This is a genomic window from Acidobacteriota bacterium, from assembly GCA_022340665.1.
Taxonomy (GTDB): Bacteria; Acidobacteriota; Thermoanaerobaculia; order Thermoanaerobaculales; family Sulfomarinibacteraceae; genus Sulfomarinibacter.
Genome location: JAJDNM010000141.1, coordinates 1 through 101739 on the forward strand (window position 1 = coordinate 1; position 101739 = coordinate 101739).

Genomic DNA, 101739 nt, shown 5'->3' on the forward strand with positions numbered 1-101739 from the left:
GCAGCCGAGCCCGACCGCTGACACTTCGAGGCCATCCCGGCCCAGGGTGCGTGATTGCATATCTGCCTCCTCATGGAGAATTTGGTGTCTATTCTGCAACAGTGCGGATGGGGCAGGTATTCTGACTGGATCACCACCGGCGTTTTCGGAAACGGGAACCCGAAGGGGAACGCATCCGCCTTTCGGCTCCGCCGGGACCAATAGGCGGGACGAGAAAAACCCGCGCTCCGGAGAGCGCGGGTGATGGATTGAGGGGAAATAACGGTTACTTTCGCGGGTGATTGATCTGCGCCTGGGCGGCGGCGAGGCGAGCGATCGGCACCCGGAAGGGCGAGCAGCTCACGTAGTCCATGCCAACGAGATGGCAAAACTCCACACTGTTCGGTTCGCCGCCGTGCTCACCGCAGATCCCGACCTTGAGGTTGGGACGGGTCTCGCGACCCCTGTCGATGCCGGTCTTGACCAGCTCACCCACCGAATCACGATCGAGGACCTGGAAGGGATCGACAGCGAGGATCTTCTTGTCCAGGTATTCGGGCAGGAAGCCACCGATGTCGTCACGCGAGAAGCCGAAGGTCATCTGCGTCAAGTCGTTGGTGCCGAAGCTGAAGAACTCGCAGGTCTTCGCGATCTCGTTTGCGGTCAGGGCCGCGCGCGGGATCTCGATCATCGTGCCGTAGAGATGCTCCACCTCGTCGACGCCATACTTTTCGCAGACCTCGGCGTGGATCTTCTTGGCCGATGCGAGTTGTTCGTCGAGCTCCTCCTTGGCGCAGGTCACGGGGACCATGATCTCGGGGAAGCAGGTTCTTCCGTCCTGACGGATCTCGGCCGCCGACTCGAGGATGGCACGGAACTGCATCTCCGAGATCTCGGGGAATGTGATGCCGAGACGCACGCCGCGGTGACCCATCATCGGGTTGAGCTCGTGCAGCTCGTCGGCCCTGCGGTCGAGCACCTCCGCCGTGATGTCGAGGGCCTCGGCGAGCTCCTTGCGCTCCGCCTCGTTCTGGGGCACGAATTCGTGCAGCGGCGGGTCGAGCAGGCGGAAGGTCACCGGCCGCTCACCCATGACCTCGAGAGTGCGCTTCATATCGCGCTTGACGTAGGGGTAGAGCTCATCGAGGATCTCGCGCCGCTCCGCCTCGGAGCCGGACATGATCATTTTGCGCAGGATGAAGAGCGGCTCCTCGGAGCCCTTGCCATAGAACATGTGCTCGGTACGGAAGAGGCCGATGCCCTCGGCGCCAAATTCGATCGCAAGACCGGCGTCTTCAGGGGTTTCGGCGTTGGTTCGGACCTTCATTACGCGAATCTTGTCCGCGAGCTTCATGAAATCCACGAAGCGCGGGTTCTCGGTGGCGTCGATCATCGGCATCTCACCAGCGTAGACCAGGCCTCTGGTGCCGTTCAGAGTGAATACATCACCTTCGTTGAAGACCCGGCCGTCGGCCTTGATTGTCTTGCCGACGACGTCGATGTCGAGGGTGCCGGCGCCGACGATGCAGCACTTGCCCCAACCTCGTGCGACCAGCGCCGCGTGCGACGTCATGCCGCCGCGACCGGTCAGGATGCCGACCGCAGCACGCATGCCCTCGACGTCCTCGGGGTTGGTTTCCTCCCGAACCAGAAGCACAGTCTTGCCCTGCTTCACCCACTCCACCGCATCGTCCGCGGAAAACACGATCTGACCGTAGGCACCGCCGGGACCGGCGGGCAGGCCCTTGGCGATCGGGTCGGCGTCCCGCTCGGCGGATGGGTCAACGATCGGGTGAAGAAGCTCGTCGAGCTGGTCGGGCCGGACCCGCAGCACAGCTGTCTTCTCGTCGATGAGACCCTCAGAGAGCATGTCCATGGCCATGTTGAGGGCTGCGGTTCCGGTTCGCTTGCCGACCCGCGTCTGGAGCATCCACAGCCGTCCATCCTGGATCGTGAACTCGATGTCCTGCATGTCGCGGTAATGCTGCTCGAGCTGGTTGCGGATAGCGAAGAGCTGCTCGTAGACTTCGGGCATCGCCACCTGCAGGGATGGCAGATGCTCGTTCTGCTCGTTCTTGGTGTCCTCGTTGAGTGGGTTGGGGGTACGAGTCCCCGCCACCACATCCTCGCCCTGGGCGTTGACCAGCCACTCGCCGTAGAACTTGTTCTCGCCGGTCGCCGGGTTGCGGGTGAAAGCAACGCCGGTCGCCGAGTCATCGCCCATATTTCCGAAGACCATCGCCTGCACGTTGACCGCGGTGCCCCAGTCGTCCGGGATGCCCTCGATGCGTCGGTAGGAGACGGCGCGCTTGCCATTCCACGACGAGAAGACGGCGCCGATGCCGCCCCACAGCTGTTCCATGGGATCGTCCGGGAAGTCCTCGCCGAGAACTTCCTTGACCTTCGCCTTGAAGCGCTCGCAGAGCTCCTCGAGATCCTCGGCCGAGATGTCGGCGTCGGTCTTGTAGCCGCCCTTTTCTTTGACCTCTTCGAGCATGCGGTCGAGCTGCTGGCGGATGCCCTGGCCCTCCTCGGGCTCGATGCCGGCCGCCTTCTCCATCACCACGTCCGAGTACATCATGATGAGACGCCGGTAGGCGTCATATACGAATCGCGGATTACCGGTCTTCTCGATGAGCCCGGGAATTGTCGCCGAACAGAGACCGCAGTTGAGCACGGTCTCCATCATCCCGGGCATCGAGGAACGGGCGCCCGAACGCACCGAGACCAGAAGAGGATCCTTCGGATCGCCGAACTTCGTACCCATGATCTCCTCGACCTTGGCCATTGCCGCGTCAACCTCGGCCTCGATCGTCGACGGGTAGGTCTGGTCGTGGTCGTAGTAATACGTACAGACGTCGGTCGTTAGGGTGAAGCCAGCCGGGACCGGGATTCCGAGATTGGCCATTTCGGCCAGGTTGGCACCCTTGCCGCCGAGGAGATTCTTCATTTCGGCCGTCCCGTCAGCGGTCCCACCGCCGAACGAGTACACGTACTTCGTTTCGCTCACTATTCGCCTCCTTCGACTTGCAGCTTCGATAGGTCAGCAAGTTTCATGAAATGTCGTCCAAGTTCCATCAAGAGCGCGATCCGGTTGTCCCGAACGCGCTCGTCCTCACACATGACGAGTACCTCGACGAAGAAACGCTCGAGGATATCTGTTATCGGTTCCATCGCGGCGAAGGCCTGCTCAACTTCCCCCTTTGGTACGTACCGCTGCAGGGTGTTCGCAAACTCGACGGCTGCGTCGTACAGCTCGCGCTCCTCATCCATTTCGAAGAGCCCCGGATCGACACCCCGATCAGGCTGCTCCTCGGTGATGTTGCGCACCCGCTTGAAGGCGAGCGCAAGCTGGCGGAAGTTCTCCGAGGTGCGCACCTTTTCGAGGGCTTGCGCACGGACGATCGCCGCTGGCAGGTTCGACCAGTCGGCCGCCATCACCGCATCCGCGGTATCAAAAGAGACGCCGACAGTGTCGATCAGCCATCTCCGCACCCGATCCTCCAGGAAAGCCGTTACCGCCGCGGAGACCGCCTCGGTCCCTTCCTCCGAATAATTCGCAACGTTATCGACGGCATTGCCGATCACCGTATCGAGATCGATCTCCCAGCCGGCCTCGGCAACGATCTTGATCGCGCCCTGGGCGGCACGCCGGAGCCCGAACGGGTCCTTCGAGCCGGTCGGGTTTTCACCCACCGCAAAGAGTCCGGCCACGGTGTCGAGCCGATCCGCAACCGCGAGCAACTTCCCGGCGACCGATTCCGGCACTTTGCCCTCGAAACCGACCGGCAGGTAGTGATCGCGAACCGCGGTCCAGAGATCCTCGTCGGCACCCTCGAGGCGCAGGTAGTGTCCGCCCATGATGCCCTGCAACGAGGGAAACTCGGCCACCATATGGGACAGCAGGTCTGCCTTGGCCAGGCCGGCAGACGCCCGAAGCCGGTCGGGATCGATCTCCGATTGCAGCAGGTTCGCGATGTTTACGGCCAAGTCGCCCACCCTGAGTGCTTTGTCGCCCAACGAACCCAGGACACGGTGGAACTCGAGCCGTCCGAGGTTCGGAACAAGGTCGTGCAGCGACCTCTTGCGGTCCTCGGAGAAGAAGAACCGGGCATCGGCCAGTCTGGCTCCGATCACCCACTCGTTGCCCTGGCGAATCAGCCCTTCAGGATCGTCCTTGCGGTCGATGACCCCGATGAAGGCATTTTGCAGACCGCCATTGTCGGTGTTTTCGAGAATCAGGCATTTCTGGTGGTGACGGAGGGTGGTGACGACCACCTCCGGCGGCAGCTCGAGGAACCGCTCTTCGAAGCTGCCGGAGATCAGCCCGGGCCATTCAACCAGCTCGACATGCTCGGCCATCAATTGCGGATCCGGATGCACCCGAGCGCCGGCCTCGGAGGCGAGCCGTGCAGAGAGCTCTGCGAGCCGTTTCTGGCGCGCCGCGGAGTCCACCACGACGCTACGTTCCATCAGTGCATCGACGTAGCCATCGGCGGTTTCGAGCTCGAAGGACTCCGGCGAATGGACGCGGTGGCCGACGGTGGATCTCCCCGCCGTAACACCGAAGATCTCGCACGCCACCACATCGCAATCCAGGAGTGCGACGATCCCGTGGACCGGACGCACGAACACGTTCGTACCGTCGCCCCATCGCATCATCTTCGGAAAACGAAGAGCGCCGACCACGGCTGGCACGATTTCGGCGAGGATCTCGGCAGTCGGCCGGCCCTCGTGGACCACGGTCGCAGTGAGGTACTCACCCTTCGCGGTTTCGATCCGCCCGACCTCGTCGAACGGCAATCCCACCTTGCGGGCGAATCCCTCGCCCGCCGGAGTCGGCTTGCCTTCGGCATCGACCGCTACCTTCGCAGGCGGTCCGGTCACTTCCTCCGTTCGCTCAGCCTGGCGACCGGGTAGGTTCTCGACCACAACCGCAAGTCGACGAGAGGTGGAAAGCGCCGCAATTTCGAAATCTGAGTATCCGGCTTCGGTGAGCTGGGCGGCAAACAGCTCATCGAGCTGTCGCCGCGCGCCGGGAAGAGCGGCCGCAGGGATCTCTTCAGTTCGGATTTCGAGCAGGAACGTCGCCATCAGTCGACCTCCCGCGCGAGTGGAAAGCCGAGGGCTTCGCGCTGCTCGAGATGAGCGCGCGCCGCCGCCACCGAGTTCCGTCGCACACGGGCGATGAGCCCCACCCGCTCGGTGACGGAGATCGCACCTCGTGCGTCGAGAAGATTGAACAGGTGGGAGGTTTTGAGGGCCGCCTCGACGGCCGGAATGACGAGCGGAGGATCATGCTCGAGGCAGCGTTGCGCTTCCGCCTCCCAGTCTTCGAAGTGACGCCGGAGCATCTCGACGTTGGCGAGCTCGAAGCCGTAGACCGAGGCCTCACGCTCGTCTTCCAGCCGAACGGCGCCGTAGGTAATGCCTCCACCCCACTCGATGTCGTATATCGAGTCCTTGCGCTGGAGAAACATCGCAATGCGTTCGAGCCCGTAGGTGAGCTCGGCCGAGATCGGCGCCAAATCGATGCCTCCGGACTGCTGGAAGTAGGTGAACTGTGTGATCTCCATCCCGTCGAGCAGCACCTGCCATCCGACACCCCACGCGCCGAGGGTCGGCGACTCCCAGTTGTCCTCCTCGAAGCGGATGTCGTGCACCGCCGGATCGATGCCGAGCGCACTGAGGGATTTCAGATAGAGCTCCTGAACGTCGTCCGGCGATGGTTTGAGGACCACCTGCAGTTGGAGGTGACGCCCGAGACGGAAGGGATTCTCGCCGTAACGGGCGTCCGCAGGACGCCGTGACGGCTGCACGTAGGCGACCCGGTAAGGCTCCGGCCCCAATACCCTCAAAAAGGTCTCCGGATGCATCGTCCCCGCGCCAATTTCGACATCGTACGGCTGCTGAATGATGCATCCGCAGTCGGCCCAGTAGCGTTGGAGATCAAGGATCAGGGTTTGCAGGTCCAGGAGCGCCTCCGAGGCGTGTCGCACGAGCCGGAAATATACCACGACGGCGGGATTGAGGGGTGATTTTCTGAAAACGGCAGATATAAACACACCCTATGAAAAGGATACTCGTTTTCTGACACCGCAAAAATCAGGCGATCAAACCAATGGTTCAAACGAAGGGATCATCGTTGCGTCGGTTGGTCGTCAGTGTTCGCCGGAAATCGCATCCAGACTCCGCTGGTGCCGTCTTCAAAATCCTCGATGGTGATCGGCACCTGATCGGAAGCGGGTATCTGTGAATTTTCGCCTGAATTCAGACTTCGAGAAGACCAGAGCACAAAACCTCGCACCGGACAGCCATCAGTCGCCGGCTGATAATTCAGGCGAATCCACGCGTTGATCCTGCTATCCACCTTTCGCAAGTCGTTCGTTCGAACCAGGACCATCCCGGGTGGGTTTTCCGTCAGCTCGGCAATCACTCGTCCCGCAAGCCGATTTCGTACCGGCGATCTCGGAAGCAACGGGTAGTCATAAATCACTCCACTGGCTGGCACGGTTTCGGTGAGCAGGTAAATCCCCGGCTGCGGCCCGAGCTGCCAGAAGCAATCTCCCGGCTTGACGTACGCACTCACGCAACCGGCCAGTCGCCGTTCGTCGAGGAACTCGTCGCCGTACTTTCGTCGCGACCACTCGTCTGGTGGCAACCGCAGATAATGAACATGAATGAGGCCAAGAGCCGCCAACACAGTGATTGCTGCAAAGCGAAGAACGCCGGGACGGATCAGGAATTTTTGGAAACCGACCGCTGACGCGAGAACCAATGGCGGAAGGAACAGCTGGTAGTAGTGAGGGTGAAATCTGCCCGGGGCTGCAACAGCGACGGCCGAACCCAGGATCACAGCGAGAATCCGTCGACGTCCCGGTGAGTCCAGTCGCGTCAGACCCGCAACGCCGGCGAGCGATAGAAGCCCTATGACTGCGATGGAGCTCGTTGGGAGGTGGTTGCCAACCCGAAGGAACTCCTGGAGGCTCGAAAGCATGGTGCTCTGTCTGTAAGCCAGATTGTAGCGAACAAGCGCATCCCAGACCGCCTCGCCCCCGGCACTGAAAACACACCACGCCATGACTGGAACCACGCCGCACATCACGGCGAAGCCCCACCGTACGAGGAATGCGGCGGTATTTCTTGGTCCTTTTCGCCTCCAAATTTCAGCCACGTCGACCGCGGCCAGGAAACCGAGCGGCGCGGCCACGACCATTTTGAGGAGAAGTCCGCCGGCGGTCAGCCCACCTGTCGTCAACGCAATTGTTCCGGCCAGCCGCGAGCGCCAGCTGAGAGAGGCCGCCATCGCCCAGGCCACGCACGCGTTCATCGGGAGTTCGACATTCGGCTGGTTTGCCTGGAGGCCAAGATCTGCGCCGACAAAAACCCAAAGAGAACCGGCGAGGATTGCCCCGGATTTGCCGGCTACCCGGTGTCCGGCAACCATCAGCCCCACCAATGTCAATACGGAAAAAGCCACGTTGACCAGCAACACGGCTGGCACACCAGGACCAACCAGGACCGTCGCACCAGCAAAGATCAGGTGGATTCCCGGAGGCTTGTGGTCCCAAAGGTCCGAGTAGAGCGGTCGGTCATTCAAGATTTCCCGGCCAACGACGGCGTAGGCCGAGATATCTCGATCTAGAGGTTCGTTTCGCAACATCCAGCGAGTCCCGACGATCCATACAACCAGCACGACCACCGCAACCCACAGGGCATGACTCCGTAAGAAATGCTTCAACGCGGATGCCGGGACCGAATCCATTCGTTCGCTATCTCCTGTCCAGCATTCCTTTCGAGAGGTCGGGGGCGGCTTGTCGTTTCCGCAACCGGGGGCCAAATCCATTTTAGGTCCGAACCAGGCACGCGAGTAACACTGAAAACCGGGCACATGGGTAAATTGTTGTGCAGCGGTATGGATGGACCATGATGTGAGCCGACGGGCCCTTGCGGGCGGATCTTCAAAAGAAGACGCGTACTCGGATAAACAACAGGCGGGCCAATGGCCCGCCTTAAGATCGATGTCGATTTCTATCAGCTAGAGCGCCTTGATCGCCTCCACCATCGGCGGAATGACCTCGAAGAGATCACCGACGACGCCGTAGTCGGCGACCTTGAAGATCGGCGCGTCGGGGTCCTTGTTGATGGCCACGATGACCTTCGACGACGACATGCCGGCAAGGTGCTGGATTGCACCGGAGATGCCCGCCGCGATGTACAGCGATGGGCTCACCACCTTGCCGGTCTGGCCGACCTGGTGCGAGTGCTCGATCCAGCCCGCATCGACCGCCGCGCGGGAGGCGCCGACCGCGCCACCCAGAGCGTCGGCCAGCTCCTTTATGAGAGCGAAGTTCTCGGGATCCTTGATGCCGCGCCCGCCGGAGACGATGACGTCCGCTTCGGCCACGTCCAGCTCGCCGCCTGCGGTCTCGACCAGCTCCTTGACGATGGCGCGAATAGAGAGTGCGAGACCGTCGAGCGGCACCACCTCACCGGCTCCAGCCGATTCCTCGGCCGCGAAGACGTTAGGCCGCAGGCTGATGACCTGGGGCGAGTTTCCGGAGGTATCAGCGGTCGCGAAGGCCTTGCCCGAGTAGACCGGCCGCCGGACCTTGAAGGTCTCGCCGTCGAGGGTCAGACCGACCGCGTCAGGAATCGCGCCGACGCCAAGGCGTGCGGCGACCCGGGGCGCGAGATCACGCCCCATGGCGGTGCCGGCAAAGAAAATGGCGCCGGGTTGGGCCTGTTCGACCGCTTTGACCACGGCCTCGGCATAGCCTTCGGCCGAATAAAGATCGAGATTCGCGTCGTCCGCGACGTAGATCTTGTCCGCACCCCAGGCGCCGAGGCCGGAAGCCGCATCACCGATTCCGGAACCGGCAATGACAGCACTGACGTCTCCGCCCTGCCTCTTGGCTTCGGACAATGCCTGTAGGGATGCCTTCCGGATCTCTCCGCCGCGTTGCTCCACAAAAACGAGAATTCCAGCCATCATCGCCTCCCTAGATCGCCTTCGCTTCTTCGCGAAGGAGTTTGACGAGCTCGGCCGCGGCAGCCGCCGGGTCGTCCTCGCCCTGGATGATGGTTCCCGCAGCCTTTGCGGGCGGCAGCTCGAACTGCTCGACCCGGTAGAAGCCGCCGGCGCTCTCATCGACCCCGAGGCTCGCGACCTCGACCTTTTCAACCGGCTTCTTCTTGGCCGCCATGATCCCCTTGAGAGCTGCATAGCGGGGCTCGTTGAGGCCCTTCTGACAGGTCACCAGGGCCGGCAGCGGGCTCTCGACCTTCTCCTTGCCGCCTTCGACGTCGCGCCCCGCGGTCAGCGATCCGTCGGCCACCTCGAGCTCGGTAATGCTGGCAACGTGCGGCAAATCGAGCAGCTCGGCGAGCATCTGGCCAACCTGGGCACAGTCGGTGCCGACACCCTTGATGCCGCAGAGCACGAGGTCATACTCGCGGTCCTTGATGGCCGCCGCCAAGACCTTGGCAATCGTGAGGCTGTCCCCGAGAGTCGCCTCGCCGCCGAGAACATGCACCGCCTGGTGCGCGCCCCGGGCGAGACAGTCTCGCAGGGCCGCCTCTGCGTGATCCGGACCGTAGGTCATGACCGTGACCTCGCCACCTTTCGCCTCGGTGATCTGAAGCGCCTCTTCGAGGGCGTATTCGTCGTAGGGAGAGACGATCCACTTGATGGCGGATTCGTCGATACCCTTGCCGTCTCCTCCGATCTTGATGACCGACGCCGTATCCGGCACGCTGGCCATGCACACAATACAGTTCACAACTTGCCTCCTTCGCTGAATTGTTGGAAAAATGAATGGTCATTCACAGCCGGTAGTTTAACACCACCTCCTCCCCTCGCGTTTCTCTCATCGACGGCTCTTGTGAGGTGCGCATGCCGCGTCGCCCCGGTGAGAAGCGCTGCTCACAGGAGTTGTTGATGCGGCACGCCCGTCTCACGGGAGTATTCCGCGAGGCAAGGGCTTCTCAGTCCGCGTGCTCTTCGCGCAGGCGCCGGATCTCGTTGTCGTAGGCTTCCATGACTTGATGGTGGCGGAGGAGCCCGATCACAGGCGACGGCGGAGCACCATCGAGGACCGGCAGGATTTCACGCTGGAGGGCCGTGAATCGCTGGACCGCGGTGTGGAGATCGTCGTCCGGCACCAGGTAGGCCATGCCCCTGGCTGTCACCCCGAGGTCAGAAGCGACCAGAAGCGGCCACACTTCGGGCGTTGCCATGACGCGGCGCACGTCATTGATGCTGAACATCCCCTCCACCTCGCCGTCGGCATCGACCACCGGGAACGCGTACTGGTCGGTATCGGCGACCATCTCGAGCACGGTCTCGAATCGGGTGCCCGTCGGAACGGAAATCACCGCTTGGTCCGGATCCATAACCTCGGCGACCGTCAGGCGCTCGAGAACATCGATCTGGAATTCGCCGAGGTGGGCCGGCGAATCGATTCGGCCCGGCACCTGCGCCTCGTAGATGCTCGTCCCACGCGTCAGCAAATAGGCAACAGAGGACACCAGCATCATCGGGACCAGCAGTCCGTACGACCCGCTCATCTCCGCTACCATGATCAGGGAGGCTATCGGGACCTTGGCGACACCGGCGAAGAACCCGCCCATCCCGACCAGCACGCAGGCCGCCGTCGGCGGAGCGAGCTGGGGGGCGACCCGCGACACGAGGTCGGCAAAAATTGCGCCGGTTACGCCACCGATCACCAGCGATGGCGCGAAGACTCCACCCGACCCTCCGGACGAGATGGTGAACGAGGTAGCGAGGATCTTGGCCGGCAGCAAGAGGATCAGGATCTTGAGCGGCAGATGGTGGTCCATGGTGAGCTGCAGCCACCCGTAACCGCCACCCAACACCTGAGGCACCGCAATCGCCAACACGGCAAGCAAAAGACCGCCCACCGCCGGTTTGGTCCACTTCGGGATCGGCATCGGAGCGAAGACCTTGTCTCGCATCCCGTAGAAAACCTTGACATAGATATAGCCAACCATGGCCACGATCATGCCGAGGACGAGGTAGGCCAGGAGTTCGTGGGGCCGCACGAAGCGTATGTCGGCGGTGCGAAAGATGGCGTCCCACCCGGTCAGCGAGGCCACCACCACGTAGGATACGATCGACGAGATGATGGCCGGAATGAGGGCTTCGGACTCGAAGTCCGGGTCGGAGTAGAGCACCTCGACCGCGAAGAGAGCGGCGCCCAGCGGTGCCCTGAACATGCCGCCGATACCTGCGGCCATGCCTGACACCACCAGAACTCTGCGATCGTGATAACCGAGGCGCAGCACATCTGCGAGGTACGAGCCGAAGCCGGCGCCGACCTGTGCCACCGGACCCTCTCGACCGGCCGAGCCTCCCGAACCAATGGTCAACAGCGAGGCTAGGAGCTTCACCGGTACGATCCGCTTACGGAGTACGGCTCTTTCACGGTGGTAGGCGTTGATCACCGCATCGGTGCCGTGTCCCTCTGCCTCAGGCGCGAAGGTTTGCACCAGCCATCCGACCACCAGCCCGGCCAGCGGAAGCACGACCAACAGGAGCCACGGCCGATCGGGCATGCTCCATGTGACGGTGGCCGACTCCCCATGGCCGGGGACATGGAAACCGACGACGTTACCGAGCAGGAGCGAGCCTAGCCCGTCGATGCCCCAGGTCAACAGAGCACCGCCGAGTCCCGCGACCACTCCGACCATTATCGCCAGAACCAGCCAACGACCGAAATTGTAGAGATCGACGCGGCTCGCAAAACGTGCGATCTCTCTGATCCAGGTCTGTCCCAGCCGGGTCATCTCTCCGTCCAATCAGTCGATCGATTGACTTCTGCACCCGGTAGGACGATCCGCTGTGGTCATCGTCACTCGAAGAGACCCACGGCCAGGCACGCGTTGGTGCCACCAAAGCCGAAGGAGTTTGTCAGGGCGATTTTGATGTCGGCATCGCGAGCGGTGTGCGCAACGTAGTCGAGGTCATTTTCGGGATCCGGATTGTCGAGGTTGATGGTCGGCGGCACGACACCGTTGATCAACGACAGCACCGATATCCCGAACTCGAGACCGCCCGCGGCACCCAGAAGATGTCCGGTCATCGACTTGGTCGACGAGACCATCAGCTTGTGCGCATGGTCCCCGAAGACACCCTTGACCGCGATTGTTTCGACGATGTCGCCGGCCGGTGTCGAGGTCCCGTGAGCGTTGATGTAGTCGACGTCCTCGGGGTTGAGGGATGCATCGTCGAGGGCCGCCTGTATCGCCCTGATGGCTCCGTCCCCATCCTCGGACGGGGCCGATATATGGAAGGCGTCAGAACTCATACCGAAACCGAGCACTTCACACAGGATCGACGCGCCCCGCCGCTTTGCATGTTCGAGCTCTTCGAGGATAACGATTCCCGAACCCTCGCCCATGACGAAACCGTCGCGGTCCCTGTCCCACGGCCGAGACGCCTTTTCCGGCTCGTCGTTGCGGGTCGAAAGAGCCCTCATTGACGAGAACCCGGCAAGAGGCATCTTCGAGGTCACCGCCTCGGATCCACCAGCGATGATCGCGTCAGCGTAACCATGGCGAATGTAAAGCAGAGCGTCACCGATGGCGTGGGCCGAGGTCGAACACGCTGTGCAGGTCGCCATGTTCGGACCCTTGGCGCCGGTACGGATGCTCACCAAACCAGAACACATGTTGATGATCGCGCCGGGGATGAAGAATGGGCTTACCCTCTTCGGACCCCGCTCGAGAAGAATCTCGTGCTGTCGCTCGATGAGGGGGAACCCGCCGATACCGGATCCGATGACGACACCAACGCGGTTCGCATTTTCTTCGGTGATCTCGAGACCTGCGTCCTCGAGCGCCATCTGGGTCGCAGCGAGGGCAAAGTGGACAAAGAGGTCGAATCTCCTGGCCTCCTTCGGCTCGATCCACCTCTCGGACTCGAAACCCCGCACCTCGGCGCCGATGTGAACCGGGTAATCTGATGTGTCGATTCGCGTGATGGTCGACACACCGCTTGTGCCGGACATCAGGCCGGCCCACGTCGGCTCGGTCCCGATCCCGAGGGGCGAGACGAGCCCGACCCCGGTGACCACCACGCGACGTGGCATCAGCCAGCCTGGCTCTTCAGGAACTCGTTTGCATCCTTGACGGTCGCGATCTTTTCGGCGGCTTCGTCCGGGATCTCGACCCCGAACTCCTCCTCGAACGCCATCACCAGCTCCACCACGTCGAGCGAGTCCGCACCGAGGTCATCCACGAACGACGCCTCGGGCGTGACCTTCTCCCCATCCACTCCGAGCTGTTGCACGATGATTTCTTTGACTTTCGCTTCTACGTCCATATTCCCCTCCCGAGGGTTGTCTTTCGGCTCGGCCGGACTCTTCCCCGTACCGTGCCGCGAAATACTCCAGCCGACCGCGCCGGACATAACCGGTAACGAGCCCGCTACGCCCATCGCAGATTCAATCACGGTCGCGACTGAGACCAATCGAGCCCTCGTCGCGATTCGAACGCGTTACGTGATAGCACACAGCCATTCCCCACGCAAGGGCCCAAATTCACTTGACATTGTTTTGAAAAAGGAGTATTCAGCCATTTGATGCCGCATTCAGTCGGCAGGGGGAGGTCCCATGGAGTCGTATCTGACCGCCAAGGAAGCCGCAGAGTATCTCAAACTGGCAGAACGGACACTTGTGCGGTTGGCCCACGAGGGCAAGATCCCAGGGGTCAAGATAGGCGGACAGTGGCGATTTCGACGTGCGCTCCTTGACGAGTACCTCGACACGCTCGCTTCGGAATCAGTCACGACTTCCGGGGCGTCGCCGAACCAGGTCATCGATGCTCCGATGGAGGAGATCTTCACCGTCGACCAGATCATCCCCGACCTCGAGGCCGCAAACCGGCCGGAGGTGATTCACGCCATGGCTGAGCACGTCACCGGTCTCGGTTTGGTGGAGGATCAGGCGTGGCTGGAGGCAGCCCTCGCGGCACGTGAACGCCTGGTTCCAACAGCTGTTCCGGAAGGAGTCGCCTTCCTCCATGCTCGCCGGCGAGCCGCGGACAAGTTCCCGAAGCAATTCATCGCCATGGGCCGTTCTCCCGACGGAGTGGTTTTCGGCTCTCCCGACATGGGAAAAACGAATATCTTCTTCCTCCTCGCGCTCAGAAACGACGCCTTGCACCTGAGGTGGCTCTCGCGCCTCGCATGGATCGTCCGCAGCCCCTCCCGCCTGGCGCGGCTGTTGGACGCCGATTCAGCGGAGACGATCCATGCGGCGATGCTCGAAGCTGCCGGCAGCCTCCCGGGCGCGTTGCGCCCGACCGGTGCACCGGCCGGTCGCTGAGACCAAGACAAACCGCCCCGACGGGTTGTACCAACCATCCTGCTTCGCCTTCAACCACGCCGGGACAAACCCACCCACAGCTGAGCGGCGTATAGTGACAACATGGCCAATCCCGGTTTTCAAGGCTCAGTCCTAGAGCCGTGAGGCCGATTCGCCGTATGGCCCCCCAGACGAATCCCGTCTAGAATATTTCGGATATGAAAATCGCACTCATCGGCAGCCACGGGGTCGGCAAGACCACCCTGTGCTTCGAGTTGGCCGCACGTCTCAAGCGGCGTAACGCCGATGTCGAAATGGTGCGCGAGGTGGCGCGTCGGTGCCCGCTGCCCATTAATCAAGAAACAACGGTGGCAGCTCAGGAATGGATTCTCCACACCCAGATCGCGTGGGAAATCGAGGCAGCAGTCGACAACGAGGTCGTGCTCTGTGATCGGTCGGTGCTCGACAACTATTGCTACCTGGTGCATGCCGCAGGGTCCGTGCGAGCCTGGGAGACTTTCATCGATTACTGGATGCCGACCTACGACGTGCTCGTCCATGTGCCGATTTCCGAGAGCCCGGCGTACGATGGCGTTCGCGCGGTGGATCCAGCGTTTCAACAGCTCATCGACGTGCTCCTCGAGGGTATGATCGCCGCCCGCGGGCTGACTCCGCTGCGCCTGACCCCCCCGGACAGAGCGACGTGGTGTGACACGATCATCGACTCCCTCCTGCCGAAACTGGAACCGACTCTTCCGCTCTTCGACGGAGAACCGAAGCCTTGACCGAGCAGCGGAAAACCCGGTTGGGAACCACCCATGGTGCTGTCGACGAAGCCGCAGCGGACCTGGTTCAGGTGATTGACGGATCTGTGGAGCAGCTCTGGGAAACCATCGAATCACTTGAGAGATTGCAGCCTCGGAATCTCGAGCGCTTCCGAGTTTCAATCTTCGGGTCGGCTAGAATCGAAGCCTCTGACCCGCTCTACGCGGAGGCACGAGGACTCGCCCAGCGGCTCACGGAAGCCGGTTGCGACATCGTCACCGGCGGCGGTGGCGGATTGATGCAGGCGGTCGATCAGGGTGCCTCACGCGGCAAATTGAATGAACCCGCAGTGGGTGACCTGCCCGTTCGGCTCGTAGCCGACCTCGAAAACACGCCGTTTGTGGAGCGGGTCTATCGACACCGCACGTTCTTCTCCCGCCTCCATCATTTTGTGCGGCTGTCCTCCGCGTTCATCGTCTTTCCAGGTGGCATCGGATCCACTCTTGAAGCGATGATGGTGTGGCAGCTTCTGCAGGCGAAACACCTTCCGCCAACGCCATTCCTACTCTTCGGGGAGCATTGGCGCGGGCTCCTGAATTGGATCGAGGATGAAGCGCTCGCCCATGGGTATGTCGACGAAGGTGATGTGCATCTTCCGGTCCAGGTGCGCACAGTCGACGAGGCAACAGAGATCATTCTGCACACGCTTCACGAGTTCCACGCGCGAGCCAACGAGCTCCACCGGGCGGATCCGTGACCAACGGATCTGGCACGCGAGAGCTGATCGTCAGCGGTGGAATGCTCGTGCCGATGGCCTCTGACGGAGAGTATTTCGAGGGTGACCTCGCTACCAAAAACGGTCTCATCACGAAAGTGGCCCGCATTTCGATTGACACCAGAGATGACGAACTGATTCTCGACGCCCGTGGCGCCGCGGTGCTGCCGGGATTCATCCAGGGCCACGTACATGTGGTGCAATCGCTTCTACGACACCAGGCTGACGGGCTTTCACTCCTCGACTGGCTGCGGTTCCGGACCTGGCCATACGAGGCGGCACTGGACGGCGACGGTGTCGAGGTGGCGGCCGAGCTCGGAATTGCGGAGCTCCTGTGCGGCGGAACGACAACGGCTCTTGATTTCGGCACCACGCACGACCACGGCCGCGTGTTTCAGGCCGCCAAACGGCTCGGGATCCGGCTCGTATCGGGCAAGACGCACATGGATATCGGAAACGCAGCACCTGCGAGCCTGCTCGAAGATCGAGAAAAGTCGATTGCGGATGCAGCAGCGCTCGGAGAGCAATGGCACGGATCGGAGAACGGCAGGCTGCGGTACGCGGTGGCGCCTCGCTTTGCTCTTTCGTGCTCGCCAACACTTTTGCGGGGGTGCGCGGAGCTTGCTCGCGACAACGGCTGGCTCCTGCAAAGTCATGCTGCCGAGAATCGTGACGAGGTCGAACAGGTTCGGTCCCTGAGCGGTCGCGGCAACGTCGACTACCTCGACGACCACGGCCTCCTCGGAGGTGATGTGGTGTTAGCTCACGGCGTCCACCTCGCGGCGGACGAGATCCGGCGCCTCGCGGAGACCCGGACCACGATCTGCCATTGCCCGGGTGCGAACTTGAAGCTCGGCTCCGGCATCGCCGATGTGCCCGGCCTTCTGGCAGCAGGAGTCCCTGTCGTGCTGGGATCGGACGGGCCGCCATGCAACAACCGGCTATCGATCTTCCACGAGATGAGTCTTGCTGCCACTCTCCACAATCTGCACTACGGACCGGCTGCTCTCGACCCGTGGCGAGTTCTGGCAATGGCGACGCGGGACGGTGCGGCAGCACTTCATCTGGAACGGGAAATCGGGACTCTCGAACAGGGTAAAGCCGGAGACGTGGTGGTGATCGATCTCGAGGATTGGTCGACCCTGCCGGGAGGAGATCCCGCATCGCGGATCGTTTTCGGCGCCGGAACACATGCCGTGCGGCATGTCGTGGTCGCCGGACAGCCGGTTGTGATTGACGGGAGACTGGTGACCACGGACACCGATGATTTACGCAATCGCATCAATACGGCATGGACGGCGACTCGTAGAAGGATGGAGGAGATGCAATTCGAATGAGCGTTCGCCCGATTCTCGTCTACGGTGACCCGCGGCTCGAGATTCCGAGCGAGCCGGTCACGACGTTCGATGCAGAGCTGCATTCGCTGGTGGAAGATCTTTTCGAAAGCGGGTGGAAGGCGCCCGGCCTGGGCCTCGCCGCACCACAGATCGGAGTCAATTTACGGCTCGCTACGATCGACCTTTCAGTGGGCAAAGACCCTGACGCCAAGATCGTCTTAGCGAACCCGACGATTGTCCGCCGCGAGGGCAAAGCCAGCCTCGAAGAGGGCTGCCTGTCGTTTCCGGGCCTTTTCACGGTCCTCGAACGGCCCACCGCCCTGACTGTCCGCACCCAGGACGAGCACGGTGAATGGCGGGAAATCGAGGCGGATGGTCTGCTTGCTCAGGCCGTTTGCCACGAGATCGACCACCTCGACGGAATCCTCCTGGTGCACCATCTGCGGGGGATGAAGAAGCGGCTATTCATGCGTCGAGTGGAGAAGATGAGACGCCTTGGGGTGTGGACGCAATCCACCGCGTGACAAATTCTGAATTCGGAGTTCGGAATTCGGAATGGCCCAGACCCACCCATTTCGTGGTCAAACTAGTGCCAAGCAGGAGTTCAGAATTGCGACTTCAGAATTCCGAACTCTAAAGGCCGGTTGGCAGGCCCTGGCGCGGGTTTGACTGGTAAAGCTCGGAGACGCTGCGCGCCATATCTTCACCAGCCGGGGACACGACCTTCGGCACGACAATCTGAATCGTGTACAGGTGGTCACCGTAGGCCCGCGTTTTGGTGTTTTTGACGCCCTTGCCTCGAAGCCGGAATGTGCGACCCGAGTCCGTACCAGGTGGCACCTTGGCACGTACCGGTCCGTGAACGGTTCCGATTTCGATCTCGCCACCCTTGTAGGCCTCTGAGAAGGTCACCGGAACTGTGGTGTGAATGTTGTCGCCGTCGCGCTCGAAGAACGCGTGAGGAGTGACCCGAACTCGCACGAAGAGATCTCCCGGTTTCCCGTCCAAGCGTCCCTCGGCCCCCTTACCCGCCACCCGTACGCGCTGGCCCGGCGCAACCCCTTCCGGGATCTTCACGCGGAGTCGTTCGGTCGAAATCAATACGCCCGATCCGTGACAACTCGGACACGGCCGACCTTCTGCCGCACCGCTTCCGTTACAACTCGAACACGTCACCTGACGCTGGACTGGAATGGTGACCGTCGTGCCGCGCACTGCATCGGCAAAAGAGATTTCGATTTCGATTTCCTGATCTGCACCTCGCTGGGGCTGTCTTCGCGCTCTCGAGGTTCTCCCGCGACCAAAAAGCTCGCCAAAAATGTCGCCGAGATCTTGAAAACCACCGCCGGCCCGTTCGAAATCGCCATACTCCACTCGCACGCCCCCCGCATCACGCCACGTTGAACTGGCTCTGCGGAACGGATCGAAACCCATGTCAGGAATGCCATCGACCTGTCCATAGGTGTCGTACTGCTTTCGTTTGTCCTTATCCGACAAGACTGCGTATGCTTCCTGAATCTCCTTGAACTTCTGCTCGGCTTCTGCGTTGTCGGGATTGACATCAGGATGGTATTTCCTTGCCAGCTTGCGATACGCCTTCTTGATCTCGGACGCGCTCGCGGAGCGATCAACACCGAGCACTTTGTAATAGTCTGCAGCCACGATTCCTCCCGACGCCTTGCGCTCAGTGAAATATGAGCGAGTTCCCATAAAATATCAACTGAACCCAAGCTTCGCGCGCCGGTGCCGTAAAATAAATGGGTGGAAGCGTTCGTTGCCTTACCGTTGCTTCTGGTCGCCGGCCCGAGAACGCGTGCCCGCCGAGCGGTCGTCGCGCTCTTCGTCGCTCTCTCGACCGCGGCCGTCATCAACCTGCCGTGGCTGGCCGAACAATTGAATATCTCCTTCGAATCAGAAAGCTCGATCCTGCACGTGCTTTCGAACCCGGGCGTGATGATGGCCACGAATCTCGTGTGCAGCGCTCTCATAGTCTGGGCTCTGGTCCAGCTTCTGCTTGGCGGCGGTCCGCAGCAGCGTTTGGAGCGAACCCTGATGAGCCGCGGGGATTTCGTCGGCGCGGCGCAGATGAGGGCCCAGAAAGGCGACAAGAGAGGCGCTTTCGAGCTCTATCGCAAGGGCAAGGAATGGAACGAGGCGGCCCGGATTGCGCTCGAGCTCGGGCGTGAATCCGACGCCGCCGAGATGTTGAAAAGGGCGGGTGGCCATCATCTGGCGGAAGCGGCACGTCTCTTCCGGCGCGCGGGTGATATCGCCGCAGCCCAACGCTGCGATCGAGGCCTCGCAGAATGGCTCACCAGTCGCGGGAGATTCGATGAAGCGGTAGAGGCGTGGACCCGGGCGGGAGAACCGAAACGCGCCGCGACTGCAGCCGTTCTCGCTCTCGACGAGGGGCGATTTTCTTCGTCCCACACGGCCCTCCCGGCAGCGCGGAGGGCGGTCGAGCAGGTCGGGGATCAACGCACCCTGGCGCGCCTGCACGAGCTGGAAGGGAACTGGCAGGCTGCCGCCCATGCATGGCGGTCGGCGGGCGAGCACGGCTTGGCAGCCGAGATATTCCGCAAGGCCGGCCTGATGCACGAGGCAGCGGTTTGCGAGGCTGCGGCGGGGCACCATCGCGAGGCGGCCGAACTTCGGCTTCGACAGCTCGACAAGCTGCGTGAAAAGCTCGCGGTCGCCGAGGCACATGGGAGGCTCGAAAAGGAACAGGTCGAGAATCTTCGTGACCAGATCAAACATGAGGAAGACCTGCTTGTCCCGTTGCTGACTGAGCTCGGTATGCGTCGGGAGATGCTTGATTTGATCAGCGCCTCCGGCGGCGTGGAAGAAGCGGTCAAGACGATGCTCGAACAGGGAGAGGAGACCGAGGCCGCGGAGTTTGCTGCCAATTCCCAACGGTGGGATATCGCTGCACCGCTGATGGAGAAGCTGAATCGCTGGAGTGAGGCGAGCGACCTCTATGAACTCGCAGAGGATGTCGAGGCAGCAGCCCGGTGCGCCGAAAAGGCTGGAGAGGATGAGCGAGCGCTGCATCTCTACCGGGGACTCGGCGTTCCGGTCGGCATCGCCAACTGCATGGCGCGACTCGGCTACCTCCAGGATGCTCTGGTCGAGCTCCACCGTGGAAATTTCTTGCCCGAGGCCTGTCAGGTGCTGCAAGACCATCCTGGGCCGGTACCGGACATACCTCACGTCATACTCGATATGGCGAAATGGGCCCGCGAGCACCTCTCAGCCGAGGCGTCGATCGCCTGTCTCCAACGGGCAGTTATCGGCGTTGCGCTGCAGCCGGGCAGGCTCGGACCGGCGGTGGCTCTCGCCCACGAGCTCTATCAGGCCGGCGAAAGGGCTCCGGCTCTCGCCCAACTCGAGCGCGTGCTCGCCTTCGACTACTCCTGCGAACCGGCGCGAAAGCTCCGCGCTCTGATCGAGGCCGACGGCCGACCGGCAGCATCAGGAACCGATCAAGCGAAGGCGGCGGCTCGAGATGCAAAGAAGGCGGAGCTCGACGTACAACAACGATACGAAATTCTGAACAAGCTCGGCCGGGGTGGAATGGGCGTCGTGTACAAGGCCCGCGACACTCGCCTCGAGCGCGACGTCGCGATCAAGGTCTTGCGAACGACCTCTGCCGAGGAGGCGGCTCGGCTCGGCCAGGAAGCGAAAGCGGCGGCGACCCTCAACCATCCCGGAATCGTGACGATCCACGATTTCGAGGCCGGGTTCGACGGGTATTTCATCGCCATGGAGTTCGTCCCTGGGGAAATCATGGAGGATCTCTTAAAGTCCGCACCCGAAATGATCAGAAGCCAGCTGGAGCGTTTGCTTCTGTTGGTTGCGCAAGCCGTCGAGTACGCCCATAGCCAGCACGTCATTCATCGCGATCTCAAGCCCGGGAATATTCTCGTCACCCCAGATCACGAGGTGAAGATCCTCGATTTCGGAATTGCCGCCCGTCTCGATCGGGGAGACGGCGAAAATGTCTCCATTTCGGGCACTCCCTTCTATATGGCGCCCGAGCAAATCCAAGGGCAACCGCCGACACCGGCGACCGATATTTACGCCTTCGGGGCGACCGCGTTCCATCTTGCCACCGGCCGGCCGCCGTTTCACACCGGGAACGTGATCGACGCCCACCTGAACACACCGCCGCCAGATCCCCTGGACCTCGAACCGGATCTCAATCCCGATCTCGCGCGCATCATCCTGCGATGCCTCGAGAAAAGCCCCGAAGACAGATATGCAAACACCGCCGAGCTCTGTGCTGACCTGCAGGCGTTGATTGTGTGAGATCCTCTGCCCTTCAGGAGGATCTCCCCGCGAGTTCCAATACCTAGACACGTTCTACAGGCAGCCGAATTCAGCGCACGCTGCTGTCATACCAGCCCTTCTCTCGCAACCTCGAGGACGCACCCACGACGGATTCTGTTGATATGGAAATGTCCGGGTGCGCCTGTGTCGACCCAATTTCCTCAAGCGATTCGTCCGACACACCGCATTCATGCGGACCAGAGGCTCAGCTGACCACCTCTGATCACTCGATGCGGAAGCTCGCCATAGATGGTCGTGCACACCCTCATCCCGACTCACTTTTCATTGGCTGTGCAGAAAGACGGGATCAGCGTTTGCTCCGCCGCAGCGACCGATAATCGGGAATCCTGTATTCCTTGATCTTCGCTATCAACGCGCCACGAGAGAGGTTGAGCTCCCGGGCCGCCTTGCTCTGATTCCCGAGGGATCGTCGCAGAACACGGTCGATCAACAGTCTTTCGACCGCCGGGATCACCACCTTGAGGTCGTCCTCGCCGAGAACCGTTGCGGTGTCGATGCCTGTGCCCGGATCTCCCGCCGATCCGTCCGCCTGCATCACCCTCCGCTGTATCGAACCGCTTACCAGCTCGCCCTCGGGGGTGGCCGATACGAGTCGGCGGATCTCGGTGAGAAGTTCGGCTGTCTGCCCGTCAAAGGTGGTGCCGAGCAGAGAGTCGAGCGTCTCGAGGGCGATACCCCGGATTTCTTTCCCTTGCTCTTCTCCGACCGTCTCCAGCATGCGCACGATCACCAGGGGAAGATCCTCTCGGCGCTCAGCCAGCGTCGGCACGCGAATCACGTTGCTCGCCACCTGGCGAGAGAGCTCGTCAGCGATCATTCCCTGGTCTGCGAGCACCGCAAAATCTTCAGCCGCTGTGAGAATCCACCGGACCTTGGACCCATAGCCAGAGCCCAGGTCCTTGGCGATGACTGCAGCAAGCTCGCCTTGGATTTCTCTCGAAAGTTGTTCGATTGAACGGACCACGACGACCCCGCCACCCGCACGAGCTGCAAGCTCCCGCGCACCGATCGCCCTGCCTGAACCGAAGAGTTCGTTTCGGAAAGACGACTCGTCCCCACCACGGGCTTGCAGGACGCGGATCCACGGCCTTCCGGTTGGTCGCAGGGAGGCGATCAACGAAGCGAGATAGGTTCGGCCCGAGCCGGCGAGCCCAGCGATGAGTACCGGATCCGCAGACCGAGAGGCAGCCAGCACCTGTTCACGGAGCTTCTGAACTGCCTGCGACGTGCCCGGGAGCTTTTTCGCGAGCGTTTTCCTCGAATTCGCTTCCCACTCTCCCAGGAGCTCGCTGGCCCCGGCGACCCTGCGCCAGTGTACGGAAATCATTGCTGCGAGCTCGGCGAGCAGCGTCCGATCCTCATCGCAGTGTTCGTCACTGGTTTCCGCGAGTAGAAAGACCCGAGATACCGCTTCTCCAACAACCAACGGGTAGATCAACACCTCGCCGCCGCCGCTACGAAGCACCGCTACGCGATCGCCGTTGTCCAGCTCGGCAAAGGTCCTGGGCGGAAGCTGTGGTAGGGCTCCCGACCAGTTCGAGACGATCGGCTGCAATTCACCCTGCTGGTCGAGCCATGCCAACACGGCGCGACGCTTTTTGAACACCGTCTCGAAAAACACCTGAAGGGCGGCTACAAGATCCGAGTGGAGGCCATTTCGAAAGACATCCAACAGCTGACGGCGCGCCAGGGCCAATCGCGGTGGTTCGTTGTACAGCACCACCTCTGATCGTGATCTGGGTTCCTCCTCAGTCGCGGCCCGCGAGTCGGCGGCCTCTTCTGTCTTCGGCTCTTCTGCGGTACCGACCTCCACAGATTCGAATGGACTCACATCGGCCGCCAGGATCAGGAGAGTGGCCGTACCGATTCGAAGCCTGTCCCCTTCGTTCAGTACCCCTCGCGAACGTCGTGTTCCGTTCAGCAGCACGATCTGGCGGGGCTGTCCAAAAAAGGTGTAGGAATCTCCGCTTCGGCGGATCACGATGTGGACTGGGGCAACTCCCGGGCTCCTCAAAACCACGTCATTGCTGCTCGAGGCGCCAATCGACACGACTTCCTTGGCAAGGTCGTAACGGAGATCGGAACCGTCTCCCGAGTCGATCGCCATCGTCAACATGAGCCCTCCGGTCTCATCAGAGCCACGCTCTTGCCAGCTCCCAGAGATTTCCGTGAAAGCTGAACTCGCACATTCGCCCGCACAACTCTCTATCCGGCTAGCCGACAATGAGACTCACGGAAAGCTTAAGCTGCGGACCCGAATGTGTCAATCGAAAGCACAGTTTTTGTGCCATTACGAAATCTGGACACCCATCCGTTGTCCCGGTCAGACTGAACGTGCCGGATGGCCTGGACACACTCGTCTTGTGAGAGGATCAGTCTCCAACCATCATCCCGAACCATTGGACCAACCGGATTAGGTCTGTCAGATCGGGAAGTTCATCTCCACTGCAGTCCGCCACCAGGACACCCGCGACGGCTCCTTCTCTTCCAAGGGGAATGATGGCCGTTTTGGGGGATAGCTCAGGGACACCGAGAGCACTGGCGAGCTGACCTGCTCCAATGCCGCCGGGCTCGATTTCGGTCAGAGCCTTGCCTGACCGGATCACGCCCTCGACCAAACTGATCCCGCGTGGAAGGTCGGTTTTCGATTTCCTCAACCGATAACCGAACCCCGCGCGTCTGCGAATCGATTGCTCCTCGGCGACCAATATCGCAACCCGCGAAAAATACGCGGCGGCAAGCTGTAGCAAGGCGCTGACGCCGTGTTCAGGGCCACCATCAGAGAGCAGAGTTTCGACCAGCTCCGAGACACCCGGTGGCAGCCCGGGGTCTCGTTCCTGCTGGCGTAACCGAAGTTGCCGGTCCACGACCGATGACAGTGATTCGGCAATATTCGAGGCGGCGACGTTGATGTCGCCGGTTGGCGCTGGTAGGAGAAAGGAGGTCCCTGCATCAATCAACTCCTGAACCCATGCCGGATCTTCGAGCGGCCCTACGTACACGAGAGGCACCGGCGGATCGACCTTGGACACGCGACGCACGAGAGAAAGCAACTGTTGCTCCGACCCGATCTCCGTACCGGTCCGCTGGTGGTGCACGACGACGAGATCCAAGCCGTCGAGGTCCTCGTCATCCGACCCCGTCAACGGCTGCAAACGCCACCCCTGCCGGCGCCAATCCAGTTCGAGATTTCCCCACCACCATCTCGGATTCGGCGTCAGTACACCGATTTCGGTGAATAACATGTCCTCTGGAGCATCTGCCTCCAAATCCAGCACCAGATCGTCGAGCGGATTCTGGGGAGCTTGATCCGGAAGATCGTTGACGGGCGATGTCTGTGATACCGCCATCGCATCGGAGGGCTCTTCCTCCAGCAGCAACTCCACCTCGAAATCCGTTGAAGCGGCGCCTGCCGCTTCGACGTATGTCGTCAGATTCACCATATCGCCGACCAGTCTTTCAACCCGCCTCGGCGTGAATCGAAAATCCCCGTAACGGGATCCGAGGATCTTGCCCGCCCTTTCCAGATCGCTCCTGGTCGGCGCCCTGACCCGCCCTTTCTCCATCTCGAGACGAAGGGACCCCTCAGGTGTGTCGATCTCGAGCACTCCGTTCGGCGAGGTGGCCGACACCAGCCGAAGTAAATCGGTTGCTGCCAGGTGCTCAAGGCTTCCCGACAGAGGCCGTCTCATCGTTCCACCTCCCGAGGTGGATCTTCAACTTCGGAATTTGCTACGTAGCTCATGAAGTCACCAGATTTTAACTCGAACCGCCGCCTGTGAACGACATGCTCACCCGAAACCACCTCGAGCTGCCACACTCCCGGGAGCAGATTGGAGAATCGGGCCAGCGGGTCGAACCGTGCGCGTCGAATATCGCTGCCGCTCCGGAGAATGGCAATCGTGTCGGAGTGATTCGTAGGCGGCACCAACCGGCAAACGAGGTTCGCACCATGGTTTGGCCGCACGATCCGGCCGCCAAACCTGGGTAATCGGTCGAGACCATCATCGGAAACAGCGAGGACCTGCACCTCCGGACTTCTCGTCACGGTGTCAGGAAAGACCAGGTGTCGGGGGGTGACCGTCCAGAGACCGAGTGTCGGGTCACTGGCAACCCAACCGGCGCCAGGCAAGCGGCATTCGATCCAGCGATGGGGAATCGGCTGTCGATCACCGACCAACAATCCGCTCACAGTGCGAGCCTCGTATCCTGCCGCCCGCAGCAGCGCGACAACGGCGTTGGCGAGCCCGGAGCAACGTCCTCTGCCACGCTCGAGGACAGATGTAGCATCCTGCGAACCGAGATCTTCGATGTCGACAACTACTCTGTCCGCCGCCCAGTCAAGAATCAGAGTTGCGCCCTCCCAGGCATCAAGGTCCGGACTCAGCTTCTCTTGCAGGTCACCTGGTAGAGAGAAGCCATCTGGCACCTCGGGCCGATTGCCGGCGATCACATCTTCGTAGGTGCCCGTGGAACCTATCGGTGAAAGGCTCGTTGCGACCCGGACCTCTGCTCGCCCATCTTCCCCCGGATAGACGACCTGTGAATAGCCGTTACTGGCGGTTGTGACCGGGAGGTCGTCACCGCTGACCAGATAGCGTGCCTCTTCTCCTACCGCTAGTGAAGCTACGAATATGACGACTGTCGCGAGCCTGCCAAACATTCTTCAGCCGGCGGCAGACCGTCTCTTTACAAAGCCGTCGAGAACACCATTGACGAACCGACCCGAATCCTTGGTGCCGTATTTCTTGGCGATCTCGATTGCCTCATCGATGACCACCGCATGAGGTGTACCGGTCTCGCAAATGAGCTCGTACATCGCCAGTCTAAGAATGTTCCGATCGACCGCGGCCAGCCGTTCGAGTCGCCAGTGGGTCGTCTGCCGGCTGAGCTCTTCATCGAGCTCGTCAATCCGGGAAAGCGTTCCGCGGAGAAGCGTGTCGGCAAATTCCCGGACTTCATCGCTCGCGTTGCGCCACTCTTCGAATCCCGCCTGCATCTCTTCAGGTGAGGCATTGGTGAGTTCGAACTGATACAGAAGCTGCAGGGCGAGCTCTCGGGCGCGCCGACGGGTACCCATCTATGTCGCCTTCCGATCAATCGTTGCGAGACGACTCACTCATCCCCTCCGGTCGAGCCTTTCACTCAGCCGTGCCATCTCGATGGCCGCCAGGGCAGCCTCCCACCCCTTGTTGCCCATCTTCGTGCCGGCCCGTTCGACCGCCTGCTCCAGGGTATCTGCAGTGATGACACCAAAGGTCATCGGAACGCCAGAGTTCATCGCAGCCTGCGCAACCCCCTTGGCGACCTCCGCGGCAAGAAGATCGAAATGAGCGGTTCCACCGCGTACGAGTGCGCCGATGCTGATGACCGCGTCGAATTCTGTGCTCGCCGCAAGCTTGGCCGCCACCAACGGAATTTCCCAGGCTCCAGGCACGCGAACGATGGTGATGTGGTCGTTCTCCGCTCCGTGGCGCTGGAGGCAATCCACCGCACCCGATTCAAGTCGTGTCGTCAACGCCTCGTTGAAGCGACTCACCACAATCGCGAATCGCAGTCCCTGTGCATCAAGATGTCCTTCGAGTACCTTCATGGACCCTCCCGACCCGGTTGGTAAACCGGCCCGTTCGTCATTGTAGCGCGTTTGCACGCAACCGCTCACCCAGTAATCAGTTATCAGTAGTGAGTTTGGAGATTCCGCTGATGACTCATCACTGATGACTGGTCTTTCGCTCCACTGCAGGCTCGCCGATCACCGCAACCTCAGCCAGGGTTTTCCCTTCCGCAGTGGCATGCAATATTTCACCGGCCCGGGTGACGAGCTCTCTGGCTTCAGCCTCGCGCACGACCTGTCGGATTCGAGACTCACTCCATTGCAGGTGGCGATGCAGGCTCGGTACACGGCATTCCTCGGCTTCGGAGGCGGTCGACTGGTGGTGAAGCAGGTGGACCAGAAGCATGCGAACACCGAGATCGAGCTTCTGAGAGCTGCGCCGTCTGGCCTGGGCCACCAAACCCCGTCGCGGCGCGAGCAGAAGGGCCGCGGCAAACAGTGTCCCGCAGATCGACGCCATCGATCCGGCGATCGATACGTCGAGTGCGAATGCGACCGCGCAACCGAGGCCCGCACATACCGCGGCCACAGCGGCGCCAACGCACAGCATCGGGCAAAACCGGTCGACCAGAAGATACGCTGTGGCCGGTGGTGCAATCATCAGCGCCACGACGAGAATCGAGCCCACGGCATCGAAGGCACCGACCGCTGTGATCGACACCAAAGCCATTAGCGAATAGTGGAGTGCGACCGGGGAAAAGCCGAGGAGCGCCGCCAGTTCTGGATCGACGGTCGCGAGCTTGAGTTCTTTCCACGCGAGGCCAATTGCCACCAGGTTGAGGGCCAGAATCCCACCCATGGTCCACAGGGCTCGTGGCCCCAACTCCATGCCTCCAACGATCATTTGGTCGAACGGCACCCAGGCTATTTCACCCAGCAGCACGGAGTCGGTGTCGAGATGAATATCGCCCGCAAAGCGGGAGATCAGAATCACACCCACAGAGAAAAGTGCCGGGAAGACCAGGCCGATCGCCGCGTCCTCGGGGACGAGGTGCGAACGAAGCAGGGTCTCGATAAGGAAGACTGTCAGAACGCCGGTGGACGCCGCGGCAATCAGTAACAGAGGCGAATTGAGGTCACGCGTCAGAAAAAAGGCGATCACGATGCCTGGCAGGATTGCGTGGGATATGGCGTCCGATACCAGCGCCGTCCGGCGCAACACGAGATAGGTCCCCGGCAGGGCCGCAGCGACGGCGGTGACGACGGCGGTCAGGAGGATTTGCAACTCCGGGCTCATCGGCCATCTTCCCTCGTCTCGCGGTCGAGGATTCGCTGTGCCTCGCGGCGGCCAACGGCGGTTGGTGCCCATCCACCATCTACCGTTCGTTGCGCCAGGCCGCGATCGGCAAGACGCTCGAGCGCCGCATCCACCTTCGCATCCGGAGGGCTCATGGTTCGAATTACCGCCACCGAGTGCCCGTGTTCCGGGTCACCCGGGTGTTGGTGTGACAGTGCGAAGAGGTGCATCAGCACGGGATCGAGATCGGGCGCAGCGCGCAGGTTGCCGATCCGAAAATAGCGCCACAAGAGCCCGCGGCGAGGAGCCATGAAGAGGGACACCACAACGATCAGGCTGAGAATGAGAACAATCGTCGGCCCGGTCGGCATGCGCGGCATCGATGAACTGATGACGGAACCGGAGACGCCCGATACGACCCCGATAGCGGCGGCGATCAGGACCATAGGAGCCAGCCGCCTGCTCCACTGACGAGCGGCGGCTCCGGGCGCCACGATCATGGCGCTCATTAACACCACACCCACGGTCTGCAGTCCGATGATGATCGCCACCACCAACAGGAAGGTGAGGAGTCCGTCCAGTCGGCGAACCGGCAACCCGAGACTGGCACCGAAATCGGAATCGAAACTCAGAAGTTTGAACTCTTTCCACAGCAGAATCAAAAGCACCAGCGCAACCGCACCGAGCACTGCCATTGCGACGACATCACGCTTCAGCAACGAGGCCGCCTGGCCGAAAAGAAAGGACTCGAGTCCTGCCTGAGCCGTGTCCGCACGTCGTTGGACAAGGGTCATAAGCACGAGGCCGAAGCCGAAAAACACCGCAAGCACGATCCCGAGAGCGCTGTCGTAGGGCACCCGCGATCGCCTCACGATCACCTGGACCCCCAGAGTGGCAATCCACCCGGCCACGCCTGCGCCCAACATCAGAACCAGTGGCACCTTGGATCCCGTCAACATGAAGGCCAACACGATCCCGGGCAGGGCTGCGTGGCTCACGGCATCGCCGAGCAGACTCTGACGGCGAAGATAGGCAAATGAGCCAAGAGCCCCGCTGGTTGCGCCCAGCACCGCTGATCCAGCAGCGACCAGACGCAGCGTGTAGTCGCCGAAGAATTCCATCACACCTTGTCCACTCCGGTGGCGGCGAGCACACCGACTCGTCCGCCGAATGTGAGACGGAGGTTCTCCTCGGTAAACACCTCCGTCACCGGCCCGGAGTCGATCGCTCGGACGTTGAGTAGAAGAACATGGTCGAAGTACTCGGGAACCGTCTGGAGGTCATGATGGACGACGATAATGGTCTTGCCGATACGCGCGAGGTCGTCCAGCACATCGATGATTGCACGTTCAGTCGGTGCGTCCACACCCTGAAACGGTTCATCGAGGATGTAGATGGGAGCATCCTGGACGAGAGCCCGGGCCAGGAGGACCCGCTGCTGCTGGCCTCCTGACAGTTCAGCGATCGGGCGACGGGCGAACTCGGTCATACCGACTTGCTCGAGGGCCGCTTCCGCGTCATCCCTTTCCTTTGTTCCAACCCGACGCAACCAGCCCACCCGGCCATAGGTGCCCATGGTTACGACGTCGATCACATCGGTCGGGAAGTCCCAGGACAAAGTGGCCCGTTGAGGAACATAAGCGATGGTGCCTTCGGCCCGATCGCGGGCACGCCCGAATATCCGCACCTCTCCGGCCACCGGTTTGACCAGGCCCATCGCAGCTTTGACCAGAGTGCTCTTGCCGGCTCCGTTGGGGCCTATGATCGCCATCTTCACGCCCTGAGTGACCTGCAGGTCGATATCCCACAGAACCGGCTGGTCCGCATAGGCAACGGTCAGATCTTCGACCTCGAGCGCCCAATCGTGTTTGGCGTTTTCCATTCTCACCTTCCCAGGCGCCACGAGATGCCGGCGCCCACAAGGAAATCGACCCCCCGATCCGTCAGGCGGCGCAATACCCGCATATCGGCCTGAAGATCGGGGTTCAATAGATGCGTGAGACCGGTGTAGAACGTGACCGTGCTCATGCTTTCGGAGAAATCGGGGCGGTCGGTCGCCAGCAGTGCTTCGGCCCAAGTCGACGAGCTCGGCGTCATGGCCGCCAGGCAAGCGCCAGACTTCAACGGGTTGGTGGTCCTACGCACCTTCGACCTCCTATTGGATGGTCCCGGGAGGACTCATGAGCGCGTTCACGATCGTGTTGACGTTGGCGCGCACCGTACCTTCGTAGCTGCCCTCTAGAGTGCCCGGATTCCCGAGCGAGTCAGAGTAGAGGCTACCCCCGATCTCAACCGCGAATCCACGAGCGCGAACCGCTTCACGGAGGGCCTGCACGTACCGCGGCGGCACCGAGGTCTCGACGAAGATGGCGGGAATCCTCCGTTCCGCGATGAACGCGGCGAGCTCCTGGACGTCAGAGGTGCCGGCCTCTGAAGCGGTGCTGACCCCCAGCAGGCCGCGGACCTCGAAACCGTACGCACGACCAAAGTAGCCGAAAGCGTCATGTGCGGTCACCAGAACCCGCTGCTCGGGTCTCAGAACACCGACCCGCTCGCGAACCCAGCTATCGAGCGCCCCGAGCTCTGCAACCGCGTCAGCCGCCCGCTGTCGAAACACCGCCTCGCGCTCAGGATCGACCTCGGCCAGCGACTCGGCCACACAGTCCGCCGAGCGAGACCACAGCGCGACGTCGAACCACACGTGCGGGTCGTGCAGGCCGGAGAATCCGGCCGACTCGATGAGTCCGTCCTCTGGCAAGCACTCCGCCACCGCCACCGTTCGCACTCCGCGTTCACCCAGTCGCTCCAGCACCTCGCTCATCTTCCCTTCGAGGTGTAATCCACTGAAGAAGATGACCTCTGCCGAACTCATGCGCCGCACGTCACCGGCCGATGCCTTGTAGAGGTGCGGGTCAATGCCGGCGCCCATCAGAGCTTCAACTTCGATTTCTTCACCACCGATGCCCTGTACGAGATCAGCGACGATGTTGGTCGTCGCTACCACCCGAATTTTGCCACCCTCGGCAGGGGTCTCACTCCCGCCCCCACAGGCGGCCACAGCGATCAACGCGGCACTCGTCGCGAGCCGCAGCATTATCTTCATGACTCCGCTCCTTCCATCCACAACAGCTCTGCGAGGTGAGCCGGCACCAACACACCGTCGCCTCCTACCCGAATGCGAACACCTCTCTTGTGACCCGAAATCACCTCGACGACGCTGCCCGGTGACAGACCGAGACCTTCGAGGAGCTCCAGGCTTTCCGGGTCTTGCACAACGACCCTGACAACGGTACCCGTTGACCCGGCGGGCAGCTCCTGAAGCGGAACCGACGTATCCTCAGGGGGAACACTCAGGTCGGGCGTCGGTATGGGATCACCGTGCGGATCGCGGGTCGGATGCCCCATCACCTCGGCGATTCGAGCTTCGAAACGCTCCGAGATGACGTGTTCGAGACGTTCCGCCTCGTCGTGCACCTCATCCCACGTGTAGCCGAGGTGCTCCACCAAATACGTTTCGAGCAATCTGTGATGGCGGACCATTTCGAGTGCCACCCGTTTCCCACCCTCGGTGAGGCGCACGCCACGGTACGGTGCATGCTCAACGAGGCCGAGTTGGGCGAGTCGGCTGACCATCTCGGTCACTGACGCAGGCTTGACCCTCAGGCGTCGAGCGAGGGCCTGGGTACTCACGCGACCCCCCTCTTCGCCAAGCAGGAATATCTGTTTGAGATAGTCCTCCTGCGACTCCGAAAGCCCGGGCCTGGAGGTCCTATCGAGAGGCGAGTGCACTGCCTTTTTCACAAATTTAGGTTAACCTAAATTTCATCCGTGTTCAAGAGGCGGCACTTCGGTATCATGGCCTCGGAGGTTCTACCATGTGTGACAACGAGCTGCTCATGATGACCTGCCGGCCTCTCGAATCAGGTACCCCGCCCCTTTCGGGCCACGACCTCGAGCACCGGCTGGGCCACGCCGAAGGCTGGGAGATCGAGGATGGGTCACTGACCAAGACCTTTCAGTTCGAGGACCACTACCAGACGATGGCGTTCGTCAATGCCGTCGCCTGGATATCCCATCGCGAAGATCACCACCCTGAGATGACCGTCGGTTACAACACCTGTGCTCTGCGTTACGTCACCCATTCGATCGGAGGCATCTCTGAAAACGACTTCATTTGTTCAGCCAAGGTGGATCATCTCGTCGGAGACTGAGTTCATCCGTTCACCGAAGGAGGCATCAATGAACAGCACTCGTCTCGCGTACGCAGTCTTTGCCGTCGGCACCATTGCCATTGTTCTCGCCGCCTGCGGCGCAGCCGGGCCGAAACCGGGAACTGCGGAAGCGCTCTACATCGATCTCGGCTGCGCGAAATGTCACGGTCCAGATCGCCAGGGACAACGTTCGGGGCCGCCGCTCATCAAGATCATCGATCACTGGAACGAGGAATCGCTCCTCCAGTACCTCAGGGACCCGAAAACCTTCGTCGAGTCCAATCCAAGACTCTCGTACCTCGACGAGCAGTACCCGATTGCGATGCCAGCCTATGCCGACACCAACGACGAGGATCTGCGAAAGCTGGCGCAATTCATTCTCAACAGTTGATGGCCTCTATCGAGCAACCAGTCATCAGTATCCAGTGACAAGTTCGCAGAATTCCACCCCCACTGGTCACTGGTCACCGGATCCTGATTGTTGGCTACTGGGCGGGCGTGGGGCCACGCAGCACGCGTGAGGGCAGCAGCAGGATCGAATGCAGGAACTTGAACACCGCGTCGACGGTGATGCCAATGAAACGGAACGGCAAAAGTATCAGCCACACGATCGGGTACAGCACCAACGCGAGCAAAGCCAAAGGCCAACAGACCACCAATAGGATTAACCACAGGAAAAAGGTCCACATTTTCATCTCCACACTCCAATACGCAGTTCAGCCGAGCTTTGTTCCATTTTTCGGGAAAGCCGCGGGTAGCTGAAAATCCGTCTCCTCGCCGACTCAGATCTTAGATACTCGATGCTCGATGCTCGATGCTCGATCCGCCCATCCGCCCATCCGCCCGCGAATCTCACAGATGACACAGGTGAAAAACACGCTCTCATGGAAGAACCCACCTACGTGTTCTGTGGGCCGATTGGCTGGCCTCTAGAATCGAGTATCGAGAAACGAGTATCGAGCGGATGGGCGGAGGCCCTTCGTGTTATCGTGTCGCAGATGGAGATGTTCGCATGAAAGGCATCGTTCTCGCAGGGGGTTCCGGCACCCGTCTTCACCCTGTCACCCAGGTCATCAGCAAACAGCTTCTACCCGTGTACGACAAGCCGATGATCTTCTATCCGCTGAGCCTGCTGATGCGGGCCACCATCCGCGAGGTCCTGATCATCTCGACGCCCCGTGACCTGCCATCGTTCCGAGACCTCCTAGGTGACGGCAGTCGCTTCGGGATGGATTTCACGTATCTCGAGCAGCCCAGGCCCGAGGGACTCGCACAGGCTTTTCTCATCGGACGAGACTTCCTCGACGGCTCGCCGGCCTGTCTCGTGCTCGGTGACAACATCTTGCACGGAACCGGCTTGTCCGACAGCCTGACGAATTGTGCAGCCCTAGAAGACGGGGCGCACATCTTTGGCTACCGGGTGCGCGACCCCGAGCGCTACGGCGTGGTTGAAATCGACGACAACGGACGCGCCCTTTCGATCGAGGAGAAACCAGATCGCCCGCGCAGCCGGCTCGCGGTACCCGGCCTGTACTTCTACGGGCCAGATGTCTGTGATCTGGCCGACGGGCTTGAACCGAGCGCGCGTGGCGAGCTGGAAATCACCGACCTCAACAAGTGTTACCTCGAACAGAATCGTCTCAGAGTAACGGTCCTGGATCGCGGATACGCCTGGTTGGACGCCGGCACCCACCGAAGCCTCAGCGAGGCGTCAAACTACATAGAAGCAATTGAAGAACGTCAGGGCCTCAAAATAGGCTGTCTTCAGGAAATCGCCTGGAGGAACGGCTGGATCGACCGCGAAGACTTTCGGCGCGAAGCAGAGGCAGCCGCTGGATCGAGCTATGGCGACTACCTAGCCGAGGTGTTGGAGAGGGCGGAGAACGAAGTTGCGTTTAGTTGACGAACCCATGACTGGCGTCAAGCTCCTCGCGCCGAAAGTCATCAGAGACGATCGCGGCTTCTTCATGGAAGCTTACAACCGCCGAGACCTCGCTCGTCTCGATATCTCGCACGTTTTCGTGCAGGACAACCACTCACATTCGACCCGCGGCGTCCTACGAGGGCTCCACTACCAACTCGCCTGCGCCCAGGCCAAGCTGGTGCGCGTCACCCGTGGCCGCGTTTTCGATGTAGTCGTCGACATCCGCCGGGGCAGCCCGAACTTTGGCAGGTGGTTTGGCGCCGAGCTGAGTGAAGAAAATCATCTGTGCCTCTTTGCCCCCGAGGGATTCGCACACGGCTTCCTCGTTCTGTCCGAGGTTGCTGACTTTCAGTACAAGTGTTCCGATTTCTTCAGCGCCGACGATGAGCGGGGCCTACCGTGGAATGATCCCGAGATCGCGATAGATTGGCCTCTGGATGGAAGAGAGCCCCTTTTGTCGGAACGCGACCGCGGATGGACATCGCTGGCTGATTCATCTGCTGAAGATCTCCCGGCGCACATGCCATGAGTGAAGCAGAACATCACCCACGCTCGATGCTCGTCACAGGCGGCGCCGGGTTCATCGGCAGCAACTTTGTGCGCTTTGCCCTCGCGGCCGAGCCGCGGCTGCGTATTGTCAACGTCGACGCCCTCACGTATGCCGGGCACCTGGCCAATCTCAAAGGAGTCGAGGAAGCGAACCGCTCGCGCTATACCTTTGTCGAGGCTGACATTCGAAACGTCGACTCGACTCGTCGCCTCATCGCCGAGCATCAGATCGACACGGTGGTCCACCTCGCGGCCGAAAGTCATGTCGACCGCTCAATCGACGGACCGATGGACTTCATCGACACCAACATCCGCGGCACCGCAAATCTTCTGGAAGCGGCACGTTCGGCGTGGCGGCAGCGCGAGGACGTTCGCTTTCACCACGTCAGCACCGACGAGGTCTTCGGTTCTCTAGGCACTACTGGGTTGTTCTCCGAGTCGACGCCGTACGATCCGTCGAGCCCCTACTCGGCCTCCAAGGCCGCCGCCGATCATCTGGTTCGCGCCTGGCACCGGACGTTCGGCCTCCCGGTGACACTCTCCAACTGCTCCAACAACTACGGCCCTTACCAGTTTCCCGAAAAGCTCATCCCGTTGATGATTCGCAACGCCATCGCCCGCAAGCCGCTCCCGGTGTACGGCGACGGTGCCAACGTTCGCGACTGGCTTCATGTCGAGGACCATTGTCGAGCGCTCGATCTCGTCGTGCGAACGGGCCAGCCGGGCCGCACCTACAACGTCGGCGGCCACGGCGAACGAACGAACCTCGAGGTGGTGAACAGTCTGTGCGACATCCTAGACGAGCTACGGCCACGCGCCGATGGAGGAAGCCACAAAGACCTCATCGAGTTCGTGGCCGATCGCCCGGGCCATGACCTTCGGTATGCGATCGACGCCGATCGCATCACGGACGAGCTCGGCTGGGCGCCGACCTACGACTTCGACTCAGGCCTGCGGGCGACCGTCGAGTGGTACCTCGATCACCTGGACTGGTGCGACGAGGTCACTCGCGATCAGTACGACGGTGAAAGGTTGGGGCTCGACACGTGAAATTCGGATTTCGGCATTCCCGCCCCAACCCCCGAAGCGAATCTCCATTCCGAATTCCGACTTCAGAATTCAGAATTCAAAAGACGAGCTGCACCATTGTGCGAACGCGGTAGTCGACCTGGGCAGGAGCCTTCGCGATCGGCGTCGGAACACCGTTGACCACAGCGTCCGGGTCAGCCGCAAAAGTCCGAACAAGGCGCGAGACATCAAGCGCTACTTTGTTGCGCCAGCCGAACAGTCGGTAACTCACCGCCGCCGAGGTCTCCGAGATCTCGGCTTCGATCGCGGGTACCCACTCTACTCCGTCGGTCACCTGCGGGGTGCCGAGACCCGACTCATTCGCCGCGCGGTAGGTCGGATCCTTCAGGCGAGTGATTGCAGCTCGCCGGATCCGTACCTCGAGCTTGTTCGGCACAACATACCAACCGGCGGCGACCCGCCAGCCTTCGCGTTCGAAGTCGTCCGCGAAAGCGGCGAAATCGTAGATTTCGGTCCCCCACTCTGCGTCGATCGACCATCCCCGGAAACGGGCGACAGCGGCGAGGTTGTAGCCACGCTCGTCGAACTCGGTAACCGTCTCGCTGGTGTTCGTGTACATCGACCCAATCACACCGAGCTTGAAATCGGGAGTCTCGGACACGTCTCCGACAACGCGCCAATCAACGAATCCCCAGGGGTGATAACCAACGCGGAGCGCGAGCAAGTGTCCACCACCTCCGTTTGAGAGGCTGGTCGTGCTCCGACCTTGCCACAGCCCGATCTGGTACTCGAAGGTGGGGGTGGAGTCAGATCCCCTGTGCCCCCTGAGCTGCACTCCCTGCGAGCGGTACAGGGTCATTCCTCCAGTTGCGAATCCGGTGTGTGCATATGAGCTGAGGGCAAAGCGGTCGGTACCTCCGCCCGGGTAGCGGGGCCCTTCCTTGGAAACCGAACCGAGATCGATATCGGTCTCGCCGTACATCAGCGACCGCTCGACCATGCCGAGAGCGGAGCCGGAGTTCATGAACTCGAGCCCGTAACTGATCTTCATGCGACCGCCGCCCAACTGGACGAGATCCGAGAACTTGTACTCGACCCAGAGGTCGTTGGCATTGATGCCCTGGGTGGGTTCGAGCTGAATGTGGATGAAATAGGTGAAGCGCGGGCTTCCGGCTTGGCCGCTGAAGTAGAGCCTTGCACGCCGTACAAAAAAGTTGGAGTAGTCCTCGTGGTTGAATCGGACCTTCGGATCGTAGTCGACGAACGAGTAGCGCATTTGGAGCAGACCGTTGAGGCGGAGCGAGAAGGCACCGTCCGTGGAGGCGAGACGAAATCCCTGATCGTAAAATACGCGGAGTGGCTTCTGCGTGTTTTCGGCGGCTTCATTTGCCGCGACCGGCGAGCTGAGAGAACCCAGCACCACCATCAGTACGACCGCCGTCCGCAGGACCCTCATCCGCCTTCCCCCGTCACCAAAACAGGCACAGTATAGCCCCTATATGTGGGGCTTTTCACAAGCAGAAAAGCTCTGCTGGATTTGATCTGTCCTCTTTTCCAATTCTCGGGTCCGTCTTCACGTCCCACGCTTATTTCTGTCGCGGATCTGGCCATTCAGTCGTGCAGCCGGGCCCGAGAATTGGGAATATGGATCGACTCAATCTACTGAGATCTCGAGGTGTTTAATCTTCTCCCAAAGCGTCTTCCGACTGATGCCTAGCAGCTCGGCCGCGTCCGCGCGCCGCCCCTGGGTCGCGCTGAGGGCCGCTCGAATGGCCTCGGCCTCGGCCCTCTCGACGGCCGTTTGCATTGGCACCACCAGCGGCGTTTCCCCGGCCACTGCAGCGGGCACACCGCCACTGATGTTTGGCGGAAGCTCGTCGACGGTGATCGTCGTGTCCCGGCAAAAGAGCACGGCGCGCTCGATCACATTTCGCAGTTCACGCACGTTGCCGGGCCAGGGGTACATTTCGAGGTGATCGATGACCTCGTCGCTGAACCCCTCGATATCGCGCCGCCGATCAGCGGCAAACTCCCGCAGAAACGACTCTGCAAGTAGGGGGATGTCTTCGCGGCGCTCCCGCAGCGGCGGCAAATCGATTGCCACCGTGTTGACTCTGAAATACAGATCTTCGCGGAACCTCCCCTGGCGGATCTCTTCCTCGAGGGATCGGACCGACGCCGACACGATTCGCACATCGACATCGATCGGACGGTTGGATCCGAGCCGCTCGATCTGGCGTTCTTGGAGCACTCGCAAAAGTTTGACCTGGAAGGTCAAAGGGAGTTCGCCAATCTCGTCGAGAAAAAGCGTTCCTCCACTGGCCGCCTCGAAGCGGCCGATGCGGCGCTCGCTGGCACCGGTGAACGCTCCTTTCTCGTAACCGAAAAGCTCGGACTCGATCAGCGATTCGGGAAGCGAGGCACAGCTGACCCGAACGTAAGGCCTTGCGCGGCGGGCCGAGTTGAAGTGGATGGCCGAAGCCACCATCTCCTTCCCGGTACCACTCTCGCCGTGAACAATCACCGAAGCGTCGGAATCGGCGACCAAACGGATGAGCTCGAAGACCTCCTGCATCACCTCAGACTTGCCGATGATGTTGGAGAATGAATGGCGCTGCTCGAGTTGGGCCTGAAGGCGCACGTTCTGTTCTCGCAAGACACGAACCGAACACACATTGCTCAGGCGGACGACGAGCTGTGCCATCGAAAACGGCTTGGCGATGAAATCAGCGGCACCCTCACGCATCGCCTCGACCGCACGATCGACGGTTCCGTGCGCGGTGATGATGACGACCGTCGTGTCTGGATTCAGCGCCTTGATGCGTTTGAGGAGCTCAATGCCACCGAGGCGCGGCATAACCAGGTCGGACAGAACCAGGTCGTGCTGATGCTGTTCGAAGAGTGCTGCACCCTTGACGCCGTCTTCGGCAACATCCACCGCCCAGCCTTCTTTCCGCAGAGCATCTGCCATGGTGATTCGAAGCAGCGGTTCGTCCTCGACGATCAGCAACCGGTGTCCGCAGATCTTCATCCAGAATCTCCCTCGCCGCTCTCTTCAGCCGAGGCCGTCATGATGATACGGAAGGTCGTGCCCCGGCCCACCGAGGTCTCGAGCTCGATACGACCGCCGTGGGCGGCGACGATGCTGCCGCTCACCGCCAACCCGAGGCCGGTCCCCTCTCCAACTTCACGGGTGGTAAAAAATGGATCGAAGATCCGGTTGCGGACCTCTGGTGGAATCCCGTGCCCAGTGTCCCGGACCTCAGCAATTACCTTGCCGCCACGAACCCGCGTGCGGAGAGTCAGTCTACCGCCATCGCGCATCGCATCGAGGGCGTTGAGCATCAGGTTGAGAAAAAGCTGTTCCATCTGGAAGTGATCCGCCTCGACCATCGCCGGATCCGAGTCGAGGTCGAGCTCGACCTCGACCCCAGCGGCGCGGAATTGATACCCGACCAGCTCTACCACATGGCGGATATTGTGGTTGATCGACGTGCGCTCGAGCTTGATCTCACGCGGACGCGCGAAGTTGAGCAGGTTCGCCACGGTGCGCTCGATGCGTTTCAATCCGTCGGCGATCAGATTGAGGTAGCGCTCCCGCATCTCCTCGTCTTCCGGGTTGTCGCGCATGTTTTCGATACTCGCCAGAACGCCCGAGAGCGGATTGTTCACCTCGTGCGCAACGCCCGCGGCAAGGGTTCCGACCGCCGCCATCTTTTCGGTATGTGCGAGCTGTGCCCGTTGCAGTTTCTCCCTCTCACGGGACCTCTCGAGCTCGGCCATCATCCTGTTGAAGACGTCTGCCAGCTCGGCAACCTCATCCCCGTGGCGGGTGGCCGCTCGAACAGTCAAATCACCCTCTCCAGCCTTTTTCATCGTCTGGTTGAGGTTGATGATGGGCCGGATCAGCGTCTCGACGTATAAAGCCGTCATGATGGAATTGCCGAGCATCAGAATGAGCGCCACCAATGCCACCTTCCCCGCCATATCGCGCACCTGCCGCTCGATCGGTTCAAGCGAGAACCCCACCGCGAGGGTGCCGAGAAAATCTCCCTCATCGACCAGGGCGGAACGGACTTCGAGCACTTCCTGGCCGCTCAAATCCAACTGTTCGTCTGCCCGCGATCCGCCGTCATCCTCGCTGGGCGGCAGGGCACGCGCGAAGAGGTCTCCGATATTCTCGGGATGGCTCGAATGGGTCACCGTGCCTGAGGCATCAGTCACCACCACGTAACGAATCACGTCCTTGTTTCTCGCCATCACCTCGGCTACATAGCTCTCGATCAGTCCGCGATCACCGTCGCCGACCTCTCTGCGACCCTCGACATAGGTGATCGGAACCACCATCGACTCGACGATGCCGCGGCCGCGACCGATGATGGCGTCGAAGAGAATTCGGCGTTGATACATAGCTCCGAGCACCGCCACGAGGATCATCGTCACCACAATCAACGTGTTGGAGTAAAGGAAGAAGCGGATGCGAAGACCGAGCTTGATCACCGGTTGGGGTTCCTCGGCAAATCAATCCGAAGCTGTTCCATCAACCCGATGTCGTCGACGTCTTCAGCAAGCGGGCGCAAGTCCGGCCAGTTCAGTTCCTGCGCCCGATTCGCCGCTTCCGGACCAACGCACCAGGCGACGACAGTGTCGCCCCAACCCTGCTCCCGCCGTTCGGTGTCGAGCAAATCGACGTCTGCCGCGGTACCCACCACGCAGCCGGTCAACGGCAGGGCACCAACGGCGACTCGTGCCGCCGGCGTCAACGGCAGTGGTGTCAACAAGACTTCGGCTCCATACTCCTCGAGGAATTTGCCGAGACGCAACTGCGCAATCGGAACAAGCAGTCGATGACCGGCGAGAGGCAAATTCGAGATCCAGTCGAGCGTCTCGGCGTGTTCCACCGTAGGCCCGATTGCAAACAGCGCCGGTGGCTCGAGTCCGGCTGCTTCGATTGCCGACGGCAACCCGGAGAGGGTCGAGAGGACACGCCGCTGAGCTGAGGTCGTCCCCTGCTCTACCATGACTGCCGGGGTCTCAGGATCCATCCCGTGCCGGAGGAGATTTTCGACCACATAGGGCAGCGAACTCACTCCCATGTACCCGATCAAGGTCGCGTGAGAGTCTTGCGCGAGCAGGTCCCAACGAACCTGTGGGCCGTCAGCCTTGGCCGTCTCGTGTGCCGTAAAGAACGTCACCCGAACCGCTTCCCTTCGATGGGTCGCCGGCACCCCGGCCCACGCCAACGCTGCGATGCCTGAGGTCACGCCCGGAACGACCTCGAACCGGATGCCTTTCAATGCGAGAACTTCTGCCTCTTCGCCGCCTCGGCCGAAGACGTACGGGTCTCCTCCCTTGAGGCGCACCACCCGTTTACCTTCGCGCGCCAGCCGCACAAGGAGTTCGTTGATCTCATGCTGCGGCACGGGATGATGACCGGCCACCTTTCCCACCGGATAGAGATCGACGTCGGCTTGGAGATCGGGTGGAAATGCCGCTTCCGCCAGCCGATCGAAGACCACCGCGTCCGCCTCGAGCAGGCGGCGTCGGCCACGAACCGTGAGAAGTCCGGGGCAGCCCGGACCGGCGCCGACCAGACTTACCAGTCCCTCTCGCTCGTCGCGCGAGTCCCCTTGCATCGGTGCGTCGTCGGGGGCCGTATCGTTATCCGCCATTCCAAACCACTCCGCTTGCTCGGCTGCGCTCGGCGCGAAAGCAGTCAAGTGATCGGGATCGACCGTTGCCTCGAAGAATCTATCGAAGAGCGCCTCTTCCCGATCCCGCGCGACCCCCAACTCCCGAACAGCCAGTCGAAAACGGGCCGCCGCGGCGACCCACTCTTCCCAGGTCGGCCCGAGCTTCTGGTCGAAGAGCTGGCGCAGACGTCTCACGACGAACGGGGCGTCACCGGCCGATCCGATGGCGATCTGGAGGCTGCCTCGGCGCACACGAGCCGGTAGATGGAAGGAGCACAGCTCCGGGTCGTCCGCCACGTTACACCACACGCCGGCCTCTTCCGCATCGCGAAAGACCCGAGCGTTGGTTTCACGATCATCGGTCGCCGCGAAGACCAGGCTCCAGCTCTGGTCCGCATCGCCGCGATACTCCCGTGTCCACAGCTCGACTTCCCCACGCTCCGCCATCTCGGACAGCTCGTCGACGACCTCGGGTGCCACCACTGTGACCCGTGCTCCTTCGTCGACCAGGCCCTGAACCTTGCGCAGCGCAACACCGCCGCCTCCGACGACCAGGCAGTAGCGATTCTTGACGTCCAGCGTCACTGGATACATGCAAATACCTTGAAAATCGCAGCTGTCACGGCAATTTCGACCACAGTTCCGGGATTGTAACACTGAATATCCGTTCAACTCCAGCGTTACGCCCATGAAACAGAGACTGCACTGGAAGACCATGGCCTCGATGCGGAGAAACCGCAGATCACGCAGATGAAAGCAGATATGTTTCTCCTATCTGCGGTCTGCAGCGATTGGCGCGGGCAGATTACTCCGTTCGCTCGGCTCTGACCCGCCACGAGACCCCGCCACCGAGGTAACGAGCAGGGATGCCACGGTAGTTCAGCCACCGTACGACTTCGGCCGAGCGCGTGCCGTGGGCGCAAGCGACCAGCAGCGGTCCAGCCGGGATCTCATCGGCACGATCGCGGAGTTCGCTCACCTCGATCTCGTGCAGATCGCCGGCCGCCAGCGGCCTCTCATCACGCTCCTCCGGCACCCTCACGTCAAGCACCGTCTCCTGCGAGAGATCGGTTACAGGTGCGACAGATTCGATGCCCTCGATCTGATTGGCTGCGGCCATCGCCAGCACCGCCAGAGGATCCAGCGCCGGCGCGTAGGGAGGAGCGTAGCCGTGTTCCAGCTTCGTGAACTCGTCGACTCCGGCGTGACGGAGCATGAGTTGAGCGGCGACGTCAATCCTCTTGGCTACCTCTCCCTCTTCTCCGGCGCCCTGAATTCCGAGAACACGCCTCGTCGCAGGGTCGTAGACCATGCCGAGTAGGATGAGCTTTGCCTCCGGCCAGTAGTGGGCGCGGTCCTCGGTACTCACCCAAACCTGGCGAACACCCAGTCCGTCGCCGCCGAGGCGAGAGGCCGTGCAGCCGACAGCCGCCACGTTGAGGTCGAAGACCTTGACGGCGGCGGCTCCGGCGACCGGGCCGAAAGCGCCCTCCCGTCCAGCCAGAATGTCCGCCAGAACCCTGCCCTGCCGATTGGCGAGCGAGCCGAGAGGCAGGTATGCGGGTCCCCCGGTGACAACGTGCCGGCACTCAACGCAATCTCCGGCCGCCCAGACGTGGGGAGCCGTTGTCTGTAGGTGCTCGTCCACACGGATCGCTCTGGTCGGTCCGAGTTCGACCCCGGCTGACTTCGCCAGCTCGACTCTCGGGTGGACACCCACCGCAATCACCACCGCATCTGCCCGAACTGAGTCGCCGCCTGCCTGCACGGAGACCCCTTCGTCGTCCGCCGTCATCTCTGCCACCGCAGATCGCGTCAACACCTGGACACCATTCGCCTCCAAGTGACGCGCGACGACCTCGCCGAGCTCGGGATCTAGAATCTCCGGCAACGGCGTCGCGGCACCTTCGATGAGCGTCACATCTGCACCCCACAGGCTATGGAATGCTTCCGCGACCTCGACCCCGACGAGCCCGGCACCAACCACCGCCACATGGTCGATTTCGCCCCGCATGAGACCGATCTTGAGCGGCTTGACATCGTCCCACACGTGGAAGGTGTGAACGCGCGGGTGTTCGGGTTGGCCGGGGAGTCTGCGCGGCGAGGCGCCTGTGGCGATGACGAGTTCGTCCCACTCCAGACAGTGCTTTTCCCCCCCACTCTCGATGTCCAAGGTCCGCTGGTCGATATCGATAGCAGTCGCCCGCCACGGTGCGAGCACGGCGACATCTTTGACGGCGCTGAAGTAATCAGCATCACGCTCAACGCCATAGACGGTCCGTCGCAGTGCCGGCAGCTCGTCGATGTCTCCAGAGAGCACGTACGGCAGCCCACATGCGGCATATGAGAATGCCTCACTGGCATCAACCACCGTAATCGACCATTCCGGCTGGAGACGCCGCAGCCGGCATGCGCAACGCAGGCCAGCCGCCGATGCACCAACGATCACGACCTTTTTACCGGCTTCAGTCACCAGGTTCCTCCCGTGTCCGTCTCCGTTCCCGATCTCCGCATTGGCCCCTCGGGGAAGGGTATGGGAACGAAAGAACCCCCGCCCCCGGCACGAACCGGGCAGGCGGGGGCAATTCCTAATTCCTAATTCCTAATTCCTAATTCCTAATTAGCCTTCAGCTGCCCCCTCACCTCGAGTGCGATCTTGTAAAGGCCGGTCAGCACCAGGGCACCGATCGCATAGATTGCGAGACTGATCATGAGCTCCGGTGCGGTCGGCGCGTAATGAACGACCTTGCCAAGCGGATTCGGCACGAAGCCGGCGATGACCATACCGAGACCCTTGTCGATCCACAGCGAAACTACAACCGCCACGCAGCCAATCTTCAGCCAGCCATAATTCCCGCGGGTCTTCGGATTGATGAGAATGATCAGGGAAATAATCGCCAGAATCGACGACAGCAACATCCACGGCGCCAACATATTCTCGCCCTCGAGACCCGTATACAGGAACTGGAAGTGACTCACGTGCTCGGGAATATCACTGTACAGGGCGGTGAAGATCTCCATGAGCACGAAGAACACGTTGATCGTCATCGCATACGCTACGATCTTCGCCAAGGTGTCGATCGCCTGTTTGCCCGGGTCGAATGTCGAGATCCTACGAACGAAGAAGGCCAACAGGAGCAGGATCGCAGGACCCGCGGCGAAGGCCGAGGCCAGAAATCGTGGCGCCAGGATCGCAGTCAACCAGAACGGCCGCCCCGCCAAGCCCGAGTACAAGAATGCGGTCACCGTGTGGATCGAGACTGCCCACGGTATCGATAGGAGAATGATCGGCTTGAGCCACTTCGGTGGCGGCTCTTCACGCCGTTCGGACGACAACGTCCAGTGGCTGATGATGATGTTGAGGACGAGGTAGCCACCCAGGGCTACGGTGTCCCAGAACATCATCGAGTGCGGCGACGGGTAGAGAAAAACGTTGAGGATGCGGTTCGGCATACCCATATCAACGAAGATGAAGGTCATGCACATGATGACTGCGGGTATGGCGAGGAACTCGCCCAAGATGGTCATCTTGCCGAACGCCTTGTAGTCATGGAGGTAGTAGGGTAGGACCACCATGACTGCCGACGCGGCGACTCCCACCAGGAAGGTGAACTGCGCGATATAGAAGCCCCACACGACGTCGCGGCTGAGGCCGGTGATGGTCAGACCTTCGCTGAACTGCCAGAACCAGCACGCCACGCCGCCGCCGATGACCAGCAAGAGGGCAAAGATCCAGGACCAGTAGGCCTTGGTACCAGTGAGTGCCTTCTCAAGCATGACCGCCCTCCTCTTCGAAGACCTCTGCCGCTGGAGCGAACTCCTGCAGGGTCCTCGGATCCTCGACGATGTAGTAGATCTCCGGCTGAGTCCCGAGGCCCGGCTTCCGCCGAATTGTCAGATGCTCGGTGAGCAATTGCCTGACCTCGGAATGCGGATCGTTGAGATCGCCAAAGACCATTTCACTGTTTTCGCAAACCTCGACACAGGCCGGCTGCTCTCCACGCGCGAGCCGCTCGTCGCAGAACGTGCACTTCTCGACCACACCTCGCATCCGCGTCGGATAGGTATTGTCGATGTGAGACAGGTTCGGCGCTTTCCGTGGGTCCTTCCAGTTGAAGCTCCGCGATCCGTATGGGCAGGCAACCACACAATATCGGCAGCCAATACAGCGGTGCCAGTCCATCATGACGACGCCGTCTGACGCGCGCTTCCACGTCGCCTCGGTCGGGCAAACGCGAGTGCAGGGCGGATTGTCACAGTGGTTGCACAGGAGCAGGGTCGGCTTCTCCTTGAGATCTTCCCGGATGTAGTGGAACTCCTGCTCATGAAAGGCGGTCTCGAAGTGCTCGGTCCAGATCCACTTGACCTCGTTCTTCGGGTCGTCCGCGAAATCGGGCACGTTGTGTGCCTCGTGGCACGCGGTAATGATCTTGTCGAGCAGTTTGTCGTCCTTGGAGAACTTGCGAAGGTCGACGACCAATGCCAGGCGCTTGCCTTCGGTCGCCGGAGGTTCATGATCCTGGAAAGCCCTCGTCTTCGTGGCCACGGCGGTGGATCCCGCGGCGCCAACCGCCGACAGGCCGGCAAATTTCAGGAATCCTCGTCTGCTGCTCTTCATCACTGGCCCCCCCCTGGAATCACGTGGCAGTCCCAGCAGTAGGGGTCGACCGCCGAATAAGTGTGGCAGGCATCGCAAAACTGTTCCTTGTTGGAGTGGCAGTCGAGGCAGGTATCAGTCAGACTCATCGTGTAGTCCTTGCCCGCCTCCGAGGTGTAGGTGCGGACATCCTCACGAACCACCGTATCCCGCCATTGATCCAGGAGATGCATGTGGTTCGCCCGCATGTAGTCGGTGGCTTCGACGCACTCGGTTGAGCCGTTGGTCGGTTGCTGGAGTTCGGGCCTGTCCGGCTGGGCTGCGCTCAGGGCGTTGTACCACAGGGGTGAGGTCGCGAGAATCACGAAGATCGCGAGGCCCGCGACGATCTTGCCGGCGTCATACATCGTCCTGCTCCTCCCTCTCCGGATTCAGCGGTTCACCCCGGAGATTATTCTTGCGCTCGCCTTCGCCTTCCATGATCAGAGCGTTGCCTACCAGCTCGTGGATGCCACTCACGTCAACGCCCGGAGCCCAGTACTCGCAGAGCGGCGGGAGTGTGGCGCGGTCGATGGCGCATATGCAGGCGAGGCGATTGACGTCGTAGTGATCTCGTGTCCAGGCCACGGCGTTGCCCCGTGGTAATCCACCACGCATCCGCATCTCCATGTTCTCGTCATTGCCGAGGCCTGCACCGCCAGCACAACAGAAGGTGTGCTCACGGATCGTGTTTTCCGGCATTTCGAAGAAGTTGTTGCAGACGTTCTTGATCACGTAACGCGGCTCTTCGAAGAGACCCATAGCGCGCGCCGGATTGCACGAATCGTGGAACGTCACCCGGACGGCGTCATTGCGGTTCGGGTCGAGCTTGAGCTTGTTGTGGCGAATCAGATCGGCGGTGAACTCGCAGATATGGACCATCTTGGTGGACGCCCCGTTTTCGAAAACCGTACCGGTGAACGGAGATTTCGGTACCTCGAGGAAGTCGGCCGGGCCATTCATGGTGCTCATGTACTGGTGCATAACCCGCCACATGTGGCCGCACTCACCGCCAAGGATCCACTTCACGCCCAGTCTCTTGGCCTCGTGGTAAATTTTCCAATTGAGCTTCTTCAGATTCTCTGCCGTGTTGAAGAGTCCGAAGTTCCCGCCGTCCGAGGCGTACGAGCTCAAGGTGTAGTCGAGCCCGATGTGCTTGAAGAGCATGAGGTACCCGACGAAGGTGTAGGTCCCGGGGTCGGCGAAATAATCCGCCGAGGGGATCACGAAGAGGACCTCAGCTCCCTTGCGGTTAATCGGCGGATCGAGGGAAACCCCGATCGCATCTTCGAGCTCCTCGCACAGAAAGTCGACGTTGTCCTTGTACGTGTGGGGCTGGATGCCGAGATGGTTGCCGGTGCGTTGGCAATTGGCAACCGGCTCCATGATCCAGTTGATGTTGAGCCCGACGAGGTTCATCAGCTCGCGGGCCATCATCGTGACCTCGGCGGTGTCGATGCCGTACGGGCAGTAGACGCTGCAGCGCCGGCACTCGGTGCACTGGAAGAAGTAGTAGTACCACTCCTTCAGCACCTCTTCGGTGAGTTCTCTGCCTCCGGCCAGTGATCCGAGGAGCTTGCCGGCGGTCGTAAAATCCTGCCGGTAGATGGAGCGCAGGAGCTCCGCACGCAACACCGGCATGTTCTTCGGATCGCCCGAACCGATGAAGAAGTGACACTTGTCAGCACAGGCGCCACAGCGAACGCAGACATCCATGAAGATCTTGAGCGAGCGGTACTTCTTCAACAGGTCCTTGAAGCCCTCGTGGATGATCTGCTTCCAGTTTTCGGGCAGCTTCCAGTCTGCATCCGTCGGCGACCACTCGCGGGGATTCGGCATGCCGAGATACTTGAGGTTCTTCACCGCGGCCGGATAGGACCAGGTGCCGCGCCGTGCCTCGAAGTCGACGGCCGGATTCATCCATCTCTTCGGCGGCGGAGTGAGATCGATCTGGATCAGTTCCTGGGGTGCTTTCTCCGCCATGGCTCACTCCTTCTCCAACGCATAACCGGACGCCTTCAACTTGTCGCGGAACTCGTCCTCCCACTCGGCATAGGAGTGGCCTTGAACATCCGGGTTCCACGGATTGATGTGGCGAGCGGTACGGTTGGTGTTGGCGAGGTTGCGGGTCGGGCTTAGGAACACACCCGGTGCGTGCATCAGCTTCGAAAACGGGAAGTAGATGAGCAACACGCTGACCAGCGCGACGTGCACGAAGTACCACGGGCCGACTCCGACCGGTGAAACCGGCTGGAAGGAGGCCCACCCGGCGATAGCCGCCTTGACCTGAACGACATCGATCTTCTCCACATGCCGCATGAGGATTCCGGTCAGAGCGATTCCGATCAGAAGGTAGAGAGCGAAATAGTCGCTCGGCAGCGAGATGTAGCGAACCTTGTCGTCGTAGATCCTCCGCGCCAGCAGGTAGGCCAGGCCAGCTACCATCAGGAAGGTCGTGATGTAGTACACGGGCAAGCCGACCTGAAAGAAGCCGTCCACACTCTGCAGCATCTCGACCCACGCCGGCACCGGTTCGATGAAGAACCGGAAATGTCGGAGGACGACGATGAACATCGCCCAGTGGAAGGCGAGGGCCGCGGCCCACAGCGCCTTGTCGGCGATGTAGTTCACCTTTTCCTTTTCGGGCAAGATTTCGACCCGGGTATTCCTGAACAGCGAACGGAATGCGAGCACCTCCAGGGCCATGCGACCGATCACGCCGGGCAGCCCGCTCGGATTCTCGAGCTCACTGTTTTTGATCCACGGCAGGGATTTTTCCTGGCCCGTTGTGGTCGGGATCCTGAATGGCACTGGAGATTTCGCCCAGTGCACCACCCGGTAGATGATTCCGACCAGAAACACCGCAAAGGCAATTCCCGGGATGATCACCCCGAGCACGAATCGCAGGCCGTCGCCGGCACTCGCACCCACGGCGGCGAGCACACCCACACCGACGACCGCGACAAGAGATATCAACGCTCCCATGCGTCCGATCCCTCCTTCCTCTCAGCCCCGCAGGGCTGGGAGATGCACCGCCTCAGTCCTGCGGCGCCTTCTCCGAATTCTCCTCGCGACGCTCTCGCCATTCCGCGACACGCTCCATGATTCCGACCGATTGGTTGCGGATCTCCCGCGCTCGAATTGCCCACATCTGCTCGCGACACGTCATATAGACGTCGAACGCGTGCATGCCCAGCCGCTCGATTCGCGCATCGAGAACGGCCAGAGACCTCGCGCCTTCAACCCCCGTCTCTCCGATGACATCCCTGGCGAGTTGCTTGAGAGCGAAAACAAAGCCGAGCGAAGCTGACGGTGAATACTCTTGGACCGCCCGTACCCTGATCACTCGATCCAGAGCCGGAGTGAGTTCCGAGGGCTCCACGCCCTCGAAGAGGCCGTCCAGCAACTCCGCCAGGCTTTCACGAATGCGGGCGCCAACCGGGTTGGCGAATGGATCCGCCTTCGACCGAAGGAACTTTGCCGTCTCCTCCGGATAGGCGTCGATGACAATCGCGATCCAACGCTCAAGAATCTTGTCCCGGTGATCTACGAGCACACGGTCGAGCATTCCCCCCCCTCAGCGTGTCGAGGCCGCCAGACCGCCCCCGTCGATGACGGGGGCGGCGACGGATTCAGGTTGAATTACACGCAGCCCGTGGGTTTCGGCAGGCCAGCAACCTTACAGGCGCCCTTGGCGGGGCCGGACGGAAAGAGCTCGTAGATCTCCTTGAGCTGGAAGCCCGTCTGCTTACAGAGCTTGCGGATCATCGGCGCCACGCCGAACTGCAGATAGTAGTCCCGCAGGTAGTTGACAACCTTCCAGTGGTCATCGGTGAGATTGTCCACACCCTCGGTGGAACCGAGGGCGGCAGCGACGTCCTCGTTCCACTTTTCCGGCTCCTGCATGAAACCGTCCTCGTCCACCTCGATGGAAACATCTCCATGCTCGAATATGGCCATTTCAGTCCTCCTTTGTTTTTTCCGGGGCCTCGGCCCCGCTGATTTCAATCAGTGAAATCCGTTGGGATCGTTGTTTCTTGAGGTTTGCCTTTTCCATAGCTTTCATGAAGTCTTGCGTTGGCCGATGGCCGAGCTCAAGGGCCCGTCCCAGGTGACGCTCGGCAGCCCCGAGGTTGTTCATCGCCAAATGGCCCACCGCCGCGTAGTAGTGAGCGGCTGCGTGATCGCGCTCGAGCGCGATCACCCTCTCGTTGCACCGAACCAGATTTTCTGGATCGTTGAGATACAAATACGCCTGGCCCATGTTGTAGTGCACGATCGGGAGATCATCGCGAAGCTTTGCCGCGGCCTGGTTGGCTTCGAGGCAGCCCTGGAACTCCCAACGCATCAGACGTACTCCACCGAGGTTGACCCACGCCTGGACCATCGTCGGGTCGATGTCGAGAGCCTTCAGATACGCTTCCTCGGCCTGCTTGACGCGACCCGACACCGTGTAGGCGAGCCCGAGATTGTAATGCGAGGACGCCCTGTCCGGGTGATCCTCCACGTCTTGCTGGCAACGCTCCAGACGGTGGCGTTGACTCTCATTCTCCATCCACACACTCCCTGTTCACGGTGAGCAGGTAGTCGAGACATTCCTGCTCTCCGGTATCGTCAGCTTTGATCGCCAACAGGCGGTCACGGACCTCTTCGATCAGCTCGGGGGCGGCCTCGGCAATCCTGCACAGCGCGTTCAGAATTCCGGACTTGAGACCCTCGTCCCACAAGTAGGCGGTCATGGGGCCAACAAACGGCTCCACCAGATCCGGCGATCGCCGTCCGATTTCACCGACTGCCGCCAACATGGGACCGCCGTTGGTCGCCGATTCGTCGTTGATCGCCCACAGAGCCCGCCGCAGCACCTCACGACCGAGATCGGGATGAACGGCAGCAGCGGCGCCAAGAGCGACCGCCGCACGTTGTTGAATCTCGGGATCGGAGTCCCACAGCCGGCCCTGGAGGAAACGAGCAGCCGAGGGGTTCTCGCCCACCAGCTCTTCAAGCCCTCGAGAGTTGCCGTGGCGTAACAGCTCCATCACCCGCTCCTTCAACCGCATACGGCCGTCGACCCGCCCCGCTCCGCCGCAAACCGAGCGGCCAGGGCGAGAAAGCCGTCTGCCCACCCGGGGGTGGCCCCGGCGTGGAGATGAAGATACGAGGCGAATACCCGTCCCTTCGAAATGCCGTCGCGATCGTCTCCGATCCCGGTGCCGCGCTCGAGCCGGAGCACACCGTTCTGGCGATCCGATCCTCCCGTCAGACGCGAGTAGTGAAACTCGTGACCTACGAGCCGGGTACCGGCCGGGAAGAACGGATTGTCACGATCGACGACCGCCACCTCGTAACCGTGGCCTTGAGGAGTCGCACATTGCTCGACAGCCAGGTCAAGAACCCCGGCCATCGGATGCGGCACACCGTCCACCACGAGCTCGCGAGCCAGATACATCAGTCCCGCGCACTCGGCGAAAACCGGCATCCCAACGTCTACACGGGCCCGGATGCTGGCCGTGAAATCTGTGTTGGATCCCAGGCGTGCCGCGTGCACTTCCGGGAAACCGCCACCGATATACAGGCCGTCGACTTCCGGGAGCTCGCTGGCGCTTTCCGGATCGACCGGCACGAGCTGTACGCCGGCCAATCTCATTCGCTCCAGGTTCTCCGCGTAGTAGAAGCTGAAGGCCTTCCCTTCGAGGTAGCCGATGGTCACCGGCACCTGCTCGACCACGGACTCAGCTGGCATCAGCTCCAGCTCGGGCGCCCACTGGGCGACCGCCAGCAGACGGTCAATGTCCACGCCGTCAGCCACTGCCTTGGTGGCGCGTTGGATGGACTCCTCGGGCGCTGGGTGCTCGGCTGCCGTCACCAAACCGAGGTGTCGGCCGGGAAGTGGATCATCGCCCTTGATCCGGCGGATCGCACCGAGTACCGGGGTCCCGGCGATGCCGGCTACCGCTTCTCGGACGATGTTCTCGTGGCGTCCACAGCCAACCCGGTTGAGTATCACCCCTGCCAGATCGACCTCGGGATCGAGGGCCCGACAGCCCATGACCATCGCCGCCGCCGTGCGAGTCATTTTGGTGCAATCGAGCACCAGAACGACAGGCGCCGCCAGCCGTCGGGCCAACATGGCTGTCGAATGGCTCCCCTCGACGTCGACGCCGTCGAAAAGGCCACGGTTGCCTTCCACCAGGATGAGGTCTGCGTCGTTTGCGGCGGTGGCAAGCGAACGGGCCATGGCCTCGTCTTTCATGAGAAAGGTGTCGAGGTTGCGGCAGGTCGAGCGGGCGGCGACACCGAGCCACGCAGTGTCGATGTAGTCCGGCCCCTTTTTGAACGGCCGCACTTTCACGCCCCGGTCGGCCAGCGCACGCGCAATCCCCAGGCTCACCAGGGTCTTGCCGCTGTCACCGGAAAGACCGGCGACCACCAGCCGTGGGACATTAACCCTCATCGCGATACCGCCCGACCCAGCCCTCACTCACCCACGATGTAACCGCAAGGGCATTCTTCCCAGCACTTCTTGCAGCCGTCGCATTTCTCAATGTTCTTGATAATGAAAAAGTGTCCAGGGGACACCTGCGGTTCCTTGCCAAAGACGTTGTTCTGGCAGTACATCCAGCAGTTCTCGCAGCCGAAGCATTTGCCGCAACTGAAGCAGCGGGAAAGCTCCACCAGAGCATCTTCCGCGGTCAAACCGAGATCGACCTCATCGAACGGGTTCGCGAGACGATCTTCGGGTGCCTTGACCTGACGTTTCGTGCGATCGATCGGTTCGTACCAGTCGATCTTGAGCTTGTCGGCTCGGATCATCTCACCGTTCGATTCTTTCGGCAGCTCGGTGCCTTGAAGGTGGGAGTGGATGGCCAGGGCTGCCTTGCGCGCCTGTCCGATCGAGGTCGTGGCGATGCCGAGGTTGATGTTGTCGCCCCCGGTCCACACTCCGTCGACGCCAGTGAAGCCCCAATCGTCACCGTTGAGCCAGCCGTCTCCGAGTTCGTCGGAGTTCATCGCGCCGAGGTCCGGTTTCTGGCTGACGGCGGTGATCATGGTCTCCAGCGGCAGCTCGTAGGTGTCGCCTTCGATAGGCACCGGGCGTCGGCGGCCCGAATCGTCGGGCTCGCCGAGCTCCATGCGTTGCACGATCATCGCCTTGAGAGCGCCTTCTTCGTCGCGCATGATCTCGATCGGCGCCGCGAGATATTCGATCTTGATGTCTTCCTCGAGGGCCTCCTCGATCTCGCGCTCGATGGCCGGCATTTCGGCGCGGGTGCGACGATAGAGGATCGTCACCTCGGCGCCCAGCTTCGACGCCATTGCCGCCGAATCGGCGATCAGACGCTTCGAGACACGAGCCGCGTCAATGGCTGTGTCGCCGCCGCCAATCACCACCACGTTGGTGCCGATGTCGACCTTCTTGCCGGAATTGGCATGGTTGAGGAACTCGGTGCCGGTCCAAATGCCGGGTCCGTCTTCACCGGGGATCCCCATGTTCTTACCCTGGTGGGCGCCAATGGCGACGTAGACCGCTGAGTACTCCTTGCGGATCTCTTCCCAGGTCACGTCCTTGCCGATCTTGGTGTCGCACTTGAGTTCCACCCCGAGGTCGACGATGCGTTGAATCTCGGCGTCGAGCACCTCGCGCGGCAACCGGTAGACCGGGATTCCGTAGCGGAGCATGCCGCCAGCTTTGGGCAGGCTCTCGAAGACCGTCACGTTGTAGCCCCGACGGGCGAGCTGATAGGCACAGGACAGACCCGATGGGCCGGCCCCGACGACCGCGATCTTCTGGTCCTTGGGACCCTCGCCTTCGATCGGCTCCATCTTGAGCCCTTTGTCGAGGGCGTAATCGCCGATGTACCGCTCGACCGAGTTGATGCCGACTGGCCCGTCTTTCTGGCCTCGGTTGCACCCCGTTTCGCAGGGATGGGGACACACTCTCCCCATCACCGATGGGAAGGGATTGGTCTCCATCTCGATGCGCCAAGCCTGTTCACAGGCCTCGTCGAGGCTCAGACCGAGCTTTTCGCGCAAACTGATAACCGTCAGCCAGCCGCGGATGTCGTTGCCGCTCGGGCAGTTGCCGGTACACGGCGGCAGGCTCTCGACGTAGCGCGGGCGCAAGGACGAAATCTGCGATCCGGCCCCACCCCCGCTGGAAAGCCGGGCCTTCATCTTGCTCGACTTGTCCTTGTCCTTCTTCTTTAATAGACCCATATCTCACGCCTCCTCACTGGCAGCCGGGCCCGTTTCACGCGAGCTTCGACATGTGCGCCTTGAGCTTCTCCAGCTCGCCGAGGATGCCGTCGTGCTTTTCCTCGTCGGTCAGCAGGTAGTTGAGCAGGATTTTGTGTACCGGCTCGGTGGTTTCTTCGAGGAGCTCTTTCGCCAGCTCGATGGTCTGCCGCTCGAGCTCATCGTGCGCCTCGATCTGACCCCAGACCTCGGCCAGGTCTTCGGGTGACAGCTTGACCGGCGCCCTGGTGATCATGTCGATCATGAACTGCTGCACGCGGTGGTGCTGCACCGAGTCGTTGCGGATGATCTCCATGATCTGACGGATCAGCAGGTTGTCGGTCTTTTCCATGATTTGGGCGGTCGTCTCGATCGCATCGCGCTCGATGCCCTGCCACTGGCGCAGCACATCGACGGTCTTCGCCGCCCGCTCCGGCCCAGAGAGTTTGTCTCGTGCCATAGCGTCCTCCGTGTGTTCTCTCAGCGCCCAAACACCCCCCCCGGGCACACGCCCAAGGGGGAGATTGGCGCTCATTCTTTTGGTGGAAGCGTCACGTAGCTGCCGCCCGCGTACTTGTAGACGCAGCGGCCGGAGTCGATGAGCTGGCGCAGGGCTTTCTTGCACATGCGCTTGTCGACATTGTCCTCACCGAACTGTTCAATCATCGCCTTTGAGACGTCCATCGGCTTCAGATCTTTCTTGCCGTAGGTCGATTTCACGAGCTCGAACATGGCGTCTTCGATCTGATCAATCGTGACTTCAGGCATGATGCCTCCTAGTGGCGCAGTTGCGCCGTCCGCTTAAAGGTCTCGCCCGCGTGGGTGAAATCGTCGATGTGATATTTCGTGAAGTCCTGACCGATGAGCTCGAAGAACTTCGGCCAGCCGATGCGATCGATCCATTCACCCATGCGTTCGTGTTTGCGTGCGTTGGCGGCGTAGGTCTCGACGATGTTCTTGACCGCCTCGACGACCTCCGGCCAGCGCGGCGGATTGTTGGGTAGGTACGGGACCGCCAGCTTCGAGAACTTCGGAGCCACGCGCGAGTTCGATACCTTGCCGCCGACCCAGATCGAGATCCCATCGGTATCGGCGTTGTTGATGGTGCAGGCCGGGCAGACCGTATAGCAGTTGCCGCAGTACATGCACTGCTCTTCGACGATCTCCACCGACTGCTTTCCGTCGACCGTCGTCGGACGGATGGCACCCGTCGGGCAGGATGCGATGAGGTTCGGAATCTCACACATTTTCGGCAGGTCGTCATGGTTGATGACCGGCGCGCGGGTGTGTACACCGAGGATGGCGATATCGGAGCAGTGGACAGCACCGCACATGTTGAGGCAGCAGGCGTAGGCAATGCGCGTCTTCGCCGGCAGGCGTTTTTCGCCCGAGAAGTAAGGGAAGAGCTCGTCCATGACGCATTTCACGACACCAGAAGCGTCCGATGCCGACGAGTGGCAGTGGACCCAGCCCTGGGTGTGGACGATGTTGGAGAGCTCGGCGCCGAGGCCGCCGACCGGGAAGCCGTACTCCTCGATCTCCTTGATCAGAGGTTCGATCTTGGCCTCGTCGGTGAGCAGGAATTCGACGTTGTTGCGGCTCGTCCAACGGAGGTGGCCGTCGCAGTACTTGTCAGCGATGTCGCAGAACTTGCGAATCGATGTGATCGCGAGCAGCCGCGGCGAGGCGCAGCGGACGGTGAAAAGCTTGTCGCCCGACTCGGCCACGTGGACCATGACACCGGGTTTGATGATTTCGTGATAGTCCCACTTCCCGTAGTTCTTCTTGATGACCTCGGGCAGGAACTGCTCGTAATGTGGGGGTCCGATATCGGTTTGACGTTCGAATTCAGGCATGAGTTCCTCCTTCCTCAGTCTTCGAAGATTTCGTCGTCGAAGAAGATGTACGGGTTCGTGCGCGGGTGCATCACCATCTCGGGCACCGGGTCGAGCCCGATCTCCTCGAGGAAGTTGGAGAGGCCAACGCGCTGGATGAACTCACCCGTACGCTCGCGGTTCTTGCCGTGCTCACCCCAGAGGTCCCAGATCGCCTCGGTGAGCTCCTTGAGATCCTCGTAATCCGACTCGGGATCCATTTCGAGGAACGGCACGAAAACCGATGACAGCAGTGCGCCACCGATGATCGGCGCCTTCGCGCCGATGAGGATCGTCGCACCACGTTCCTTGCCGGGCTTGAGCGCCTTCGGCATCAGGTTGATGCAGTGCATGCACTTGACGCAGTTGGAGTTGTCGATATCTAGAGTCTTGCCATCCCACTCCATGCACTTGGTCGGGCAGAGATCGCAGACCTCGGCCTGGACATCAGTACCGTTCTTGTCGTACTCGGCCACCTTGGCGTTGTCGACCTGGATGTCGTCCTTCCAGACACCGATCACCGAGCAGTCCGAACGCGCGATCGAGGCCACGCAGTCGTTCGGGCAACCGGCGAACTTGAACTTGTACTTGTAGGGGAAGAACGGCCGGTGCAGCTCGTCCTGGAAGGTCTGGGTGATGTTGTAGCAGGCATCCAGGGTGTCGTAGCAGGCCCACTCGCAGCGCGCGGGGCCGACACAGCAGCTCGGCGTACGCATGTTGGAGCCGGAGCCGCCGAGGTCGAAGCTCGGATGGTCTTCCTTTTCGGCGCTGAGCTCGGCGAAACAGGGCTCGAGGCTCTCGGTGCTGCCGCCAAGAAAGACGATGTCACCGGTCGAGCCGTGCATGTTGGTCAGGCCCGAACCGTGCTTCTCCCAGATGTCGCACAGGTGGCGCAACGCCTTGGTGGTGTAGAACCAAGCCGACGGTTGATTGACACGGTAGGTATGGAACTCCCGGACGTTGGGGAATTCTTCCGGGAGATCGCAGTAGCGACCGATCACGCCACCGCCGTAGCTCATCACACCGACGATTCCACCGTGTTTCCAGTGGCTGATGTGCTCCTCGTAGGAGCGTTCGAGGATCCCGAGCACGTCATTCGACATCGGGTTGTGCTCGGCCTCCTTCTTGATTTCCTTGACGAAGCTCGGCCACGGCCCCTTTTCGAGCTCGTCAAGCAGCGGCGTTTTCCTCTTTTCTGTCATGGCCACTCCTTTCTCAATCACATAATTGGTTGCTGGGGCAAAACGAAATCCACTTCAAGGTTCAGCCTCACATCAGGGCACTGATGTTCGACCAGAACCTGGAGAACACCACAGTTGACAGGAAATATCCGAGCGGGACGTTGACCATGACACCGATGGTGAACGCCCAGAACGGCTTGAGACCAAAGGTCAGAAGATCGGCGAATCGCGTCGACAGGCCGATACACAGGAAGCACAGCACAAACGCCCATGAGCGCAAATTCTTGATCGGAGTGATCACTTTCTTTCGAAGGTCACTTTCGAACCAGTTCGACGAAAACCGCAGCTGTTTGAACGCGCCCAATTTGTCGTTGCGATCGGGATCGCCTGGCGGGATTGCGGCCTTGAGTGATTCGTACTCCTGGAGCGTCATTGACTCGCCGCCGTTTGCGTATTCAAGACCCTCCGCAGTGATCGTCACCCGGTCGGCGAGCTCGGGCGGCACCGTGTAGTTCGAGAAGTCCGCGTCGTACACGATCTTCTCGGCCGAGCTTTTGTATGTGCCTTCGAATGAAGCAGTTCCAACCCAATCGGCAGGTGGCGTCGAGCTGACAATGGTCATGATGATCGAGGCGAGGAAGAAACCGATCACGAACTTGGGAAATCGCTCCCAGATGATGCCAGCGCCAACCGCCTGGTCAGAGGCTTCCCCCTTCTCCCAGAAAACCACCGATACCACCGCCAGGATCAGGCACCAGATGCCGATCCAGATGTCGCGGCCGATGACCTTCATGAGGGTGAAGGTATTGATCGGATCGTCGGGGTTGAGCATCTCGCCATTCACGCCGCGGATGGCGCCCGACTCGATGACGTCGGCGAGTTCGGCCACGACCGCAAAGCCGGCAGCATCGGCGAATTCCGATGTTCCGGTCCACGCTCCCGCTTCTCCCGGAGATATCGGAACCGGAACCATCCACTTCACAATCATGCTGAGCGCCAGGATCATGACGATCGCCCAGACCGAGACGATGGCGATCGAGATCGCGATGTGGTCCTTCTTGGCCTTGACAGCACCGCCTACGGCAATCGAGGCCGAGACGCCACACACCGCCCCGCCAGCGCCGAGGACGGCACCGAACTGTTTGTCGAGACCGAAGAGCCTGGTCGCCGCGAGGAAGATCGTGAGCCAGGTGCAGACCGAGACAATGGTTGCCTGCAAAAACGCGATCGGGCCAGCGTTGAAAATCAACGTCAGGGGAAGGGTCGCGCCGAGCAGGACGATGCCGGTCTTGATGTAGTACTCGGTCAGCAGGCAGGTCTGGAACCACTCGGGCAGCTGGAAGAGATTGCCGATGATCAGGCCGATGATCAGGGCCAACAACGGTGCACCCAGATGAAGCGTCGCCTTCACGAAGGTGTTGGACGAGAGGTAGAAGATCGCGGTCGAGCCGAGGAAGAGAATCACGAATCCCGGAACGAACTGACGGACATTGCGCCCCATCACTGCCATCGAGATGGTGAAAACCGTCCCGAAGAGGGTGAAGATGATCAGGTAGTCCGGCAGGTGTTTCGTGAAATCGGAAATCAGGCCATCAATTGTCGACCAGCTTCCCGGTTTGACCGCCCACCCGGCAATCGTTCCACCGGTGAAATAGGCTGCTAACGCGAGGAGCACGATGCCGAGGCCGAGCCATACCGCCCAGTAATCCTCGGTCTTCCAGAGTTTTTGGAGCCCCTCGTGCACCTGTTCGCCTCCCACACGCCGCACACCCAACCCGACGTCAACGGTGCAACCCCTGTGCCAGAGCGAGCCCTCGTGAAGGATCCCTCAAACTGTTGACGAGAGATGACTTTGATAGAAGAGGAGTGAACCGGAAGGGCGCCCGGAGGGACCGGTGTTACGGAAGCGTAACAACGCTCGGGAGGCACCATCGACATCGCTTTCACAGCGGACCCGAATTCCGAATTCGGAATTCGGACCCCGTCGGCGGCAGCGACGTGCGGCCGCTGGCCGAAAAGGAAGGGCGGACGGTGGTCGGCCACCCGGCCGCTCGCTGGTGACGGTGCGACGCGACGGCCGAAGGCCGTCAGCAATTCGGAATGCCACCACCCCACCCATTTCGAAACCGAAAACCCAGAGAAGCCAAGGGATTCCTAGGTATTTGGAATTCGGCTGCGAGACGATCAGACGCAGCCGCTTCTGACGGGGCAGAACCTTTCGACGAGCGAGGAAGATTCAGGAAAAACCCTGGTGTCTTGGCGGTGAAGATGACTGGTGCGGAAGCGGTCAGGTCTTTCGAGTACGGCCGTCCGATTGCGGTGTCTCGATGTCGAGGTCCTTGATCTTGCGGAAGAGCGTGCTCGGGTGGATCCCGAGCTCCTCTGCCGCCACCTTCCGGTTGCCGGCATTGCGGCGCAGGGCATCGGTGATGTGGACGGACTCGAGTTCACGGAGAGTCATCCCTGTTGAGGCGCTTCCCGGTGTCCTTTCCGAATCTTGTCCCAGCTCGGGCGGTAGGTGTCGGGATTCGATCATGCCCCCCCGGCAGAGCACGAAGGCGCGTTCGATGATGTTCTCGAGCTCCCGGGCATTACCCGGATAATCATGCTTCATCAGCAGAGCCAGCACCCCGTCCGAGACCCCGATCACGTCTTTCCCTTGCAGCCGATTGAAGCGGCCGATGAAATGATCGATCAGGAGGGGAATGTCCTCACGCCGCTCTCGAAGGGTCGGCAGCTCGAGCCGTATGACGTTGATACGGTAGAAGAGATCTTCGCGAAAGGACCCATCTTCGACGAGCTTGTTGAGGTCGCGATGGGTCGCGACCACGACGCGCACGTCGGCCTCGACCGACTCGACACTACCCAACGGCTCGTACACCCTCTCCTGCAGGACTCGCAACAGACGCACCTGCATGGCCGGCGAAATATCGCCGATCTCATCGAGGAAGATCGTCCCCCCCTCGGCGAGAGCAAATCGACCGGGTTTGTCGCTCTTTGCGTCGGTGAAGGCACCGGCCTTGTGGCCGAAGAGTTCTGATTCGAGCAGAGTGTCGGGGAGGGCGCCGCAATTGATGGCCACGAATGGCTTTCCCTGGCGTGGCGAGAGATCGTGAATGGCGCGGGCGAAGAGCTCTTTTCCGGTGCCGCTGGCGCCGTGAATCACCACCGTGCTGTCGCTTTCAGCCACCGCCGGCAACAACCCGAACAACTCCCGCATGACGCGGCTGCGGCCGATGATATCGCCGAGCGAGAACCTGCCCTCGAGCTCTTTCTTGAGCTCTTCCACCTGGCTGAGATCGCGGAAGGTCTCGACGCCGCCCACGACCCGGCCGCTCTGATCGCGCAGCACGGCGGTTGAAATCCGCACCGGCACCTTACGGCCCCTGGCGTCGAGAATCATGATCGCCCGATTGACGACCGGCTCACCCGAGCTCAATGTGTAATTCAGTACACAACCGGAGCCGCAGATACTGGCCCTGAAGACGTCGCAACAACGGACACCGATGGCCTGGTCCCGCCGAATTCCGGTGATGCGCTCGGCCGCCCGATTGAAAGACGTGATCCGCCACTCGCGATCGACGGTGAACACACCGTCGGCGACGCTATCGAGAACGGTTTGCGCGACAATCGGCTCGTCGGTAGACATCGTGCACTCTCTTCACACGGTACTACTTCGGCAACGCCCACGCCAACGTTCACCTTTCACAATCATCCGCTTCACACTCACTGTCTATTCGAGATATGGCATACTCTGTATCCGGGACTCCCTTCTCGAGGCGGGGGAAGACAGGCGGATGACGCAGACCGGAAGGGCAAACTCACAACGGACGACCACGATCAGGCTCGGAATCTGGGTGCTGGCGTCCCTCGTCACAGCCACATCGGTCGCCCTTTTCGCCGGCCATGTCCCTCCCGTGGCACTGGGTTGCGGTCTCGCAGTCGTCCTCGTGGCCCTGGGTCTCCCGCTCCTCCGACAACCTCCCGCTGCCCCAAACTCGAACAACGTCGCCAGCTTGGAAAGAGAGCTCGATCGGACACGGCGCGGCTATGAGCGCCTCTTCACGTCGGTTCCGTGTTTCATCTGCGTCCTCGACCGGGAACATCAGATCCTGGAGGCCAATCAACTCTACCGCGAGGAATTCGGTGCCACCGACCGATCTCGATGTTACGAAATCTGCAAGGGCCGCACCTCGAAATGCCCGGACTGTCTGGTCGACCAGACCTTCGAAGACGGCGAGGTCTTCTCGAGCGAAGAGACTCTCGTGACCCGCGATGGCCGTCGGATCAGTGCCGTCGTCTACACGCGACCGATCTACGACGACGACGGCGAGATCACGTCCGTCATGGAGGTCTTCACGGACATTACCGAGATCAAAAAACTGCAGGGCCGGCTGGCGCTCATGGGTCGCGCAGTGGCTGGCATGGCGCACCGCGTGAAGAACATCCTGATGGGCCTGGAAGGCGGTATATTCGTCGTCAACGAGGGCCTCGAATCCGGCGACCAGGAGGGAATTTCCGAAGGCTGGGAGATGGTCGAACGCAACGTCGAGCTGGTCTCGAGAATCGTCAAGGACCTCCTGTATTGTGCCAAGGAACGGACTCCGGACTTCAACCATAACGTCAGTCCGGAACGAATTGTCCTCGACGTACAGCGACTTTTTGCCGACCGACTGGCGGCCGAAAACATCATGCTCGAGACCGATATCGAGGAACCGTTTCACACCGGTTCGTTCGACGCCGACGGCCTCCACAACCTGCTCTGCAATCTGGTCGCCAACGCGGTTGACGCGTGCCGTTTCGACCACGCCGACGACAAGGATGGTCATACCATCACGATGAGGTGTCGCACGAACGGGGACGGTTCGACCATCCTCCAGGTAGCCGACGATGGGCCCGGAATCTCAGAAGACGTCAACGCGCGGGTTTTTGAGGACTTTTTCTCGACCAAGGGCTCCGAAGGGACCGGCATCGGCCTGCTGGTGGCACAGAAGGTTGCCGAGGATCACGGCGGCAAGGTGACGTTTTCGTCAAAACCGGGCTCCGGCACGACCTTTACCGTGACGATTCCAGCTGCAGCCAGCCGAACCGAGTTGCCCGTCGTCACCAGCTCAATTGAGGGCTAATCTTGGGCTATCAGGATTCTCCGACCAGGCGCTCCACTTCCTTGACAAACGCATCACGATCGATCGGCTTTTCGACCAGCGCATCGGGCTGAGGAAGCTCACCAAGGTCTCCGAAGAAATCGTCAAGGCGGGCGAGGCCGGTCAAGACGATGATCGGAATATTCTTTGTTGCCTCTGACGACCTGAGCCCACGGTACGCCTTGATGCCTGACTTCTTTGGCATCAGAACGTCGAGTGTGATGAGGTCGGGCCGATTGGCCTCGGCGAGCCACAGGCCCTCCTCGCCGTTTTCAGCAGTCGCGGTCTCGAATCCTGCCTTGCGGAAGAGCGCCACGAGGTAGACGCGCATGTCCTTCTCGTCATCGATGATTAACACCTTCTTGGCCATGGTCTGTCTCCCTGCGTCGTTCTAGTTGTTCGAGAAGTACTCGGACACTGCGGCCCGAGCCTCCGGCGTATCGATATCCTGGAGTACGCGGTGGATCGGCTTACGCAGGTCCGGTTTGTCGAGCGCCCTGATGATGCAGTCGACCAGGTCCGGATCTTTCAGAGCCTGGAGCTCCTCGGTGGCGCATTCGACGAGCTTCGGGTTGGCACTGGCGAGTGCCGAACACAGGTATTCGATCGCCAACCCGCCGGTTTCGCCCCCCTTGCGGGCAATCGTGCCGAGTGCCCGAAGCGCTTTTTCACTTCTGCGGAACCTCCCGATGGCCCGTACCCCGCGCAGACCACCACCGTACGCCTCGACAAACGCGTCGACCGCTTCCTCGGTCTTGCGCTGAGGCTTTTCCTCGGAGGCCGCAGCGGCCTCTGAAAGGTACGACTCGTCGGCGAAGTATTCGACAGCCATACGCCGCACCGTCGGGCTGTAATCCGGATCTTGGGCGATCGATTCGATGATCCGGCGATCGGTGATGCGCGAAAAACACATCCCGATAAGCTCCACATCTTCCGGCACCTTGAGCAGATCCGCGATGATCCCCTGCGAGAAGATGCGCTCGATCGCGACCAGACGAACATCCAGCGATTCCGCGTTCCGAGCAACCTTCTCCAGGTGGAGGTCGTCAGTGAGGCGAGAGACCGCAGTCAGCCGGACTCGCGGCGATTCATCGTGGCATGCCACCTCGACGACCACCTCCGGATCATCGAGCTTCTCCAAAGCCGCCAGGCGGACCTTCGGGTTCGTATGCGTGTGGTCCTTTTTCTCGAGAACACTCATCACAGCCCTCCTTTCTCGTGGGGGCGCGGCCGCCCAACGATCCGTTCCCCGACCCAATGCCGATGGAATGCGGTTGGCGGCTTCTCAGTCATTTGATACTCCCAGAGCTCGTTCCACCGTCGCTATGAACTCCTCAGGGTCGATAGGTTTGTCGAAGACGGCATATGGACGACTGACCGCGAGATGGCGCCCGGCGAGACCGCTCACAACGATAATAGGGATTCCCCGCAGCGCCTCGTTTTTTAGCAGCCGCCTGTAGAAGTCCGTTCCGGTCTGTTCCGGCATTTGAAGGTCGAGCACGATCAGGTCTGGGCGCTCCCTTTCCACTTCTTCGAATGCTTGCTTCCCGTCTTCAGCTGCGACCACTCCGTAACCGTATTTCTCGAGCACTGCGGTGATGAACTTCCGAACATCTGCCTCGTCGTCGACGACCAGAATTCTGTGACTCATCACTGCCTCCCATCTCGTTCTCGTTCGGTCAGGAATCTCCAGAAGGGTATTGTGGAAACCAGGAGCAGACCAGCCACTATGTAGCCGAGCGCCTTGGTGTGAGTCAGAAAATCGAAGAGTGTATACATCGTCATCTCCTCAGTGATAACCCTTCCAATCAGGGTGCTCGTACATGACCGGCATCCGGTTTGCGATCCACCGGAAGACCACGACCGCAAAAGTTATGAACGCCACCGTCACCCAGATTTCCATCCACGACGGAATGTAATGCTCACCTGCCGGCAGGTTCCAGTTGAACGCAACGAAGACTGCATTGAAGCGATTGAGCATGATCCCCAGCACGGTGATGATGGCCGCCGTCCTGACGATCACGAGGTTTCGTTCACGATACGCAACCGCAAACAAAACGCACGGCAGAAGAAAGAAGCCTATGAGTTCGAGCAGGAACCAGGCGCCCCACCCGGTTGCCAGAAGGTGCCACTCGGCCTCGATGGTCAGAGCTACGACCTTGATCGCGACGTAGATCCCGAGGGTCACCGACGCCGCTTTGGCGAGACCGAAATTGATGTTCTCGAAATGCTCGCGCGAGATCTCCACCTGGTGGTGGAAAGCACGATGCGAGAACATCCCTTCTACGATCACCATCGCCAGCCCGGCCGCGACGGCGCTCACGAAATAGTGCACCGGGATATGGGCCGAGTACCAGAGGGGATGGAGCTTCGTCGGTGTCGCCATGAACATCGCGCCGAGCGTCGACTGATGCATTGTCGACAGGATCAATCCAAAGATCGTGAGGCCGAGAGTCAAGCTGCCTACGACCTTCCGCCAACGCTTGAGGCCGAGCCATTCGAGCGCCGCCGGCGTTGACTCGATGAAAAGAACGGTCAGGTAGAGAGCCACGCAGAGAGAAACCTCGAACAGAGGAGACGTGGGCCCAGCCGATTTGATGAATGCGTACGGAAGTCGCCACGGACGTCCGAGATCGGCAAGAAGACCGAGAACTACCAGGAAGTATCCGAGAAAGCCGGTCAGGATCGCTGGGCGGACAACCGGTTTGTACTCCTTCATCCCAAAGATGTAGACGGCGGTCGAAGTGACAAAGCCGCCTGCGGCGAGGGCAACACCGCTCATCACGTCAAATCCGATCCACAGGCCCCATGGGTAGTTGTGGCTGAGATTCGTCGTCGCCGACAGCCCTTGGGTGAAGCGGATGCCAAGGATCACCGCGCCTCCGGCGAGAATGATGCCGGTGATGATGTTGAACGGTGTCAGGATCCCGCCCCCACCGGCGTCAGGCAGACTGGTGTCGACGGTGACCTCACTCATGACTCACCCCCGTCCTGAGCCTCGGCCAGTGCCTTTTTTACCGCAGCTTCGATCGCCCGCTCTTTGTCTTTCTTGGCTCGCTCGGCAGCTGCGGCAAGCTTCTTATTGGACTCTTCTTCGGCGGCCTCCCGTGTCAGGGCGACAGCCTCTTCCCGCTCTTTCTTCGCAACCGCCTCTTGGCGCTTCGAGAAGGCGTGCATCCCGAGCAAGAGACCGGGGTAGATGGTGACGACCAGCGGCACTACTCCCAGGTAGCTGGTGGCGATTGCCGGCAGCGGTTCGTAAGTCAGCCCCTCTTCGAGGTCGAGTTTTCCGAACTCCACCCCGGACAGGAGCAACCAACTCGTGCCACCGAACTCGTGCTCACCGAAGATGTGATTGATATAGCGGTCGGGATACTTGCGAATTCGCTCACGCGCTACCTCGATCAACTCGTCGCGCCTGCCAAACGTGATCGCACCCATCGGACAGGCCTCCGCGCACCCGGGCATTTGGCCGTCCTTGATCCTGTCGTAGCACATCGTGCAACGCATGACCCTCGGAGTCAGGGGCTCGCCGTATTCGTAAGCCAGCGCGTTGTACGGGCACGCCATCACACAGTAGCGGCAACCCATGCACAGCTCCGGGTGGTACAGGACGGGCCCCTCGGGCGTCTTCTCGAAGGCGTGGACCAGGCACACCGTGGCGCAACACGGCTCGTTGCAGTGCATGCACTGCAGCTTGCGGTAAACCGCCTGTTGGTCGCCCTCCGCCTCGAGATACCGATTGACGACCGTCAAGGAGGTGTCGCTTGTTCGGCGTGTCTTGTCGAAGACCTCTTGATCCCCGATCGGTTTCTCCACCGGCGGGAGACCGTTGACCTCCTTGCAGGCGACTTCGCACGAGCGGCAGCCGACGCAGAGTGTTGTGTCGTGCAGCAAGCCGTACCGACCGGGATAGCCCTCGAATTTCTTGACTGTGCCGGCTTCCGACGTTCCCGCGGTCAGTGCAGCCCCGACCGCTCCACCGATGAAGCCTCGTCGTGAAATGCTCATGATTCGACCTCCTCGGACCTTTCAGCATGACAGTCGGTGCAACCCTGCTGCTTCAGATCCATCTTGATGTGGCAGCCCATACACTGTCGGTGGTAGGCAACCTTGAGGCCCGGGCGGTCCCTGGTCGGGTCGGCCGCTGCTGCGTGACAGGCACGACATGGTGGCGGACGCGTGCCGACCGTACTGTGGTGATGGCAACCGGCACACAGGGTCTGGTTATCGCCATGAAAACGAGCCGCCAGCTTGCTCTCGCGAACAAGTTCATCGAGCTTCGTCACGATTTTCAGGTGCGGTAGCTTCGACGCCTCGTAGTCGTCCATCAGGCTTTCAATGACGACTTCCTCCGGGAACTCGTCTGACGTCACCGGAAGGGCGTCGAGACGAACCTCGGTAAGCATCGGCGCCACCTCCAGCTCCGGCGAACCCGCAGGCGGGCCGTTGTGGCAGACAACGCAGGTGTTTTCCCCGGGCAACTGACTCATGGATTGATGGCACCCCGCACACCCCCGCTCGGCTGTGTGCCGAGCATGGCATCCGACGCAACTATGCTCAGATTCTGACCGATGATAGGCCTGGCTCATGGTGACGCCGGAGCCTTCCGGCAAACCCTCCAGAGAGTGGCATTCGTCGCACGGTTTGAGGGTCTGGTGGTGGCAGGTCGAACAGGTACTGGTGACCGGCTCATGGCCGAGATGATCAAAGGGCACGGTCGCCGACTTCGCGTCAATGCTATAGATCCAGGCCGTGTCCGGCTGACCTCGCATCAGCCGCGGCACTTCGTCGAGCTTCTTGATGGCATCGCGCACTTCGGGGTCGTGGCAGCCGACACACAGCGTGGGGCCAGTCTCGAGCTCCGCCTCGGCCCTTTTCAGGTGGCACGAGACACACGCGCGATGGGAGGCGTTGGCGAGCGAGTAATTGCGCCCGTCGTCGACCTCGCCATGACACGACCGGCAGCCCTCTTCCTTGCCCTTCTCGTACTTCAGCTTCTTTGCGACCTCGTCATAGACGTGGTGGCAGTTCTCACACTTGTCCTCGAAGGCCTGAGAGTGTCGACCATGGAGCGAGTAGTCGAACGCCATCTCTGCCCTCGTCGATGTGCCGGGCTTCTGCTTGATATGGCACTCGCCGCAGGTAACGGGGCCGGCCTTGAGTTTTTCGTCCGCACGCTCGCGGTGGCATCCGATACAGGAATCGTGGTAGGCATCGATGAGATCATCACGATCCTCGACTTCGAGTACCACCGCCAGCCGCGGAATCAGCACTCCCTTGTCGTCAATGCGATGGCAGGTCTCGCAACCCTCTTTTTCGAGGGCATCGGTGTGGGCCTTGTGATCGAACTCGACGGCCGGCCGCTGCATATCGCCAAGATCTGCCGGAAACTGGATTGTGACCGTCGACGCAGGAACCTGGCGCGAAGGCTGCTCGGCGATCGACGCATTGCCGAGTGTAGCGACCATGAGGAGAACCAGGAGAAGCGGTGCGTTTCGGCTCATGTTCATCCCCCTCACGCTTCCGGCATTTCGATGGTCTTGACAAGCATCTCGCTGATGAACGAAACGTGGCAGCCGAGCTTGTAGTAACCGATGATGTCCTCGATGCCCGAGTGGCAGTTATGGCACGGCGTGATCACGGTGTGGGCCCCGGTCTCTGCGATCTGCTCAGCCTTGACCTTGTTGCTCTTCATGCGTGACAGCTTCCAGGGCGGGCCACAGTTGATCAGACCACCCCCCGCCTGGCAGCAGTAGTTGTGCTCATAGCGCGGCTCCATGTCCCGAAAGTCCTCGCAAATCGCGTTCACCACATATCGAAGCTTGTCGTGCAGGCCGCGGCCGCGGACGATGTTGCACGGGTCCTGGACCGTTACCGGCTCCTCGATCTTGCGCGCAATCTTGATGCGGCCGCTTTTGATCAGCTCGTAGTAGTACTCCACTGCGTGCACCATAGGGATGGGTGGTTTGGTCCAGCCCAGCCATCGCGGTCCGTCGTAGACCGCACCGCGGTAGGCGTGGCCACACTCTCCCATCACCACCCGTTTGACCTTGAGCTGCATCGCCCGCTCCCAGTGCAGGCGCTCGACCCGGCCCATGGTTTCGAAGTCGCCCGAGTACATCGCCATGTTGGAGTTGTCCCAACCGTCGGTCGACGGCATCGTCCAGTCGGCGCCGGCAACCTTGAAGATGATGGCCATGTTGGCAATCAGCTGAGCGAGGATCTTGGGTTCTGGCCCGATCACCGAGTACATGATCTCCGCTCCGGTCTTGTCGAGCGGGATGCGAGTACCTGCGAGCTCCGCCTGTGCGTCCTCTTCCTGCCATATCAGGGTGTCGATCCAGTCATCCTGCTGCACCCACATCTGGTTCATGGTCACAGCGTGACTGTTGGTTGTGTCCTGGAGGTACTGGGGAACAACCCCGAGAAGGTTGAGGATCCGGCGGACGGTCATGATCAGATAGGAGATATCGATACCGAACGGGCAGTACATGCTGCAGCGGCGGCACGCTCCACAATCAATGTAGGCGATGCGCGCCGCGTTATGGAGAAACTCGCCATCCACCTTGCCCTTGCGTTTGACCATCTCCCACAAGGTGTCCTTGACCTTGGCCACAGGCGCGTAGTCGGGGTCGCCGTTGCGCGAGACATAGCTCTGGCAGGCCTCTGCGCACAGCCCGCAGTGAACGCAGGTTTCGAGGTAGACCTGCAGCCTGGCGCCGCACTCCTCGGTCAAAACCTTGTTGATGGTGTGTTCGATCCTCTCCGGGGTCAGCTTCGCGATGTTCTCGTCGACTCCCGGGTCGATGACCTGTATGTCCTGCAGATCAGCCATGCCGTTGTGCTCCAGTCCCTTTCGGTCGAATTCGCCAACTCATCACCAGTCCCTCGCGTGACGTACGGATCCGAACTCCGAACCCATGAAGGCGCGGGTGAAGGCGAACCACAGCAGGTGGACCAGCCGCGTCCATGGGATCAACAGCAGACACAGGGCGCCGGACAGCCCGTGGACAATCAGCATTGGTCGGTACGGCAGCCACTGCTGGTGGGCGATATATCCGGTGGCGAACGGCATCAGCACCAGACCGGCCAGGAAGAAGTCCGAGGGATAGGTCACGTTGCGGACTTCCGGCAGCAGAAGGCGCCTGAGGATGAAGAACACGCAGGCGGCAATCACCACCAACGTCATCCCGTCCGCCCATTCTTCCGGCAGCGTCCACCATCTGAATCCCCACGACTGCTCGAAGAGCAGGACATGGCCTGCGACCAGCAGTGGTGTGAGCAGGAGACAGATATGAAATCCGAAGGAGATGATCGTGTACAGGGGTTTGAGACGCATCTTGCGTCCGGCAAACGGGATCAGCCAGTGGAGCAGCGATCGTGCTCCGTACTTGGCGTCGAGTGTCGGGTAGACGACCCTTTCTCGGTGCGCCAGCTTGGCCATCGTCACAAGCCGATAGGCGAGCCCGCCGAACAAGCCGGCGAAGGCGATCCACACGAGCGGGCCGCTGACGAATTCCCACATGCTGCCTCCCATCATCAGCTCATCTCGTTCAGCTGCATCACGTGACGTGTGTAGACACCCTGATCGACCGCCCGAACCAACAACCGCTGGCCATCGCTGCTGATCACCGGCTCCCACATCCCCTCGTACCACTGACCGCGGACCACACCGTCGATCGCGACGGCAAAACGTCCTTCGCGCTCGACCTTGGCCAGCACACGGTCGCCATCGGGCGTGAAGACGGGATCCCACACCATGTCGTAGGTCTCGGGCCACGGAGCTCCATCGACCGCGACGTTCCACGCTGCGTCGTGGCGGACACCGGCCGCAACCCGACGGCCGTCCGGTGAAAAGACCGGCGGCAGAACGAGGTCATTAAACGATGTCGACCAAGCCCGTCCGTCGACCGCGACCGTCCACGACCCGAAGCTGTCAGCTACAACGGCAGCAATACGGGTCCCGTCGGCACTCAGCCGCTGATTCCACAGCTGCATGAAACGGCTTTGCCAGATCAGGCTGCCGTTCTCGGCGATGGTCCAAGACCCTTTCGAACGGACCGGCGCCACCAACCCTCGTCCATTCGGCCGATAGACGGGTTCCCAGACACATCCGAAGCGGCTGTCCCAGGTTTCCGAATTTTGGGCCAGGGTGTACTCGCAGATATCGAGCCGGACCTCCACCGCCACGTTTTCACCGTCGGCGCTGATGACCGGTCCGTACACATTGATGAATTTCTGTTTCCAGGGCTCCCCATCCACCGCCACACTCCACGTCCCCTCCATGAAGCCGAAAATGTCTGCCTCGGCAAGTGGCTCGACCTGGACCACAGCGGCCACGCGGTTGCCTTCCCTACTGACAGCGAGACCTCTCGATGAGTGGAATCGCTGCTCCCATGCGCGGCCGTTGACCGCGACCGTGTACTCCATGTTGTCCTTGATCTGGACCGCGATGACGCTGCCGTCGCGGTTGAAGACGGGATTCCAGGCGAACTCCCAGCGTTCTTCCCAGGGGACTCCGTCGATGGCCACGGTCCACTCGTCGTCAATGCGGACCAGCGCCGTCAGCCTTCCATCGGGAGCGAACACGAGGTGCCAGGCCTTTTCGAACTCGCCATCCCACAGCTCACCGTTGACCGAGACCCGAAACACGTCTGGAGCTGTCACGACCGGAGCTGCAATGCATTCCCCGTCGGGGCTCACTATCCACTCGTGAACCTGGTCAAACCGGTTCTCAACCTCGCGGAGATCACAAACGAGCTTCTTCCCCGTATTCCAGTTCCATTGTTCGCGATCGACCATTGCGGCGCTCCCTTCGCGTCGAGGCCCACGCTGCGACCGGGCGTTCGCCCGTTATTGGGCGCCAGCCGCTGCAACCGCCGTGCCATAGCCATGACGCGTCAACAAAATTGAATCAAATCAATTGTTTGGAAGAGTTAGCCGAAAGATAGGTTGGCGGGGGTCTGCTCCTAAGATTGCATAATGCGATTCTTTTGAATCAGCACTATCGCAATTTGCAATAATATGAGGGAGCCGCGGTTTCATTCTGCGCACTCCCGACTGGTATCGGAGTGCCGGCCGGCGCGCGGGCCGATCGTCCCCGACGGCGCCTGTCACGCCACTCGTCGTCCGCATTCTCGCGCGGTTCTCGAAAACAACCATTACGGCAAGGGTAAATTCGCTGTATCGGCCGGACGTTTCTGCAAATCTCCACGAGATACGCGCGATCCCATCGAATCATCAAGGTGGCAACAGAGCGCCAATCGATGGCCGCATCGGGAATTGTTGGCACGGACCATGCAGAACAAGAGGCCACAACCAACTGATGCGAACAGAAAGGAGGTTCGGATGAAGCTCGAAAGGCTCGAAGGACAAGGGGTGTTCCAGTATCTGCGCCCCGAACAATTGAGGGCGATCAGTGACGTCGCCGAAGTCATGGAGTACCAGGCCGGTGAGGCCATCTACCAGCGGGGTACGAAGGCTGACCACTTTTTCGTTGTTCTCGAGGGTCAGGTCTCACTGCGACTGCCGGGTCAATCCGGGGTGAGTATCCAGATCGACGAACTCACCAAGGGAGCGATCTTCGGTTCTTGTGTGTGCTTTCAGTTTGTGGATTACTCGCTCGACGCGCAATGTACGCGCGACTCCAAGCTCCTGAAAATCGAATCGGCGACACTCAAGGAACTCATGGACCAGGACCTCTTGATGGGCTACACCATCCAGACACAGATCTCGCGGATCTACTTCAACCGCTACATCGACACCATGAAGAAGCTGCAGTCGATCGTCATGAATCTGCCGCTCGAGAGCGTTCAGACCCAGCCAGCGAGGACCGCCGTCCCAGCCTGATGAACTGACTTCACTGAGCTGCGGGCAAGGCTCTGTTCGAGAGCCCGTGATCAGTGAAGTACTTGTTCCAGGAATCTCTCATCGGCCTGGGCGACCTCGCCCATCGAGCTGCCGACAACACCGCCCATCATTTTCGACATCATCGAGATGTTCATATGCGAAACCCACACCGATCCGTCAGCCAGCTCGTAAACCGACCACGAGCACGGCATGATTGCCGAGAGCTTCGGCTCGGCCCCGAGGACCACCTTGGCCACCTTCGGATTGCACAAGAAGTAGAGGCGGATCCGCTGCACGTTGTCGGGAAGTCCGCCCTTGGCCTTCAGCTTTGTCGCCATGTCGAAGCTCTCCATCGGGAAGCTCCAACCTTCGGCTGCAGGCACCACCTCCTCCACGGCCTCGCAGGTCGCCTGGAAGGATTTGGAGCTTCGCTCCGGCACCACCATTTTCGAACGCATGGTCAAGACGGTCGCGAGAATCGAAATCAGGATCCCGACAATGACGCCAACCACCAGAGCTATCGATGCAGTCATCTCTCCTCCTCCCCCACGAACATCTTCGCAAATTTGCATAACTATATCAAGATATTAGAAGATGCTTAAATTTGACCATTCGGACACAGTAAGATCCTGCCGCCGAATTGGATTCGACGATTCCACCGGCAACAGCGATAATCATCGCTGTTGGCTTCTGCAAGCCAAGCATGCAGAACCCTGTAAACCAACGCAGGACTGTCGGTACGGGTGACCAGCAAGGGATTGACTCAGGATGTACTACGAAAACCCGGAAGCGGCGCAGACCATCCTCGACAGTGTGAACGACGGGGTTTTCACCGTCGACACAGAGTGGCGCATCACGTCGTTCAATAAAGCCGCGGAGCGGATCACTGGAGTTTCTCACGACGAGGCACTCGGTGCGCGGTGCTGCGACGTGTTTCGGGCCAGCATTTGCGAGACCGAGTGTGCCCTCCGGCAGACGATCCAGAATCGGCAGCCAATCGTCAACAAGGCTATCTACATCATCGACGCTGAGGGACGGCAGATCCCCATCAGCATTTCCACGGCAATCCTTCGGGACGCCGATGGCGAGATAGTGGGCGGTGTCGAGACCTTTCGCGACCTCAGCCTGGTGGAAGATCTCCGCAAGGAGCTCGAGGGCCGCTACACCTTCAGCGACATCATCGGCAGGAGTCCGGCAATGCAGTCGCTCTTCGACCTCTTGCCGGTGGTAGCGGACAGCGACAGCACAGTCCTGATTCGTGGCGCCAGCGGCACAGGAAAGGAGCTGGTCGCTCGAGCCATCCACAATCTCTCGCCGAGAAGCAAAGGGCGATTCGTCGCCATCAACTGCGGTGCCCTGCCGGACACTCTGCTGGAATCGGAGCTTTTTGGCCACAAGGCGGGCGCCTTCACCGACGCCCGACGGGACAAACCCGGGCGGTTTGCGATCGCGGATGGAGGCACCATTCTGCTGGATGAGATTGGTGACATTTCGCCAGCGATGCAAGTTCGGCTGCTGCGGGTGCTGCAAGAGCGCGTATACGAACCGTTGGGTTCGGTCGATCCCATCGACGTCAACGTTCGGGTCATTACAGCCACCCACCGTGATCTCGCAACGCTCGTCCAAAAGGGAGTTTTCCGAGAAGATCTCTACTACAGGATCAATGTCTTCAGGGTCGACCTTCCACCTCTTCGCGACCGGCGAGAGGACATTCCTCTCCTCACAAACCACTTCATCTCCAGGTTCAACGCGATCCAGAACAAAGACGTGGCAGGAGTGTCGGACGAGGTTCTGAACGTGCTCATGCGTTGGGATTTCCCTGGCAACGCCAGGGAGCTGGAGAACGCGATCGAGCACGCATTCGTCTTGTGCCGAAGTGGTTTGATCGAGCTCAGGCACCTGCCTCAGGAGATCCTTGAAGGAGCCGGATTGGCGACTGCGGAGGTTCGTCCCGGGGCAACCCTGAAGTCGATTGAAGCCCTCCACATTGCCGATGCGCTCCGACGTCACGACGGCAGCCGCAAGGCGGCAGCGGCCGAGCTCGGCATTCACCCGACAACGTTGCGCAGGAAGATCAGGGATCTCGACATTGACGCACCCGCCCGGGACGGCCGGAGTCACAGGAAATAGAGAATGCTTAGCGCCAATTTCGGCCGGCACTCGATTGCCGGCGAATGTCCACAATCAGAATCAAAACTGGGCGGAATGCACTATTTCGAGTTTGGCTTCAGCCGCGTTTCGCATCTGGCACTCGCGTCCTTCTCCAAGGAAACGCAGTGCTGGCCCTGATCCGACTCTAATTTCTAAACATTAATTGCGCGACGAGGCCTGGCATCGAGGTTGCAGACAACTCAGATGCTATGAGAATCGCGATTCCCGTCTGGAATAACCGAGTCTCGCCCGTGTTCGACGTTTCGACGTCGATTCGCATAGCAGACATCAGCGCCGGAACGATCACGCACGAGGAGAGCTTCGTCCTCGAGAACGATTGGCGTCCCTCGAAACTGGCCAAGCTCGGCATCGACCTCCTGATCTGCGCGGCCATCTCCGGGCCACTCGAGAAAAGCCTGCGCGCATCAGGCATTGAGGTCGTTGCTGATACCTGTGGCACCTTCCGGGAAATTGTCCGTGCAATAGCATCCGGTGACACAGTGCTGAATGACTTCCGTTCACCGGGATTCTCGCGCACGAACCGTACTCCGAAGAGGAAATCCACTCCTCTGCGGTTGAACGCTCGAGGTTCCAAATGAGGTAGCGATCGAATCTGGAGGAGAGGCGATGAAACACGTGTTTGGACCCGTACCGTCTCGCCGTCTCGGGCGGTCCCTCGGCATCGACCCGGTGCCGTTGAAGACCTGCAACTTCAGCTGTGTCTACTGCCAGCTGGGTCGAACCCAACCACTGGCACGAAAAAGGAGGGCATTCTTCAGCGTGAGTGACATGCTGGCGGAGGTTGCGACCACGTTGAGCCATGAGGGATCTGACTCCATCGACTGGATCACCTTCGTCGGATCAGGTGAAACCACGCTGTTCTCCCGTCTCGGCTCTCTCATCCGGTACGTCAAATCAATATCCGAGCTGCCAGTGGCGGTGATCACAAACGGCTCTCTCTTCTACCTTCCGGAAGTTCGGAAGGCGTTGGCGGCCGCAGATGCTGTCCTTCCAAGCCTTGATGCGGGCTCGGAAACGCTGTACGCCAGGATCAACCGTCCCCACCGCGACTTCTCATATCAACAGCACATTGATGGATTGACAAAGTTTCGGAGAGAGTATGGAGGGCGTCTCTGGGTGGAGGTCATGCTCCTGGGCGGCATCAACGATTCTCCGGAGGCTCTACGGGACATCGCCACGGTTCTGGAACGCGTCGATCCCGATGAGATCCACATCTCGACGCCGACCCGCCCTCCCGCCGAACAGTGGGTGGAGATCCCGGATCGAGGGGGATTGGAGCGTGCCTCCGCTGTCTTTGGAAGCATCGCCAAGGTGCTGCATCCCATCGAAGTCAACGTGGAAACCGGGTTCGACGGCGAGCTCGAGGAGGCCGTCCTGAGGATCGTTTCTCGTCACCCCCTGCAGGAGATTGAGATCGTTCGTTCCCTCGAACGTTGGGTACCCGGACGGGTCTTGGAAACCCTCGCCGCCTTCACCGAAAGCGGCAAGATCAAGATCATTGAACGGTACGGGAAACGATTTTGGTGCGCCGCGGATACCCACTTTTCGGACCAGGGGCCGAGCGCGGTTCGGAACCGGGACCCGGGCGTGGCTCACACCACCTTGGGTGCCCCGGCCTGAATGCAGCGACGTTCAACGGCTCGCTCGCGTGTGGTTTGGCCGATGCCTCGTCCAACGTGACGACCGACAGACCGATGGTTCGAAGCCGTAGACAAGGTGGGAAACCACGCAAATCGCTTCTCCTCCAACCTTGCCAACCGTGCAATGTTGAGGTACTGCGTGCTGGCAGGATCCCGAAGACGGTGTGCCCGTTTCAGCCGCGTGTTCTTGAACACTCGGCATCAGTCTTGCTTCTTACTGGGCAGGCGGGGTCTGTGAGTCGTTCACGAGTCGGGGTCTCAGCCCGCCACATCAGCTGTGCGGAGGAACGGAACAATGGCAGACCGGACGGACAAGGTCGAGAGCAATGTCTCCGGCAAGTACTACGTCGATTCGAACTGCATCGACTGTGACGTCTGCCGAGAGACTGCGCCCGAAAACTTCATGGCCAACGAGGACGAGGGCTACTCCTACGTCTTCAAGCAGCCCGAGAACGAAGAGGAGGAGGCCCAGTGCCAGGAGGCCATGGAGTCGTGTCCAGTGGAAGCGATCGGGAACGACGGTGAAGAGCCGTAGCAAGTGAGGATCCGTGAATAGAGTCGGCCAGGATCCATCCCGTGAATTGATCCAAGCGGATATCGGGCCTCGCCCCGCCCTGAGGCGCCTTGGGCCTGGTGGTTCGAGGAGACCAATCGAAGCGGGATCCAGCAGCTCTCGGCCCAGATTCAAGGCCTACGGCCGCAGACATATCAGCCGGATCCGGCAACTCGGTCGGCTCTCAACAAACCAGTTGACCTCCCTCAGAGTAGCCTCCATTGTCCTGCCCTTTCGGGTGAACGACTACGTGCTCGACGAGTTGATCGACTGGAACGACATTCCTTCCGATCCCATCTTTCAATTGACGTTCCCACAGGCCGGGATGTTGGATCGTGCCGACTTTCTTCAGCTCCACAGGCTGCTGGTAACCGGGGCTGACCCGGACGCCGTCACGGGCTGTGCGCGGAAGATCCAGATGCGGATGAACCCTCATCCCGCCGGGCAAATCGAGCTCAACGTGCCGGCCGTTGACGGCGAGAAACTACCGGGATGCCAACACAAGTACCGCGAAACCGTGCTTTTCTTTCCGTCCGCCGGGCAGACCTGCCACGCCTTCTGTACCTACTGCTTCCGCTGGCCACAGTTCGTGGGCATCGAACGCCTCAAGTTCGCGACGCATGAGATCGACCATTTGCTTCACTATCTTCGAGTTCACAACGAGATCACTGACGTCCTGGTGACCGGCGGAGACCCACTGTTCATGAGCACCGCGGTCCTTCGGAGGAACATAGAGCCCCTGCTCAGCGAAAAGCTGGACCACATCACGACTATCCGCATCGGCACCAAATCGCTTTCCTACTGGCCGTATCGCTTCACGACCGACCGCGACGCGGACGACCTATTGCATCTATTCGAAGAGGTCCGGCGCAGCGGCCGTCAGCTCGCCCTGATGGCCCATTTCTCCCACCCGCGGGAGCTTCGAACCCGTGCCGCGAGGAACGCTCTCCGCCGAGTGCAGGATGCTGGCGCTGTCGTGCGTTGCCAGGCGCCTCTGATCCGTCACATCAATGACGACTCCGCGGTGTGGGCCGAGATGTGGCGTGAACAGATTCGCCTCGGGACGGTTCCCTACTATCTTTTCATCGCGCGAAATACCGGTCCGCGATCCTACTTCGAGGTTCCTCTGGCGGAGGCCTTGCGAGTTTTCTCGGATGCATTTACTCGAGTCTCCGGCCTCGCCCGGACTGTCCGGGGCCCCATCATGTCGGCCGCTCCCGGGAAAGTCCTGCTCGACGCCATCACCACAATCAACGGCCAGAAGGTCTTCGTGCTGAAGATGATTCAGGGCCGCGACCCCGCATGGGTCAACCGCGTGTTCTTCGCCCGCTTCGATCCCCGTGCGACGTGGCTCGACCAGCTCGAGCCCGTATTTGGCATGCGCGAGTTCTTCTTCGAGCGGCCGCTTCAGGGCATGGCTTCGGCCGATGCATCCTGACTCGCAGGCTTTCTCACACGGAAACAGCGCAAAATGCGCCCCTCGTGTACGGCTCAACATTGCATTCTGCATTCTCATGTCGTTGATAACGCCTCGAAATCCTACTCATGAGCCGTTCTCTCATGTGGCGACCCACGCCGCACTCGGTCACCCGACGTTGGCAGGGTCGTTGCATTGAGAGCCGGTTGTGGCTGACAGGCGATGTCGAACAACCCTCTCCTCGCCGGATTTGCATCGCTGTCAACGCCACTTTCGAACCTCGGAATACAAGCGAATGAAGGGAGAGAGGATGAGGATCGCGATCAGTGCAACCAACGCCTCGTTCGACGCGCCGATGGACGAAAGGTTCGGAAGGTGCCCCTGCTTTGTCATTACCGACCTGGAGGGAACCAACCACGACATGGTCGAGAACATCCACGCCCAGCGTGGTTCCGGTGCCGGAATCCAGGCGGCGCGCCTGGTGATCGACACGGGTGTCTCGGTTGTTCTCACCGGTCGATGCGGTCCTAACGCCACCGACACCCTGGCTGCAGCCGGGATCGGGATCGTCACCGGATGCAGCGGCACGGTCCGCCAGGCGGTGGAGAAATTCGCCGCTGATGGCGGTAAACCTCCCGCGAACAACGACTCCATCCCGACACCTGGCATCTTCACGCCCGGAGGCGGAAGGGGAAAAGGCCGGGGAGCGAGCTTTGGCATGGGCGGCGGATCCGGAAGGGGGCGCGGCAGGGGAATGGGCGCCGCGAAAACACCGAAAAACTGATTGATTCGGGAGAGGGCCTTCGTGAGAGTTGCAATAGCAAGCGGCAAAGGTGGGACCGGCAAGACCACCGTGGCGACGAATCTGGCCTGGGTGGCGGCGGAGCAGAAAAAGTCCGTAGTCTACCTCGACTGCGATGTCGAGGAACCCAACGGCCAGATCTTTCTGAAACCCATCGCGGACTGGCGAAAACCGGTTTCCGTGCCCGTGCCCAGGGTCGATCCCGTTGTCTGCGATCTTTGTGGGCAGTGTGGCGAAATCTGCCAGTTCAGTGCCATTCTCTGTGTGGGCCAGAAGGTACTGCTCTTCCCCGAGCTCTGCCATTCCTGCGGCGGCTGTAACCTGGTCTGTTCGCTCTCGGCCATCACCGAGGTCCCTCGCGTGATTGCCTCCCTGATGGCTGGCCATACCGGGTCCCTGCGGTACTTTCAGGGCCTTCTCAACATCGGCGAAGCGATGAGCCCACCGGTCATCCGCGCCGTCAAGGAGGAGGCTGCCGAAGCTGATCTGGTGGTTGTCGACGCCCCACCGGGAACGGCATGTCCGGTCGTCGAGGCCGTCCGAGGGTGCGATCACGTGCTGCTCGTAACAGAACCAACGCCCTTCGGCCTTCACGATCTCGAGCTCGCCCTGGAGACCGTGCAAAGTCTCGGGATCCCCTGCGAGGTCGTGATCAACAGAGCCGGGTTGAACGGCTCCGCGATGAAAGAATTCTGCCGCCACAAGGGCGTCGAGATTGTTGCGGAGTTCCCGGACAGTCGGCGCGTCGCAGAGGCCTACTCGCGAGGCGAGCTGGCATCGGAGAAGGACGCGCAAATTCGTGAACGGTTCCGCTCCCTACTGAAACATATCGAGGATTCGAAATGAAGCAGCTTGTGGTCATTAGCGGCAAGGGAGGAACTGGCAAGACATCACTCGTAGCGTCGTTTGCGTCACTCGCCAAAACGGCGGTTCTGGCTGATTGCGATGTGGACGCTGCAGATCTGCACCTGGTGGTGCGGTCATCGCTCGTGGCCCGCCATGATTTCCGGGGCGGCAAGCGTGCGTTGATCGACAGCGACCGGTGCTCAAATTGCGGCATCTGTGAAGACCTCTGTCGGTTCGAAGCCATCAACTCTGATGCTTCAACAACCTCGGTCGACCCCATTGCCTGCGAAGGGTGTGGGGTGTGCGCGTGGTTTTGTTCCGAAGGTGCAATCGATCTCGTCAACACGATCGATGGCGAATGGTACCTCTCCGAAACCCGTCTCGGGCCCATGGTCCACGCGCGCCTCAAGGCGGCCGGTGAGAACTCGGGCAAGTTGGTGAGCCTCCTCAGATCCGAGGCACGAAATGTCGCCAAGAATAGGGACATCGATCTCGTGCTTATCGACGGCTCTCCCGGCATTGGCTGCCCCGTCATCGCATCGATCACCGGTGCAGACCTCGTGCTCGTTGTGACCGAGCCGACTCTCAGCGGCCTCCACGATCTCGAACGGGTCATCCGTCTCACGAGCCATTTTGGAATTCCCACGAAGGCCGTCGTCAACCGATTTGACATCAACGAAAAAATTGCCATGCAGGCCGAAAAGCACTCGCAGAAGCTGGGGGCCGAGCTGGTCGGGCGCATTCGTTTCGACCCCGCTGTCACCCAGGCACAGATCCAGGGTGTGTCCGTAATCGAGCACTCGAGAAACGGCGCGGCAGCGGACATCACCGAGGTCTGGCAAAACCTTCAGGCGGCGTTCGACGAAGAGGAACTCTACGTTTCGGAGGCATGAAGACATGAAACAGGATTCCAAGACCGAGCCTCTCTCTAGCCTTCGACGAGCAGGTCACGATGCACTTTTCACCAGGACACACCGGAGCGAGGAGGCCATTTTGAGGATTTTGGTCCCAGCTGGCAGCGGATTGCCGTCCACCACTCGCATGCTGCGGATCTATCGATGACGATCACACCATTTACGCCGATTCAAATCGGGCCTGTCGAGATGCACTCTCGCCTCGCCATGGCGCCGGTCAAAACCGCGCTCGGCGAACCTGACGGGCTGGTCTGTACGAAACACGTTGCCTACTATCGGCGACGGGCTGAAGGCGGAGCGGGGATGATCATCGTCGAGCCGCTCTTCGTGGACCCCAAGGGCCGGGAGCATCCGCGACAGCTCACCGCTCATCATGATGCAGCGATCGGAGGCTTGCGCCGGGTGGTTGCCGCAATTCATGAGCATGGCTCGCTCGCTTTCGCCCACCTCAACCACGCCGGGCGCGCCGCAAACCCGAAGATCATCGGTGGAGCGCCCGAAGCGCCCTCAGCGGTGATGTGTCCGACCAGCGGCGCCACGCCGGAACCGATGTCCGGGGAGAGGATCGGTGGCGTCCTCAAGGCGTACGGCGATGCCGCCCGCCGAGTACGAGAAGCGGGTTTCGACGGCGTTGAGGTCCAACTCGGCCTCGGCTATCTCCCGGCCCAGTTTCTGTCACCCAGGACAAACCTACGCAGAGATGACTACGGTTCGGGGGGTGAAAACCGCTGGCGCTTCATTCGCGAGTTGGTCGCCACGGTCGGCGACGTCATCGGTGACACGATGGCCTTCACCGCCCGGTTGTCGGCCGACGAACACATCGAAGGGGGCATGGGAATCGAAGACGCCGTCGAGCTGGCGAAACGACTCGAACGCTGGGGTGTTCACGCTCTCCACGTCGTGACCGGATCGGCATGTGACAGCCCTCCCTGGTATTACCAACATATGGCCCTCCCGCCCGGCATCAACGAAAGCCTGGCGGCCCGCATTCGCGGTTCGGTGTCCATTCCGGTCATCGCCGCCGGAAGGCTTGGCGAACCGGAGCGCATGCGTGAAATCCTGGTAACCAACATGGCCGATGTCATCGCGCTCGGTCGACCGTTGGTGGCCGATCCGGATCTGCCGCGAAAGATGCGGGAGGGGCGTGAGGAGGACATTATCTCCTGCGGGGCCTGCCTCCAGGGATGCCTGGCCAAGGTCAAGGGTGGCGGACCCATAGGGTGCATCGTCAACCCGGAGATCGGCCGGGAAACAGAGGCGCCACCACTCGTCACGTCCACGACTCTGCGGCTGGTCGTAGTTGGCGGCGGCCCGGCCGGCATGGAAGCGGCGCTCACCGGCTTCAGCGCCGGCGCCCGGGTGACGCTGTTCGAGCGCCGAGATTCACTCGGCGGACAGTTTACGCTCGCGCCGCTCACGACCGGCAAGGATGCCATGGCCAGGCCCCTGCAATCGATTGTCGGCCTGGTCGAACGTATCGGAGTGGAAGTCCGAACCGGCATCGAAGCCACCGTCGACGCGATCATCGACCTCGAGCCGGACCACACTATCGTGGCCACTGGTTCCAGCCCCTTCATTCCTCCAATCCCCGGTCTCGATGACCCGCTGACAGCAGAGCAGGTTCTCCGGGGAGATCGTGAGGTCGGCCCCAGGGTGCTCATCCTAGGCGGCGGTCTGGTCGGTATCGAAATGGCCGAACACCTCGGTCTCGCGGACCACGAAGTGGTTGTGGTCGAGCTTCTCGATGACACGGCTCGAGACATGGAAGCCATCACCCGAAAGATGACCCGGAAGCGTCTTGAAAAGCTGCCCGTGACAATTCACACGACGACGCGTCTCCTGCGTTTGGACGGGGGCGAAGCGTTCGTCGAGGATGCGGACGACGGTCACGAGAGGTCCATCGGTCGATTTGACTCGGTGCTGGTGTCGATCGGGCACAAATCGTACGACCCACTCTCGGAGGGGCTGCGCGCTGCGGGTCTGGCCGTAACGGTGATCGGCGACGCCAACGAGCCCGGCCAGATTTTTGATGCAACCCATGCAGGCCGTCGTGCAGCTGAAGCGGTCCTGCACGAATTCGGCACGGCCCCTGGAGGAGGAGTCGATGTTGACTCGCAGTAGGAGGACGTTGTGAATGGTCACGAGCTTGTTGCCAAGCTCCAGTCCCCGGCCCCGATTCCTGTCGATCGCGAAAATCTGGTGAACCTCCTCGAAACGGCCGAAGTGCTTCGTCAGGACAACACCTGTGTCGCCGGCTGGATCCGCATTCTGTCGGTCGACGGCGCGATCCTCGTCCAAGAAGAGACGCCGGACGGCAATGCCCTCGCCCGCCGGATGGCCTCGATCGAGGACGCCAACAGTTTTGTCGACAACCGACTCGGCACATACGAACGGATGTGGGACGGATGTGGATGCAAAATCAACTATTTCGAGTGATTGACCGACTCGGGGAGGCACCCGTCGGCTTTCGCGCGCGCGCACACGGCACAAGGAGGGACGATGAGCGCAGCTCCGGCGCATGACGCCACCCAACCGATCCTCAGGTTCGCATGGGAAGCCATGCCACAGGCGATGCGGAATACCGTGATCTCGGCACCAGTGATCCCTCAGATCGCCGCCAGGGCGAAGGCAGCCGCCGCAAAGCACCCGGGTTTCGTTCGCGGCGACCAAGGGCAGGTCGTCGATGTGATGCCGGATCGCGAGGTCTACTACGGCCCCTCCTCCGGGCTGCCTGAGTTGCGTCGTCTCGTGGCACGCTTCTGGACCCTCGCATACGACTTGTGCGGACGCGACGGGCTTCCGGTGAACGGGCTCGAGGCCGACCACGTGGCAATCGTGTCCGGGGCCACCGAGGGTATTGCCATCTTGATGCGGTTGCTCGCCCCTGGCCGCGTCATCGGGGTCCAGCGGTTCTGTTGGGGAAACTACCGCAATATCATCGCGCACGCGGGCGGCGAGGCGAAAACCCTCGACTTCTTCGCGCCCGACGGCACCCTCGATTTGAAGGGTCTGAGCGCCGCAATCGAGGAATCGAATATCCGGACCCTGCTCGTCAACTTTCCCGCGAACCCAACCGGGGACGTGCTTTCCGATGACGAACTGGCGTCGCTCGCAAAGCTCGCGCGAGAGCGTGATCTCGTTCTGGTATCTGACGAGGTCTACAACTGGATCCGCTACGAAGGAACGCCGCGGACCCTGCTCGAGTTCGCGCCAGAACGCACGCTGGTCGTCGGTGCCGCGTCCAAGGAGTACCTGATTCCGGGTGCCCGCACCGGATACATTCTCAGTGCCGACACGACTTTCTGCGGAGAGTGGATGCCGCGACTGATCCGATCCACCTCATCGTCACCCAATGTCCTCGGCCAGCGCCTGGCAACGGAGATGTTGGAAGCCGACGTTACAGATCTCGAGACCGGCAGAGCGCCGAGAGTCCTCTCCACCATCAGGGAGGAACTCCGGACTCGGCGGGACGCAATCGTCGAGGTGCTCCAATCAGCCGGCTTCAAGATCGAATCCCGTCACGCCGGATTGCCCATGGGAGGTATCGCGCTCCTCGCGCGCCTCCCAGAAGGCATAGAAGACGACGGCGCGGTCATCGACACCGCCATCGACCTGGGACGTTTCAGCGCCATACCGGGCAGCGCATTCGGGGCGCCCCGCTGTATCCGTTTCGGCTATGCGGGCATTCCAGTCGACGGTATCGAGAGGTTGGCCGCCGGTCTTCCCGAAGTCCTCGACGCCATGAGATGAAGATGTGGATGTGAGTGAGAGGAGAATCCTGCATTGAGAGTCGTTGTAGGCACGGAGCCGCGATGATTCGCCCGGAGGGATTCGGCATGGGCCCCCGGGGCTGTTGCGTTTGTCCCAGGTGCGGCGCTACCGCTGCCCACCGCCCCGGCGCTCCCTGTCTCGAAGAACGGTGTCCGATGTGTGGAACGCCGATGGTTCGAGAGGGAGGCCCTCACCACCGCGCGGCGGTTGAAAGGACGTACAAACTCGGCGACCCCGACGAAGAGGAGCATTCGGAATGAAAAAGATCGGCATCATCATTTGCGACCGTTGGCGGAGGTGCGCTGGTGGAAAGTGCCTTCGAGCACTCCGGGAGCGGCAGGGCGCCTTCAAACGATACGAGGGAGAGGAGGTTGAGCTAGCGGGTTACACGACCTGCGACGGTTGCCCGGGAGGCAACATCGAGTATGCGCCTGGTGAGATGAAGAAAAACGGGGTCGAGGTGGTCCATTTTGCCACCGGTTTCCTGGTCGGCTATCCGCCGTGCCCATTCATTGATGATTTTCGGAAGTCCATCGAGGAGAAGTACGGCATGGAGGTGGCACTCGGAACCCATCCCATTCCACAGAACTACTACGAAACACACCACAACCTCGGGACGTGGGCTTCTCCGGCCTGGCGGGAAAAGATTCGGTGGGTCCTGACCGACGAGACGACGCGCAGAAGTTATGACTGAAGCCGCCGGTGGTTGTTTTTGGAGCTCGCTACGTTGATCACTTTTTTCGTGTGCGCATCCGTACAAACGACATATTTCACAATACGTTACTTAACGAAGAACATAACTTGATGAAGAACCGACAAGGTCGTATCATGGCCATTCACAAGGAGGTCGTATGGCAGATCCACCCGAAGGATGCGCGCGAGTGACCGGGGCCGTTTTGGGCGAGCCTGCGCCCGAGGCATCGGAAGCGCCAACAGAAGATCAACCCATCAAGGAGGATTTCATGGCAGCAACCGTGGGCCAGAAAGCACCAGATTTCAACGCACCCGCGTATTTCGAAGGAAGTTTCACCAACGTGCAGCTCTCCGACTACTTCGGAAAGTGGATCTTGCTCTGCTTCTACCCGGGCGACTTCACCTTCGTTTGAGCGACCGAAGTGTCGGCGGTCGCCGACAAGTATCAGGAGCTCCAGGATCTCGGTGTGGAAGTCTTCTCGGTCAGTGTCGACAGCCACTTTGTCCACAAGATGTGGAATGACCACGAGCTATCGAAAATGGTCGACGGCGGAATTCCTTTCCACATGCTGTCGGACCAGGCGGGCAACATCGGCAGAGCCTACGGCGTCTACGACGAATCCCAGGGAATCGAGCTGCGCGGTCGGTTCATCATCGATCCGGACGGCGTGATTCAAGCCATGGAAGTGCTGACTCCGCCGGTCGGACGGCGCATCGCCGAGTCCATCCGTCAGGTCCAGGCCTACCAGGTGGTGCGAGCCAGCGGCGGTGCCGAGGCCACGCCCGCCGGATGGATGCCGGGCGACCCGGTACTGAAACCCGGCCCGGGGCTCGTGGGCAACGTATGGAAGGAGTGGAAGCCGAACGAATAGCAGCATCGGCATACACTCGACGCGGTACGCGTTACTGCCCGCGGAAGGCCAACGCTGTCTGCGCATGAAGTGATTGAGTGCGGACGGCGCGTGTCGGTCCCAGCGTGAACGGATGACCCGGAATTCATCAATAATCGAACGAGACCTTCACTTTTTGCAACGATATCGCGTTCTCAAAAGCAGCAATCTGCTCCGATTGCCTCGCCAGGGCGTGTCGGATTGGGACGTCTTTGAGTCCTCGATAAGGTCGCGATCCGACCTCAGCTGCCCCTGAGGCAGGCACTACCCAGACCCACTCTCGTTTTCATCGCTTGAATTTCCTACCGCAGAATCTCCTCAATTCAATCTTGGCTCGGTATTTGCGTGAATTTGAAACAAACCGAGATCGATTGCCGCAAGATCGCAGGAGGTTTCATGGCTGCCCAGCCGGGGTCCACAACCAACAACGAAATCCAGAATTCGCTACCTCGAGTGCCCTCGCACCATGTGTCCAAGCATCGCTTTTCTTACTATGTCGAGCCGTACGATGAGCTAGATCGAACGGACCGTTTTCTGTCGGCGATGGCGGCGGTGCTCCGCCACAGCTCCTACGGCTACTGGCTTGACCTCTACTCTCGGATCACCGCCAAGTGCTCGCGCTGTGCCGATGTCTGTCCGGTCTACGATGTCTCTCAGGACCCTCGTGACATCCCCTGCTACCGCACCGAGCTCATTCTGAAAATCTACCGACGCTACTTCACCCTCGGCGGCATGGTACGCGCCCGATTGGGCCACGCGTGGGAGTTGAGCGATCGCCACATCGATGAGATGGCGGAGTCGATCTACCGCTGCACGGCGTGTCGGCGCTGTACCACCGAATGCCCGCTGGGGATCGATCACGCCCTGATGACGCACCTCATGCGCGACATCCTCTCGGAGATCGGTCTTGTCCCGAAGGCCCTCGTGGTCGCAGTGCGCGAGCAGCTCGAGGGAGCCACCCGCAATACCTCCGCGATCCCGGTGGCGGCCATGACCGACACCTGTGAATTCCTCGAGGAGGAGCTCGAGGAGCAGTTCGAATACGGCGGCATCAAATTCCCGATCGACGTTTCTGGCGCCGAGTACGTGTTCTTCCCTGCGGTCAGTGATTTTCTGCTCGAGGCCGACACCCTGATGGGCAACGCAGCCGTGTTTCACGCTACCGGCTGTTCGTGGACGGTCGGCACCGGCTACTTCGACGGCATCAACTATGGACTATTCATCAACGACCGCTACTTGCGTCGAATCATCCGCCAGCTAGTCGCGGAGGTGGACCGCCTTGAAGGACTCAAGATCATGATTGGGGAGTGTGGCCACGCCTCACGTTCGGCGAAGGACTTCGTACCTGTTTTCGGCGGACCCGATCCGCCCGAGGTTGTGAGTTGTGTCGAGTGGACGCATCGCATGTTGAACGACGGAAGGCTCAGCCTCGACCCAAACGTCGTTACCGATGTGGTGACCTACCACGACCCCTGTAACGTGGCCCGCCGGGGCTGGATCCTCGACCAGCCGCGCGAGATCCTGCGCTCGTTCTGCAGGAATTACGTCGAAATGACACCATCCCGTTCCGACAATTACTGCTGCGGCGGCGGTGGCGGCACAGTGTCAATCGACGAGATTCGGGACTTTCGAACCGGCGTCGGCGGCCGCCGAAAGGCCGAGCAGATCCGTGATACCGGGGCGCGTTACGTGGTCGCGCCGTGCGCCAACTGCAAGAAGCAGCTGCGCGAGGTCGTCGAAGACCACGGGTTGGAGGAGGTCGAGGTGGTCGGGCTGCACGATCTCATCCTTCGAGCGATCGAGATTCCAGGTGCGAAGCCCGCCATCGAGCGTCGTGCATTTGATCCGATGGCAATGGACTAGGAAGGGAGGACACGAGTCGTGGATGAGTGGTTGGCGTTGGCGCGCGGACCGTTGTTCCGATTCACCTTCGCGGTTATGGTGCTGGGTCTCCTCCGCCAGGTGATCGTCACCGTTTACAGCGTCGTCTGCGCCTATCGACTGACACAGCACAAAAAGATCGCGTGGGCCCTCACGGTCGTGCGAACCTTCGACTGGCTGGTCCCGCTACGTCACCTGCGGCGGCGTTGGTTCTACACCGCAGCTTCGATCCTGTTTCACGTCGGCGCCATCGTGACACCACTGTTTCTATTCGGCCACATCCGATTGCTCGAGTCGAGCGTCGGCATCTCCTGGCCGGCCCTGCCGATGGACGTTGCCGATTGGCTCACTCTGATGACATTGGCGGCGCTTTTCGTTCTCATGGTCGCGCGGCTCACGGGAAGCGCCTCGCGCCCGCTGAGCCGGGTCCAGGACTACCTGGTCCCCCTGATTCTGACGGTGCCGTTTTTCACTGGCTACCTGATCGCCAATCCGACCATCAATCCGCTGCCTCATAACCCGACCCTACTCGTCCATATGTTGAGTGCGGAAATCTGTTTTTTGATCATTCCTTTCACCAAGCTCGTCCACATGGCGCTCCTGCCGCTGACGCGTCTCCCAGCCGATCTCGCGTGGCGTTTCCCCGACGAATATCCGGAGGCCGTCGTGCGGCAAATCGGCAAAGAGGGCCAACCGATATGAGCTTCGCCATCCTCACCGATACCACCAGGTGCACGGGGTGCGAGCGTTGCGTCGACGCCTGTGTGGAGGTCAACCACCTCGGTCAGGACGTCCGCTATCGGTGGCGGGAGGCTGACGGCCTCAACGGTGCTCGCTACTGCTCGGTGGTCCAAATTGATGCCTACCACTGGGTTCGTAAGCAGTGCCGCCACTGCCTGGTACCAGCATGCGCCACGGCCTGCCCCGTCGGAGCATTGCACAAGACCGAGGAGGGCCCGGTCGTTTACGACCGCGACATCTGCATGGGTTGTCGTTACTGCATGATGGCCTGCCCCTACGAAATCCCGCGCTACATGTGGGAGGAAACGGTCCCGTACATCAGCAAATGCACGATGTGCTACGAGGCCATGCAGAGAGGCGAAATCGAGCAGCCGGCGTGCACCGAGGCCTGCGAAGAGCAGGCGACCACGTTTTTCACCAGCAGGGAAGAGGCCCTCGCCGAAGCGCGGCGCCGTATCGCCGCCAACCCCGGCCACTACTTCGAGGATCGAATCTGGGGTGAGCACGAGGTTGGCGGGAGTGCGGTGATCTACATATCCGACATCGATCTCGATTTTCTCGCCGGCCAGCGTTACAAGCCCCTCGGCGACGAACCATTCCCCCACTTCACGGAACAGATCATGTCCACGGTGCCGACGACGTTTGTCGCGGTCACTGCAGCCATGGCCGGCACCTATCTCTTCATCAGGCGTCGTGATCGCGTAATGGCCGAGGAACAGGAAGATCCGCTGGGGCGCGACGATCGTCCCGACACCAACCTCGACCGGGGAGCGGAGTCATGACCGTACGCATCACCAAGACAATCCTCTGGGCTCTGGTGGGTGCAGGGCTGGTCGCCCTCGTCGCGCGCTTTGCGGGCGGCCTCGGCGTCACCACCAACCTCAGCGACCTCACACCCTGGGGCCTGTGGATCGGGCTCAAGCTCGCCGGCGTCGCGTTTGCGGCCGGCGGCTTTACCATCGCGGCCGTCGTTTACATCTTCCGTTTCGAGTCCTATCACATACTGGCCCGCCGCTCGGTTCTGATCGGGCTACTGGGCTACACATTTTTCGTCGTCAGCCTGATCGTCGACCTCGGGATACCGTGGAATATCTGGCGACCGATCGCCTATTGGAACCTCCACTCGCCCCTCTTCGAAGTAGCCTGGTGCGTGATGCTCTATCTGACGGTGCTGGCACTCGAGTTCGCGCCGGTCGTGCTCGAAAAGTACAGTCAGCGTTGGCGACTCTGCGATCTTGCCTACCGTTTTCTCAAACGCATCACCATACCACTGGTTGTCTTCGGCATTGCGCTTTCGGTCCTCCACCAGTCGTCGCTTGGCACCCTGTTCGCGATCATGCCCCACCGCCAGCACCCTCTGTTCTACTCCCCGATCATCAACGTCCTGTTCTTCGTGTCGTGTATCGCGATGGGCCTGGCGGCGGTGATCGTAGAGTCCTACCTCGCGAACCTTCTCTATCAGCGTCGTATCAACGATCACCAGCTGCGTCGTCTCGGGCAGTTTCTGGCGTGGGTCATCTGGCTATTCATCATTATCCGCCTCGGCGATCTCGCGCTCAGGGGCGACGCCCGATACCTGGTCGGGAGCGGTTGGGACAGCGTGCTCTTCTGGATCGAGATGGGAGCGCTACTGCTGGTGCCCTCCCTGCTCCTGCAGTGGCGACGGGTGCGCGAGAGCCGGTTCCTGCTCTCGACCATGGCGTTCACCGTCGTCATAGGTTTCATCCTTAATCGGATCAATGTGGCCGGGCTGGCGACCATCTCAGCGACCGGCACCAGTTACTTTCCGTCCGGGCTCGAGATCCTCATGAGCCTCGGACTGGTCCCCGGTATCGCTGTACTGATCTGGATGTACCTGGTGGAGAACTACGAGGTCTGGCAACACGAAGAAGCGATCGACGAAGTCGATATGAGGTACGAGCCACCGCGACGCGACCGGCCTTCGGGCGTGTGGCTCGGGGACTCGAGCTTGGCCAGCTTCAAGCTGTACTCGACGGCCTTTGTCATGACCGCAGCGTTGACCTTCGGTCTGCTACCGAGAGACGCCCTGTTCGGAGCGTCAGCGGTGGCCAAGACGGTCGAGCGGCCGCGCGGCCGCGCCGTCTTGCTGGTTGATGGCGACCGAGCCGGAACCAGCGTTCTCTTCGACCACCGCAAACACGAGGAAAAACTCGGCCTCGAGGAATCGTGTGATCGGTGCCACCATATGGCCAATCCGATGGATCAGGACACGCCATGCTGGTGCTGTCACCGAGACATGTGGTCAGTAACCGATATCTTCGATCACGACGGCCACGTCCGAGACCTCGAGCGGTTCGGAGCTCTGGACGCGTGTGCCGCCTGCCACCCCGACGGCGGACAGCCAAGGGCCCGCGAGACCGTCTCCACCTGCACGGTCGAGGGCTGCCATCTTTATGAACTTGCTTTGCACCGCGAAAAGGCAAGGGTCCAACCGGATGACGTCACGCGTGCCCGTTTCGCGGTCGGTTACATGGACGCCATGCACGGGCTGTGCATCGAATGCCACAAGGAGCGAGCGGCCGAGCTCGGTCGGCCGCATCACGGTGACTGCGCCACCTGCCACCGACATGGGCTGGGACCGGAGGCAACGATCCTCACCCATCTGCGGGAACGCCACGACGTGATTTTCAGAACCGGGGAAACACCGCGATGAATAACCGGGAATTGCTTTCCCTGTCGGTGGTCGTCGTCGACGACGAACCCGACGTCGCTGTTTATCTGGCGGCGGTGTTGGAGAAAAAGGGCCACACGGCCCACACCGCGAAAAACGCGGCCGAAGGGTTCGCCATGATCAAAAGCCTCCACCCCGATGTTGCCTGCATCGACATCGTGATGCCGGAGGAAACCGGTGTCGCGCTGTTTCGGAAAATCCGTGCCGATGACGAAGTAGGCGATACGCCGGTAGTCTTCATCACCGCTTTGAAGCCGGAGATGGCCGCGTACCAGAATGGAATGAACGTTGAACCGATCCCAAAGGCCGACGAGTACGTTGAGAAGCCTCCGGACTCAGCGGCCTTCGTTGAAGCCGTCGAGAGGGCGGCGCGCTCGCGCCGCAGTCGAAAATGATTGAAGGCTGGATCGAGTCACACCTATTCGATGAGGTCCCGCAGATCGTCGCGGTCTTCGACCGCCAATACCGTATCGTCAAGGCAAACAGACGATTGACCGACACTTTCGGGGAGTGGAGTGGCCGGCGATGCTATGACGTGCTGCGCGGACGCAGCACCCGCTGTGAGGGATGCGAAGCGGCAAACGTGTTCGCAGACGGCCAGATTCGTACCTCATCCGAAAGTTGGCTTGATAAGGTGGGGCACCACGGGCACTTCGTCACCCGCCTCGTCCCAGTCCCCGACGAGAACGATCGGATCGCCTACGTGCTCGCCATGGCCACCGACGTCACCCGGTGCGAACAGCTCGATCGGGAGCACCAAATCCTGTTCGAGCGCGTCCCATGTTACGTCGCCGTGCTGGACAGCGAACTTCGCATCGTGCGCGCCAACGAGCTGGCGCGGAAAACGTTCGGATTCCACGTCGGACAGCTGTGCCACAGGGTGTACAAACATAGTGAGCAACGATGTGCCAACTGTCCGGCTTTGCGGAGCTTCGCAGACGGCAGAGTGCACACTGCGCAAATGGTCGGCGAACGCGAGAACGGTGATTCTGCGTACTACGTGTTGACCTCCGCACCCCTGGCTCGCGAGGGGGAGCCGATCGAGTACGTCATCGAAATCCTTCACGACATCACAGAGGTCAAATCTCTCGAGAGCGAACTGATTCGGGAACGCCAGTTTCTCGCCAGCACGATCGACCAATCATTCGACGGGATAGTCGCCACTGACGCCGGGCGAAGGATCACGGTCCTCAACCCGGCAGCAGAACAACTTCTCGGCGTCACAGCGTACGAGCTGCGCGGCAGCACAGATCTCGAGCGCATCTACCCGACCGAGTTCCTCACAGTCCTTGAACGCGGAGGTTCGAGCTGCATCCTGCCAGAGACTACGATTCGCGTCGGCGAAGACGACATCCCTGTCCGCTTTGCCGGCGTCGTGGTGCGTGACGGCGAAAAGAACCTCGGCACCGCCGGCTTTCTGCAGGACCTCAGGGATGTCAAACGGCTCGAACATGAAAAGCTCGACGCGGAGCGGTTGGCCGCGGTAGGCCAAACGGTGGCCGGCCTCGCTCACGGCGTCAAAAACATTCTTACTGGCCTCGAAGGCGGTATGTTTCTGGTTCAATGGGGAATCGAGGACGGTCGTCAGGACAAGCTCGAAGAAGGGTGGAAGATGCTCGACCGCAACTTCCACAAGATCACTACCTTCGTGCGCGAGTTCCTGAGCTTTGCCAAGGGCCGGGTACCGATGGTTTTACCCACCGACCCGAATCAGCTGGCGGATGACGCGGTCGCGCTGTTCAGCGAAGCCGCTCGTGAACGGGGAATTTCAATCGAGTCCGACTTTCAGGAAGCGATACCGGACGCCAATCTCGATGCCGCGGCTCTCCAACGCTGTCTCGCAAATCTCATCTCCAATGCGATCGACGCCTGTCTCGTGAGCGATCAAGACGGCGACCGAGTCATCGTCCGCACCCGTGACCGGGACGGCAACCTGGAGTTCGAGGTGGAGGATAACGGCTGCGGAATGGATTACGAGATCAAGCGCAAGGTCTTCACGAGCTTCTTCACCACCAAAGGCACCGAGGGCACCGGCCTCGGCCTTCTCGTGACCAAGAAAATCGTCCAGGAGCACGGTGGATCGGTGGATATCGAGTCGACGCCAGGCTCTGGTTCGGCTTTCAGAATCACACTTCCCCGGCACCGACTTCCCGTACCTGCCGAACACGATGTCGAAACAAACAACAAAGGAGACGCATAGATGAGCCGTCCCGAAGACAAGACCATTCTCATCGTCGATGACGAGCCAGATGTGGTCGCCTACTTCTCAGGCATCCTCGAACGAGCTGGGTTTAACGTGGTCACTGCGAGCAATGGCAGCGAAGCGCTGGAGGCAGTGCGCGAGCACCCACCGGACTTCATCTCCCTCGACCTCGTGATGCCAGAGAAATCCGGCATCCGATTCCTCTACGAGCTGCGCAAGAACCGGGACTGGGCCAAGATCCCGATCATGATCGTCACCGCTCATGCACGCGACGATCTTGGCAAGAGTGATTTCGACGAGATCTTTTCTGGCAGGACAATGGTTGGGCCTCTGACCTACCTCGAAAAGCCAGTCAAACCCGAGCGCTTCCTGCACAACGTTCTGAAGATCCTTGGCCTGACACCGCTCGAGGAGGCGACGTCGTTGGAAGACGAGGGGCATCTCCGAAATCGCATCAGCTCACACCTCGAGAATGCCGATTTGAAGACCCTCGAGAAGGTAATCGAAGCGCTCGGCGAGGACAACGCCTGATCTGCATCGCCTCTGAATCCATGCATTGAGGCGACTCTCGACGCGGACAGAGGAGCGTTTTGCACCCAAATGGGTGGCGCGCCGTGTCGTCACCACGCTCTCAAACTGTTGAATTCCAGAGATTTCGAATTCTCCAATCCATCTGGCACGCAGCTTGCTGCAATCGCATATGAAACCTCATGCCGTGACAAGAGACGGGTCGCTTGAAATCAGTTCCTTGTGAGACGGAAAGGAGGAGTGTCATGGTCAAAGGCATCGCGATCGAGGACTTGAAGGAGAGGATTGACAAAGGGGATTCGTTCGTCTTGGTGAATGCGTCGGACAACGTCTCAGTCTGTTCGATGGACGCCATCAAGGGCACGTACTGTATTCCGAGGTCACAGCTTCTCGGCCAGCTCGGGGTGCTGTTTCCGAAATCCATCCATCTCGTCGTGTATTGTGTGACTCCTGAGTGCGCCGAGGAAGCAGCCAAGGACCTCAGCGAGCATGGCTACACCCACGTCGAGTACGTCACCGGCACTCTGTTGGAGTGGAAAGACAGAGGGTACCCGACCGAATCATTGTGGCCCGCCTACGACTGGCACGATTGATTCGGCGACTTTCGAGTCATACTTCCAAAGTTGGAAGGCGTGGGATTGCACAGGCGCACAATCATCGCTGGCTCGCACCCGCAGCACGTCCGCCGACGGGCGGTCCTGAATAATCGCCTTCCGGGCGGAATTCGGGAGACCCATTGCTGATTCCGGGGCCGGAGCTGGTTGGCAACCTTTGGGAGAAGTGCAAGTCGAAGGAGTCAAATCCACGACGCCGAAGGTGAACAGCATTCCGCCGATGGCCCCCATCTCTGATGATCGCGGCAACCGAGGCGCGGCCACCTTGGGTCGCATCCCAGACCTGACCGTGCAACACTGCATCACCGATAACCTCGAGCCCGAGTTCGCCTTCAATCAGTACGGCCAAAAGCCGATCGTACGGATTATCGCCGACCGTCGCCAGAACCGGGTAGAAGGAGTCCAGCGATCGCTCGTCAACGATGGCTTCACGACGCACGATGGCCTCACCGCCTTCGAAGCCAGGGAACAAGGAGCGGGCTCAAGTGGTGCGCGTGTCTTCGAGTTCTTCGATTCTTTTCCGAAGCCGGTGCAGCTCCGCCTCGAGCTCAGCGGATGCTCGTTGCAGCTCGAGTTTCTCGGCCGTCGCTTCCGGCAAACGATCCGACGGCTCCCATCTATCCACCCGCTGCCAACCCGGCAGTCCGGTCGCCCAGAAACGGTTGCGCCACCCGTGGCCGCGTCCGAAGCCACGCTGTCGACCCCCCACGCCGTTTCGCGAAAAACGCTGCCCGAAAGAGGTCCTGCAATTCCCGAATCCTCCACCGGTCAACGGCCCATGACCCATCGGTCCGGTTCGATCTCCTCCTGGCATGGTGATGCCCTCCTTTCAGCTTTCGTTCTCCCGCGGAGCGCGACGGTTCTCGATTTCCAAATGATGGGGCGAGCCTTCACGCACCATCGCAACGCCGCAGGTGGAGCAACGTTCGTCAAGACACGGTACGCCTTGTTTGTGCGGAACTCGGTGCCCACATTTGGGACAGACACAGAATCCGCCGATGCCCAATCCTCCACCCTCTCCGCTGCGGCCGCCGCTGCTTTGGCCGCCCCGACCGAACCCTCGGTCCGATTTCACTCCCTGACCTCGTCCCTGGCCTCTGCCTTTTTTCGGCATGGTCAATCTCCTTCGAGATGAGCACGTGTTTCGCGCCCCCTCAATTGTCGTGGCATCCACCGCGGCCGGGTTGACCGTGATCGTGGCCGCAGTCGTGGTAGTTGTGCTCGTGGCACACCTCGCCGCTGGCCTCGAGGGTGCCGTCGAGGTAGCCCCGCGCGACAGCGTCAGGATCCTCTCCCCGAATGCCCGTCACCACCTCGATGCCGTGCTGGGCGAGGATGCCGGCGGCGCGCGGCCCCATGCCTCCGGCCAGAACCACGGTCGCGCCTTGCTGGCGCAGCCACATCGGAAAGATTCCTCGCCCATGTTCTGGTGGGGCGCCCAGCTGTCGCTCACCGAGGACGCGGCTGCTCTCGTCAACGGTGTAGAAGGCGAACGCCTCGGCGCCTCCAAAGTGCTCACTGAACTTCCCCTGGTGTACTGGTATCGCGATTTTCATTTTCATCTCCTTCTTGTCTTCAAGTTCTCTCAGCGCCGGCCTTGCCCGCGTCGACCGCGGCCCTGCAAATGACCGCAACGACAGCCCTGTCCGCGCCTGCGGCCACCGTCATGCACGGGACAAGGAAACGGCTCGTCTGACGCCGCCACCACAGGTCCCTCTGCAACCACCAACACCCGCTCTTCGACCAGCGCCCTGGCCGTCGCCAACCTTGCACGGGCCAGGATTCTGGCGAAGGTGGGCCGGGAAACACCCATCCGCTCGGCCGCGGCCTCCTGATAAAGCCCTTCGAGGTCGGCCAATCGCAGGGCTTCGAGTTCATCGAGCCGCATTTCCTCGACCTCGAGCGAGCCGACCGGCCGGCCGATGGGCTTGAAGGCCCGTTCTCCGGCTCCGCATCCAACTCGTCTGAGCTTTTCAGGTCGTGCCACCCTGCCTCCCTTTACGAACATATGCTCATTATCATCCGATGTCAAGAGGCGGATGAATCGTCCGAAAACTTTCACCGTTGGGAGTGGTGCAAACCGCTGCACGACCAGCTTTGTTACGGTTGCTGTCGCATGAGCGAGATCAAGAAAGGACCGCTGCACGCCCCCCAAACCTCGAGGGTCGTAACCATCGCCACCGCCCACGCGGCCCATGACACCTTCAGCGCCTTCCTTCCCCCTCTGCTGCCCGTCTTCATCGAAAAGCTCTCACTTGTAAAGGCCGAGGCCGGACTGCTGACGGTCTTTCTCCAGGGACCGTCGCTCCTGCAACCCTTGATCGGTCACCTCGGGGACCGTTTCGACCTTCGCGTTGCAGTCATACTCACCCCGACGCTGACCGCGGCCTGCATGAGCCTGCTTGGCATCGCCCCGGGCTACGCCGTGATCGCCCTTCTGCTTGTGACCGCCGGCGTCTCCGCCGCGGTGTTGCATTCTCTCGCGCCGGTGATGGCGGGCCGTCTCTCGGGACATCGACTCGGGTATGGCATGGGCTTCTGGATGGTCGGCGGAGAACTCGGTCGCACCCTCGGACCCATCGTCCTGGTGAGCGCGATCGCAATCCTTGGTTTCGACGGCTTGCCGTGGTTGATGGTCGGCGGTGCCGGGGCTTCAGCGCTTCTCTATTTCGGAGTCCGCGGCACGTCACAGGCACACAGCGGTCAGGCGGAGGCGAGCAACTTCTCCCAAGCCGTGCGTTCCATGCGGAATCTGGTGCTTCCTCTATCCGGCGTGGTTGTTTTCCGCTCGTTCATGATGGCAGCCTTCGCCACCTATCTTCCCGTCTTTCTGCACGAGGAGGGGGCCAGCCTGTGGTTCGCCGGAGCGTCATTGTCCGTCCTCGAAGCGGGCGGAGTCTTCGGCGCCCTAGTCGGCGGTTCCGCAAGTGACAGATTGGGTCGAAGGAGGGTGCTGGTAACCTCCTTTCTTCTGACGCCTGTTCTGATGTTTGCCCTCGCCCTCACTCCGGGCTGGTGGCGTTTGCCAATGCTCTTGCTGCTCGGGTTTTTCGGTCTCATGGCGACCCCGGTCATCATGGCGTCCGTCCAGGAAAGTGCCCCCGCGAATCGAGCACTGGTCAACGGCATCTACATGGCCCTCAACTTCGTGCTGCGGGCCTTGATCGTGGTCCTTGTCGGTGCTCTCGCAGACCAACTGGGGATGCGCTCGGCCTTTTTGGCGTGCGCAGTTATCGGTCTGCTCGGAACGCCATTCGTCTTCAAGCTGCCCGGGCGGCAAGGCCGAGATGCGGTGCGAGACTGAATCCTGGCGACATCTCAAACGAGAACCGCCCGCTTCCGCGGGCGGCCATTGTTCGCTGCTATTGGGCGAGCGGTCCGGATTCCGAATTCCTCATTCCGAATTCCTAATTCGACACTAGTGCCACTCCCAATCGATGAAGCCGGGCTCGACGTCGACCATCGCGTTGACAATCAACTCGACAAGGCCGCCGTAGTAGATGCCCGCCTTCTCCCATGCGTCGTAGTACTGGATGATGTCACGGATCTGGCCCTTGCAGTTTGAGCACGGTGCACACAGATATTTGGGATTGTCCTTGGTCATCTCCTCGTCCTGGAAGGCGTCGAGGATCTGGCGGAACTTCCTACGGCCGGTCATGTGGTGGCGCCAGTCCTGGAAGTTGTGGCCCGACATGATGGCGAATCCGGACCCCCCGCCACAGCAGTAGTTGTCGACCCCGTGCGGCGTCATCTCGCGGAAACGTCCGGGCGGCAACACCGCCTCGAGAATCTCCCGCTGCGGCGAAACCACGCCCATCAGGCGAACCAGGTTGCAGGGGTCATGGAGGGTGACCGGAAAGTCGTTGCGGCTCGGGTCGAGCTTGAGCTTGCCCGAACGGATGATATCGCGCAGCGTCACCATGGAGCTCTCACGCGGAATGTTGAGGTCACCGGTGAGGATCTTGTCGGCGATCACGGTCAATGCCTTGTGGGCGTGGCCGCACTCACCGAGCACGATCTTCTTGACCCCGAGCTTCTTGGCCGCCGCGGCGTGCTTGACCGCGACTCGGGCGAATTGAACGTCGTCGTACCAGACGCCGTAGTTGATGCCATCGTAGGCGACAGCCTCCGAAGACATCGTCCAGCTCAAACCGGCAGCCTCGAAGACGGTCGCGAAGGCGCCCGGGTTCTCCGGCCACGCCATGATTTCGCCCGCGTTGTGAATCAGGAGGATATCGGCGCCCTCCTTGTCCCACGGCGTCTCGATCTCGATCCCCGTACGCTCGGCAGTATCCTCGTCGATGAACTCGATGTTGTCCTTGACGATCATCGGCGTCATGCCGGTCGAGGAGCCGACCTCGAGTTGCAGGACCGATCCGTCGGCGTGGAGCTCCTTGGGTACGATCCCCATCTCCATCGACGCGATCTTGCGGATCTCGCGCGACAGGAGGGCGTTATCGACACCGATCGGACAGGTCTGGGCACAGCGTCTGCAAACGTTGCAGCGGTAGGAAAGCTCGATGAGCCGCGCCACGACCTCCCAGTTGAGGTCAATGTCACCGTGGACCTTGGGCGATTCCTTCTTGATGTACTTGAAGTAGATCCGGCGCAGGATCTCGGAGCGATAGATCGGTCGGTAGAGCTCGTTCTTGCCGCTCTCCTCGTAGATCGGACAGGCGTCCGAACAGGTCTGGCAGTGGGCGCAATGCTCCATCGACATCTCGAACGGCTGCAGAAACGCCCAGTTGTCATCGGTACTCATGCACCGCTCGAGACCCTTCAGGAACCCTTCGACGAGCCGGTCCTCCTCCTCCTTCGACTGCGGCTTGGCGATGTTGACCGCGATTGTGTCGTCGAGCACGACGTACTTCTCACGAGCCTCGTCCGAAAGTTGAGCAAAGGGCGGCTCCTCGTCGAGCTTGTCGAACGGGGGAGGCAACGGAATCTGCTCGAGCGGATCGATGTGGGCCAGCGGCTGGCCGGGGTTTTTGGCGATATCTTTGACACTGTCCGGTTGCTTCATTTGTCCTTTACCTCCGGCTCCTCGGTCGCGGCCTCGAGCCAGGTCTTCTTGCCGTCGCCCTTGATGTGCTCGGCGGACCAAGAGATCGGTCGACTGAGCAGATCTTCAATCACCTTTTCCTCGTCACCGCCGGGCAGGTTGGGATCGTCCTTCCAACGAATCGCGTGGTAGGCGAAGTACTTGCCGACAAAGTGTGACATGTGGGTGGTCGGGATATATGCGGTCAGCAGCGACAGGAGTACTACTGACAACATCAGCAGCAGAACCCCGGTGCCGCTCCCGAGCGACGCGAGATTGAAAGTCACGAGGTTGGCGACAAACGCGGAGACCATGGAGAAATCGAGGTCGTACCCGACAAAGGTGATAAACGCCACCCCGAACGCCACAATGAAAAACGCAAGGTTGAAGAGGTCAGCCGGCGCCGTGTAGTCTCTGAGCTCGCGGCCGCGGCGGCGCAGGAAGAGCCCGATCGCCCCGATAATGCCGAAAACCAGTCCGGCTCCGCCGAGCCACGGGGCCAGAAAGTCACTGATCGTGTTGACCGGGCCCGCGATCACTGCGGGCAGGAGAGCCCCGGAGACACCGTTGATCATCAACATGATCGTCGTCGCGCCAACCAGGTAGAGTCCGAAATGGAACGGAAAGGACCGTGTCCAGAGCTTCTTGTTGTGCTCCCTCAGGGCAACCAGGAAGAGTATCTCCGGGACCATCACCCTGAGCTCGCCGAGGAGCGATACTTCGCGCTTCTTCTTCCACCAGTCGCTCTCCTCGAGATAGGAGCCGCCATACGCTGCGCGCCCCCCTCCCTCGTGAGCAACGGGATAGAGTTCCCATCTGAGGTGCATCGGCATCTTCGACCAGAAAAAGAACCTGGCTACGACCGCGATCAGGAAGAAGACGATTCCGAGATAGGCGATGACGTAGACAAGAGTAGTCATCATTCATACTCCTCAAGCCGAGATTATATTACTAATTTCAAATATTGAAATGAAAAATTCGTGACCCAACGGGGTGTGATCGGTGCCGTTTGGAGAGGTTTCGCACACACCATTCCGGCCTCCAATTCGCAAAAACTATTCCCTAGCGAAAAAGTCGGAATTCAACTGTCTCAGCTTCGACCGCACGCATACAAACGAACACTCAAATCCGGGCAACACAGAAGATCGATTCCGACTGAGGCCCTCGACGATTGCAGCCGGAATCAGCTTCAATCCGTTGGGTCACTCGGCCAATGATCTAGCGGTTACGAAATCGTAACCACTCATCCTTTCACACCAGGGGGAGTCGGTGCGCCGATGTTGTCACTTACCACTCCAGGAAACCCATCAACTCGGTGCGATCCGTTCCTCAGGGTTCCTGGCCATCCAGTAACCGTTCCACAAGGGCCGGGAACCACGAACCATCCGGAACCTGGATCTTCCATCCGTTGACGAAGTAGGTCGGGGTGGCCTGTACATTCATTTCCTGGCCGAGACTCATCTGACGATGCACCGCCCCAATGGACTCCGGCCGCAAATAGCATTCTCTGAAGGCCTGTTCCTCCAGCCCGCGCCCTGACACGAAATCGGTGGCGGTTGGCGTCACCAAGGAGACTTCCATTTCTCGCTGCAGGCCGTAAAACGTCTCCTTGAACGGGATCAAAGCCTCCGG

The 101739-nt window shown here is 60.9% G+C and carries 95 protein-coding genes; 34 read left to right on the top strand and 61 right to left on the bottom strand.

Annotated elements, in window-relative coordinates; all coding sequences use genetic code 11:
* Positions 1-265 precede the first annotated feature (265 nt).
* From ppdK to LJE93_15605, 9 genes are all read right to left on the bottom strand, one after another.
* A complete protein-coding gene (ppdK, locus tag LJE93_15565; protein MCG6950332.1) occupies positions 266-2992 on the bottom strand; it encodes a pyruvate, phosphate dikinase in 2727 nt (908 codons plus the stop codon).
* Positions 2989-5073 carry a glycine--tRNA ligase subunit beta gene (gene glyS / locus LJE93_15570; GenBank protein MCG6950333.1) on the bottom strand — a complete coding sequence of 695 codons (2085 nt, stop codon included), beginning with the start codon at positions 5071-5073 and terminating at the stop codon, positions 2989-2991. Before glyS ends, ppdK begins: the two co-directional genes overlap by 4 nt.
* Positions 5073-5954: a glycine--tRNA ligase subunit alpha gene (gene glyQ, locus LJE93_15575; protein MCG6950334.1), complete on the bottom strand. Its 882-nt coding sequence runs from the start codon at positions 5952-5954 to the stop codon at positions 5073-5075. Before glyQ ends, glyS begins: the two co-directional genes overlap by 1 nt.
* 164 nt (positions 5955-6118) lie before the next feature.
* Entirely contained in the window at positions 6119-7744 is a 1626-nt protein-coding gene (locus LJE93_15580; protein MCG6950335.1) for a hypothetical protein, read from the bottom strand.
* Between the two features lie 273 nt (positions 7745-8017).
* Positions 8018-8974: an electron transfer flavoprotein subunit alpha/FixB family protein gene (locus LJE93_15585; protein ID MCG6950336.1), complete on the bottom strand. Its 957-nt coding sequence runs from the start codon at positions 8972-8974 to the stop codon at positions 8018-8020.
* Positions 8975-8981: 7 nt separating this feature from the next.
* A complete protein-coding gene (locus tag LJE93_15590) occupies positions 8982-9761 on the bottom strand; it encodes an electron transfer flavoprotein subunit beta/FixA family protein (GenBank protein MCG6950337.1) in 780 nt (259 codons plus the stop codon).
* A 205-nt stretch (positions 9762-9966) separates the two neighbouring features.
* Positions 9967-11787, bottom strand: a complete 1821-nt coding sequence (locus LJE93_15595) for a chloride channel protein (GenBank protein MCG6950338.1) — start codon at positions 11785-11787, stop codon at positions 9967-9969.
* 65 nt (positions 11788-11852) lie between these two features.
* Positions 11853-13091, bottom strand: coding sequence for a beta-ketoacyl-ACP synthase II (gene fabF, locus LJE93_15600; protein ID MCG6950339.1), 1239 nt, complete (start codon positions 13089-13091; stop codon positions 11853-11855).
* On the bottom strand, positions 13091-13324 hold the full coding sequence (locus LJE93_15605) for an acyl carrier protein (GenBank protein ID MCG6950340.1): 234 nt from the start codon (positions 13322-13324) through the stop codon (positions 13091-13093). Before LJE93_15605 ends, fabF begins: the two co-directional genes overlap by 1 nt.
* A gap of 289 nt (positions 13325-13613) precedes the next feature.
* Here LJE93_15605 and LJE93_15610 point away from each other — a divergent pair, with 289 nt between their 5' ends.
* The 5 genes from LJE93_15610 to def all read left to right on the top strand — a co-directional run bounded on the left by LJE93_15610 (position 13614) and on the right by def (position 17707).
* Entirely contained in the window at positions 13614-14327 is a 714-nt protein-coding gene (locus tag LJE93_15610) for a PTS sugar transporter subunit IIA (protein MCG6950341.1), read from the top strand.
* Between the two features lie 197 nt (positions 14328-14524).
* Positions 14525-15091: an ATP-binding protein gene (locus LJE93_15615; protein ID MCG6950342.1), complete on the top strand. Its 567-nt coding sequence runs from the start codon at positions 14525-14527 to the stop codon at positions 15089-15091.
* Positions 15088-15828, top strand: a complete 741-nt coding sequence (locus LJE93_15620; GenBank protein ID MCG6950343.1) for an LOG family protein — start codon at positions 15088-15090, stop codon at positions 15826-15828. Before LJE93_15615 ends, LJE93_15620 begins: the two co-directional genes overlap by 4 nt.
* Complete coding sequence (locus LJE93_15625) at positions 15825-17183, top strand: amidohydrolase family protein (GenBank protein MCG6950344.1); 1359 nt, start codon at positions 15825-15827, stop codon at positions 17181-17183. Before LJE93_15620 ends, LJE93_15625 begins: the two co-directional genes overlap by 4 nt.
* Positions 17180-17707 carry a peptide deformylase gene (gene def / locus LJE93_15630; protein ID MCG6950345.1) on the top strand — a complete coding sequence of 176 codons (528 nt, stop codon included), beginning with the start codon at positions 17180-17182 and terminating at the stop codon, positions 17705-17707. Before LJE93_15625 ends, def begins: the two co-directional genes overlap by 4 nt.
* A gap of 109 nt (positions 17708-17816) precedes the next feature.
* Here the strand turns inward: def and LJE93_15635 are convergent, their stop codons facing one another.
* On the bottom strand, positions 17817-18845 hold the full coding sequence (locus LJE93_15635; GenBank protein ID MCG6950346.1) for a DnaJ domain-containing protein: 1029 nt from the start codon (positions 18843-18845) through the stop codon (positions 17817-17819).
* A 99-nt stretch (positions 18846-18944) separates the two neighbouring features.
* On the opposite strand from LJE93_15635, the gene LJE93_15640 reads away from it, so the two are divergent.
* Entirely contained in the window at positions 18945-21491 is a 2547-nt protein-coding gene (locus tag LJE93_15640; GenBank protein ID MCG6950347.1) for a protein kinase, read from the top strand.
* A 328-nt stretch (positions 21492-21819) separates the two neighbouring features.
* On the opposite strand, the gene LJE93_15645 is transcribed toward LJE93_15640, so the two are convergent.
* The 11 genes from LJE93_15645 to LJE93_15695 all read right to left on the bottom strand — a co-directional run bounded on the left by LJE93_15645 (position 21820) and on the right by LJE93_15695 (position 32185).
* A complete protein-coding gene (locus LJE93_15645) occupies positions 21820-23649 on the bottom strand; it encodes a sigma 54-interacting transcriptional regulator (protein MCG6950348.1) in 1830 nt (609 codons plus the stop codon).
* Between the two features lie 256 nt (positions 23650-23905).
* Complete coding sequence (locus LJE93_15650) at positions 23906-25225, bottom strand: DUF4388 domain-containing protein (GenBank protein MCG6950349.1); 1320 nt, start codon at positions 25223-25225, stop codon at positions 23906-23908.
* Positions 25222-26196, bottom strand: a complete 975-nt coding sequence (locus LJE93_15655) for a transglutaminase-like domain-containing protein (protein MCG6950350.1) — start codon at positions 26194-26196, stop codon at positions 25222-25224. The genes LJE93_15650 and LJE93_15655 overlap by 4 nt, the downstream gene beginning before the upstream one ends.
* A gap of 3 nt (positions 26197-26199) precedes the next feature.
* The gene (nusB, locus tag LJE93_15660; GenBank protein MCG6950351.1) at positions 26200-26613 is read right to left on the bottom strand and encodes a transcription antitermination factor NusB; all 414 of its coding nucleotides are present in this window, start codon (positions 26611-26613) and stop codon (positions 26200-26202) included.
* A gap of 39 nt (positions 26614-26652) precedes the next feature.
* A complete protein-coding gene (ribE, locus tag LJE93_15665; GenBank protein ID MCG6950352.1) occupies positions 26653-27126 on the bottom strand; it encodes a 6,7-dimethyl-8-ribityllumazine synthase in 474 nt (157 codons plus the stop codon).
* 118 nt (positions 27127-27244) lie between these two features.
* Positions 27245-28384, bottom strand: a complete 1140-nt coding sequence (locus LJE93_15670; protein MCG6950353.1) for a metal ABC transporter permease — start codon at positions 28382-28384, stop codon at positions 27245-27247.
* Positions 28381-29505 carry a metal ABC transporter permease gene (locus tag LJE93_15675; protein MCG6950354.1) on the bottom strand — a complete coding sequence of 375 codons (1125 nt, stop codon included), beginning with the start codon at positions 29503-29505 and terminating at the stop codon, positions 28381-28383. Before LJE93_15675 ends, LJE93_15670 begins: the two co-directional genes overlap by 4 nt.
* The gene (locus tag LJE93_15680; protein MCG6950355.1) at positions 29505-30266 is read right to left on the bottom strand and encodes a metal ABC transporter ATP-binding protein; all 762 of its coding nucleotides are present in this window, start codon (positions 30264-30266) and stop codon (positions 29505-29507) included. Before LJE93_15680 ends, LJE93_15675 begins: the two co-directional genes overlap by 1 nt.
* 2 nt (positions 30267-30268) lie before the next feature.
* Complete coding sequence (locus tag LJE93_15685; protein ID MCG6950356.1) at positions 30269-30529, bottom strand: transporter; 261 nt, start codon at positions 30527-30529, stop codon at positions 30269-30271.
* Positions 30530-30539: 10 nt separating this feature from the next.
* Positions 30540-31487 carry a zinc ABC transporter substrate-binding protein gene (locus LJE93_15690; GenBank protein ID MCG6950357.1) on the bottom strand — a complete coding sequence of 316 codons (948 nt, stop codon included), beginning with the start codon at positions 31485-31487 and terminating at the stop codon, positions 30540-30542.
* The gene (locus LJE93_15695; GenBank protein MCG6950358.1) at positions 31484-32185 is read right to left on the bottom strand and encodes a metal-dependent transcriptional regulator; all 702 of its coding nucleotides are present in this window, start codon (positions 32183-32185) and stop codon (positions 31484-31486) included. The genes LJE93_15690 and LJE93_15695 overlap by 4 nt, the downstream gene beginning before the upstream one ends.
* A gap of 74 nt (positions 32186-32259) precedes the next feature.
* On the opposite strand from LJE93_15695, the gene LJE93_15700 reads away from it, so the two are divergent.
* Positions 32260-32595 (top strand): 4a-hydroxytetrahydrobiopterin dehydratase, encoded by a 336-nt coding sequence (locus LJE93_15700; protein MCG6950359.1) that lies wholly within the window; start codon positions 32260-32262, stop codon positions 32593-32595.
* A gap of 28 nt (positions 32596-32623) precedes the next feature.
* Positions 32624-32986 carry a cytochrome c gene (locus LJE93_15705; protein MCG6950360.1) on the top strand — a complete coding sequence of 121 codons (363 nt, stop codon included), beginning with the start codon at positions 32624-32626 and terminating at the stop codon, positions 32984-32986.
* Positions 32987-33080: 94 nt separating this feature from the next.
* Here LJE93_15705 and LJE93_15710 read toward each other — a convergent pair whose 3' ends face one another.
* A complete protein-coding gene (locus LJE93_15710) occupies positions 33081-33284 on the bottom strand; it encodes a hypothetical protein (GenBank protein MCG6950361.1) in 204 nt (67 codons plus the stop codon).
* Between the two features lie 323 nt (positions 33285-33607).
* On the opposite strand from LJE93_15710, the gene rfbA reads away from it, so the two are divergent.
* Genes rfbA through rfbB form a run of 3 tightly spaced genes read left to right on the top strand, consistent with a single transcriptional unit; the run spans position 33608 to position 36118 of the window.
* A complete protein-coding gene (rfbA, locus tag LJE93_15715) occupies positions 33608-34498 on the top strand; it encodes a glucose-1-phosphate thymidylyltransferase RfbA (GenBank protein MCG6950362.1) in 891 nt (296 codons plus the stop codon).
* A gap of 7 nt (positions 34499-34505) precedes the next feature.
* Positions 34506-35048: a dTDP-4-dehydrorhamnose 3,5-epimerase gene (gene rfbC, locus LJE93_15720; protein MCG6950363.1), complete on the top strand. Its 543-nt coding sequence runs from the start codon at positions 34506-34508 to the stop codon at positions 35046-35048.
* Positions 35045-36118 (top strand): dTDP-glucose 4,6-dehydratase, encoded by a 1074-nt coding sequence (gene rfbB / locus LJE93_15725; protein MCG6950364.1) that lies wholly within the window; start codon positions 35045-35047, stop codon positions 36116-36118. Before rfbC ends, rfbB begins: the two co-directional genes overlap by 4 nt.
* Positions 36119-36194: 76 nt before the next feature.
* On the opposite strand, the gene LJE93_15730 is transcribed toward rfbB, so the two are convergent.
* The 22 genes from LJE93_15730 to LJE93_15835 all read right to left on the bottom strand — a co-directional run bounded on the left by LJE93_15730 (position 36195) and on the right by LJE93_15835 (position 61362).
* Positions 36195-37553, bottom strand: coding sequence for an OprO/OprP family phosphate-selective porin (locus LJE93_15730; GenBank protein ID MCG6950365.1), 1359 nt, complete (start codon positions 37551-37553; stop codon positions 36195-36197).
* A gap of 198 nt (positions 37554-37751) precedes the next feature.
* Positions 37752-39128, bottom strand: coding sequence for a sigma-54 dependent transcriptional regulator (locus LJE93_15735; GenBank protein MCG6950366.1), 1377 nt, complete (start codon positions 39126-39128; stop codon positions 37752-37754).
* Positions 39125-40597: a HAMP domain-containing protein gene (locus LJE93_15740; GenBank protein MCG6950367.1), complete on the bottom strand. Its 1473-nt coding sequence runs from the start codon at positions 40595-40597 to the stop codon at positions 39125-39127. Before LJE93_15740 ends, LJE93_15735 begins: the two co-directional genes overlap by 4 nt.
* Positions 40594-42384, bottom strand: a complete 1791-nt coding sequence (cysG, locus tag LJE93_15745; protein MCG6950368.1) for a siroheme synthase CysG — start codon at positions 42382-42384, stop codon at positions 40594-40596. Before cysG ends, LJE93_15740 begins: the two co-directional genes overlap by 4 nt.
* Positions 42385-42595: 211 nt before the next feature.
* Positions 42596-44263 carry an FAD-dependent oxidoreductase gene (locus tag LJE93_15750; GenBank protein ID MCG6950369.1) on the bottom strand — a complete coding sequence of 556 codons (1668 nt, stop codon included), beginning with the start codon at positions 44261-44263 and terminating at the stop codon, positions 42596-42598.
* A gap of 143 nt (positions 44264-44406) precedes the next feature.
* On the bottom strand, positions 44407-45567 hold the full coding sequence (gene nrfD / locus LJE93_15755) for a polysulfide reductase NrfD (protein ID MCG6950370.1): 1161 nt from the start codon (positions 45565-45567) through the stop codon (positions 44407-44409).
* Positions 45560-46408 (bottom strand): 4Fe-4S dicluster domain-containing protein, encoded by an 849-nt coding sequence (locus LJE93_15760; GenBank protein MCG6950371.1) that lies wholly within the window; start codon positions 46406-46408, stop codon positions 45560-45562. The genes nrfD (LJE93_15755) and LJE93_15760 overlap by 8 nt, the downstream gene beginning before the upstream one ends.
* Entirely contained in the window at positions 46408-46794 is a 387-nt protein-coding gene (gene dsrJ / locus LJE93_15765; GenBank protein MCG6950372.1) for a sulfate reduction electron transfer complex DsrMKJOP subunit DsrJ, read from the bottom strand. The genes LJE93_15760 and dsrJ overlap by 1 nt, the downstream gene beginning before the upstream one ends.
* Complete coding sequence (locus LJE93_15770) at positions 46787-48409, bottom strand: (Fe-S)-binding protein (protein MCG6950373.1); 1623 nt, start codon at positions 48407-48409, stop codon at positions 46787-46789. Before LJE93_15770 ends, dsrJ begins: the two co-directional genes overlap by 8 nt.
* Before the next feature lie 3 nt (positions 48410-48412).
* Positions 48413-49411: a sulfate reduction electron transfer complex DsrMKJOP subunit DsrM gene (dsrM, locus tag LJE93_15775; protein ID MCG6950374.1), complete on the bottom strand. Its 999-nt coding sequence runs from the start codon at positions 49409-49411 to the stop codon at positions 48413-48415.
* 52 nt (positions 49412-49463) lie between these two features.
* Complete coding sequence (locus tag LJE93_15780; protein ID MCG6950375.1) at positions 49464-49994, bottom strand: RsbRD N-terminal domain-containing protein; 531 nt, start codon at positions 49992-49994, stop codon at positions 49464-49466.
* Positions 49995-50068: 74 nt separating this feature from the next.
* Positions 50069-50386 carry a TusE/DsrC/DsvC family sulfur relay protein gene (locus tag LJE93_15785; GenBank protein ID MCG6950376.1) on the bottom strand — a complete coding sequence of 106 codons (318 nt, stop codon included), beginning with the start codon at positions 50384-50386 and terminating at the stop codon, positions 50069-50071.
* 1 nt (position 50387) lies between these two features.
* Complete coding sequence (locus LJE93_15790) at positions 50388-50981, bottom strand: tetratricopeptide repeat protein (GenBank protein MCG6950377.1); 594 nt, start codon at positions 50979-50981, stop codon at positions 50388-50390.
* Positions 50971-51462 (bottom strand): hypothetical protein, encoded by a 492-nt coding sequence (locus LJE93_15795; GenBank protein ID MCG6950378.1) that lies wholly within the window; start codon positions 51460-51462, stop codon positions 50971-50973. Before LJE93_15795 ends, LJE93_15790 begins: the two co-directional genes overlap by 11 nt.
* 11 nt (positions 51463-51473) lie before the next feature.
* The gene (locus LJE93_15800; GenBank protein MCG6950379.1) at positions 51474-52877 is read right to left on the bottom strand and encodes a cobyrinate a,c-diamide synthase; all 1404 of its coding nucleotides are present in this window, start codon (positions 52875-52877) and stop codon (positions 51474-51476) included.
* A 23-nt stretch (positions 52878-52900) separates the two neighbouring features.
* Positions 52901-54640 carry an FAD-dependent oxidoreductase gene (locus LJE93_15805; GenBank protein ID MCG6950380.1) on the bottom strand — a complete coding sequence of 580 codons (1740 nt, stop codon included), beginning with the start codon at positions 54638-54640 and terminating at the stop codon, positions 52901-52903.
* Positions 54641-54674: 34 nt separating this feature from the next.
* Positions 54675-55118, bottom strand: a complete 444-nt coding sequence (locus tag LJE93_15810; GenBank protein MCG6950381.1) for a hypothetical protein — start codon at positions 55116-55118, stop codon at positions 54675-54677.
* 71 nt (positions 55119-55189) lie between these two features.
* Positions 55190-55426, bottom strand: coding sequence for a hypothetical protein (locus LJE93_15815; protein MCG6950382.1), 237 nt, complete (start codon positions 55424-55426; stop codon positions 55190-55192).
* Between the two features lie 8 nt (positions 55427-55434).
* A complete protein-coding gene (dsrB, locus tag LJE93_15820; GenBank protein MCG6950383.1) occupies positions 55435-56514 on the bottom strand; it encodes a dissimilatory-type sulfite reductase subunit beta in 1080 nt (359 codons plus the stop codon).
* Between the two features lie 14 nt (positions 56515-56528).
* On the bottom strand, positions 56529-57734 hold the full coding sequence (dsrA, locus tag LJE93_15825; GenBank protein MCG6950384.1) for a dissimilatory-type sulfite reductase subunit alpha: 1206 nt from the start codon (positions 57732-57734) through the stop codon (positions 56529-56531).
* Between the two features lie 67 nt (positions 57735-57801).
* Positions 57802-59457: a YeiH family protein gene (locus LJE93_15830; GenBank protein ID MCG6950385.1), complete on the bottom strand. Its 1656-nt coding sequence runs from the start codon at positions 59455-59457 to the stop codon at positions 57802-57804.
* 543 nt (positions 59458-60000) lie between these two features.
* The gene (locus tag LJE93_15835) at positions 60001-61362 is read right to left on the bottom strand and encodes a sigma 54-interacting transcriptional regulator (GenBank protein MCG6950386.1); all 1362 of its coding nucleotides are present in this window, start codon (positions 61360-61362) and stop codon (positions 60001-60003) included.
* Positions 61363-61510: 148 nt separating this feature from the next.
* On the opposite strand from LJE93_15835, the gene LJE93_15840 reads away from it, so the two are divergent.
* Positions 61511-62839 (top strand): PAS domain S-box protein, encoded by a 1329-nt coding sequence (locus tag LJE93_15840; protein ID MCG6950387.1) that lies wholly within the window; start codon positions 61511-61513, stop codon positions 62837-62839.
* Between the two features lie 10 nt (positions 62840-62849).
* Here LJE93_15840 and LJE93_15845 read toward each other — a convergent pair whose 3' ends face one another.
* The 9 genes from LJE93_15845 to LJE93_15885 all read right to left on the bottom strand — a co-directional run bounded on the left by LJE93_15845 (position 62850) and on the right by LJE93_15885 (position 71662).
* Positions 62850-63227 carry a response regulator gene (locus LJE93_15845; GenBank protein MCG6950388.1) on the bottom strand — a complete coding sequence of 126 codons (378 nt, stop codon included), beginning with the start codon at positions 63225-63227 and terminating at the stop codon, positions 62850-62852.
* Positions 63228-63248: 21 nt separating this feature from the next.
* On the bottom strand, positions 63249-64058 hold the full coding sequence (locus LJE93_15850) for a hypothetical protein (GenBank protein MCG6950389.1): 810 nt from the start codon (positions 64056-64058) through the stop codon (positions 63249-63251).
* Between the two features lie 84 nt (positions 64059-64142).
* Positions 64143-64508, bottom strand: coding sequence for a response regulator (locus LJE93_15855; GenBank protein ID MCG6950390.1), 366 nt, complete (start codon positions 64506-64508; stop codon positions 64143-64145).
* A gap of 138 nt (positions 64509-64646) precedes the next feature.
* Positions 64647-65834: a polysulfide reductase NrfD gene (gene nrfD, locus LJE93_15860; GenBank protein MCG6950391.1), complete on the bottom strand. Its 1188-nt coding sequence runs from the start codon at positions 65832-65834 to the stop codon at positions 64647-64649.
* On the bottom strand, positions 65831-66868 hold the full coding sequence (locus LJE93_15865) for a 4Fe-4S binding protein (protein ID MCG6950392.1): 1038 nt from the start codon (positions 66866-66868) through the stop codon (positions 65831-65833). The genes nrfD (LJE93_15860) and LJE93_15865 overlap by 4 nt, the downstream gene beginning before the upstream one ends.
* Positions 66865-68364: a cytochrome C gene (locus LJE93_15870; protein ID MCG6950393.1), complete on the bottom strand. Its 1500-nt coding sequence runs from the start codon at positions 68362-68364 to the stop codon at positions 66865-66867. The genes LJE93_15865 and LJE93_15870 overlap by 4 nt, the downstream gene beginning before the upstream one ends.
* An 11-nt stretch (positions 68365-68375) precedes the next feature.
* The gene (locus LJE93_15875) at positions 68376-69695 is read right to left on the bottom strand and encodes a (Fe-S)-binding protein (protein ID MCG6950394.1); all 1320 of its coding nucleotides are present in this window, start codon (positions 69693-69695) and stop codon (positions 68376-68378) included.
* A 42-nt stretch (positions 69696-69737) separates the two neighbouring features.
* Positions 69738-70385, bottom strand: coding sequence for a nitrate reductase (locus tag LJE93_15880; protein ID MCG6950395.1), 648 nt, complete (start codon positions 70383-70385; stop codon positions 69738-69740).
* Between the two features lie 14 nt (positions 70386-70399).
* Positions 70400-71662, bottom strand: coding sequence for a WD40 repeat domain-containing protein (locus tag LJE93_15885; protein ID MCG6950396.1), 1263 nt, complete (start codon positions 71660-71662; stop codon positions 70400-70402).
* A gap of 546 nt (positions 71663-72208) precedes the next feature.
* On the opposite strand from LJE93_15885, the gene LJE93_15890 reads away from it, so the two are divergent.
* On the top strand, positions 72209-72709 hold the full coding sequence (locus LJE93_15890) for a cyclic nucleotide-binding domain-containing protein (protein ID MCG6950397.1): 501 nt from the start codon (positions 72209-72211) through the stop codon (positions 72707-72709).
* 50 nt (positions 72710-72759) lie between these two features.
* Here the strand turns inward: LJE93_15890 and LJE93_15895 are convergent, their stop codons facing one another.
* Positions 72760-73242 (bottom strand): DUF302 domain-containing protein, encoded by a 483-nt coding sequence (locus LJE93_15895; GenBank protein MCG6950398.1) that lies wholly within the window; start codon positions 73240-73242, stop codon positions 72760-72762.
* A 235-nt stretch (positions 73243-73477) separates the two neighbouring features.
* On the opposite strand from LJE93_15895, the gene LJE93_15900 reads away from it, so the two are divergent.
* The 20 genes from LJE93_15900 to LJE93_15995 all read left to right on the top strand — a co-directional run bounded on the left by LJE93_15900 (position 73478) and on the right by LJE93_15995 (position 95045).
* The gene (locus LJE93_15900) at positions 73478-74839 is read left to right on the top strand and encodes a sigma 54-interacting transcriptional regulator (protein ID MCG6950399.1); all 1362 of its coding nucleotides are present in this window, start codon (positions 73478-73480) and stop codon (positions 74837-74839) included.
* Positions 74840-75487: 648 nt separating this feature from the next.
* A complete protein-coding gene (locus LJE93_15905; protein MCG6950400.1) occupies positions 75488-76501 on the top strand; it encodes a radical SAM protein in 1014 nt (337 codons plus the stop codon).
* Positions 76502-76816: 315 nt separating this feature from the next.
* A complete protein-coding gene (locus LJE93_15910; GenBank protein MCG6950401.1) occupies positions 76817-77056 on the top strand; it encodes a ferredoxin in 240 nt (79 codons plus the stop codon).
* A gap of 256 nt (positions 77057-77312) precedes the next feature.
* Positions 77313-78512: a lysine 2,3-aminomutase gene (locus LJE93_15915; protein MCG6950402.1), complete on the top strand. Its 1200-nt coding sequence runs from the start codon at positions 77313-77315 to the stop codon at positions 78510-78512.
* Between the two features lie 289 nt (positions 78513-78801).
* Positions 78802-79275: a NifB/NifX family molybdenum-iron cluster-binding protein gene (locus tag LJE93_15920; protein ID MCG6950403.1), complete on the top strand. Its 474-nt coding sequence runs from the start codon at positions 78802-78804 to the stop codon at positions 79273-79275.
* A 21-nt stretch (positions 79276-79296) separates the two neighbouring features.
* Positions 79297-80139 (top strand): ATP-binding protein, encoded by an 843-nt coding sequence (locus LJE93_15925; GenBank protein MCG6950404.1) that lies wholly within the window; start codon positions 79297-79299, stop codon positions 80137-80139.
* Positions 80136-81032 (top strand): ATP-binding protein, encoded by an 897-nt coding sequence (locus LJE93_15930; GenBank protein MCG6950405.1) that lies wholly within the window; start codon positions 80136-80138, stop codon positions 81030-81032. The genes LJE93_15925 and LJE93_15930 overlap by 4 nt, the downstream gene beginning before the upstream one ends.
* Before the next feature lie 165 nt (positions 81033-81197).
* Positions 81198-83174 (top strand): NAD(P)/FAD-dependent oxidoreductase, encoded by a 1977-nt coding sequence (locus LJE93_15935; protein MCG6950406.1) that lies wholly within the window; start codon positions 81198-81200, stop codon positions 83172-83174.
* A 9-nt stretch (positions 83175-83183) separates the two neighbouring features.
* On the top strand, positions 83184-83489 hold the full coding sequence (locus LJE93_15940) for a hypothetical protein (GenBank protein ID MCG6950407.1): 306 nt from the start codon (positions 83184-83186) through the stop codon (positions 83487-83489).
* A gap of 63 nt (positions 83490-83552) precedes the next feature.
* On the top strand, positions 83553-84803 hold the full coding sequence (locus LJE93_15945; protein MCG6950408.1) for a pyridoxal phosphate-dependent aminotransferase: 1251 nt from the start codon (positions 83553-83555) through the stop codon (positions 84801-84803).
* A 277-nt stretch (positions 84804-85080) separates the two neighbouring features.
* Positions 85081-85518 (top strand): CGGC domain-containing protein, encoded by a 438-nt coding sequence (locus LJE93_15950; protein MCG6950409.1) that lies wholly within the window; start codon positions 85081-85083, stop codon positions 85516-85518.
* Positions 85519-85675: 157 nt separating this feature from the next.
* On the top strand, positions 85676-86389 hold the full coding sequence (locus tag LJE93_15955) for a peroxiredoxin (GenBank protein ID MCG6950410.1): 714 nt from the start codon (positions 85676-85678) through the stop codon (positions 86387-86389).
* A 414-nt stretch (positions 86390-86803) separates the two neighbouring features.
* A complete protein-coding gene (locus LJE93_15960; GenBank protein MCG6950411.1) occupies positions 86804-88270 on the top strand; it encodes a (Fe-S)-binding protein in 1467 nt (488 codons plus the stop codon).
* Between the two features lie 18 nt (positions 88271-88288).
* Positions 88289-88990 carry a respiratory nitrate reductase subunit gamma gene (locus LJE93_15965; GenBank protein MCG6950412.1) on the top strand — a complete coding sequence of 234 codons (702 nt, stop codon included), beginning with the start codon at positions 88289-88291 and terminating at the stop codon, positions 88988-88990.
* Positions 88987-89811 (top strand): 4Fe-4S binding protein, encoded by an 825-nt coding sequence (locus tag LJE93_15970; GenBank protein MCG6950413.1) that lies wholly within the window; start codon positions 88987-88989, stop codon positions 89809-89811. The genes LJE93_15965 and LJE93_15970 overlap by 4 nt, the downstream gene beginning before the upstream one ends.
* Positions 89808-91703, top strand: coding sequence for a polysulfide reductase NrfD (nrfD, locus tag LJE93_15975; protein ID MCG6950414.1), 1896 nt, complete (start codon positions 89808-89810; stop codon positions 91701-91703). The genes LJE93_15970 and nrfD (LJE93_15975) overlap by 4 nt, the downstream gene beginning before the upstream one ends.
* A 26-nt stretch (positions 91704-91729) precedes the next feature.
* A complete protein-coding gene (locus LJE93_15980; GenBank protein MCG6950415.1) occupies positions 91730-92116 on the top strand; it encodes a response regulator in 387 nt (128 codons plus the stop codon).
* Positions 92113-93921 carry a PAS domain-containing protein gene (locus LJE93_15985; GenBank protein ID MCG6950416.1) on the top strand — a complete coding sequence of 603 codons (1809 nt, stop codon included), beginning with the start codon at positions 92113-92115 and terminating at the stop codon, positions 93919-93921. Before LJE93_15980 ends, LJE93_15985 begins: the two co-directional genes overlap by 4 nt.
* Positions 93922-94455, top strand: a complete 534-nt coding sequence (locus LJE93_15990; GenBank protein MCG6950417.1) for a response regulator — start codon at positions 93922-93924, stop codon at positions 94453-94455. It abuts the gene before it with no gap.
* A 242-nt stretch (positions 94456-94697) separates the two neighbouring features.
* Positions 94698-95045, top strand: a complete 348-nt coding sequence (locus LJE93_15995; GenBank protein MCG6950418.1) for a hypothetical protein — start codon at positions 94698-94700, stop codon at positions 95043-95045.
* 61 nt (positions 95046-95106) lie between these two features.
* On the opposite strand, the gene LJE93_16000 is transcribed toward LJE93_15995, so the two are convergent.
* From LJE93_16000 to LJE93_16015, 4 genes are all read right to left on the bottom strand, one after another.
* The gene (locus LJE93_16000) at positions 95107-95505 is read right to left on the bottom strand and encodes a hypothetical protein (protein ID MCG6950419.1); all 399 of its coding nucleotides are present in this window, start codon (positions 95503-95505) and stop codon (positions 95107-95109) included.
* Positions 95506-95547: 42 nt separating this feature from the next.
* Entirely contained in the window at positions 95548-95880 is a 333-nt protein-coding gene (locus LJE93_16005) for a DUF5320 domain-containing protein (protein MCG6950420.1), read from the bottom strand.
* 340 nt (positions 95881-96220) lie between these two features.
* Positions 96221-96622: a NifB/NifX family molybdenum-iron cluster-binding protein gene (locus LJE93_16010; protein ID MCG6950421.1), complete on the bottom strand. Its 402-nt coding sequence runs from the start codon at positions 96620-96622 to the stop codon at positions 96221-96223.
* A gap of 29 nt (positions 96623-96651) precedes the next feature.
* Positions 96652-97074 (bottom strand): DUF134 domain-containing protein, encoded by a 423-nt coding sequence (locus LJE93_16015; protein ID MCG6950422.1) that lies wholly within the window; start codon positions 97072-97074, stop codon positions 96652-96654.
* Between the two features lie 108 nt (positions 97075-97182).
* On the opposite strand from LJE93_16015, the gene LJE93_16020 reads away from it, so the two are divergent.
* Complete coding sequence (locus LJE93_16020; protein ID MCG6950423.1) at positions 97183-98370, top strand: MFS transporter; 1188 nt, start codon at positions 97183-97185, stop codon at positions 98368-98370.
* A 114-nt stretch (positions 98371-98484) separates the two neighbouring features.
* On the opposite strand, the gene LJE93_16025 is transcribed toward LJE93_16020, so the two are convergent.
* From LJE93_16025 to LJE93_16035, 3 genes are all read right to left on the bottom strand, one after another.
* The gene (locus LJE93_16025; GenBank protein MCG6950424.1) at positions 98485-100089 is read right to left on the bottom strand and encodes a (Fe-S)-binding protein; all 1605 of its coding nucleotides are present in this window, start codon (positions 100087-100089) and stop codon (positions 98485-98487) included.
* Positions 100086-101030 (bottom strand): nitrate reductase, encoded by a 945-nt coding sequence (locus LJE93_16030; GenBank protein MCG6950425.1) that lies wholly within the window; start codon positions 101028-101030, stop codon positions 100086-100088. The genes LJE93_16025 and LJE93_16030 overlap by 4 nt, the downstream gene beginning before the upstream one ends.
* 406 nt (positions 101031-101436) lie before the next feature.
* On the bottom strand, positions 101437-101739 hold a 303-nt coding region (locus LJE93_16035), incomplete at its 5' end, for a hypothetical protein (GenBank protein MCG6950426.1).

Bases quoted from the DNA above. Each gene is read 5' to 3' on its own strand.
- glyS (MCG6950333.1), bottom strand. From the start codon at position 5,073: ATGGCGACGTTCCTGCTCGAAATCCGAACTGAAGAGATCCCTGCGGCC.
- LJE93_15580 (MCG6950335.1), bottom strand. From the start codon at position 7,744: ATGGATTCGGTCCCGGCATCCGCGTTGAAGCATTTCTTACGGAGTCAT.
- LJE93_15585 (MCG6950336.1), bottom strand. From the start codon at position 8,974: ATGATGGCTGGAATTCTCGTTTTTGTGGAGCAACGCGGCGGAGAGATC.
- LJE93_15595 (MCG6950338.1), bottom strand. From the start codon at position 11,787: ATGACCCGGCTGGGACAGACCTGGATCAGAGAGATCGCACGTTTTGCG.
- fabF (MCG6950339.1), bottom strand. From the start codon at position 13,091: ATGCCACGTCGCGTGGTGGTCACCGGGGTCGGGCTCGTCTCGCCCCTC.
- LJE93_15605 (MCG6950340.1), bottom strand. From the start codon at position 13,324: ATGGACGTAGAAGCGAAAGTCAAAGAAATCATCGTGCAACAGCTCGGA.
- LJE93_15610 (MCG6950341.1), top strand. From the start codon at position 13,614: ATGGAGTCGTATCTGACCGCCAAGGAAGCCGCAGAGTATCTCAAACTG.
- LJE93_15615 (MCG6950342.1), top strand. From the start codon at position 14,525: ATGAAAATCGCACTCATCGGCAGCCACGGGGTCGGCAAGACCACCCTG.
- def (MCG6950345.1), top strand. From the start codon at position 17,180: ATGAGCGTTCGCCCGATTCTCGTCTACGGTGACCCGCGGCTCGAGATT.
- LJE93_15645 (MCG6950348.1), bottom strand. From the start codon at position 23,649: ATGTTGACGATGGCGATCGACTCGGGAGACGGTTCCGATCTCCGTTAC.
- LJE93_15650 (MCG6950349.1), bottom strand. From the start codon at position 25,225: ATGAGACGGCCTCTGTCGGGAAGCCTTGAGCACCTGGCAGCAACCGAT.
- LJE93_15655 (MCG6950350.1), bottom strand. From the start codon at position 26,196: ATGTTTGGCAGGCTCGCGACAGTCGTCATATTCGTAGCTTCACTAGCG.
- nusB (MCG6950351.1), bottom strand. From the start codon at position 26,613: ATGGGTACCCGTCGGCGCGCCCGAGAGCTCGCCCTGCAGCTTCTGTAT.
- ribE (MCG6950352.1), bottom strand. From the start codon at position 27,126: ATGAAGGTACTCGAAGGACATCTTGATGCACAGGGACTGCGATTCGCG.
- LJE93_15670 (MCG6950353.1), bottom strand. From the start codon at position 28,384: ATGAGCCCGGAGTTGCAAATCCTCCTGACCGCCGTCGTCACCGCCGTC.
- LJE93_15675 (MCG6950354.1), bottom strand. From the start codon at position 29,505: ATGGAATTCTTCGGCGACTACACGCTGCGTCTGGTCGCTGCTGGATCA.
- LJE93_15680 (MCG6950355.1), bottom strand. From the start codon at position 30,266: ATGGAAAACGCCAAACACGATTGGGCGCTCGAGGTCGAAGATCTGACC.
- LJE93_15690 (MCG6950357.1), bottom strand. From the start codon at position 31,487: ATGAAGATAATGCTGCGGCTCGCGACGAGTGCCGCGTTGATCGCTGTG.
- LJE93_15700 (MCG6950359.1), top strand. From the start codon at position 32,260: ATGTGTGACAACGAGCTGCTCATGATGACCTGCCGGCCTCTCGAATCA.
- LJE93_15705 (MCG6950360.1), top strand. From the start codon at position 32,624: ATGAACAGCACTCGTCTCGCGTACGCAGTCTTTGCCGTCGGCACCATT.
- LJE93_15710 (MCG6950361.1), bottom strand. From the start codon at position 33,284: ATGTGGACCTTTTTCCTGTGGTTAATCCTATTGGTGGTCTGTTGGCCT.
- rfbA (MCG6950362.1), top strand. From the start codon at position 33,608: ATGAAAGGCATCGTTCTCGCAGGGGGTTCCGGCACCCGTCTTCACCCT.
- rfbC (MCG6950363.1), top strand. From the start codon at position 34,506: ATGACTGGCGTCAAGCTCCTCGCGCCGAAAGTCATCAGAGACGATCGC.
- rfbB (MCG6950364.1), top strand. From the start codon at position 35,045: ATGAGTGAAGCAGAACATCACCCACGCTCGATGCTCGTCACAGGCGGC.
- LJE93_15730 (MCG6950365.1), bottom strand. From the start codon at position 37,553: ATGAGGGTCCTGCGGACGGCGGTCGTACTGATGGTGGTGCTGGGTTCT.
- LJE93_15735 (MCG6950366.1), bottom strand. From the start codon at position 39,128: ATGAAGATCTGCGGACACCGGTTGCTGATCGTCGAGGACGAACCGCTG.
- cysG (MCG6950368.1), bottom strand. From the start codon at position 42,384: ATGTATCCAGTGACGCTGGACGTCAAGAATCGCTACTGCCTGGTCGTC.
- nrfD (MCG6950370.1), bottom strand. From the start codon at position 45,567: ATGCTTGAGAAGGCACTCACTGGTACCAAGGCCTACTGGTCCTGGATC.
- LJE93_15760 (MCG6950371.1), bottom strand. From the start codon at position 46,408: ATGAAGAGCAGCAGACGAGGATTCCTGAAATTTGCCGGCCTGTCGGCG.
- dsrJ (MCG6950372.1), bottom strand. From the start codon at position 46,794: ATGTATGACGCCGGCAAGATCGTCGCGGGCCTCGCGATCTTCGTGATT.
- LJE93_15770 (MCG6950373.1), bottom strand. From the start codon at position 48,409: ATGGCGGAGAAAGCACCCCAGGAACTGATCCAGATCGATCTCACTCCG.
- dsrM (MCG6950374.1), bottom strand. From the start codon at position 49,411: ATGGGAGCGTTGATATCTCTTGTCGCGGTCGTCGGTGTGGGTGTGCTC.
- LJE93_15780 (MCG6950375.1), bottom strand. From the start codon at position 49,994: ATGCTCGACCGTGTGCTCGTAGATCACCGGGACAAGATTCTTGAGCGT.
- LJE93_15785 (MCG6950376.1), bottom strand. From the start codon at position 50,386: ATGGCCATATTCGAGCATGGAGATGTTTCCATCGAGGTGGACGAGGAC.
- LJE93_15790 (MCG6950377.1), bottom strand. From the start codon at position 50,981: ATGGAGAATGAGAGTCAACGCCACCGTCTGGAGCGTTGCCAGCAAGAC.
- LJE93_15795 (MCG6950378.1), bottom strand. From the start codon at position 51,462: ATGGAGCTGTTACGCCACGGCAACTCTCGAGGGCTTGAAGAGCTGGTG.
- LJE93_15800 (MCG6950379.1), bottom strand. From the start codon at position 52,877: ATGAGGGTTAATGTCCCACGGCTGGTGGTCGCCGGTCTTTCCGGTGAC.
- LJE93_15805 (MCG6950380.1), bottom strand. From the start codon at position 54,640: ATGGGTCTATTAAAGAAGAAGGACAAGGACAAGTCGAGCAAGATGAAG.
- LJE93_15810 (MCG6950381.1), bottom strand. From the start codon at position 55,118: ATGGCACGAGACAAACTCTCTGGGCCGGAGCGGGCGGCGAAGACCGTC.
- LJE93_15815 (MCG6950382.1), bottom strand. From the start codon at position 55,426: ATGCCTGAAGTCACGATTGATCAGATCGAAGACGCCATGTTCGAGCTC.
- dsrB (MCG6950383.1), bottom strand. From the start codon at position 56,514: ATGCCTGAATTCGAACGTCAAACCGATATCGGACCCCCACATTACGAG.
- dsrA (MCG6950384.1), bottom strand. From the start codon at position 57,734: ATGACAGAAAAGAGGAAAACGCCGCTGCTTGACGAGCTCGAAAAGGGG.
- LJE93_15835 (MCG6950386.1), bottom strand. From the start codon at position 61,362: ATGTCTACCGACGAGCCGATTGTCGCGCAAACCGTTCTCGATAGCGTC.
- LJE93_15840 (MCG6950387.1), top strand. From the start codon at position 61,511: ATGACGCAGACCGGAAGGGCAAACTCACAACGGACGACCACGATCAGG.
- LJE93_15845 (MCG6950388.1), bottom strand. From the start codon at position 63,227: ATGGCCAAGAAGGTGTTAATCATCGATGACGAGAAGGACATGCGCGTC.
- LJE93_15850 (MCG6950389.1), bottom strand. From the start codon at position 64,058: ATGAGTGTTCTCGAGAAAAAGGACCACACGCATACGAACCCGAAGGTC.
- LJE93_15855 (MCG6950390.1), bottom strand. From the start codon at position 64,508: ATGAGTCACAGAATTCTGGTCGTCGACGACGAGGCAGATGTTCGGAAG.
- nrfD (MCG6950391.1), bottom strand. From the start codon at position 65,834: ATGAGTGAGGTCACCGTCGACACCAGTCTGCCTGACGCCGGTGGGGGC.
- LJE93_15865 (MCG6950392.1), bottom strand. From the start codon at position 66,868: ATGAGCATTTCACGACGAGGCTTCATCGGTGGAGCGGTCGGGGCTGCA.
- LJE93_15870 (MCG6950393.1), bottom strand. From the start codon at position 68,364: ATGAGCCGAAACGCACCGCTTCTCCTGGTTCTCCTCATGGTCGCTACA.
- LJE93_15875 (MCG6950394.1), bottom strand. From the start codon at position 69,695: ATGGCTGATCTGCAGGACATACAGGTCATCGACCCGGGAGTCGACGAG.
- LJE93_15880 (MCG6950395.1), bottom strand. From the start codon at position 70,385: ATGTGGGAATTCGTCAGCGGCCCGCTCGTGTGGATCGCCTTCGCCGGC.
- LJE93_15885 (MCG6950396.1), bottom strand. From the start codon at position 71,662: ATGGTCGATCGCGAACAATGGAACTGGAATACGGGGAAGAAGCTCGTT.
- LJE93_15890 (MCG6950397.1), top strand. From the start codon at position 72,209: ATGAAGCTCGAAAGGCTCGAAGGACAAGGGGTGTTCCAGTATCTGCGC.
- LJE93_15895 (MCG6950398.1), bottom strand. From the start codon at position 73,242: ATGACTGCATCGATAGCTCTGGTGGTTGGCGTCATTGTCGGGATCCTG.
- LJE93_15900 (MCG6950399.1), top strand. From the start codon at position 73,478: ATGTACTACGAAAACCCGGAAGCGGCGCAGACCATCCTCGACAGTGTG.
- LJE93_15905 (MCG6950400.1), top strand. From the start codon at position 75,488: ATGAAACACGTGTTTGGACCCGTACCGTCTCGCCGTCTCGGGCGGTCC.
- LJE93_15910 (MCG6950401.1), top strand. From the start codon at position 76,817: ATGGCAGACCGGACGGACAAGGTCGAGAGCAATGTCTCCGGCAAGTAC.
- LJE93_15920 (MCG6950403.1), top strand. From the start codon at position 78,802: ATGAGGATCGCGATCAGTGCAACCAACGCCTCGTTCGACGCGCCGATG.
- LJE93_15930 (MCG6950405.1), top strand. From the start codon at position 80,136: ATGAAGCAGCTTGTGGTCATTAGCGGCAAGGGAGGAACTGGCAAGACA.
- LJE93_15935 (MCG6950406.1), top strand. From the start codon at position 81,198: ATGACGATCACACCATTTACGCCGATTCAAATCGGGCCTGTCGAGATG.
- LJE93_15945 (MCG6950408.1), top strand. From the start codon at position 83,553: ATGAGCGCAGCTCCGGCGCATGACGCCACCCAACCGATCCTCAGGTTC.
- LJE93_15950 (MCG6950409.1), top strand. From the start codon at position 85,081: ATGAAAAAGATCGGCATCATCATTTGCGACCGTTGGCGGAGGTGCGCT.
- LJE93_15960 (MCG6950411.1), top strand. From the start codon at position 86,804: ATGGCTGCCCAGCCGGGGTCCACAACCAACAACGAAATCCAGAATTCG.
- LJE93_15970 (MCG6950413.1), top strand. From the start codon at position 88,987: ATGAGCTTCGCCATCCTCACCGATACCACCAGGTGCACGGGGTGCGAG.
- nrfD (MCG6950414.1), top strand. From the start codon at position 89,808: ATGACCGTACGCATCACCAAGACAATCCTCTGGGCTCTGGTGGGTGCA.
- LJE93_15985 (MCG6950416.1), top strand. From the start codon at position 92,113: ATGATTGAAGGCTGGATCGAGTCACACCTATTCGATGAGGTCCCGCAG.
- LJE93_15990 (MCG6950417.1), top strand. From the start codon at position 93,922: ATGAGCCGTCCCGAAGACAAGACCATTCTCATCGTCGATGACGAGCCA.
- LJE93_15995 (MCG6950418.1), top strand. From the start codon at position 94,698: ATGGTCAAAGGCATCGCGATCGAGGACTTGAAGGAGAGGATTGACAAA.
- LJE93_16005 (MCG6950420.1), bottom strand. From the start codon at position 95,880: ATGCCAGGAGGAGATCGAACCGGACCGATGGGTCATGGGCCGTTGACC.
- LJE93_16010 (MCG6950421.1), bottom strand. From the start codon at position 96,622: ATGAAAATCGCGATACCAGTACACCAGGGGAAGTTCAGTGAGCACTTT.
- LJE93_16015 (MCG6950422.1), bottom strand. From the start codon at position 97,074: ATGTTCGTAAAGGGAGGCAGGGTGGCACGACCTGAAAAGCTCAGACGA.
- LJE93_16020 (MCG6950423.1), top strand. From the start codon at position 97,183: ATGAGCGAGATCAAGAAAGGACCGCTGCACGCCCCCCAAACCTCGAGG.
- LJE93_16025 (MCG6950424.1), bottom strand. From the start codon at position 100,089: ATGAAGCAACCGGACAGTGTCAAAGATATCGCCAAAAACCCCGGCCAG.
- LJE93_16030 (MCG6950425.1), bottom strand. From the start codon at position 101,030: ATGATGACTACTCTTGTCTACGTCATCGCCTATCTCGGAATCGTCTTC.